This is a genomic window from Vibrio sp. CDRSL-10 TSBA (assembly GCA_039696685.1).
Lineage (GTDB): Bacteria > Pseudomonadota > Gammaproteobacteria > Enterobacterales > Vibrionaceae > Vibrio.
Window position 1 is genome coordinate 2825905 of the sequence record CP155566.1, and the last position, 115343, is coordinate 2941247.

Annotated in this window: 66 protein-coding genes and 36 pseudogenes (1 of these 102 running past the window's edge); 34 read left to right on the forward strand and 68 right to left on the reverse strand. The window is 50.6% G+C overall.

Features of this window, described 5'->3' with window-relative positions; all coding sequences use genetic code 11:
- Together ftsH and rlmE are read right to left on the reverse strand one after the other, a co-directional pair.
- Nucleotides 1-474: pseudogene (ftsH, locus tag ABDK09_20805) on the reverse strand (ATP-dependent zinc metalloprotease FtsH); it reaches 1471 nt to the left of the window's first position.
- A 108-nt stretch (nt 475-582) separates the two neighbouring features.
- Entirely contained in the window at nt 583-1212 is a 630-nt protein-coding gene (gene rlmE / locus ABDK09_20810) for a 23S rRNA (uridine(2552)-2'-O)-methyltransferase RlmE (GenBank protein ID XAW89223.1), read from the reverse strand.
- A gap of 119 nt (nt 1213-1331) precedes the next feature.
- On the opposite strand from rlmE, the pseudogene yhbY reads away from it, so the two are divergent.
- Nucleotides 1332-1629, forward strand: a pseudogene (gene yhbY, locus ABDK09_20815) (ribosome assembly RNA-binding protein YhbY).
- Nucleotides 1630-1703: 74 nt separating this feature from the next.
- Here yhbY and greA read toward each other — a convergent pair.
- Nucleotides 1704-2177 carry a transcription elongation factor GreA gene (gene greA / locus ABDK09_20820; GenBank protein XAW89224.1) on the reverse strand — a complete coding sequence of 158 codons (474 nt, stop codon included), beginning with the start codon at nt 2175-2177 and terminating at the stop codon, nt 1704-1706.
- A 667-nt stretch (nt 2178-2844) separates the two neighbouring features.
- On the opposite strand from greA, the pseudogene ABDK09_20825 reads away from it, so the two are divergent.
- The 3 genes and pseudogenes from ABDK09_20825 (at nt 2845) to ABDK09_20835 (ending at nt 6019) form a co-directional block, all read left to right on the forward strand.
- Nucleotides 2845-3856 (forward strand): annotated as a pseudogene (locus tag ABDK09_20825) (porin).
- A gap of 168 nt (nt 3857-4024) precedes the next feature.
- Nucleotides 4025-5399 (forward strand): annotated as a pseudogene (gene dacB, locus ABDK09_20830) (serine-type D-Ala-D-Ala carboxypeptidase).
- Nucleotides 5400-5584: 185 nt separating this feature from the next.
- Nucleotides 5585-6019, forward strand: coding sequence for a YbaN family protein (locus ABDK09_20835; GenBank protein ID XAW89225.1), 435 nt, complete (start codon nt 5585-5587; stop codon nt 6017-6019).
- Nucleotides 6020-6246: 227 nt separating this feature from the next.
- On the opposite strand, the pseudogene tyrS reads toward ABDK09_20835, so the two are convergent.
- Nucleotides 6247-7435: pseudogene (tyrS, locus tag ABDK09_20840) on the reverse strand (tyrosine--tRNA ligase).
- A 130-nt stretch (nt 7436-7565) separates the two neighbouring features.
- On the opposite strand from tyrS, the pseudogene ABDK09_20845 reads away from it, so the two are divergent.
- Nucleotides 7566-8865 (forward strand): annotated as a pseudogene (locus tag ABDK09_20845) (peptidoglycan DD-metalloendopeptidase family protein).
- 406 nt (nt 8866-9271) lie between these two features.
- Here the strand turns inward: ABDK09_20845 and erpA are convergent.
- Nucleotides 9272-9613, reverse strand: a complete 342-nt coding sequence (erpA, locus tag ABDK09_20850) for an iron-sulfur cluster insertion protein ErpA (GenBank protein ID XAW89226.1) — start codon at nt 9611-9613, stop codon at nt 9272-9274.
- A gap of 300 nt (nt 9614-9913) precedes the next feature.
- Between erpA and hemL the strand changes: the two are divergent.
- The 3 genes and pseudogenes from hemL to rsmC all read left to right on the forward strand — a co-directional run bounded on the left by hemL (nt 9914) and on the right by rsmC (nt 13716).
- Nucleotides 9914-11207 (forward strand): annotated as a pseudogene (gene hemL, locus ABDK09_20855) (glutamate-1-semialdehyde 2,1-aminomutase).
- A 309-nt stretch (nt 11208-11516) separates the two neighbouring features.
- Nucleotides 11517-12602, forward strand: coding sequence for an AI-2E family transporter (locus tag ABDK09_20860; protein XAW89227.1), 1086 nt, complete (start codon nt 11517-11519; stop codon nt 12600-12602).
- A gap of 82 nt (nt 12603-12684) precedes the next feature.
- A complete protein-coding gene (gene rsmC / locus ABDK09_20865; GenBank protein ID XAW89228.1) occupies nt 12685-13716 on the forward strand; it encodes a 16S rRNA (guanine(1207)-N(2))-methyltransferase RsmC in 1032 nt (343 codons plus the stop codon).
- Between the two features lie 76 nt (nt 13717-13792).
- Here the strand turns inward: rsmC and ABDK09_20870 are convergent, their stop codons facing one another.
- The 11 genes and pseudogenes from ABDK09_20870 to ABDK09_20920 all read right to left on the reverse strand — a co-directional run bounded on the left by ABDK09_20870 (nt 13793) and on the right by ABDK09_20920 (nt 29988).
- Nucleotides 13793-14842 carry an ABC transporter ATP-binding protein gene (locus ABDK09_20870; GenBank protein XAW89229.1) on the reverse strand — a complete coding sequence of 350 codons (1050 nt, stop codon included), beginning with the start codon at nt 14840-14842 and terminating at the stop codon, nt 13793-13795.
- Nucleotides 14842-16468: pseudogene (locus tag ABDK09_20875) on the reverse strand (iron ABC transporter permease). The gene ABDK09_20870 and the pseudogene ABDK09_20875 overlap by 1 nt, the downstream one beginning before the upstream one ends.
- A gap of 100 nt (nt 16469-16568) precedes the next feature.
- A pseudogene (locus ABDK09_20880) lies at nt 16569-17583 on the reverse strand (Fe(3+) ABC transporter substrate-binding protein).
- A gap of 140 nt (nt 17584-17723) precedes the next feature.
- Nucleotides 17724-18954, reverse strand: a pseudogene (locus ABDK09_20885) (ammonium transporter).
- Between the two features lie 26 nt (nt 18955-18980).
- The gene (gene glnK, locus ABDK09_20890; protein ID XAW89230.1) at nt 18981-19319 is read right to left on the reverse strand and encodes a P-II family nitrogen regulator; all 339 of its coding nucleotides are present in this window, start codon (nt 19317-19319) and stop codon (nt 18981-18983) included.
- A gap of 206 nt (nt 19320-19525) precedes the next feature.
- Nucleotides 19526-19897, reverse strand: coding sequence for a YacL family protein (locus tag ABDK09_20895; protein ID XAW89231.1), 372 nt, complete (start codon nt 19895-19897; stop codon nt 19526-19528).
- Between the two features lie 291 nt (nt 19898-20188).
- Nucleotides 20189-22788, reverse strand: a pseudogene (gene acnB / locus ABDK09_20900) (bifunctional aconitate hydratase 2/2-methylisocitrate dehydratase).
- A gap of 307 nt (nt 22789-23095) precedes the next feature.
- Nucleotides 23096-25316 (reverse strand): annotated as a pseudogene (locus tag ABDK09_20905) (patatin-like phospholipase family protein).
- Between the two features lie 141 nt (nt 25317-25457).
- On the reverse strand, nt 25458-27911 hold the full coding sequence (mrcB, locus tag ABDK09_20910) for a penicillin-binding protein 1B (GenBank protein XAW89232.1): 2454 nt from the start codon (nt 27909-27911) through the stop codon (nt 25458-25460).
- A 543-nt stretch (nt 27912-28454) separates the two neighbouring features.
- Nucleotides 28455-29081, reverse strand: a complete 627-nt coding sequence (locus ABDK09_20915) for a LysE family translocator (protein XAW89233.1) — start codon at nt 29079-29081, stop codon at nt 28455-28457.
- Between the two features lie 46 nt (nt 29082-29127).
- Nucleotides 29128-29988 carry a LysR family transcriptional regulator gene (locus ABDK09_20920; GenBank protein XAW89234.1) on the reverse strand — a complete coding sequence of 287 codons (861 nt, stop codon included), beginning with the start codon at nt 29986-29988 and terminating at the stop codon, nt 29128-29130.
- Between the two features lie 34 nt (nt 29989-30022).
- On the opposite strand from ABDK09_20920, the gene ABDK09_20925 reads away from it, so the two are divergent.
- Entirely contained in the window at nt 30023-30796 is a 774-nt protein-coding gene (locus tag ABDK09_20925; GenBank protein XAW89235.1) for a LysE family translocator, read from the forward strand.
- A 314-nt stretch (nt 30797-31110) separates the two neighbouring features.
- Here ABDK09_20925 and ABDK09_20930 read toward each other — a convergent pair whose 3' ends face one another.
- The 13 genes and pseudogenes from ABDK09_20930 to hrpB form a co-directional block, all read right to left on the reverse strand.
- Nucleotides 31111-31491: an SEC-C metal-binding domain-containing protein gene (locus tag ABDK09_20930; protein ID XAW89236.1), complete on the reverse strand. Its 381-nt coding sequence runs from the start codon at nt 31489-31491 to the stop codon at nt 31111-31113.
- A gap of 106 nt (nt 31492-31597) precedes the next feature.
- Nucleotides 31598-32674: a hypothetical protein gene (locus tag ABDK09_20935; GenBank protein XAW89237.1), complete on the reverse strand. Its 1077-nt coding sequence runs from the start codon at nt 32672-32674 to the stop codon at nt 31598-31600.
- A gap of 134 nt (nt 32675-32808) precedes the next feature.
- Nucleotides 32809-33126: a hypothetical protein gene (locus ABDK09_20940; protein ID XAW89238.1), complete on the reverse strand. Its 318-nt coding sequence runs from the start codon at nt 33124-33126 to the stop codon at nt 32809-32811.
- Nucleotides 33127-33628: 502 nt separating this feature from the next.
- On the reverse strand, nt 33629-33961 hold the full coding sequence (locus ABDK09_20945) for a hypothetical protein (protein XAW89239.1): 333 nt from the start codon (nt 33959-33961) through the stop codon (nt 33629-33631).
- The gene (locus ABDK09_20950) at nt 33958-34323 is read right to left on the reverse strand and encodes a hypothetical protein (protein ID XAW89240.1); all 366 of its coding nucleotides are present in this window, start codon (nt 34321-34323) and stop codon (nt 33958-33960) included. Before ABDK09_20950 ends, ABDK09_20945 begins: the two co-directional genes overlap by 4 nt.
- Nucleotides 34268-35560 (reverse strand): hypothetical protein, encoded by a 1293-nt coding sequence (locus ABDK09_20955; protein ID XAW89241.1) that lies wholly within the window; start codon nt 35558-35560, stop codon nt 34268-34270. The genes ABDK09_20950 and ABDK09_20955 overlap by 56 nt, the downstream gene beginning before the upstream one ends.
- A 67-nt stretch (nt 35561-35627) precedes the next feature.
- A complete protein-coding gene (locus ABDK09_20960; protein ID XAW89242.1) occupies nt 35628-36008 on the reverse strand; it encodes a hypothetical protein in 381 nt (126 codons plus the stop codon).
- The gene (locus ABDK09_20965; GenBank protein XAW89243.1) at nt 36001-36537 is read right to left on the reverse strand and encodes a hypothetical protein; all 537 of its coding nucleotides are present in this window, start codon (nt 36535-36537) and stop codon (nt 36001-36003) included. Before ABDK09_20965 ends, ABDK09_20960 begins: the two co-directional genes overlap by 8 nt.
- A gap of 100 nt (nt 36538-36637) precedes the next feature.
- Nucleotides 36638-37282: a hypothetical protein gene (locus ABDK09_20970; protein XAW89244.1), complete on the reverse strand. Its 645-nt coding sequence runs from the start codon at nt 37280-37282 to the stop codon at nt 36638-36640.
- Nucleotides 37283-37364: 82 nt separating this feature from the next.
- Entirely contained in the window at nt 37365-37982 is a 618-nt protein-coding gene (locus tag ABDK09_20975; GenBank protein ID XAW89245.1) for a hypothetical protein, read from the reverse strand.
- Nucleotides 37975-38829: a site-specific integrase gene (locus tag ABDK09_20980; protein XAW89246.1), complete on the reverse strand. Its 855-nt coding sequence runs from the start codon at nt 38827-38829 to the stop codon at nt 37975-37977. Before ABDK09_20980 ends, ABDK09_20975 begins: the two co-directional genes overlap by 8 nt.
- 43 nt (nt 38830-38872) lie before the next feature.
- Nucleotides 38873-39235 (reverse strand): hypothetical protein, encoded by a 363-nt coding sequence (locus ABDK09_20985; protein XAW89247.1) that lies wholly within the window; start codon nt 39233-39235, stop codon nt 38873-38875.
- 215 nt (nt 39236-39450) lie between these two features.
- Nucleotides 39451-41869: pseudogene (hrpB, locus tag ABDK09_20990) on the reverse strand (ATP-dependent helicase HrpB).
- A gap of 72 nt (nt 41870-41941) precedes the next feature.
- Here hrpB and sfsA point away from each other — a divergent pair.
- From sfsA to panC, 7 genes and pseudogenes are all read left to right on the forward strand, one after another.
- A complete protein-coding gene (sfsA, locus tag ABDK09_20995; GenBank protein XAW89248.1) occupies nt 41942-42697 on the forward strand; it encodes a DNA/RNA nuclease SfsA in 756 nt (251 codons plus the stop codon).
- A 125-nt stretch (nt 42698-42822) separates the two neighbouring features.
- Nucleotides 42823-43269 carry an RNA polymerase-binding protein DksA gene (dksA, locus tag ABDK09_21000; protein XAW89249.1) on the forward strand — a complete coding sequence of 149 codons (447 nt, stop codon included), beginning with the start codon at nt 42823-42825 and terminating at the stop codon, nt 43267-43269.
- Between the two features lie 135 nt (nt 43270-43404).
- Nucleotides 43405-44296 (forward strand): annotated as a pseudogene (gene gluQRS / locus ABDK09_21005) (tRNA glutamyl-Q(34) synthetase GluQRS).
- 89 nt (nt 44297-44385) lie between these two features.
- Nucleotides 44386-45751, forward strand: a pseudogene (gene pcnB / locus ABDK09_21010) (polynucleotide adenylyltransferase PcnB).
- Nucleotides 45748-46257, forward strand: coding sequence for a 2-amino-4-hydroxy-6-hydroxymethyldihydropteridine diphosphokinase (gene folK, locus ABDK09_21015; GenBank protein XAW89250.1), 510 nt, complete (start codon nt 45748-45750; stop codon nt 46255-46257). The pseudogene pcnB and the gene folK overlap by 4 nt, the downstream one beginning before the upstream one ends.
- A pseudogene (gene panB / locus ABDK09_21020) lies at nt 46254-47049 on the forward strand (3-methyl-2-oxobutanoate hydroxymethyltransferase). Before folK ends, panB begins: the two are co-directional and overlap by 4 nt.
- 11 nt (nt 47050-47060) lie before the next feature.
- Nucleotides 47061-47939 (forward strand): pantoate--beta-alanine ligase, encoded by an 879-nt coding sequence (gene panC / locus ABDK09_21025; protein ID XAW89251.1) that lies wholly within the window; start codon nt 47061-47063, stop codon nt 47937-47939.
- 69 nt (nt 47940-48008) lie between these two features.
- Here the strand turns inward: panC and ABDK09_21030 are convergent.
- Both ABDK09_21030 and ABDK09_21035 read right to left on the reverse strand, forming a co-directional pair.
- Nucleotides 48009-48780 (reverse strand): annotated as a pseudogene (locus ABDK09_21030) (ABC transporter permease).
- Nucleotide 48781: 1 nt separating this feature from the next.
- On the reverse strand, nt 48782-49705 hold the full coding sequence (locus ABDK09_21035; protein ID XAW89252.1) for an ABC transporter ATP-binding protein: 924 nt from the start codon (nt 49703-49705) through the stop codon (nt 48782-48784).
- A 329-nt stretch (nt 49706-50034) separates the two neighbouring features.
- Here ABDK09_21035 and can point away from each other — a divergent pair, with 329 nt between their 5' ends.
- On the forward strand, nt 50035-50703 hold the full coding sequence (can, locus tag ABDK09_21040) for a carbonate dehydratase (protein ID XAW89253.1): 669 nt from the start codon (nt 50035-50037) through the stop codon (nt 50701-50703).
- 77 nt (nt 50704-50780) lie between these two features.
- On the opposite strand, the gene hpt is transcribed toward can, so the two are convergent.
- Nucleotides 50781-51254, reverse strand: coding sequence for a hypoxanthine phosphoribosyltransferase (gene hpt, locus ABDK09_21045; GenBank protein ID XAW89254.1), 474 nt, complete (start codon nt 51252-51254; stop codon nt 50781-50783).
- A gap of 494 nt (nt 51255-51748) precedes the next feature.
- Here hpt and ABDK09_21050 point away from each other — a divergent pair.
- A pseudogene (locus ABDK09_21050) lies at nt 51749-52364 on the forward strand (LuxR/HapR/OpaR family quorum-sensing transcriptional regulator).
- Nucleotides 52365-52533: 169 nt separating this feature from the next.
- On the opposite strand, the gene lpdA reads toward ABDK09_21050, so the two are convergent.
- From lpdA to xerD, 7 genes and pseudogenes are all read right to left on the reverse strand, one after another.
- Entirely contained in the window at nt 52534-53961 is a 1428-nt protein-coding gene (gene lpdA / locus ABDK09_21055; GenBank protein XAW89255.1) for a dihydrolipoyl dehydrogenase, read from the reverse strand.
- 257 nt (nt 53962-54218) lie between these two features.
- Nucleotides 54219-56115 (reverse strand): annotated as a pseudogene (aceF, locus tag ABDK09_21060) (pyruvate dehydrogenase complex dihydrolipoyllysine-residue acetyltransferase).
- A 17-nt stretch (nt 56116-56132) separates the two neighbouring features.
- Nucleotides 56133-58793: a pyruvate dehydrogenase (acetyl-transferring), homodimeric type gene (gene aceE / locus ABDK09_21065; protein ID XAW89256.1), complete on the reverse strand. Its 2661-nt coding sequence runs from the start codon at nt 58791-58793 to the stop codon at nt 56133-56135.
- Between the two features lie 56 nt (nt 58794-58849).
- Entirely contained in the window at nt 58850-59620 is a 771-nt protein-coding gene (pdhR, locus tag ABDK09_21070; protein XAW89257.1) for a pyruvate dehydrogenase complex transcriptional repressor PdhR, read from the reverse strand.
- 370 nt (nt 59621-59990) lie between these two features.
- Nucleotides 59991-61730, reverse strand: coding sequence for a single-stranded-DNA-specific exonuclease RecJ (recJ, locus tag ABDK09_21075; GenBank protein XAW89258.1), 1740 nt, complete (start codon nt 61728-61730; stop codon nt 59991-59993).
- Nucleotides 61731-61778: 48 nt separating this feature from the next.
- Nucleotides 61779-62547: pseudogene (dsbC, locus tag ABDK09_21080) on the reverse strand (bifunctional protein-disulfide isomerase/oxidoreductase DsbC).
- Between the two features lie 15 nt (nt 62548-62562).
- Nucleotides 62563-63472 (reverse strand): annotated as a pseudogene (gene xerD, locus ABDK09_21085) (site-specific tyrosine recombinase XerD).
- Between the two features lie 137 nt (nt 63473-63609).
- Between xerD and fldB the strand changes: the two are divergent.
- Nucleotides 63610-64131 carry a flavodoxin FldB gene (gene fldB, locus ABDK09_21090; GenBank protein XAW89259.1) on the forward strand — a complete coding sequence of 174 codons (522 nt, stop codon included), beginning with the start codon at nt 63610-63612 and terminating at the stop codon, nt 64129-64131.
- A 29-nt stretch (nt 64132-64160) separates the two neighbouring features.
- On the opposite strand, the pseudogene ampD reads toward fldB, so the two are convergent.
- Nucleotides 64161-64710, reverse strand: a pseudogene (ampD, locus tag ABDK09_21095) (1,6-anhydro-N-acetylmuramyl-L-alanine amidase AmpD).
- A gap of 142 nt (nt 64711-64852) precedes the next feature.
- On the opposite strand from ampD, the gene nadC reads away from it, so the two are divergent.
- The 9 genes and pseudogenes from nadC (at nt 64853) to yacG (ending at nt 71912) form a co-directional block, all read left to right on the forward strand.
- Nucleotides 64853-65740: a carboxylating nicotinate-nucleotide diphosphorylase gene (gene nadC / locus ABDK09_21100; GenBank protein ID XAW89260.1), complete on the forward strand. Its 888-nt coding sequence runs from the start codon at nt 64853-64855 to the stop codon at nt 65738-65740.
- 191 nt (nt 65741-65931) lie between these two features.
- Nucleotides 65932-66060: a prepilin-type N-terminal cleavage/methylation domain-containing protein gene (locus tag ABDK09_21105; GenBank protein ID XAW89261.1), complete on the forward strand. Its 129-nt coding sequence runs from the start codon at nt 65932-65934 to the stop codon at nt 66058-66060.
- Nucleotides 66061-66091: 31 nt separating this feature from the next.
- Nucleotides 66092-66346, forward strand: a complete 255-nt coding sequence (locus tag ABDK09_21110) for a hypothetical protein (protein ID XAW90794.1) — start codon at nt 66092-66094, stop codon at nt 66344-66346.
- Complete coding sequence (locus ABDK09_21115; GenBank protein XAW89262.1) at nt 66343-68145, forward strand: ATPase, T2SS/T4P/T4SS family; 1803 nt, start codon at nt 66343-66345, stop codon at nt 68143-68145. Before ABDK09_21110 ends, ABDK09_21115 begins: the two co-directional genes overlap by 4 nt.
- Nucleotides 68146-68155: 10 nt before the next feature.
- Nucleotides 68156-69374 (forward strand): annotated as a pseudogene (locus ABDK09_21120) (type II secretion system F family protein).
- Between the two features lie 50 nt (nt 69375-69424).
- Entirely contained in the window at nt 69425-70294 is an 870-nt protein-coding gene (locus ABDK09_21125; protein XAW89263.1) for an A24 family peptidase, read from the forward strand.
- 2 nt (nt 70295-70296) lie between these two features.
- A complete protein-coding gene (gene coaE / locus ABDK09_21130) occupies nt 70297-70905 on the forward strand; it encodes a dephospho-CoA kinase (GenBank protein XAW89264.1) in 609 nt (202 codons plus the stop codon).
- A gap of 31 nt (nt 70906-70936) precedes the next feature.
- Nucleotides 70937-71678: pseudogene (gene zapD / locus ABDK09_21135) on the forward strand (cell division protein ZapD).
- 36 nt (nt 71679-71714) lie between these two features.
- A complete protein-coding gene (gene yacG / locus ABDK09_21140; protein ID XAW89265.1) occupies nt 71715-71912 on the forward strand; it encodes a DNA gyrase inhibitor YacG in 198 nt (65 codons plus the stop codon).
- 129 nt (nt 71913-72041) lie between these two features.
- Here yacG and parC read toward each other — a convergent pair.
- The 6 genes and pseudogenes from parC to nudF all read right to left on the reverse strand — a co-directional run bounded on the left by parC (nt 72042) and on the right by nudF (nt 78915).
- A pseudogene (parC, locus tag ABDK09_21145) lies at nt 72042-74316 on the reverse strand (DNA topoisomerase IV subunit A).
- Nucleotides 74317-74318: 2 nt separating this feature from the next.
- Nucleotides 74319-76207 (reverse strand): annotated as a pseudogene (gene parE / locus ABDK09_21150) (DNA topoisomerase IV subunit B).
- Nucleotides 76208-76419: 212 nt separating this feature from the next.
- Nucleotides 76420-77007: an esterase YqiA gene (gene yqiA / locus ABDK09_21155; GenBank protein ID XAW89266.1), complete on the reverse strand. Its 588-nt coding sequence runs from the start codon at nt 77005-77007 to the stop codon at nt 76420-76422.
- A gap of 1 nt (nt 77008) precedes the next feature.
- A pseudogene (gene cpdA, locus ABDK09_21160) lies at nt 77009-77825 on the reverse strand (3',5'-cyclic-AMP phosphodiesterase).
- Between the two features lie 23 nt (nt 77826-77848).
- A complete protein-coding gene (locus ABDK09_21165) occupies nt 77849-78298 on the reverse strand; it encodes a DUF1249 family protein (GenBank protein ID XAW89267.1) in 450 nt (149 codons plus the stop codon).
- Nucleotides 78286-78915, reverse strand: a complete 630-nt coding sequence (gene nudF, locus ABDK09_21170) for an ADP-ribose diphosphatase (GenBank protein ID XAW89268.1) — start codon at nt 78913-78915, stop codon at nt 78286-78288. The genes ABDK09_21165 and nudF overlap by 13 nt, the downstream gene beginning before the upstream one ends.
- A 233-nt stretch (nt 78916-79148) precedes the next feature.
- Here nudF and tolC point away from each other — a divergent pair.
- Nucleotides 79149-80466, forward strand: a pseudogene (tolC, locus tag ABDK09_21175) (outer membrane channel protein TolC).
- A 148-nt stretch (nt 80467-80614) separates the two neighbouring features.
- Here the strand turns inward: tolC and hldE are convergent.
- The 4 genes and pseudogenes from hldE to ABDK09_21195 form a co-directional block, all read right to left on the reverse strand.
- Nucleotides 80615-82046 (reverse strand): annotated as a pseudogene (gene hldE, locus ABDK09_21180) (bifunctional D-glycero-beta-D-manno-heptose-7-phosphate kinase/D-glycero-beta-D-manno-heptose 1-phosphate adenylyltransferase HldE).
- Between the two features lie 50 nt (nt 82047-82096).
- Nucleotides 82097-84942, reverse strand: a pseudogene (gene glnE / locus ABDK09_21185) (bifunctional [glutamate--ammonia ligase]-adenylyl-L-tyrosine phosphorylase/[glutamate--ammonia-ligase] adenylyltransferase).
- Nucleotides 84943-85107: 165 nt separating this feature from the next.
- Nucleotides 85108-86364 carry a methyl-accepting chemotaxis protein gene (locus tag ABDK09_21190; GenBank protein ID XAW89269.1) on the reverse strand — a complete coding sequence of 419 codons (1257 nt, stop codon included), beginning with the start codon at nt 86362-86364 and terminating at the stop codon, nt 85108-85110.
- A gap of 301 nt (nt 86365-86665) precedes the next feature.
- Nucleotides 86666-88183, reverse strand: a complete 1518-nt coding sequence (locus tag ABDK09_21195; GenBank protein ID XAW89270.1) for an inorganic triphosphatase — start codon at nt 88181-88183, stop codon at nt 86666-86668.
- A 205-nt stretch (nt 88184-88388) separates the two neighbouring features.
- Between ABDK09_21195 and ABDK09_21200 the strand changes: the two are divergent.
- The 3 genes and pseudogenes from ABDK09_21200 to ABDK09_21210 all read left to right on the forward strand — a co-directional run bounded on the left by ABDK09_21200 (nt 88389) and on the right by ABDK09_21210 (nt 91247).
- Nucleotides 88389-89070: pseudogene (locus ABDK09_21200) on the forward strand (TIGR00153 family protein).
- 143 nt (nt 89071-89213) lie between these two features.
- Nucleotides 89214-90474: pseudogene (locus ABDK09_21205) on the forward strand (inorganic phosphate transporter).
- A 164-nt stretch (nt 90475-90638) separates the two neighbouring features.
- Nucleotides 90639-91247 (forward strand): TIGR04211 family SH3 domain-containing protein, encoded by a 609-nt coding sequence (locus ABDK09_21210; protein XAW89271.1) that lies wholly within the window; start codon nt 90639-90641, stop codon nt 91245-91247.
- Nucleotides 91248-91320: 73 nt separating this feature from the next.
- On the opposite strand, the gene ABDK09_21215 is transcribed toward ABDK09_21210, so the two are convergent.
- Both ABDK09_21215 and ABDK09_21220 read right to left on the reverse strand, forming a co-directional pair.
- Nucleotides 91321-92178, reverse strand: a complete 858-nt coding sequence (locus ABDK09_21215) for a general secretion pathway protein GspB (protein ID XAW89272.1) — start codon at nt 92176-92178, stop codon at nt 91321-91323.
- Nucleotides 92178-93773, reverse strand: a complete 1596-nt coding sequence (locus tag ABDK09_21220; GenBank protein XAW89273.1) for an AAA family ATPase — start codon at nt 93771-93773, stop codon at nt 92178-92180. The genes ABDK09_21215 and ABDK09_21220 overlap by 1 nt, the downstream gene beginning before the upstream one ends.
- Before the next feature lie 89 nt (nt 93774-93862).
- Between ABDK09_21220 and ABDK09_21225 the strand changes: the two genes are divergently transcribed.
- Nucleotides 93863-95077 (forward strand): multifunctional CCA addition/repair protein, encoded by a 1215-nt coding sequence (locus tag ABDK09_21225; protein ID XAW89274.1) that lies wholly within the window; start codon nt 93863-93865, stop codon nt 95075-95077.
- A 111-nt stretch (nt 95078-95188) separates the two neighbouring features.
- Here the strand turns inward: ABDK09_21225 and eno are convergent, their stop codons facing one another.
- The 5 genes and pseudogenes from eno to rlmD form a co-directional block, all read right to left on the reverse strand.
- Nucleotides 95189-96490 (reverse strand): phosphopyruvate hydratase, encoded by a 1302-nt coding sequence (eno, locus tag ABDK09_21230; protein XAW89275.1) that lies wholly within the window; start codon nt 96488-96490, stop codon nt 95189-95191.
- A gap of 77 nt (nt 96491-96567) precedes the next feature.
- A complete protein-coding gene (locus tag ABDK09_21235) occupies nt 96568-98205 on the reverse strand; it encodes a CTP synthase (GenBank protein ID XAW89276.1) in 1638 nt (545 codons plus the stop codon).
- A 185-nt stretch (nt 98206-98390) separates the two neighbouring features.
- Nucleotides 98391-99200 carry a nucleoside triphosphate pyrophosphohydrolase gene (gene mazG, locus ABDK09_21240; protein XAW89277.1) on the reverse strand — a complete coding sequence of 270 codons (810 nt, stop codon included), beginning with the start codon at nt 99198-99200 and terminating at the stop codon, nt 98391-98393.
- Nucleotides 99201-99334: 134 nt separating this feature from the next.
- Nucleotides 99335-101561: pseudogene (gene relA, locus ABDK09_21245) on the reverse strand (GTP diphosphokinase).
- 62 nt (nt 101562-101623) lie between these two features.
- Nucleotides 101624-102946, reverse strand: coding sequence for a 23S rRNA (uracil(1939)-C(5))-methyltransferase RlmD (rlmD, locus tag ABDK09_21250; GenBank protein XAW89278.1), 1323 nt, complete (start codon nt 102944-102946; stop codon nt 101624-101626).
- 174 nt (nt 102947-103120) lie between these two features.
- Here rlmD and barA point away from each other — a divergent pair.
- A pseudogene (gene barA, locus ABDK09_21255) lies at nt 103121-105921 on the forward strand (two-component sensor histidine kinase BarA).
- Between the two features lie 59 nt (nt 105922-105980).
- On the opposite strand, the gene acpS reads toward barA, so the two are convergent.
- The 11 genes and pseudogenes from acpS to rpoE all read right to left on the reverse strand — a co-directional run bounded on the left by acpS (nt 105981) and on the right by rpoE (nt 115341).
- A complete protein-coding gene (gene acpS, locus ABDK09_21260) occupies nt 105981-106361 on the reverse strand; it encodes a holo-ACP synthase (GenBank protein ID XAW90795.1) in 381 nt (126 codons plus the stop codon).
- A gap of 11 nt (nt 106362-106372) precedes the next feature.
- Nucleotides 106373-107105, reverse strand: a pseudogene (gene pdxJ, locus ABDK09_21265) (pyridoxine 5'-phosphate synthase).
- Nucleotides 107102-107827: a DNA repair protein RecO gene (recO, locus tag ABDK09_21270; protein ID XAW89279.1), complete on the reverse strand. Its 726-nt coding sequence runs from the start codon at nt 107825-107827 to the stop codon at nt 107102-107104. The pseudogene pdxJ and the gene recO overlap by 4 nt, the downstream one beginning before the upstream one ends.
- 100 nt (nt 107828-107927) lie before the next feature.
- Nucleotides 107928-108893: a GTPase Era gene (era, locus tag ABDK09_21275; GenBank protein ID XAW89280.1), complete on the reverse strand. Its 966-nt coding sequence runs from the start codon at nt 108891-108893 to the stop codon at nt 107928-107930.
- Nucleotides 108886-109563: a ribonuclease III gene (gene rnc / locus ABDK09_21280; GenBank protein XAW89281.1), complete on the reverse strand. Its 678-nt coding sequence runs from the start codon at nt 109561-109563 to the stop codon at nt 108886-108888. The genes era and rnc overlap by 8 nt, the downstream gene beginning before the upstream one ends.
- Before the next feature lie 35 nt (nt 109564-109598).
- Nucleotides 109599-110496, reverse strand: a pseudogene (gene lepB / locus ABDK09_21285) (signal peptidase I).
- 93 nt (nt 110497-110589) lie between these two features.
- Nucleotides 110590-112383 carry a translation elongation factor 4 gene (gene lepA, locus ABDK09_21290; protein XAW89282.1) on the reverse strand — a complete coding sequence of 598 codons (1794 nt, stop codon included), beginning with the start codon at nt 112381-112383 and terminating at the stop codon, nt 110590-110592.
- A 283-nt stretch (nt 112384-112666) separates the two neighbouring features.
- Nucleotides 112667-113146 carry a SoxR reducing system RseC family protein gene (locus tag ABDK09_21295; protein XAW89283.1) on the reverse strand — a complete coding sequence of 160 codons (480 nt, stop codon included), beginning with the start codon at nt 113144-113146 and terminating at the stop codon, nt 112667-112669.
- Complete coding sequence (gene rseB / locus ABDK09_21300) at nt 113143-114111, reverse strand: sigma-E factor regulatory protein RseB (GenBank protein XAW89284.1); 969 nt, start codon at nt 114109-114111, stop codon at nt 113143-113145. The genes ABDK09_21295 and rseB overlap by 4 nt, the downstream gene beginning before the upstream one ends.
- A 66-nt stretch (nt 114112-114177) precedes the next feature.
- A complete protein-coding gene (locus ABDK09_21305) occupies nt 114178-114738 on the reverse strand; it encodes a sigma-E factor negative regulatory protein (protein XAW89285.1) in 561 nt (186 codons plus the stop codon).
- A gap of 30 nt (nt 114739-114768) precedes the next feature.
- Nucleotides 114769-115341: an RNA polymerase sigma factor RpoE gene (gene rpoE, locus ABDK09_21310; GenBank protein XAW89286.1), complete on the reverse strand. Its 573-nt coding sequence runs from the start codon at nt 115339-115341 to the stop codon at nt 114769-114771.
- Nucleotides 115342-115343: the final 2 nt, after the last annotated feature.

Here is a 115343-nt window from a genome sequence, read left to right on the forward strand (position 1 = left end):
ACAGCCAGCGACATCACCGAAAGTGGTTTTGATCTGCTCTTCGCTCATCATGCGGGCTTTGCTTTTACCAAAGGACATTGCGCCTTTGCCGCCGCCGCCCTGCATCTGACGCATGAAGAAAATCCACACACCGATCAGCAGAATCATTGGGAACCAGGAGATAAAGATGGTGCCAAGCAGGCTTTGCTCTTCCGGAGGCGTACCCTGAACTTTTACGTTCTGGTTAATCAGGTCATCAAGCAGCTTCTGGTCATACACTGGCATGTAAGTGACATAACGCGTACTACCACCACGACGGGTAAAGGTAATTTCGCTGTCCTTAAACTGAGCTTCCTGAATCTGGCCTTGGCCAACTTCCTGTACAAATGTGGTGTAATCGACTGATCTGCCGTTACTGTCGCCCGGGCCAAAGCTCTGGAAAACAGACATTAATACGACAGCAATCACAAGCCACAGAATTAAATTTTTTGCCATATCACTCAAGGTGTAAGCCTCGCGATAACTAGTTGTAATTAAAGGTAGGGTACTACAGTTTTCTGGCTGTAGCCATAGTGTTAACTTTCGCCAGCTTGGGTTAAATCGTTAACCTTTGTAACCGGTAGCGACGATATACACTTCGCGGGAACGTGCCCTTGAAGAATCAGGTTTTCTGATTTTGACCGCTTTGAACAGGCTGCGTACATCTTTGACATACTGGTCAAAACCTTCGCCCTGAAATACTTTGACCACAAAACTACCATTAGGTGCAAGAACTTGTCGACACATATCTAATGCTAATTCGACCAGATACATAGCTCGTGGCTGGTCAACGGACTGGTTTCCGGCCATGTTAGGCGCCATATCAGACATTACTACGTCAACCATGTCCGGTTGGATCCGCTCCAGTAGTGCATCCAGTACCGACTCTTCCCGGAAGTCGCCCTGCAAAAAGGCCACACCGGCAATCGAGTCCATCGGCAGAATGTCACAGGCGATCACCTGCCCTTCCTCACCAACGATACCAGCTGCATACTGTGACCAGCCTCCCGGAGCCGCCCCCAGGTCAACCACGGTCATCCCAGACTGTAACAGTTTGTCTTTATTCTGAATCTCTTCAATTTTGAAGATAGCACGAGAACGGTAACCTTTCTTCTTAGCTTCGTTAACGTATTTATCGTCAAAATGTTCTTTCAACCAGCGGCCGGAGCTCGCCGAATGCTTCTGTTTACTCATTCGATTCCTAACTAAGCAGCCTCTATCTGAGAAAGTATGGTAGAAAATATAGTCTTCCATGATAGATGGCGTTAAAATGTCGTTTTTCAACCCTAATATTAAAGAAAATTGGGCGCGTAATGAACCTAAGCAACAAACAAAAACAGCATCTCAAAGCCTTAGCACACAACCTTAAGCCGGTTGTGCTGATGGGTGGTAACGGACTGACTGAAGCTGTTTTGGCGGAAATCGAAATTGCGCTTGATCACCACGAAACTGATCAAAGTGAAAGTGGTATCGGAAGATCGCGAGACAAAACATCTGATTGTGGATGCCATTGTTCGTGAAACCGGAGCAGAAAAAGTACAGGTTATTGGTAAAGTACTGGTTCTTTTCCGTCCTTCTGAGCAACGTAAAATCGAACTACCACGTAAGTAATTTCGTTACTTAAGATTACAAAAAGGTCGCATGATGCGACCTTTTTGCTTTTTAAACTCAGTAATTTGAACCGGTTACACGTAATCTACGCGATCGATTTCAAATACTTTCTCGCCACCCGGGGTCACGATGGTGACTTCATCACCTTCCATCTTACCGATCAGACCACGCGCAATCGGAGAGCTCACCGAGATACGGCCGGCTTTAATATCCGCTTCGTCTTCACCGACGATCTGGTAGGTTTTCTCTGCATCAGTATCGACATCAATCAGAGTCACGGTCGAACCAAAAATGATTTTACCGCTGTTATCCATTTTAGTGACATCAATCACCTGAGCAACAGACAACTTAAACTCAATATCACGAATCTGCGCTTCACAGATGCCCTGCTCTTCGCGAGCGGCGTGGTATTCAGCATTCTCTTTCAGATCGCCCAGTTCACGAGCTTCTGCAATTGCTTCAGAAATTTTCGGACGCAGTTTCAGCAATCTATCCAGTTCATCACGCAGCAACTGAGCGCCACGTACAGTCATTGGAACTTTTTCCATTTTATACCTCTATGCCATAGATATGCCCAAAGTCATCGTTGTCACTGCCAGACAGCCTTTAGCTCCAATCCGTGCATAGCTGTGCCCTGATTAAAGATAATATGATTCAATCAAAAGGCCTGTCCTGTAACTTCAAATAAGAAGGGCATTCTTTGGACAATACAAAACTACCCAACCCGTATCACTGGATTAGGTAGTACTCGATGAATTCGTTACGTTTAGTGTAAACAAACATGCGGGCGAAATCATCCAAATTCAAGTGCCGGTTAGAGAAATTGCGATTAGGCACCAAACCTATTACATGACGTGATCCCCTGCACACTTCTCCGGTTTAGAAAATCGCCTAAAACAGCTAAAAACTTATAAAGACGTCCATCTTACCATGATTTGTAATTAAGTATAAAAATAGGCAAAAATTATTTAAAATCATTAGCTTGATTTTTTACCAATTTAAATAAAACACTGTTCATAAGTGGGATTTATATCATTTTACTAACTCATTAAGGAACTTTGAGGGTACAACTAGCATCACGATTTCTAACGTATTGAATTACCCGGACAACGCTCAGATTCGGAATCAGTAATGCTAGGAATTAAGCGCACACGGGCAGCATCGTGATGCGACAACTAATAATGATTTATGGACAGTAAATTAGGACTTAATAAAATGAAAAAGACTCTGATTGCACTTGCAGTGTCAACTGTAGCTATCGCTTCAGGCGCTCAAGCAGCTGAACTTTACAACCAGGATGGTACTTCTCTGGAAATCGGTGGCCGCGTTGAAGGTCGTCTTTCTATGCAAGACGGCAAAAGCGACGATGTGTCACGCGTACGTGTACACATCGCGGGTAAAACTGCTATTAACGACAGTCTGTACGGCCTGGGTTTCTACGAAGCAGAGCTGAAAACTAACGACAACGGTGGCGACTTCGATACAGAAAGCGACGGTACTGATATCGCAACTCGTCTGGCTTACGCGGGTCTGGGTGGTAACTTCGGTTTGGTTTCTTACGGTAAAACCGAAGGTTCACTGGGTGTAATCACTGACTTTACCGATATCTTCTCAGGTATCGCAGGTAACACAGCAGCAGACAAACTAAAAGTTGCTGACCGCACTGACAACATGCTGGCATACAAAGGTCAGTTTGACGATCTAGCGCTGCGTGGTTCTTACCGTTTTGCTGACCGTTTCAGAAGACACTGACGGTTCGTACGGTGACAACGATGCTGACGGTTACTCACTGTCTGCTATCTATGCATTCGGTGATTCAGGTTTCACTGCTGGTGCTGGTTACGCAGAGCAAGACCGCGCTGACGAATACATGCTGGCAGCCTCTTACACCATCGCTGATTTCTACTTCGCAGGTGTATACACTGACGGTAACAAACAAGACGAAACTCGCCAGAAGTACGACTACACTGGCTACGAGCTAGCAGCAGCTTACACTCTGGGTCAGACTGTGTTCACTGCAGCGTACAACAACGCAGAAACTGAAGACGAAACTTCTGTTGATAACCTGGCGTTTGAAACTGCGTACTTCTTCAAGCCAAACTTCCGCGCTTGGGTTTCTTACAACTTCAACCTGATCGACGAAGGCGACACGACTGCTCCTGGCACAACTGCGTCAAAAGCTGATTCTGAAGACGAAGTTGGCCTGGGTCTGCGTTACGACTTCTAATTTTGACACTAACCGGTCAATCTACCAACGCCTGCTGACTAGCAGGCGTTTTTTTATCTCGCTATACTCATGGCATCACTTGCTCAGCCATCAAGTACCATGCATTTTTCTCATTGCACCAGACGGTTAGTCAGCCTACTGTGTGCCTCTCTGCTGATTCCGGCCGTAATGGCCACTCCGGCAGCCACAGACCTGCTGCCTTCGGGTGCCCGGACCGGATTACTGATCCAACCTTTATCAGCGGCGCAGCCGCGTTTGCTCCGGCAGACCGGCGACTATTTCCCGCCCGCCAGCACTCTGAAAGTGGTCACCGCGCTGGCGGCGACACTTGAGCTGGGACCCGATTTCCGTTTTGAGACTGAGCTGCGCAGCAGTCGCTCGGGTACAACGCTGATCTTCACCGGCGATCCGACTCTGAGCAGTGAAGACCTAACTCAACTGCTAACCAAGTTACGTGATAAACAGGGTAAAGATATCCATGGCGATCTGTGGCTGGATAACCGCGCTTTTAACGGTTACGAGCGCGCAGTGGGCTGGCCCTGGGACATTACCGGGGTCTGCTACAGCGCGCCGGCCAGTGCCATGAACCTGGATGGAAACTGCATTCAGGCTTCTATCTACACTCAGACAGATGGTGCAACCCGGGTGTTTGTGCCCAAACACTATCCGGTACAGGTCACGACCGAAGCACGTGCCGTCAGCAAGGTGCAGCAAAAAAGTGAGCATTGCGATCTGGAACTGAATGCCGGGATGGATAACGCCTACCATCTGTCCGGCTGTCTGGCGCAGCGTAAGCAGCCTATGCCGCTCAAGTTTGCCGTGCAGAACACGGAGCTCTACCTCAAACGCCGTGTTTACGCGCTGCTCAATCAGCTCGGCATTACTCTGCATGGTGAAATTCGTATCGGTACTTTGCCACAAGATGACCCGAGCCAGCAGGTGGCCATCCATCGCTCGGCACCACTGTCTGAACTGCTGGACAAGATGCTGAAAAAATCGGATAACCTGATTGCCGATACCGTGACCAAAACGCTCGGACGACGTTTTTTCCTTCAGCCCGGCAGTTTCAGTAACGGTACTGAGGCGATCAAGCAGATTATCTTCAGCCGCACCGGTATTTCTCTACAGGATGCCCAGCTCGTTGACGGCTCGGGATTGTCACGTAACAACCGCATCCGGCTCGACACCATGCGTCAGATCCTGCACTACCTGTGGCAGAATGACGCCAAACTGGGCGTGCTGGCCATGCTGCCGGTTGCCGGAGAAAGCGGCACACTCAAATACCGCCGGAGTATGCGCAGCGACGACATTCGCGGCCACATTCGTGCCAAAAGCGGTTCACTGTACGGAACCTATAATATGATGGGCTTCGCGCTGGATGACAACGGTCAGCCTGATACGCTGTTTATTCAGTACGTAACTGATTACTTTCCGGAAGAAACGTGACAGTGACAGCGCTGAAGAGGCGCCGATCACCCGTTTTGAAAATGAGTTTTACCGCGAGCTAATCAAGCGCGAGCAAAAGACCTCCAATGCTCAGTAACATTCAGCAACCCGAACATATGCAGTGACTACAAAACATGCAGTAATCCGACCATGAGCAGACAAAAATCGCTGCCGATATGCACTTCGGACTCGACAACACGCTGACCGGCTCCGATACTGATTAGAGTGAAAACCCCAATCAGGACCAAACAACCCGCATCATGCAGGTTCGCAGGAGGGATTATGCATCAGCCGCGCCCCATGAGTCGCATTAAACGCAAAGGCTATCATTGCGTCGGCATGACCTGTGTCATTCTCGGTCTGATTGGAGCAACAGTGCCGCTGTTGCCGACAGTACCTTTCCTGCTCTTGGCGCTGTACTGTTTTGGTGTGTCGTCACCCAAATTCCAGCGCTGGCTATTACAGCACCAACGACTGGGGCCGCTGGCAACACGTCTCTACTATGGCCGCGGCTTTACCCGCACCGAGAAAGCGCAGTCTCTGCTGTTAATCTGGCTTTCAATGGGTTCGGTATGGTACTTCATGGCTCAGGGCACTCACTGGCAATATGCCATCATCGGTCTGCTGGTGTTTGAAACCTGGTTTATTCTGCGTCTAAAAACCTACCAGCCGGGGCCAGACTCAGCCTCCGCCGCAGAACCAGACAATCAGGTCTGAGAAAGTCCAGCCAATTATCCCCTTTAAATCGCATAAAAGTGCTGCGCGCATAACCGGCACACATAAAAAAAGCGCCTGAGCGGCGCTTCTTGCTTTTGTATTGCTGGTTTGCTTTGGTGCTACAGGTTTGCTTTTGTGCTGCTGATGCCTTTATGCTTCACACCTTGCGAAGCAGAAAAGAAGCAGCAAAGGTTACCAGTCTCTCAGCTAACCGATGATATAAGCGGTTACTTGACGGTAACACGGGCAAACTTACGTTTACCAACCTGGTACACTGCCGTGCCGGCAGCCGGAATCAGTTTAGCGTCTTCGATTTTTTCGCCGTCCTGTTTCGCAGCACCCTGCTTGATCATACGCAGAGCATCAGAAGTCGAACCAACCAGGCCCGCCTCTTTCAACAGGTTAGCAATCGCGATACCTGCTTCAAATTCAAACTCTGGCATTTCATCCGGCATCGCACCTTTCTGGAAGCGGTTGATGAACTCTTGCTCTGCCGCGTCTGCGTCCGCTTCGGTATGGAAACGGGCAATGATCTCTTTCGCCAGCAGGATTTTCACATCACGCGGGTTTTTGCCATTCGCTACGTCAGCTTTAAACTGCGCCAGCTCTTCCAACGGACGGAATGACAGCAGCTCGTAGTAGCTCCACATCAGATCATCAGAGATCGACATGATCTTACCAAACATCTCGCTTGGCGCGTCAGCCACACCAATATAGTTGTTGGCTGACTTAGACATCTTCTTCTCACCGTCCAGACCAACCAGCAGCGGCATCATCAACACCACCTGAGGCTTCTGACCGTTAGCTTTTTGCAGCTCACGTCCCATCAGCAGGTTGAATTTCTGGTCGGTTCCGCCCAGTTTCTACGTCAGTTTCCATCGCCACTGAATCATAGCCCTGCAGGAGTGGATACATGAATTCATGAATTGCGATAGGCTGACCATTGTTGTAACGCTTTTTAAAATCATCACGCTCAAGCATACGCGCCACAGTCTGGTTAGCCGCCAGGCGAATCATGCCTTCTGCACCCAGTTCAGACAGCCATTCAGAGTTAAACTGAATCGTGGTCTTTTGCGGATCGAGGATTTTAAATACCTGCTGCTTGTAAGTCTCTGCGTTACGCAGTACATCTTCACGGGTCAGCGGCGGGCGAGTGGTATTCTTACCAGTCGGGTCACCGACCATACCGGTAAAGTCACCGATCAGGAACGTCACCTGATGGCCCAGATCCTGGAATGCACGCAGTTTGTTGAGGATCACCGTGTGACCAAGGTGAATGTCCGGCGCAGTTGGATCCGCGCCCAGTTTGATACGCAGAGGACGGCCTTCTTTCAATTTGGCAATCAGCTCTTCTTCCGGAATCAGCTCTTCAACACCACGCTTAATCTCAGCTAAAGCGGCTTCAATACTCGCCATTCTTGTTCACTCCCACAGATTTGGCAAAAATTTAATAGTTCGACATATTACTTGAATAGCGATGCATTTTGAAACCAGTTAGACTAACGAACTAGCGTTTTTGTTAATTAATCATTGAACGAACCCGAGTATGCTTGCTATTTTTGCTCGACTTCCATGGATGCACCGGGCGCTCATCGCCCTGTTCAGTGCCTTGATCGTCACTGCACTGTTTTTTTTGCCGAATCCGGAAGATCTGAGAGACGATTCTGAACGGCTGCAAGTTGGCCGCCATTACCCTTTGGCGATCGACAGCGAAGCCTTGTCGCCTGGCGCGACTATTCTGCCGACCGCTTTACTGCGTTGGGAAACCCATGTGGTCAATCCGGGCGAAAGCGCCGCCGTGCTGTTTCAGCGCCTGGGGCTCTCTTCACGCCAGCTGTATGCCCTGACTTCCAGCAACGATGAGATCAACAGCCAATTGTCTCGCCTGCGCCCGGGCGACCGTTTGCAGTTTGGCTTTGATGAAAATAATGAACTGGTTCAGCTCAAGCGGCGCATCAGTGCTGAAGAAACTTTCGTGGTCACCAAAACGGAATCCGGTACTGATTACACCTCGAGTTTTGATAAAAAAGAGATTGTTTATCAGTACAACTATTCTCAGGCTGAAATCAGCTCCAACTTCTGGAATGCGGCAGTCGGAGCGGGTCTGACCGCAAACCAGATCATGGAACTGGCCGGAATATTTGGCTGGGACATCGACTTTGCCCTCGATATCCGTGCCGGCGATACCTTTAAGCTGCTGTTTCAGGAAAAAGTGGTCGAAGGCGAAGTGATTGGACGGGGCAATATTATTGCCGCTATGTTCACCAACCAGGGCACCACTTTCACCGCCATTCTCGATGACAATACCGGCAACTACTACGATGAGACCGGACGGGCGATGAAGAAAGCCTTCCTGCGCTCACCGCTTGATTTTCGCCGCGTCTCTTCCAACTTCAACCCGCGTCGCCTGCATCCGGTGACCGGTCAGGTTTCGTCCGCACCGCGGCACCGACTATGCCGCTCCGGTCGGCACACCGATTTGGGCCGCCGGTGACGGCATTGTTGAGAAGTCGAGCTACAACCAGTTCAACGGGAACTATGTCTTTATCCGTCACAGCAACACCTATATCACCAAGTATCTGCACCTGACGCGACGTACCGTCAAAACCGGTCAGCGGGTCAAACAGGGCCAGGTTATCGGTACTCTGGGTGGCACCGGCCGGGTTACCGGTCCTCACTTACACTATGAGTTCCTGGTCAATGGCGTGCATAAGAACCCGCGTACCGTGGATTTGCCACAGTCAAAATCGCTGAATGGTAAAGCCAAAGAGACCTTTATCGCTAACGCCAAAATTCGCCTCAAGAACTTAAACCGCTACAGTGAATTACTGTACGCCAAAAACTAACCGCGCAGTACGCTCATTCGGGGCAAAGCAGCGTTGAAGTGCAAATAAAAAATCAGCCGTGGCATTGCCAGGCTGATTTTTTATTATCGGTTAGCGCAAACCAGGCGCACCATCCGCCATTGCGTTGTCGCCAAATTCGGACCAAGCGCTATTCGTTCAGAAAAGCTCGATGCGTGCAGGAAAGAACGATACGTTCAGAAAGCACGGCGCGGTCAGGACAGCAGGAAACGGGATAAGCAGAGCAGAGAGCCACCAGCGGACTGCCGGGTACGAAGCCGATGCATGCCGGGAAGAATCACCGACAGAATGGAGATAATTTACCAGGCCAGTATTAACCAGCCCGGAATCACTTTTGACCTGCGACCTGGCGAGATAAACCGACGCAACAGATCATGTACGGTCAGGATCAGACGCTGAAAGAAGCACCACAACCACAAGTGGTGGTCGCATTCGGGTTGTTGACAAAGAAACGCGAGCCTTCCAGACCTTCGGTGTAATCAACGATACCGCCAATCAGGTATTGCAGGCTCATCGGGTCTACCACCAGGGTCACACCACTGTTCACAATCTCGGTGTCACCGTCATTGACGTTTTCATCAAAGGTAAAACCGTACTGGAAACCACTGCAACCGCCGCCAGTGATGTAGACACGCAGTTTCAGTGCCGGGTTTTCTTCTTCCGCAATCAGAGCTTTTACTCGTGTTGCTGCCGCATCCGAAAAGGATAATGGTACATTTACTTCGCTCACGATGACCTCTCTCACTCGTGTCAGTGCCCGTTCGCTCAGGAAAAAATAGCCTGGCGACAGGTCAGTGTAATTTAGCTATAACGATGATTATCCAATACCTGACTTATCCGTTCAAGTATTAGCCGCCATTTCGCACCACTCAGGCACAGAAACGGCGCGGTTCAGCCCCACGATGGCGCTTATCGGTCCGGGGCTGCCAAGCCGGCGCCAGAGAAATTAAGCGAAAAGATTTCGTCTCGCGTCTCATCGGCGTACAATGCAGACCAAATTGGTCCGAGCAATCATCAAGAGGAACTATCCATGACCAAATCAGAAGATCTTTATCAGAAGGCACAAAGCAAAATTCCTGGTGGCGTAAACTCGCCGGTACGCGCATTTAATGGTGTGGGTGGTTCTCCACTGTTTATCGACCGTGCAGATGGCGCGTTTATCTTTGATGCTGACGGTAAAGCGTACATTGATTATGTCGGTTCATGGGGCCCGATGATTCTTGGTCACAACCACGCCGTGATTCGTGATGCGGTGGTGAATGCCGCTCACCGCGGCCTAAGCTTCGGCGCGCCGACTGAGATGGAAATTGCCATGGCTGAACTGGTTTCTGAACTGGTCCCGTCGATGGAACAACTGCGTATGGTGAACTCAGGTACAGAAGCGACCATGAGTGCCATTCGTCTTGCTCGTGGTTACACCGGTCGCGATAAAATCATTAAGTTTGAAGGTTGTTACCACGGTCACGCAGACAGCCTGCTGGTCAAAGCCGGTTCAGGCGCTCTGACACTGGGTCAGCCTAGCTCACCGGGTGTTCCGGCAGACTTTGCTAAATATACCCTGACTGCCCGTTTCAACGATCTGAACTCAGTACGTGAACTGTTTGCCGCCAACCCGGGCGAAATCGCATGTATTATTGTTGAGCCGGTTGCCGGTAACATGAACTGTATCCCGCCGGTCGAAGGCTTCCATGAAGGTCTGCGCGAAATCTGTGATAGCGAAGGCGCGCTGCTGATTTTCGACGAAGTGATGACCGGTTTCCGCGTCGCTCTGGGCGGTGCTCAGGCACACTACAATATCAAACCTGACCTGACGACGCTGGGTAAAGTGATCGGCGGCGGGATGCCGGTGGGCGCATTTGGTGGTCGTAAAGAGGTGATGCAGTACGTGGCACCAACCGGTCCGGTTTACCAGGCAGGTACTTTATCCGGTAACCCAATTGCCATGGCAGCCGGCTATGCTTGTCTGTCCCTGCTAAAAGAAGAAGGTAACGAGAAACGCCTGGCGGCCAAAACCAAGCAACTGGCAGACGGCTTTAAAGAGCTGGCTCAGCAACACGGCATCCCGCTGCTGGTACACCAGGTCGGCGGTATGTTCGGTTTCTTCTTTACCGATCAAGAGCAGGTAACCTGCTACGAAGACGTCGCCAAGTGCGATGTGGAGCGTTTCCGTAAATTCTTCCACCTGATGCTGCAGCACGGTGTTTATCTGGCACCTTCAGCGTTCGAGGCCAGCTTTACCTCTCTGGCGCACGGTTTCGAAAGAAATCGAAGCGACGCTGGAAGCGGCTGACCGCAGCTTTGCTGAACTGGCTAAACAAGGCTGATGCACTGCACGTGATGGTGCTATCGCCATCAGAGCCGGAATTGAAAGGCTGCTTGGGCAGCCTTTTTTATTATCTTGCTGAGATGAAATCTTGCGAACCGGCCGTCACACACAAGCCTTAATGCCAGTTCATCACTACCAGCACGATAAGTACTATCGCCACCACGCCCAGCCAGGGAAACGAACGGCGCACACGCTTAGATTTACACCCGGTTTCATTATCGCAACACCCCATACTGCACTCCTCATTGCTAAGAGTATGAAATACAGCCATTATAACCCTAATTAATAAGCAAACTGGACCACGACTGTGCCTGATAAACTGAAGATCACCTCCAGCCACTGGGTATTAATTGTTGCCCTGCTGGCCACCGCATTTGCCTGCTATCTGCTGATCAGGCCTTATGTAAACTCGATTCTGATGGCCTTTATCATCTCTCTGCTCATGTTTCCGATCCATGAGAAAATGGAATCTAAGTTACCATCTTATCCCAATCTGGCTTCCCTGCTGTCGTGCGTCATTCTCACTTTCATCATAGTGATTCCACTACTGTTTGTGTTTGGCGCCATCGTGCAGCAAGGCTCAAAATTTTCCCAGAATGTTTACCAATGGGTCACTCACGGCGGCATTCAGACCGTATTCAACCACCCATTGGTGGTGAAAGTATTAGCCATCACCAATCAGTATCTGCCGTTTGATGAGATAAGCCCGCAGCAAATCGCCCAGAAAGTCGGTCAGTTTGCCACCACGTTCGGCAGCAACCTGGTTGGTATCAGTGCCAAAATCCTCGGTGACGCGACCTCATTTATCATGGACTTTCTGCTGATGCTGTTCGTGCTGTTCTTTTTACTGCGCGATCACGACAAGATCATAGCCTCACTGCGCCACATTATTCCCCTGTCACGCAGCCAGGAAGATCGCCTTTTGCAACAGATAGAACAAGTCTCTAAATCCGCGGTGATGGGCTCGTTTCTGACCGCGATAGCGCAAGGCTTCGCCGGTGGTATCGGCATGTGGCTGGCCGGTTTCCCTGGTCTGTTCTGGGGCACCATGATGGGCTTTGCCTCGTTCATTCCGGTGGTCGGTACGGCTCTGGTGTGGATCCCGGCGACCATCTACCTGTTTGTCACCGGCGATACCGGCTGGGCTGTCTTTCTCGCGATCTGGAGCGTGGCGCTGGTCGGCTCGATTGATAACCTGTTGCGGCCGCTGCTGATGCAAGGCAGTGCCGGGATGAACACCCTGCTGATTTTCTTCTCCCTGCTGGGCGGCATCCAGCTATTTGGTCTGATTGGCCTGATTTATGGACCGCTGATCTTTGCCATCACCATCGTCTTTTTCAATATGTACGAAGAGGAATTTCAGAGCTTTCTCAACAAACAGGACAACAGCTGACGCCGTCAGGCGCGGATAAAGCACTTCAAGCCCGGGGCGGATTATGCGAAAATCTGCCCCCCTAATTTGTATCGAGTCTGTTATGTCAAATTACACCGCTCCCAGTCAGATAGCCGAACGCCAACTGGCCTATTTTGCCGGTAAAAAGGTGCTGGTGGCCGGAGAAGCCGAAGATCTGTTCCCGATCCAACTGGCCAAACATTGTGAGTCAGTGGCGGTATTCACCACCCATTATGGTTATCACCGACAATTGCAACAGCATCAGGGCGTAACCAGCTACTTTGGTGCCGAGCTGACTGACGACCTGGTGGCGGATATGATCCTGCTCTACTGGCCAAAAGCCAAACAGGAAGCAGAATATCTGCTGGCGATGCTGATGGCGAAATTTGGCACCGGGACCGAAATTGTTGTCGTGGGTGAAAACCGCTCCGGGGTCAAAAGCATTGAGAAAATGTTCGCCGCTTATGGCCCGATCAATAAGTATGATTCGGCGAGGCGTTGCTCGTTTTACTGGGGCCAATGCACGGAACAACCGGCGCCATTTACGCTTGAGCAGTGGTTTAAATCCTATCAGGTCGAATATCAGCAGCACAGTCTGACCATTCGCAGCCTGCCTGGGGTATTCAGTCACGGTGAGTTTGATATCGGCAGTCGTCTGCTGCTCGACAGCCTGCCGCCACTGCGTGGCAAAGTGCTCGATTTTGGTTGCGGCGCCGGCGTCCTGGGCAGCGTGATGGCAACCCTCAATCCGGGAATTGAACTGGAGATGTGTGACATCAGCGCTTTGGCGATTCGTTCCAGCCAGGAAACCCTGACCGCCAATCATCTGTCTGGTCGGGTATTCGCTTCTGACGTTTATTCAGACAGCGCGCGCGACTACGATTTTATCGTCACCAATCCGCCCTTCCACTCCGGGCTGGATACCAGTTACAGTGCGACCGAGACGCTGCTGGCGAAAGCGCCCGCCCATCTGAAAAACCGTGGTGAACTGTTGGTGGTGGCCAATAGCTTCCTCAAATATCCGCCCATCATCGAACAGGCATTCGGTCAGTGCGAAACCGTGAACAAAACCAATAAGTTCACGATTTACCAAGCAAAAAAATCTCGCGCCTGAGGCATACATGGCCATCGGCCACACAGTACAAAGACAAACGGCAAACCAAGGTTTGCCGTTTTTTATTCCCAACGCTTCAAAACTTACCTAAGTCACTCAGAAACGCCAGTACACCCTGGGTATCGATACTGACCGCGACCTTCTCGCCGATCTGAATCGCCTGGGATGAAGTTGCCAATAGCTTGGCGCCCTGCGTTTCAATCACATAGCGGCAGTGATCGCCCATAAACTGCTGCTCAAGCACCGTCACCTGGCTGTCCGCATCGCTGTGGATACGGATTTGCTGCGGGCGCAGCAGTAATTCACATCGGCCGCCATGGCTAATCATCTGCTGCGCCGTCGCTTCCAGCACGCCGAATTCGGTCTGATACTGGCTGTCACTGACACGTGTTGCTGGCAGGTAACTGCCGCCGCCGAGAAAGTCGGCCACGAATTTGCTTGATGGATGAAAATACAGTTGCGATGCGGTGCCATACTGCTCTATCACACCGTGTTGCATCACCGCCATTTTATCGGCAAAGGCAAAAGCCTCTTCCCGTGAGTGAGTCACAAAAATCGCAGTCACTCCCTGCTTTTTAAAGATCTTACGGATCTCGGCAATCAGATCGTGTCGCACCTGAGTATCGATATTTGAAAACGGCTCATCGAGTAGCAGCAGATCCGGCTTATAGGCGAGCGAGCGGGCAATAGCCACCCGCTGCTGCTGACCACCAGATAACTGATGCGGATAACGATCGCTCAGGCCGCTGAGATGAACCAGATCGAGCATTTCAGTAACCTTACTCTGGCGCTGCGCCGGCGATGCATCACGTAATCCGAACGCCACGTTTTCCGCCACAGTCAGATGGGGAAACAGGGCGTAATCCTGAAAGATCATACCGATATTGCGCTGCTCCGGCGGCAACCATAGCTGACCGTCATCAATGGTCAGGCCATTGAGGCTCATCACACCGGAAGCGAGTGGTAATAAACCGGCGATGGCCTTGAGCAAGGTTGTTTTACCACATCCGCTGGCCCCGAGCAGACAGACGATTTCACCGTGTTCCACCTCAAGCGAGAGGGATTCTAATACGGTCTGTGTCTCATACTGACAGGTCAGATTCTGAATTGATAGTGCGCAGCTCATCAGTGACTTTGCTCCAGGGAACGGTTAACAACAACAAGGGGAATAAGACCGACCACAACCAGCAAAACCGCCGGTAATGCGGCTAGTTCAAGGTGTTCATCAGACGCATAGTTATACACATAGGTCGCCAGCGTCTCAAAGTTGAACGGACGCAGCAGTAACGCGGCGTTGAGTTCTTTCATCGATTCGATAAACACCAGCAAACCGGCAATCAGCGCACCACGCCGCACCAGCGGAACATGGATGCGCCACAGCATACAGTTGGGCTGACACCCCATGGTACGCGCGGCCATATCCAGTGACGGGGAAATCTTATTCAGGCTACTTTCGATACTACCAATAGCGACGGCGGAAAAGCGCACCACCAGAGCAAAAATAATCGCAAACATGGTGCCGGAGAAAATCAGTCCCGGCCTGCCCCACTGCAGCGCTTTCGCTACATCATTGACGACGTGATCCAGAGTCAGCACCGGTACCATAATTCCTATCGCCAGCACCGTGCCGGGGACGGCATAACCCAGCGATGAGAGACGCATCAGCGCCACACTGAACCGATTCTGTTTGAGACGCATATAAAAGCAGACCGTCAGCGCCACCAGTACTCCGAGCACTGCGGCACTGAGCGACACTTTGAGGCTGTTGAGGGCATATTCCCGGAAACTGCTCACTCCAACTGGCGGCAAAATAGGTGTAAGCGTAGCTGAGTAGTTGCAGCAGCGGAAAAATAAACGCCACACACACCAGCCCCCAGCACCACAGCAGCGCCGCCCATTTTTTCCAGCCGCTGAGCTGATAGCGAAAATCTTCATGGCTGTTGAACTGATTCTGGAACAGCTTTTGTTTACGCCGGCTGTAGCGCTCAGCGCTGAGTAACAGCACCACGATCATCAGCATAATGGCTGAAATTTTGGCTGCTGCGGTCAGGCTGGAATAGTTGAGCCAGGTATCGTACACCGCTGTGGTCAGGGTATTAACAGCAAAGTAACTGACGGTACCAAAATCGCCGACAGTTTCCATCGCCACCAGCGATAAGGCGACCGCAACCGAGGGGCGTACCAAGGGCAGCGAAATACGGCAAAAACTCTCCCATGCCGAGCATTTCAGCAAGCGAGCGGACTGCAGCAAGGAGACATTCTGCTCCATAAATGCGGTGCGACACAGCAGGTAAACATAGGGATATAACACCAGCGCCAGCACCAGACTCGCACCGGTCAGACTGCGAATATCCGGGAACCAGTATTCGCCGGGCAGCCAGCCGGTCTGCTCTCGCAGCCAGACCTGAATCGGCCCGGCGTAGTCAAACCAGCCGGTAAAGATATAACCGACGATATAACCAGGAATCGCGAGTGGCAGGACCAAGGCCCACTGCAGCACTTTTTCTCCCGGCAGGCGGCACATCGCCATCAGCCAGGCACTGGGTACACCAAATACCAGAGTCAGTGCCATCACGCTCACAGCCAGCACAACCGTATTGTACACATAGGTCGGCATTACTGTGGTGAGCAGATGACGGAACACATCGTCGGTATCACCAATGGCGGTATAAAAAATCGCTAAGATCGGCAAAACCAGCAGCGTGGCCAGAACCACACTGCTGGTTTTCCATATGAGGTGTTTTTCTTTCATTGCCTAACAGCTACAAGGCAGGCTGAGGCATAAATGCGATGGCAAATACATCTCATATCCCTTTCATAAATCAAGGGTATAGTTATACCCTTGGATTTGATTAAAGGTCAAATTTGACTTCGTCAATCAGCTTGATGGCCGCTTCATGATTGTCGGCAATTTTTTCCAATGGTAGCGAATCTGACTTAAATTCACCCCAGGATGCCACCAGTTTCAGAGCGCTCAACCCCAGGTTTAACCGGATATTCGAAGTTTACGTCTGCATACATGTGCTGTGCTTTGTCGCCGGTCAGAAACTCCATCAGCTTCACAGCGTTATCACGGTTTGGCGCGTATTTCGCCATCGCCATACCGCTGACGTTGACATGGGTGCCCTGCACCTTCTGACCCGGGAAGTTAATGTAAACCGATTCCGCCCAGCTCTTCTGCTCTTTATCGGTCAGCATTTTACCCAGGTAGTAGCTGTTACCCAGCGACAGGTCACATAAACCTTCTTTGATAGCACGGACCTGATCACGGTCATTACCTTGCGGCTTACGTGCCAGGTTAGCTTTTACGCCCTGCAGCCAGGTTTTGGTTTCCGCTTCACCGTGGTTGGCAATCATGGCCGCAACCAGAGCAATGTTGTACGGGTGTTTACCGCTGCGGGTACAGATTTTGCCTTTGTACTCCGGCTTAGCCAGATCAAGGTAATCGAAATCATCACTCAGTTTACCCACACGATCACGTGAAGAGTAAACACTGCGTGTCCGGATGGTCAGCGCAAACCATTCATCCTTACTATCGCGGTACTGAGCCGGAATATTGCTGTCAATCACGGCACTGTCTACCGGCTGGGTCAGGCCTTTATCTGCCAGTTCAAACAGGCGACTGAACTCAGAGGTAAGCACCAAGTCAGCCGGGCTGTATTCACCTTCCTGCGCCAGTTTCTCAGCAATCCCTTCTTTGGCAAATTTGACGTTCACCTTGATGCCGGTCTCATCAGTAAACTCTTTAAACATAGGGTCAATCAGAAAAGGCTGACGGTAAGAGTAAACATTCACTTCCTCTGCAGCCATGGCCGCTGGTGCCAGCATGCTGCTTGCAAGCGCTGAAAGCGTTAGCAGTTTTTTCATGTGTTAAATCCTTTAAGAGTGCTAATGATAAGAGTTATCAATTGCACTCATTATATTGACGACTATTAATAAAACAATCATGAAAAATAAAAAACCTGCCACGTGTGGCAGGTTTTATGAAAGGCTTTTGTAACGAGTTATTACTTAACAGTCACGAATTCTGGGTAAGATTCTACGCCGCAATCATGCATGTCCATACCTTCCATCTCTTCTTCTTCAGAGACACGGATACCGACGGTCGCTTTCAGGATACCCCAGACAATCAGGCTGGCTGCGAATACCCAGGCAAAGATAACTGCGGCACCCATCAGCTGTGCACCGAATGTAGCATCACCGTTGCTCAGTGGCACAACCATCAGGCCGAAGAAACCACACACACCGTGTACCGAAATCGCACCCACTGGATCATCGATTTTCAGTTTATCCAGAGCAATGATGCTGAACACAACCAGCGCACCAGCAACCACACCGATAGCCACTGCGTACAGCGGAGATGGTGACAGCGGGTCAGCCGTGATAGCTACCAGACCAGCCAGCGCACCGTTCAGAATCATGGTCAGGTCAGCTTTACCCCAAGTGGTTTTGCACACCAGCAGAGCGGCAATTGCACCTGCTGCTGCAGCTGCGTTGGTATTCAGGAAGATTTGACCTACCGCTGTCGCGTTTTCAAAGTCAGACACCATCAGCTGAGAACCACCGTTGAAACCAAACCAACCGAACCACAGGATGAAGGTACCCAGAGTTGCCAGCGGCATGTTTGAACCCGGAATCGGGTAAATTTCACCGTTTTTACCGTATTTACCTTTACGGGCACCCAGCAGAAGAAACACCTGCCAGAGCAGCTGATGCACCAGCCATATGTACGATACCAGAGCCTGCGAAGTCGCTGAAACCTGCTGCAGACAGGAAGCCACCGCCCCAAGTCCAGTAACCTTCCATCGGGTAGATGAAAGCAGTCAGAATGACAGAGAAAATCAGGAACGACCACAGTTTCATACGCTCAGCCACAGCACCCGACACAACAGACATCGCTGTTGCAACGAACACTACCTGGAAGAAGAAGTCTGACGCCAGAGAGTGGTCTGCACCTTCACTCTGAGTACCGATCAGAGCGCCAAATGATGGCAGCCAACCGGCTTCAGCATTGTCAACGTACATAATGTTGTAGCCGACAATCAGGTACATGGTGCACGCGATTGCGTACAGAACAAAGTTTTTAGTCAGAATTTCAGTGGTGTTTTTCGAGCGTACCAAGCCTGCTTCCAGCATGGCAAAGCCCGCTGCCATCCACATAACCAGTGCGCCTGAGATTAAGAAAAAGAATGTATCCAGTGCGTAACGTAACTCCGTTACAGTAAGCGACAGTTCCATAGTAGTCGTCTCCAGTCCTTTGAATCTTAAAGTGCTTCCGCGTCCGCTTCGCCGGTACGAATACGAACTGCGTGGCTTAAGTCATAAACAAAAATTTTGCCGTCACCGATTTTCCCGGTATGTGCGGCTTTGATAATCGCTTCCAGAACACGATCAACGTTATCCGCTTGTGTAGCAATTTCGATTTTTACCTTCGGCAGGAAATCCACCTGGTATTCCGCACCGCGGTAAAGCTCGGTATGGCCTTTCTGGCGACCAAAGCCTTTGACTTCTGATACGGTCATCCCTTCGATGCCCACATCTGCCAGGGCTTCACGTACATCGTCAAGTTTAAATGGTTTGATGATTGCGTTAATGAGTTTCATCGCGTCCTCTCTGAAGCTGTTGTCCATTTACTTTTTTATAATCCAAGGTACGTGCCAACTTTTTAAACCATTGAATTACAATGAAATAGTGAGATTTCGCTTCAAAAACAACAAAGGGTTGCACTATTTAGGTGCAACCCTTTCCCAAAAATAAGGCGAAATGTTCGCCATTCACCAACAAAGTGCACTCTGTTAAGGCGGTAAACTTAATATCCGCCTAAAAATGCCTGCCATTGTGTCAGCAGAGATTCAAAATCTTCCAGACCACACTGAGCGACACTCTCGCTTTCATACAGCTCGAATTCACTTTCTAACTCAATATCATGGCCATAGGACAAAGCATTGTCCTGTACCGTCACCTCAGCACCAAGTATGCTCAGTGAGATCTCTTTGCCCGCCCATTGCCACTCCTGTGCTGGAAATTGGTGCGCCTGCTTCACCAAATGCAACACTTGCTCGATTTTTGTGCGATCCTGGCTAATCTCTTCCTGCAGCCAACGGGCCACAATTTGATGTTCCATACTGCAGGTGACGTAATACTCACCTAACATGGTGTTTTTAGTAAATTCGAATTCCATCGTGATTCATGCCTGGCAATTAATGGCGGCAGTATAACGTCTGAGCCCGGCAGTGACGAGTGACAATATCGCACCAAAATCGCCCGGTAAGCACGCGGTGGTATATCAATGTCCGCTCAGCCAGTATCGCGAGAGCTTGTGTTTTGAGTGACTTACTTTTTAAGCCGCTTCTTTTCTCAACAACTTACTTTCTAAACGACTTACTTTCGAAACACTTACTTTCGAAACAAAGAACAAAAAGCCGCTGCAGAGCAGCGGCTTTCGTCATTCAATCAGGTTACGCTTGAAGCATTATGCCGGTTCCTGGAAAATCACCGTATCCGCCTTCTGGGTGTAATCACTCATCAGGTGGAAGTTCAGGTAACGGTAAGTATCGGCAGCTGTTGCATCAATTTGCTCAGCATACTGCAGGTACTCTTCCTTAGTTGGAATGCGGCCCAGAATTGCACCTACCGCTGACAGTTCAGCCGAGGCCAGGAATACATTCGCGCCGTTACCAAGACGGTTTCGGGAAGTTACGGGTAGAAGTCGACATTACGGTCGATTTATCTGCCACGCGTGCCTGGTTACCCATACACAGTGAACATCCCGGAGTTTCGATTCGTACCCCAGCACGGCCGAAGATACCGTAGTAACCTTCTTCGATCAGTTGGTCTTTATCCATCTTGGTTGGCGGAGCCACCCACAGACGGGTTTCCAGCTGACCGTTGTATTTATCCAGCAGTTTACCTGCCGCACGGAAGTGACCGATGTTGGTCATACAAGAACCGATGAACACTTCATCGATGGCCGTACCCTGAACATCAGACAGCAGGCGTGCATCATCCGGATCGTTTGGCGCACAAAGGATCGGCTGATCAATTTCCGCCAGATCGATTTCGATCACGTGTGCGTAGTCAGCATCTTTATCTGCTTCCATCAGTTGTGGATTATCCAGCCACTCCTGCATCGCACTGACACGGCGCTCGATAGTACGACGATCGCCGTAACCTTCCGAGATCATCCACTTCAGCATGGTGATGTTAGATTGCAGATACTCAGAGATAGACTCTGGCGACAGTTTCACAGTACAACCCGCAGCAGAACGTTCTGCCGATGCATCCGACAGTTCGAATGCCTGTTCAACCGTCAGGTGCTCAAGACCTTCGATCTCCAGAACACGACCAGAGAATTCGTTGATCTTACCTGCTTTTTCTACTGTCAGCAGACCCTGTTTGATACCGTAGTAAGGGATAGCATGGACCAGATCACGCAGTGTGATGCCTGGTTTCATCTTACCTTTAAAACGTACCAGCACTGACTCTGGCATATCCAGTGGCATCACGCCGGTTGCCGCCGCGAACGCGACCAGACCAGAACCTGCCGGGAAAGAGATACCCAGAGGGAAACGGGTGTGCGAGTCACCACCGGTACCCACAGTATCAGGCAGCAGCATGCGGTTCAGCCATGAGTGGATGATACCGTCGCCAGGGCGCAGTGATACACCGCCACGGTTCATGATGAAATCTGGCAGAGTGTGGTGCGTCTGAACGTCAACCGGTTTCGGATATGCAGAGGTGTGGCAGAAAGACTGCATTACCAAATCTGCGGAGAAGCCCAGACACGCCAGGTCTTTCAGTTCGTCACGAGTCATAGGACCGGTGGTATCCTGAGAGCCGACGGTCGTCATCTTAGGCTCACAGTAAGTGCCAGGGCGGATACCTTCCACGCCACACGCCTTACCGACCATTTTCTGGGCCAGCGTAAAGCCTTTACCTGAATCGGCAACCGGTACTGGTTTAGAGAATACATCGCTTGATTCAAGACCCAGCGACTGACGGGCTTTGTCAGTCAGGCCACGGCCGATGATCAGCGGAATACGACCGCCGGCACGAACTTCGTCCAGCAGCACGTCAGTTTTCAGTTTGAAGGTAGACAGTACTTCATCGCTGCCGTGTGCACACACTTTACCTTCATATGGGTAAACGTCGATAACGTCGCCCATGTTCAGTTTTGCTACGTCCAGTTCAATCGGCAGTGCACCGGCATCTTCCATCGTGTTGTAGAAGATTGGCGCGATCTTACCGCCCAGAACAAAACCACCTGCGCGTTTGTTTGGTACGTTCGGGATATCATCCCCCATGAACCACAGCACAGAGTTAGTCGCTGACTTACGGGAAGAAACCGGTACCGACAACGTCGCCCACATAAACCAATTGATGGCCTTTCTCTTTCAGCGCTTCAATCTGTTTAATCGGACCGACTTTGCCCGGCTCATCAGGCTGGATGCCATCGCGTTCGTTTTTCAGCATCGCCAGAGCGTGGACCGGGATATCAGGACGAGACCATGCATCCGGTGCCGGAGACAGGTCATCAGTGTTGGTTTCACCGGTTACTTTGAATACAGTCAGGGTGATTTTTTCTGCCAGCTTAGGTTTTTTCAGGAACCATTCGGCTTCCGCCCAGGATTCCATCACCTGTTTAGCATGAGCATTACCTGCTTTGGCTTTTTCTTCGACATCGTAGAATGCGTCGAACATCAGCAGAGTTTGAGACAGCGCTTTTGCAGAGATAGGTGCCAACTCGGCGTCATCAAGCAGAGACACCAGAGGTTCGATGTTGTAACCACCTTGCATGGTGCCCAGCAGGGTAGCGGCTTTTTCACGACTAACCAGTGGAGATGATACTTCGCCTTTAGTGATTGCTGTCAGGAAACCCGCTTTGACATAAGCTGCTTCATCAACGCCTGGAGGAATTCGGTTTTCAAGCAGATCAAGAATGAATTCTTCTTCTCCCTGTGGCGGATTTTTCAGCAGTTCAACAAGTCCGGCGACTTGCTCAGCGTCTAGGGGTTTAGGTACAACTCCTTCAGCAGCACGCTCTTCGACGTGTTTACGGTAGGCTTCAAGCACGACTTTTTCCTCTCATTGCGGTTCACCCAATTATTATTGAAAGGTGAGTGAACATCCTTGGAAACTTGGCTCTCCGTTGCCCATGTTTTCATTCAAATTTGACTGAGAAACAGCGCCCTAGAGGCCAAACTGTGGGCGATAGGATAGCAAAATTAACGATAAATTAAAATCTCATCATTTTGACCAACATAGCAACTTACGACTAAAGTCCTAGCCAAAACGCTGACGTTCAATGCAGCAATCCCTGCGCCCGGTTAGCAATAATACAGCAGAGCGGGTAGAAGTCACACACCCGCACCACCGATTGTTACTTAAATGTAGTACCCAGAATCAGGTACAGTGAATCAAAATTCTGCTCTGTCCGACCGTAACCGAACATTATCGGGCCGATAGGAGAATCAACCCCAGCAAATACTGAACTTGCCGCATATAAAGGGGCATTTTCGATGTCGATGTCCGGATCCGACCAGACACCGCCGTATTCAATTGAAGCGCCAAGATAAACCGGCGAGGTAAACAGGCCAAAATCGTTGTCGAACCAACGGTAGCGATAAACCAGATTGGCATAGGCTTTATTCTGACCAATCAGGCTATTACGCCCGATCCCGGACAAATTGAGAAAACCACCGATGCTTTTCGGTTCAATCGGCGTTGAAGAGTTTTTACTGCGCACTTCGCCGTAATCTATGTTGCCGACCAAAGTATGACGATCAAAACTGTGCGCGGCGATCATCTTAGCACTCAGCTCATACACGGTATCCGAGGCGTCGGTAACCACGCCGATATCGTTAGCACTCAGATCATCATGGGAAATCAGATATTCCAGATTAATGTAAAAACCGTCGCGCGGTAGGCTGAAATCATCCAGTGAATCAACCCGATAGTTAAAAAACACCCCCTGACGGGTAAAGTGCATATCGGCATAATCCGGCAGGGTCGAATAGTTGGCTGAACCTTCGGTATAGCGCCCACCCATTTTAAATCCGCGCCACAAGGTATCCTGATAACCGATACCAAGCTCACCCATCACGGCTTCATAATCGACCGGCAGAAAGTTGCGACTTGCCGACAGTGTGGTGTCGTCAAAGCCGGTCACCGGCATACTGCGCCGTTCATCGGTGAGACGGATTTTAGCCGTCGCGAACGCTTTCTGATCAGACCATAGCGGAGAGTAAAGTTCAGCCTCAACCAGTTTATCTGTGCCGATATCAAAGTTCAGCGCCAGCTCAGCGCCGTTGGTACTGATATCTGTGAAGTTGAGTGAAGCCCCAACGGAGTACTGGCTCTCAGTATTAAAATCATCTTCGAGAAAGAAACGGAAATTAAGGTAATTCGGTCCCCAGGGCTTTTCATTAACATCAATAACCAGATTGTTAGCCCCGTTTCTGCTCTTCGTACTGATAGCGGATCAGTTTAAAGCGATCCAGTGCGTAAAGGTTTTGTACCCCGGCTTCAATCTGCTCACTCGACAGTACCTCCCCAGGATGCAGATCAAGCCGGTTTTTCAGCATCTGATCCGAGTAATGGGAGAAGTTATTAATAATGATGTTATCGACTTTGATTTCATCACCATAAGTCAGGTCGCGGCGGCGCTCTTCTTTATGGTCGATATAGTGCTGGTAATCGGCACTCGACAGCGCGAGTTTTTCCAGCAGCGCGCGGCTTTCCATTGCAGCCTGATAGCCTTTGGCAAACGCCTGCGGCATTTTATTGAAGTCGGTGGTTTCCATCAGACCAACCTGAGGGCGCAGCAGCACATCGTCACCACTGAGCGTCTCGGCCTGACGTTCGGTACTGCGGCGTACCAGATAGTTGGACAGTTGATCGGCTACCGTCAGGAAGGTGGTAAAGGCTTCTTCATTTTTGTAATCGGTGCTGATATCGACCGCAATCACCACATCCGCGCCCATGGCACGCGCCACATCGACCGGCATATTGTTGGTCACGCCACCATCCACCAGCAGACGGCCGTCAATCTGGTACGGCGGTAATGCGCCCGGCACCGACATACTGGCCATCATGGCATCGACCAGATAACCTTTATCGAGCACCACCTGATCCAGTTTAATGATATCGGTTGCGACAGCCCGAAACGGCACCGGCAGATCGTCAAATGACTCAAACGGCGGCAGGTTACCCGAAGTTTCACGCAGAATGCGCAGCATATTCTGGCCCTGCACCACGCCACGCGGCGCCCGCACCCCATCGGCGCCGACCCCGAGATCTGTGGTCAGCTGATAACGGTCTTCATACTCTTTATCGCGCACCCGGCGCTGGCTGCGGCTGACCCGATCACGGTAGCCCTGACTCCAGTCGACATTGTAAATCACGCTTTCGACTTCATCGGCACTCATACCGGTCGAATAAAGGCCGGCAACATAAGCACCCATGCTGGTGCCGAGCACGATATCCACCGGAACCTTCAGCTCTTCCAGCGCTTTCAGCACTCCCATATGGGCGGCACCTTTGGCGCCGCCACCAGCCAGCACCAGCGCAATTTTGGGCCGTGGATGACCCAGTTCGACCATAGGGCCGGAGTCTTGCGCTTGTGCCAGACTCGTGCCGGGCCAGAGCAGATGAGTAATAACAACAATACTGAGCAGGCAACGAATCACGCAGTGTCCTTTAGTCCTAAGTGCAGATAATCGAAACACTATAGCGGCGTGGCATCACCACTGAAAGAGTTTTTTCAGCCATTGGGTCGGGCGGTTTTCACACTGTTTCTTCCACTCCCCTGCCACATCCCAGACCGGCAGCTTATTGTCGTTATCGCAATCGAGCTGCAAACCGCCGTCACCGTTGGCGGCAAAACCAACAGTCGCAATCTGTTGCGGCCAAGGCAGCACCAACTGCTGCGGAATACGGTAGCGCAAGTAATCGGCATACACCCGCAGCGCACCACTCGCGCCGGTCAGCTGAGTGGGTTTGTTGTCATCACGCCCCAGCCAGATAGTAGTCACTTCACGCCCGTCTACACCGACAAACCAACTGTCACGACTGTCACTGCTGGTGCCGGTTTTTCCGGCCAGTGCCGCCCAGCCAAACTGGCTGTTGAGATAACGTCCGGTCCCTTCCAGTACGCCGCGCTTCATCGCATAGGTTGTCAGCCACGCTGCCTGCTGATCCACCGCTTGTGATACCGACGGAATAGACTGGTACAACACATTACCCTGCAGATCGAGCACGGAACGCAGTGCCGACAGTCTGGCTTTTTTACCTGAGTTGGTCACGGTCTGATACATCTGCGCGACCTGGAACGGCGTAAGCGAAAACGATCCGAGCAACATCGACGGCACCGGACGGATTTCATCGCGGTTGACACCCAGCTTAGCCAGGGTCTGTGACACGTTGTCGATCCCCAGCTGCATGCCCAGCCTGACCGTCGGCACATTGAGTGACTTGGCCAGCGCGAGATAGAGCGGCACTTCACCGCGATACTGACGATCGAAATTGCGCGGTGACCAGGTGGTACCTTCACTGCCCTGCAAAGTAATCGGTTTATCGATCAAAGTGGTCGCAAGAGAATATTTTTCCGGCTGTTCGAGGGCTGTCATGTACACCGCCGGCTTAACCAGCGAGCCAATCGGGCGGCTGGCGTTCAGCGCACGGTTAAAACCGTCATAGCCGGTGCGTTTACCACCAACCATAGCGCGGATTTCACCGCTGTGACGATCAACAGCAATTGCCGCGGCTTCCAGCTCTTTCCCTGCGCGCTTAGCCAGAATCGGCACCTGATTTTCCACCGCCGCTTCGAGCTTATCCTGCGACACCGGATCCAATGAGGTAAACACCCGTAAACCGGTATCCGACTTAAACACGTCACCCAGCTTGTCTTTCAGCTCAATCGACAACTGCTGGAAATAAGCCGGCTGACGGCTGGCAATACGGGCATGCTTTTGCACATCCAGCGGCCGGCTCACTGCCTGCTCGTACTGCTTGGCGTTGAGCAAATCCTGATCCATTAAGAGCTTAAGCACCAGATCGCGACGCTCTTTGGCCCGCTCCGGGAAACGCATCGGATTATAGTAGGACGGGCCTTTCACCATGCCCACCAGCAGCGCCAGTTGATCAAGCCGCAGCTCCTGCAGCGGCTGACCGAAGTACAGGCGCGATGCCAGACCAAAGCCATGCACCGCTTCGTTGCCGTTCTGGCCGAGATACACTTCATTAAGATAAGCTTCGAGGATTCGGTCTTTGCTGTAACGATAATCAATGATCAGCGCCATATAGGCTTCGCGCAGCTTGCGCCACAGGGTACGATCGCTGGAAAGGAAGATGTTTTTGGCCAACTGCTGGGTCAGGGTACTACCGCCCTGCACTGTGCGGCCGGCTTTCAGGTTGGCCACCATCGCGCGGGCAATCGCCATCGGCGACACACCATCATGCTGATAAAAGTTGCGATCTTCGGTCGTCAGCAGGGCATCGATCATCACTTCCGGAAACTGTTCACGGCGCAGGAATAAACGTTGCTCTGCGGTGTTCTTTTCCAGCATACCCAGCATTTTCGGCTCGATACGCAGATAACCGAGATCACCCCGTTTTTCCAGTGACTGAATCCGGGTCAGCTGGTTACCGTCAAAAAACAGCATCACATGCCGGTCCGGCTCTGGACCATCGGCAAATTCAAACGGACGACGAATCATTTCTATCCGGGTTGACGACGCAGAATACTCGCCCGGATAACGTGGCTGACTCACTTTGCGATAATTGAGTACTTCCAGCTCATTACGCATTTCAGCGATGCTGATTTCGCTGCCCGGTTCCAGTGTCAGAATGCGGGCATACACCACGGTCGGCAGCTCAAACAACTGACCTTCAAAACGCTGTTTGATCATGCTGTCGAGATAGATCCCGGTAAACAGCAAAACGGCGGCCAGAGCCAGTCCCGCTTTCCAGCTCAGACTCCACAAGCGTCGCTTCCACGATGGTTTGCCCGGTTTCTTACCGCCATTAGACGTTTTGCCTGCGCTTGGTTTACGCGCCGCACGCTTTTTCGGCGCACCACTTTTAGATGCACTACTTTTAGATGCATTACTTTTAGCTGTATTGCTTTTAGACGAATCATTTTTCGCCGCCTGACTTTTGCGGCTATCGCCTTGTGAGGTATTGCTTTGTCTGGTCATGAATTCAGTTGTCGCTTGGTTTTGGTCGTCGCGGTGTGGTTCGCCGGGTCATCAGGCCACACATTTTGATTACTGTGCGACTGTATAGAAGATTGACACCTCAGGAAACTCCTAATACCTGAGCCATGAGACCATAATGAACTTAAAAACATTGACAACCCTTTGTATCCCTAATCATTGACAAATATTGACTGTGTGACGGCTGATATTGACTAAGCTGTACTGATTTATACTCAATCTTACACAATATACTGATGAGTCGCGACCAACTCGTACAGACAGCCTGCTGGCAGACAGCCTGCTGGCATAAAGTATCATACTCGTAGTAACTCATTTCTGGACAATTCTGTTTCAGTGACTTTGCTAAATTAGCTTTTAACGGATTATCTAGGGTATAGCAGAAACCTCCAACCTAATGGACAAATTCACTCAACCACTACACTCAAGCACCTAAAGGTATGGTTCCAGTTATTCTCTGTTAGTGACACTGCTACAAGGTAGTATTTCATATACTGCCCATAGAGTTAGCAACTAGAAACAGGGTTAAGATTTAATCGCAAGATACGATCCAGCGGCAATCATTATCCCTCCAGCACTCTTGTTCAATCTCTTATGTGCAACCGGAGTTTTTAGCATCGTTGCCATTCTACCTGCCGCAAAAGCAATCAACATAAGTCCAGAAAATAAGGCGACAAAAGAAAGAAATGACACGAGAACTACATCTTCAATCTGCAATGCGCTTAAGTCTATGAAAGTAGGCAAGAATGATATGTAAAAAATAATAACTTTCGGATTTGAAGCTGATATCAAGAAACCTTGCACCAAGTTAGACAGTGCAGAATATTTTTTGTTAGTAGATTGATTTTTAATCTCACTTTTCACTCGCGGAGCTGATGTGAAAATTTTATAACCGAGAAAAATTAAATACGCCGCTCCTAAATACCTGATGACTAGAAATGCTTCAGCCCAATTATCAGCAATAGTAGCCAGACCAACGCAGGCTAAAACAAGATAAATTAGATCACTTAAAATCATTCCTAGTGCTAGATTTATACACTGACGCGGACCGAAAACTAAAGCTCTTGCCAGAATAGCAAAAACTCCAGGACCAGGTGTTATTCCAAAAATAAACATAGCAATGAAAAATATGAACGCTTCATGTAATGACATTTTATACTCCTAATGTACCGCTTTAGGCGATGAATCGTACTGAAACTTAAATATGCTTCAGTACACTAATAATTTGTTCGTAAGCGATATCAGCAGCTTTGTTCTTTAGCGATTTCGGACTGCGAATTATTGCTACTTCAAGTTCCGGCAAATCGGGCATGCCGTGTCGTTTATCCAATACTTTAAGATTCAGCGGTAAGCTACAGCGTGTTAAAACCGCAATAGCCATACCACTTTCTGCTACAGCTATCTGACCTGCAACATTTGGGCTTTGGTAGACAATACGATATTTACGTTCTTGAGCCGAAATAGCTGTTAATACCTCAGCACGAATTCGGCTACCTAATTCATGAACGGCGATAGGAAGTGGTTCTTGCATCCATATATCATGCTGTTGCCCAGCAACCCAAACCAATTCTTCTTTGAAGAGAAGCTCCCCTCGGTTTGGAGCATCTCGGGTTATTACTGCAATATCTAATTCATTACGCTCTACCTTTGGTATGAGGGCTGTTGAATGCTCACAAACCAGAGTTATATCAATTCCGCTATACCGGCTGGTAAATGTACGTAGAACAGAGGGTAGGTAAGCCATTGCATAGTCATCCGGTATACCAATGTTCACTTGCCCTACAAGGGTCCCATCATGAAACATTTCCCATGCCTGTGCATTCGCATCCAGTATTTTTCGCGCATGCCTTAACAAATCAGCACCCGCTGGAGTTAAGGACATGTGATGTGGTCCCCGATTTAGCAATGATCGACCAACACAATCTTCAAGTTTTTTTATCTGCATACTCACAGCAGACTGAGAACGACAGATTTGCTTCGCCGCCGATGTTAGAGAGCCTGAATCTACAACTGCCACAAAAGCTTTCAGCCAAGAGACTTGGATATCCTTGTTATGCACCTAAATTACCTTAGCATTCGATATTGTAATAATAATGTACATTATTATTCGTTTTAATAAAACCACTTTGATGTATATAGTCAACTGTGACGCTAAACAGCCTTACCTGATTGTCATGAGGCTACAGGAATATTGCATTGGGCTACTTAATAACGGTATGAATTATATGGAAATTCAACAACTAGTCTCATTCTTGACGACCTCTCTCATTATCGCGTGCGTGCCTGGCGCGAACAACTTACTTTCATTCCAGAATGGTGCAAGTTGGGGTATCCGAGTAGCTATGTTTGCTATATTGGGGCGGTGTTTAGCATATGCAGTGATGATATGGGGAGTCATCGCAGGATTGGGGCATTTGTTAGAGGCGTCGGATAGTGCGATGCTGATAATCAAGTGGTTTGGTGTGATCTATTTAAGTTGGATTGGCATCAAAATGGTGCGGTCATGTAAATCCATCGGCTACAACTTAGAAGAAGGTGAATACAAGGCTGAAAGTACTTTATTAAATATCCTTGTTCAGGCAAGAAAAGAATTTGTCGTAGCAATAAGTAACCCTAAAGCAATTCTTTTATTCAGTGCGCTTCTACCTCAATTTGTCTTGATAGATAGCGTTGTAAGTGGTTCAACGCAATTGGCCATCCTTGGTGTGGTTTATGGTTTAGTTGAATGGGGTACGGCTTCGGTATATGCCATCTTTGGCAAAATGGCAGTTCGAGGTTCAAATAATGGAAATAGACTTAAAATAATACAGTTAGCTTCTGGAATACTCATGATACTAACGGCTTGGCTGTTCGCATTTACAAAATAGCAAATCTCGGACAACTTATTTGGCGATCGTTAGCACATTAGATTTAGATACTAACAGATTCATACATTACTAAAATTTGGGCTTATTTAAGCCAATAATCTTAACAGTCTGGAACTCGCCGACTCAGAAAGGGGCATTTTCGTGTTACATGCCCCCGCCAGCATACATCTGGACAGAAATTACTTAGACTCAGTATTCTGAATTTTTCACTTAGGATAATCTGAAGCTAATCAAAAAGTCTAAGAACGTTGGCTTTCCTAAAATAGTTGTCATTCACGGTTTAAATTGTTCTAAACGTGCTGCTCTATATCACACTAAATATTTCCACAACATTTCTTAAACTTTCTTTGGCTACCGCAAGGACAAAGTTTATTTCTATCGGTTCCCTTCATTTCCGATACTTTCATAGACTTACGAGGGTTATTAATATCTTCTGGGAATTCATTCACTTTCCCGTGGAACATCTTTCTTTTACTTAGTAGCCCATTTGCAATGTACTCTTTTTGTACAATTTTTGCCTCAATTTCCTGTTCTTCATCCCATTCAGAGAAATCACAAAAAACATAATCTTGCCCCTGTTGAAAAAAGGTGTCGGTTAAGGGACGATCATCATTTCTAGTCTCACAAGCAACGCCAATGACCGCCTTTAAACTGGGATGGTTCAACTTGGAAAACTGACAGTAATCTGTCAACATTTGAAGTCTCATCTCTCGATACTGAGTCTTGGATAGACTACCAACTGTATTTGGTACAACTAGAAAAAGGTAGGCAAGCTCAGGGTCTCTAGGGTCAAGTAATATTCTAGTTTCCTCGCTGACCAGGTAAAGCTTTATAATAGAAGTTTAAGAACCCATCTGCTAAAAATCTTCTTTCAAACCTTGTAGTTTCCGCCATTTGACGAAGACATGGTTCAATATCAGATGGGGACTCCCAATTATTTCTTTCAGATGTGCCATTTAATATATGGAAGGAAAAACTATCGATTAATCCATCCCAAAAGTAACTCACCTTATCATGACGTTTTTTCTCTAAAAAGTATGGGTTGGAATAAAGTTTTTCAATACCACCCTTATCAATTTTTAGCCCAGAATTTTTTTTAAGCTTTTCTATATCTAGCCAGTAAACATTTCTATCATTATCAAAGTTTTCATAGAATAATTGTATTAAATCTGATTCGGACTTTATAAAAACATTATCTGTATATGAGATTACGCGTTCTCTTAATTTCAGGTAATTTATAAAATCATGAGCAGTATCAAACTCTTCTAAGACCAATTTTACTGTTGCTTCATTAAAAACATGAACAAAACCGTCTTCATTTATTTCACCAATCGTAAAAGGCTTGGCATGTTCAATATTCCAGTTTTGCTCCCCCTTCAAGCTGTTATCGATGAAAAATGAAGCTTCACTATTATGCGTTTCTATATGCTGCTCTATCCCATGACAAACAACGATATTGTGAAATTTCACTTCATCGGATGATGGAATTTTTACTGGTAACTTTTTCTGACATACCTTGTCTACATATACACGATCAGGGCTTTTTGTATACCAACGAGTGGCACCTTTGATTTGCTTAATTGAGTCACCTATTGCTCTTCTTGCCCAACGGCTCCAACCGATGTCTAACTTCTTATCCTCATTGAATTTTATTTTCTTATCACTAAATAAAAGTATATCGTTACCGAATATTACCGTTAGATCGCATATTTCTTTTCCATCACCATTATTGGTTTTTCCTTGATCTCGAAAAAGATTTGGCCATGCCCAAAATTTCAGAAATGATCTTTCCCCTAAATTATTTATGAATTCCTCTTCTTTTGTAAAACCTGTTGCCATTTCGCCGCCTTCATCATATTGCTTTAAGTTTTCTTTCATACAGAGAGCATGTAACCTTACATATAGATACTCAACAATAGAATAGTCCTATAACACTAGGGTATTTCTGATTTGTGAAGACCTGGTTACTCGATATCCCGCTAAAACCACTTATGAATTGCTACAAGCCGAGATCAGATAGTTTCTGAATCAATAATACGCTCACCTTCTTCCAGCCTAAATCTCGCAAAATCAAGATAAATAGTAAAATCGACATCTTCAATCTCTGAAGATGAATTTTGAATAAAGTCTAAACATTGTTCTAAACATCTTTTCACTTCACGGTATCCGAGGACATTTTGAATAGCATCATTGCCATACATAGATCCAATTTTTTCACTAACGTTTTCAAGTTGCTCTAACTTTGCTTTTACAGCAGCGCTAGATAGTGCTTTTTCATATCGACCTTCTACAATCTTACTGAATAAGTGATCAATAAATGGTTTTTTCATGGTTCTTCCTCACAATTTGTGGATAAATAATAGATAGTTATATCAAAATAAAAGTTTCTTTTAATAGAGCTTATATATTTTTATCTAGGCATACAAACACCTCCTTTTGCAAAGGATAAAATATTTAGATATTGAAAGGCCATCAGAATGATGATGTGTGGTTTATATTTTAGATTAGTTAGAGAAGACTAGAACTAGCCCATACCTCTATTATACCGTAAACCGCCCTTTAATGCAAACAATTATCAATTGCATGTCGGTGGTTATTGTAGTGTATCAGTCGTAACACACAAAGGGGCAAAGGCGTGATAGAGCAATCTGTCAGATCTTGCAATCTGTCAGATCTGGTTACATCACTGTTTCAACTCTGATAGATTCAGTCCAGACTAATCCAACTAAGCATACCAACCAGCCCTCAACTGAAAATCACCTGAACTTCGTCACATTTGAGGTCTTATCTAGCATTAGTTCTAACTCCCTAACACGGTGCACTAGTATAACCTCACGCGCAAGAGACTCCTCTAGACGTTGTTTCGTCATAGCTAGTTTCTGAGTTCATTTTCTCAATTTTTTGGTTATGCCGCCTTTTAACCTCGGCCTTTGATAAAGAGTTATTATCCTGATTGGCCTTAATTGCATCAATCATAGCTATAATTGCTTGATGGCTTGGGCGACTCCGTTTTAGGTACCCACTATCGAACCCAGCCTCTTGTGAAACTACAGATGCAGTTATTTTGTTATGTGTAATACCAATAAACTTTTCATTGATTGGCTTACCTTCCTTTAGGCGCTCGATTGCATCATAACAAGCACTCAAACCATTTACTTGACTCATGCTGCTCTCTCTATTCTGTTTAGCTTGTAATTTTGTAAATCATCAAGCTCTGATTTGGTGGACAGATATTCTACTGAATTAACATCATATTTACTTAACTCAGCTTTAGTTCTCTCTATTAATAAGTCAATATTGCCTTCTTTTATTACAGCGCATTGGCTAGTTAGACAGTCAGAAAACTCACCTAGAATCGAGCACTCACACACTTCATTATTTGTACAGCCACCAAGCAGCGTTTTTCTGTAGGAAAGCTCACCTCGCTCTACACCTTGGTATGTACTCTCTCTCAGTTCCTCAATATGAATTTCACCAGACTTTAACTTGTTCTTTTGCTTCTCTAAATACCCTCCAGTTTCTTCCATACAGAGTTGTATTATCAAGTAAATCAGCCATCAAGTTTTGAGCTGTATCTAATGACATGCCAACCTGTATATCAAAGGCTATATGTTTGGATGGTAAAACGTAACATTGTTGTTCAGTGTCATAATGACCAAAAATTGTTTTTACATTTTCAAAATTTCGACTGTAGTATTTACTCATTTCTTGAGATAGATGTTTGAACTGCTTTTGCACCGTAGCTAATGAAACAAAGCCACTGTTTACAGCATAGAAAGCTAATGACCTTCTAAACTGGTGAGTAGTTACAGGCCAAGGAGATCCCACACTAAAACGTGGGTCTTGATCAAAATCCCTGCTTTCATCACTTGCACGAAGCACTTCTAAATCTTCTTCAGTAATTTGAAAAGACTCATTGTTAAACACTCTATTCAAGTTTTCTTTCTTTGGGGTGCTGAATGATACTTCTACTGGCGTTCTAAGTTTAATGTTCATTGTGCTACTGAATAGTGGGCATTGCTCACTGGCAACATTGCTTATTTTTGCAATCACTCCTGTTATAGCTTGTAGGATTGAAACCGCCTTAATTACAGGTGGGGGAGCTAGCCAAGTTGACTCCTCTTTATATCCAGTAAACTTTGTTGTTGTTGACAGTATATTCACTGAGGATTCAGGGTAAACTAGGTCGCCATCTTTATCCTTTAATGCATCGCCAAAAGATTTTTTATGTATACAATTAAAAGGTAATCTTTTTACCTCTGAAGTTCTCATTCCTGTGTAAAGATGTATGCATATACTCATTTGATACTGTATTTGAGTTAAGAGATTGCATAATGAAATCCTATTTATAGATTTAACATCAGCAAACTCGAAAACTTCTCTCATTCCATACATATCTAAAGCATCATTAAAAGTTGGCCTAATCTCTTCTTTACTCACTCCTAACTTTCGTTGATTTTTTTTATGCATCCCAAAAAACTTGTCATCAAACAGGCTTACAAAATTAACAACTTTGGAAATGTTCTTTCCATAAAAATCCAAGATGTCATTTGTCGTATTTATATAATTTATATAAATTCTTGCTGGTATCACTGGGTGTTGCTCATGCTGTTGCTTTTCATGTATTGCATGAACAACTGTAACTTTAAACCCAACCTTTTTATAACCGCATTTATTTAAATGATTTAATAAAGCATGTGTTTTTTGATTCAGCCTTCCATTCTGCTGTCTTGCTATGTGCAGAATGTATGTTTCATTATTCATTAACTCGGAGAGAGTTAACTTCCCTACTAAGGGTTTGTTCTCCATATTTAATGCGAAATTAGCCAGATTAAAAGCAACCGAACAATAATTCATGACAGAAGACACAGCTAAAGAAACCAGCTCTCCCATTTTTGACAAAATATAGTAGAGAAAAAATCACTGCTTTAACTTCTTTCATGTGCAGGTCATCATAATGATTATCACCTGAGCGGTTCACTCTATTAAAATTAATTCGACCAGTGTTTATTGGCGAAAGATTATAAGGTGATAAATCCCAAACATTATCACCAAAACGAGAAACTACAGCATTCGATTTATCTCTAGATATTACAAATGAATCATCTACTTCAAGAGCAGATCTACCTTCAAAAACATCAGGCTCACAAGCTTTATTTGTATCTACCTTGGAATCTATATTCAAAAATACCTTACTTCTAGCTTTAAGCATTCGTTAATGGCTCCATTTCCGGATCTGTGAATATGATACCTAATTCTTCGTATCGTTGGAGTCTAGACTCCCAGTACGGTGTTAATTCTTCATGTTTAAATACTTTTTTTAGTTGTCGTTCTACATTTGATTTGCCAGTACTAGACTTCATTTTAATATGATGAAGTATTTTCCTAACCCTGCTAGATAACATTTTGAATAACTCTAACGCCTTAGATTCACTTTTAGACCCATGCATTACACCAGTCACAATGTAAAGTAGGCTTACTAGTTTATGTACATCTTCATCATCATTGGCATGGCAAACATAATGTGTGCAAAATAAACAGCCGTATTGCGATTTACAGTCAGGTTGGATGGGAGGTGAATCTATTACACTCTCAGGTGAGCTGTATGCCTCACAGTGGCCTGCTGCAACCTTCAGGTCAGCGTTGTCAGCAGATCGTGTTTTAACGTGATTAACAGCCTCTTGTGCGGCCTCCCAAAAGGAATCCATCTCAGATTTTTGCTTCTCCGGCGACACTTCCATGTAGTGCCGTTGATTGGTTTGAGTCGAATGATTCAGGACAGCAGCAACCGTTTCAGTCCCTACATCTGGTTGTTCATGAAGAAATAAGCTTTTTGATTTTCTAAGTTTCTCTGCTTGTTAACATTTTATAATCACTCGGCATAAATATACCGATGATTTTTTTTCTTTGAAAGCTACGTATATTTGTTTCGTCCAAAGTAGATGTTGACCACTCTTTAACTTTCAGTCCAAAAAATAAGTATTTCTCATCTTGCCCATTGAGTACCCACTGCCTTAATTTAATATAACTTTTGAAGAGCTTTACACCAGCAGTAGATAGGTCATACTGGACCACCCTTCCAGCAGCTCTAAGCTTTATAGCTCTGTAACTTTTATTAACGGATGATTTGCTAAACTCCATAGCATTATCAAACTCAAGCTGTGAAATTTCAGAGACATACGATCCAGTCAACATCATAAACATCATTTGATATGATTGCATCGCTGTAGCAGCAAAAGCTCTTCTACACTTAGAGCGTGGGTCAGCATTAATTACATCAAACCTTTTGCATATTCTTACCCAGTCTGCTTTAACGATGCTTTCCTTAACTCCTATTCTTATTTTGAGCATTTCATCTAACGTTGATAATCGACCTTCCTCATGATTGTATGCATCTGTTGGTCGATTACAGTAAGGTGTAACTCGATGGTTAGCATAGGGGAAAAGAAAAGTTTCGTAATCAGGCATTTTTATCAAAAAAGGCAAAGACTTTTCATTAACCAGATAGTCTGTTAATTGTAGAGCTAGTGATTTATAAGTTTCGAATGCATATCTTATTTCAGAAATTTCACGCGGTTTCTGTTGTGTTTACCCGACCATGAAACGACAAATTCTCTTCGACGACGTAATCCCTAAATTGCTTTCCGTGTCGTATTTCGATCATTAAGGAAAAATTATTTTGTAGTAAGTCTGCTGTTCGAGGAGTGATTAAACCACTGTTGATTTGATGCTTTAGTTCAAATGTAATTTTTGAATACACATCCATTGTATCCTTTTCTGACTTGAGAAAAAGATCAACGTCACTAGACTTACCGAAATCATTTAAAAATTTTAGCACTCGACGCATCGCGCCAAATAGTGCCTTTTTGCTATTATTTGTTTTTCTTCTGATCTGAATGTATTCACCAAAATTAATAACAAACTCGACCAAGTGTTCTTTATGAGAGTTAATATCCACAGAATATAAATATTCTCTATCCATTCTATTGTTGGGGTCAATCCTTGTTTCAACTTTAGTTTCAAAAAACGTGAGAGAACCTAAGTCAAGTTTGAATTCAATGTCACCATTCTCATCGTTCAAACATACAACCACATTTCTAATATCACTAAACTTACCAGAGTTAAACTCATCAAGAGTCACCTCTTCAAAATTCCTAATTTTATATTTAATTATTTTGTTATTCATATAAGTTAAGTGCTCGTTCTTCATATATTTTCTGCGCTGTAATTTTATCACTCACAGAATCAAATAGTTTCAAGTAATGCTCAGTGGTCGCTCTATCAGCGTGATGCATTCTTTTTTGAACCATTGAAATAATGTCGCCATCGGTTAAAACATTCGAAGATGCTAAAGGTTGAAGCCACCGATAATACTCAAAGGCAAATGTTGCTCTCAACCAGTGAAAAGTAAAGTCTCTAGGAAAATCTTCAGAAGTTATTTTTAATAGCTTCTTCTTCATATAGTAAGTATTTCTACCTTGAGGTTTGCTTTTCGTAGTTTTGTATCTCGGGTCGTTTTTTGCCATATAATGAGGCTCACCTTCAGGCGATAGAAAAACATACATTTCGTCTTCAGGGATAATTTCGCCATGTTTTTCCAGAAATTTATCTCTTCTGCTTTTGCTTTTTTTACTTTTGCTATAAACAACAATCTGCTCTAAAAGGAACTTAGGGAAGTGTAAAGTTTGTTTTTTACTAAACTTGGTATCAATCCCAGTGCCTGGACCGGCGTATAATCTATAAGTGCCATCTTTATCTGGACTACTGTTTACTAACAGATCTAGGTGTTTCATACGCATTGTTAAAATTGTTTGTTTACGTGCCCCTGTATGTAAAGCGATCAGATGCATTAAGCGCTCGTCTACTGAAAAAAAATCAGAATTTATAGCATCAAACAACTGTGATAACTCATTATCGTTTAACGGCCTAATCTCCTCACCATACTCTCGCACAAATCCCACTTGAACAGGTGATGGACCAGAGTATATGGAAACAGATTGCTCCCTTTTATCAACTTCAATTGAGTGGCTCATACCGTATCTTCCCTGTGTGTATAATTTCACAGAGCTAACAGAATCAACACGTTTCCATGTCTATAGTTGAATTTGGTAGTGAAGATAGGTACTTATAAAAACCGTATACTATCTTTGTCTTCTCATTGAGCCTCTTTCTTGTAACTTGACCTTTATCAAGCAATGAGAGCAATTCAAGGAAGTACCTGTAAGTTGGCCTTTTGGGTTTGCGTCCTGCGAATGACATAAGATTAATGTCTTTCTCTTCACAGAAGATTTTATAATCTAATAACAAACTTGCTTTATGTAAGATAGCTTCTGACTTTGTAAACCCCTTTTCAAAATCTCGCGCTGATTTAAACAAAAAGGCATTAGCATCCACCCAAGGCGAACCATCATTTTCAAGCAGGAAGGGAAACAGGTACAAGTCCTGCTCCTCCCCGAATGCAACGCTACGCGTAATGTAGTATGACTCACCGTTACAACATTTCTTCTCGATAGAGTTCGAACTTAACGCCTCTGATGTGACCTCACTATGCGAATCCTTCAAATGCGTTATTGTGATAATCCTGTCTTTTTTAGTTAACACCTGAGCCTCTAATGATCGATGCTGTCAATGCGTCAGTCTTACCACATGACCTGTCAATCTGGAAGATCCCAATTGTGTTTGGGATAACGCCCTTTCATCTCTTTCTGCACTTCTTTATATGCCCCACGCCAGAAGCCTGCCAAATCACGGGTTACCTGCAGCGGGCGCTGAGCCGGAGACAGAAGTTCCATCACGATGGCCTTGCGGCCTTTGGCGACCAGAGGCGTGCTCTGCTCGCCAAACACTTCCTGCATGCGCACCGACAAGACCGGGTCCATCCCGACCTGATAACGGATCTTTTTGCTCGATCCGGTAGGCAAGCGGTGCTCGACCGGCAGCCATTCATCCAACTGCTGGTGCAAGGGCCAGCCTAAACGAGCTTTTAAGGCGTCCAATACCGGCACTTTATTTAGCTCTTTAACCGAGCGAATCCCGCTCAGGTAAGGCTCTAACCACTGATTAAGTTCACCCAGTAACGCCTGCTCGCTCATATCCGGCCACGCTTCTTCCGGTAACCATTCACAGCCACAACGTACCCGGGTCAGCCATTCGGTCGTCGTTTCGCCCCACTGTAATACTGCCAGCCCTTTACGTTCGACATAATTAAGCAAAGCTTGTGTCATTTTTTCCGGCGCAGGGGCAGGCAGAGCCTCGCGCTCAATCACCAGTTGCCCGATACGAAGCTGTTTCTCTGCCACCAGACGTCCGGCTTTGTCATCCCAGTCAACCCGCTCCTGAGTGCTGAACAGCTGGCCGAATGTGTGCTGCAGCGCAGTAATATCCAGCTCCAGGGCACTGAAAATCTGGCTTGACTGCTGCTGGCTGCGCATCACATCCAGAGCGATCACATAGCCACTGCCCGCCAGGGGCTGATCGTCTGCAATCACGGCGCCGTGGCCGTTGGCAAGCAGAAACTGACCGTGCTGCCCACGTTGCTGAGCTATTCGATCCGGAAACGCCAGGCACGCCACTTGCGCCAGCTGGGACGGCTTAACCGCACGCAGCGTAAAACCTGTATCGAGTTTATGCGCCAGGGCAGTCGCACGCTGGTGCAACACCTTGCCTTGCGGATGGCACCCCTGCTGCCAGCGCTGCAGACTATGACTGACATCGAACACCTGACGCTCCGGCTCTTCGAGCAGTGCCGCCAGCGCCAGTGCGCTGTGCAGACAGGCTTCCCCATGCTGCCAGGCAGCCAGTAACATGGCCGCGATGCGAGGCTCCACACCCAAGGCGTGCGCCTCTTTACCCGACGCGGTCAGTTGCTGACGACTGTCCATCAGATCGAGTGTAGCCAGCAGGCTGCGTGCCTGACTCAGCGCCACGGCGGGCGGAACATCCAGCCACTGCAATTCGCTGACCTCATGCGCGCCCCACTGGGCCAGTTTCCAGCGCCAGAGGTGCCAGATCACTTTGCATAATTTCCGCAACCGGCACCTGCGGCTGCTGTTTCAGTTGCGCTTCACTGTAGAGACGCACGCAGATCCCCTCTTCGAGACGACCGGCACGACCGGCGCGCTGCTCGGCTGAAGACTGGGCGATACGCAACTGCTCCAGACGGGTAATGCCGGTTTTGAGATCAAAACGCGCGCGCCGCTCCAGGCCGCTGTCGAGCACCAGACGGATCCCTTCAATGGTGAGCGAGGTTTCGGCAATATTGGTGGCCAGCACAACTTTACGTCTTCCGGCAGCGGCCGGAGCTATCGCCTGCTGCTGCTGACTAAAACTCAGCTGACCATACAGCGGACAGACATCGATATCGTCTGCCAGATCGCGCAGGTTGTTTGTCAGTTGTACAATCGCTCCGGCCCCCGGTAAAAACGCCAGCAGTGAGCCCGTTTCCTGTGCCATCAAGCTGCGAATCTGCTTCTCCATCGCCGCCACTAAGGGCTGATTCACTGTCCCCGGCTGATAACGTATCTGCACCGGATAACTGCGTCCTTGCGACTCCACATAACTGGCTTGCGGCAACAGATTTTGCAAAGCGTGCTGATCCAGCGTGGCCGACATGACGATGATTTTCAGATCGTCACGCAGCGCCGCCTGCACTTCCAGGCTGAATGCCAGCGCAGTATCGGCATGCAGACTGCGCTCATGAAACTCGTCAAAAATCAGCGCATCGATACCATCCAGTTCGGGATCATTTTGAATCATCCGGGTCATAATGCCTTCTGTGACAATTTCCAGCCGGGTATTACGCCCGACTTTGCTGTCACCACGCACCCGATAGCCCACAGTCTCACCGACATTTTCACCCAGTTGCTGCGCCAGATAGCGGGCAATATTACGCGCCGCCAGACGGCGTGGCTCCAGCATAACTATCTTGCCGGCCACAATATCTGCTTTAAGCAGTGCGAGCGGAAAATGGGTCGACTTACCGGCTCCGGGAGCCGCTTTGAGGATCACCTGCGGTGAGCGCTGAACTCCGGCGAGTAACTCGGGAATCACAGCTTCGATGGGCAATTGTGACAAGAGGATATCCTTGTGTTTTAATGGCGCCGATATTGTACATAAAAACAGTAATGGAAGCGAAACGAGTCAGCTATGCAGTTTTCCCCGCCTCTTCAGCCTGCGACTTTGATCCAGCGCTACAAACGATTTCTGGCCGATGTCACCACCGGCGATGATCACACCATGACCATACATTGCGCCAATACCGGTGCCATGACCGGTTGCGCCATTCCCGGCAGTACGGTGTGGTATTCGACATCGGATAATCCGAAACGCAAATACCCGCACAGCTGGGAGCTGGTCGACACGCCGGCCGGACACCGCATCTGCGTCAACACCGCACGCGCCAACCAACTGGCTGTGGAAGCCATTCAAAATGGTACGATCAAAGAGCTGCAGGGTTATGACCAGTTACGCACCGAAGTCAAATATGGCAATGAAAATAGCCGCATCGATATCTTGCTCAACTCAGAATCCGGTCCACACTGTTATATAGAGGTGAAAAGCGTCACGCTGCTGCAGCAAGGCGATTTCTCCCCGGACGGAGAGTCCCCTGCCGCGGGTCAGGGCTACTTTCCGGATGCTGTCACCACTCGAGGCCAGAAACATCTGCGAGAGCTAACAGAAATGGCCAAAAATGGGAGCAGAGCGGTACTTTTATTCACAGTTTTACATTCAGGTATTGAAAAAGTCGCTCCCGCTCACCATATAGACGCGAACTATTCACGATTGTTAAAAATGGCGCAAGAAGCGGGTGTCGAAGTACTGTGCTACAAAGCGGAACTTTGCCAGCACCACATTCAACTGGTTTCTTCGATAGATTTTGCCCAGGATTCAACAAAATATTGATGCGGGCTAGATATTGAAGATAAGTTTATAATTGAGTGTTTGCCTCGCTCACTTCTTTTTGCTATAGATACCCGCCTTAAATTGACTGCTCTCGCAGTTGACTAGGTGTTAGTAGGAGATGCTGTATGCAAGAGTCCAAAAAGAAAACGCTAGGCATCCTAGCCATTGCAGGTGTTGAGCCGTATCAGGAAAAACCAGGTGAAGAATACATGTCACCTGAGCAGATCGCTCATTTTACAAAAATTTTAGAAGCCTGGCGTAACCAGCTGCGGGCAGAAGTTGATCGTACTGTGCACCATATGCAGGATGAAGCAGCTAATTTCCCGGATCCGGTTGACCGCGCTTCTCAGGAAGAAGAGTTCAGCCTTGAACTGCGCAACCGTGACCGCGAGCGTCGTTTGATTAAGAAAATCGAGAAGACCTTAGACAAGATCAAAGAAGAAGATTTTGGCTTTTGTGAATCTTGTGGCGTTGAAATCGGCGTACGTCGCCTGGAAGCTCGCCCTACCGCTGACCTGTGTATTGACTGTAAGACACTTGCAGAAATCAAAGAAAAGCAGATGCTGGGTTAATCCCCATCGAATGATAAAAAGGGAGCAGATTGCTCCCTTTTTATTTGTACGCGCCACACCCGGTGCGCATAATGGTGCTACGCTTGCACTTTGGGTTACACTAACCCGGTTTTATTACCCAAGATATTCAACACTATGAGTTATATCGGTCGCTTTGCCCCTTCCCCCTCCGGTCCTCTGCACTTCGGCTCACTGATTGCCGCGCTGGGGAGCTATTTCCAGGCTAAATCCCGCAACGGACAATGGTTGGTACGGATAGAGGATTTGGACCCGCCACGTGAGATGCCGGGAGCCGCTGACTGGATCCTGCAGGCACTTGATGCCTATGGTCTGCACTGGGACGGCGAAGTGGTCTATCAAAGCCAGCGCCATGACTTATATCAGGCGCAAATCGACGCCTGGCTGACCAGTGGCCAGGCCTATGCCTGTCAGTGTACCCGTAAGCAAATCAAAGCGGCGGGCGGTTTTTATCCCGGAAACCTGTCGTAACAAAGGGCTGTCAGTCAACGCGGAGTGTGCCATCCGGCTGCGTATGGATAGTCCGGTGTTCGCATTTCACGATATCAAACACGGCGAGATTGCGATTCAAGCCGAATTGGCGCAGGAAGATTTCATCATCAAACGTCGTGACGGCCTGTTCGCTTACAATCTGGCTGTTGTGCTGGATGATATCGACCAGGGCGTAACCGAAGTGGTACGCGGTGCGGATCTGATTGAACCGACCGGACGGCAAATCAGCTTGTATCACACTTTAAAACAAAACCCGGTCAGTTACTTACATTTGCCTTTGGCACTGGATGACAACGGGAATAAACTCTCCAAGCAGAATCACGCACCAGCCATAGATCCGGCCGATCCCAAACCGGCACTTTTGGCCGCAATGCGTTTTTTAGGCTTTGATATTCCAGAAGATTTCATGGATAGCAGTGTCGAGGCGATCATCCTTTGGGGATGTCAGCACTGGCAGGTTGCACAACTGCCCGCAGCGACCCAGATCACAGCGCGATTCTCAAATGGCGCTGCGTAAGCTATTATTAGCCGCAAATTCGGCCCGTTTAAGCCAGCGCAGGTGCAGAAAACGCTTGAATAGGCAACACCAATCAATGTCAGATGCACATGAATAACAACGATTTAGAACCAAGCAAACATCGCGTATACCCAGAGCTCGCTCTGAATATTATTGCGCGCCAGGATCACAATGTCTCGCGTGAGCAGATCAGCGAGAATGCGCTAAAAGTGTTGTACCGTCTTCATGGTGCAGGCTTTGAAGCGTATCTGGTCGGTGGCGGCGTGCGTGACTTACTGCTGGGCGGTAAGCCCAAAGATTTCGATGTCGCCACAAATGCGACGCCGGAGCAGATTCGTCAGCTGTTTCGTAACTGCCGGCTGATTGGCCGTCGCTTCCGTCTCGCCCACATTATGTTCGGACGTGACATCATTGAAGTGGCGACCTTCCGTGGCCATCACCAGGAAAACAACAAGCAGCTCGCTTCGCAGTCTGAAGCCGGCATGTTGCTGCGTGACAACGTCTACGGCACCATCGATGAAGATGCCGAGCGCCGTGATTTCACCATCAACGCCATGTACTACAACATCGCCGATTACAGCATTCACGACTATGCAGGCGGCCGTGAGGACATGGAAGACAAGCTGGTGCGTCTGATTGGCGATCCGGAGACCCGCTATCGCGAGGACCCGGTGCGTATGCTGCGTGCCATCCGCTTTGCCGTCAAACTCGATTTCGACATCGAAGAAGAGACCGCGGCGCCGATTGAACATCTGGCACCGCTGCTGCGCGATATTCCGGCAGCGCGTCTCTATGAAGAGTCGCTGAAGATGCTGCAATCCGGATACGGCCTGGAAACGTATCACCTGATGCGTGAGTATGACCTGTTCCAGCAGCTGTTTCCGACCATAGCGCACTACTTCACCGAAGAGTACGACTCCCAGACCGAGCAGATGCTGGATCTGGCGTTTGATTCCACCGATCAGCGCATTGAAGAAGGCAAACGGATCAATCCGGCCTTCATGTTTGCCGCCATGCTGTGGTATCCGATGATGGAGCAGGCTAAAGAGCTGATGCACAGCCACAATTTCAACGATTACGATGCGGTGATGGAAGCCAGCAACCGTATTCTCGATGAAGTGGTAAAACGCATCGCTATTCCGCGTCGCCACACGGCAACCATCCGCGAAATCTGGCAACTGCAACTGCGTCTGCCACGCCGCACCGGTAAACGCGCGTTCCGTCTGATGGAGCTTAATAAATTCCGCGCCGGCTTCGATTTCCTTGAAATGCGTGGTGAAGTGGAAGGCGGTGAAACCAAACAACTGGCTGACTGGTGGGAAACCTTCCAGACAGCAGGGCGCAATATGCGCCAGGCGATGGTGACGGATCTCGATGGCGAAACAGCCACAGGCAAACCGAGTTTCGCGTCGTCGTCGCTCTCCACGTAAGAAAAAGAGTAAAACCTCGTCATGATCACAGCGTATATCGCCGTAGGCAGTAACCTAAGTGACCCGGTGGCCCAGGCCAAACAAGCCATTGAAGCACTGAAATCTGTCCCGAAGTCGCGTTTTATCGCGACTTCGTCGCTGTATAGCAGCACCCCGATGGGGCCACAGGACCAACCGGATTACATTAATGCGGTCGTCGCCATCGAAACCGACTTAACCCCGCTGGAGCTGTTAGATTGCACTCAGGCAATTGAACAGGAACACGGGCGAGTCCGTAAAGCCGAACGTTGGGGGCCACGTACCCTCGACCTGGATATCGTGCTGTACGGCAATGAGGTGATTGAGTCCGAGCGACTTATCGTGCCTCATTACGGTATGAAAGTGCGTGAATTTGTACTTTACCCGCTCGCAGAAATCGCACCCAATTTACAACTCCCTGATGGGACTGAGCTGAACGAGCTGTTAACGACAGTGCCGCGTAACGGGCTTAGTATTTGGCATGCGCCAACTCCTGGTAAGGATAACAAATGAAAAAAATTACCATTAATGACCTGATGCAATGGAAACAGGAAGGGCGTAAATTCCCGACCTCCACCGCTTACGATGCCAGTTTCGCCCAGCTGTTTGAGAGCCAGGAGATGCCGGTTCTTTTAGTCGGTGACTCACTGGGCATGGTGTTGCAAGGCCAGACCGACACCTTGCCGGTCACGGTAGAAGATATCGTGTATCACACCCGCTGTGTGCGTGCCGGCAGCCCGAACTGTCTGCTGATGGCCGACATGCCCTTTATGAGCTATGCCACACCAGAAACAGGCGTGTGAAAACGCGGCAAAAATCGTTCGTGCCGGGGCCAACATGGTCAAAATCGAAGGTGGCGACTGGCTGGTCGACACGGTGAAAATGTTGACCGAGCGCGCGATTCCAGTCTGTGCCCATCTGGGCCTGACTCCGCAATCGGTGAACATTTTTGGCGGCTACAAGGTTCAGGGCCGTGAACAGGATAAAGCCGATCGCATGGTCAAAGATGCGCTGGCGCTGCAAGAAGCAGGTGCCCAGATCATTCTGCTGGAATGTGTTCCGGCGTCGCTGGCACAACGTATTACCCAGTTACTTGATGTGCCGGTGATCGGCATTGGTGCAGGTAACGTAACCGATGGCCAGATTCTGGTCATGCACGATATGTTTGGTATCTCGGCTAACTACATGCCGAAATTCTCGAAAAACTTTCTCGCAGAAACAGGGGATATGCGAAAGGCTGTGGCGAAATACATGGATGATGTGACGCGCGGTGCTTTCCCTGACGATGCACATACTATCGCCTAAAGGAGTTAATCATGCAGACTTTTGCTGACATTTCCGCTCTGCGCGAGCAGATCAAACAGTATAAGCGTGATGATCGCCGGATCGCATTTGTTCCGACGATGGGCAATTTGCACGAAGGCCACCTAACGCTGGTGCGCAAAGCGCGTGAACTGGCCGATGTGGTTGTGGTAAGTATTTTTGTCAACCCGATGCAGTTTGAACGGGCCGACGATCTCAACAACTATCCTCGTACTCTGGATGACGACCTGAGCAAGCTCAATGCTGCCGGAGTCGAGCTGGTGTTTACCCCGACGCCTGACATCATGTATCCGTATGGCCTGGATAAACAGACGTTTGTTGAAGTACCGGGTTTATCTCACATGCTGGAAGGCGCATCGCGTCCGGGTCACTTCCGTGGTGTCGCCACCATCGTCACTAAGCTGTTCAATATCGTGCAGCCGAATGTGGCCTGCTTTGGCGAAAAAGATTTTCAGCAGCTGGCGGTAATTCGCCAGATGGTGGAGGATCTGTGCCTCAATCTTGAAATCGTTGGTGTGCCAACCGTACGTGAGATGGATGGCCTGGCGATGAGTTCACGCAATAACCTGCTGACTCTGGATGAGCGCCAGCGCGCACCGGTTCTGGCGCGCACCATGCGCTGGATCAGCAGCGCGATTCGCGGTGGCCGGGTTGATTACAGCTCTATTGTGGAAGATGCGGTCGATCAGTTGCGCGCAGCGGATCTGGAGCCGGATGAAATTTTCATCCGCGACGCTCGTACCCTGCTGCCAATATCAGCCGACAGCAAACAAGCAGTGATCCTGATGTCTGCTTTCCTTGGCAAAGTTCGTCTGATCGATAATCAGGTGGTCGACCTGAGTGAAGCCAAAGCCTCCTCTGAAGAAGAATAACGCTTTCCCGCAAAGCACAAAAAAGGTCAACCTCGGTTGACCTTTTTTATTTCTAAAACAACACGCACTTTAACTGCGTAACCCGCGTCCTTTGCTGACCAGGTAATGAGCCACCGCGTACAGCAGTACCACAAACACTCCCAACACGCTGAACGAGGTGGTGATATCCACATCGGACACGCCCAAAAAGCCGTAACGGAACGCGTTGACCATATAGACAATCGGGTTGATTTTCGACACCACCTGCCACACGTCAGGCAACAGGCTGATAGAATAAAATACCCCGCCCAGATAGGTCAGCGGTGTCAGCACAAAGGTCGGAATGATTGAGATATCATCAAACGAGCGCGCAAACACCGCATTGATCAGGCCGCCCAAAGCAAACACCACAGAGGTCAGGAACACGGTCGCTGTGATGATACCCCAGTGATCGACACTGAGATCAACGAAAAACAGCGATACAAACGTCACCATAGCACCGACCAGCAGGCCACGCGCCACCCCGCCCATCACATAGCCACCAATAATGACGTAGTTAGGCACCGGCGCAACCAGCAACTCTTCAATGTTCTTCTGGAAACTTAGCGCTGAAAAACGACGAGGCAACATTGGAATACGAGTTGGTGATCACCGACATCATAATCAGGCCGGGCACGATGTACTCCATGTAAGTGAAGCCGTTCATCTCACCGATACGAGAGCCGATAAGGTTACCAAAAATGATGAAATACAGGCTCATGGTAATCGCCGGCGGAACCAGGGTTTGCACCCAGATACGGGTAAAACGCTTGATCTCTTTGCGCAGCAGGCTGCGAAACGCAGTCCAGTAAATCTGATACATCTTATACTTTCCCCTCACTCTGCTGGCGTACGATGCTGACAAACAGCTCTTCAAGACGGTTGGCCTTGTTACGCATCGACATCACTTTGATCCCCATCTGTGACAACTGGGCAAACACGTGATTCATGCCCTGGGTTTTCGCCAGTTCAATCTCCAGTGAGCCTTCGACCACACGCTGCGACACCACATCCTGCAGAGTTTGCAGTTTGCTTTCATCGTCGATATCGAGAATAAAGGTTTCAACCTGCAACTTACCCAGTAAGGCTTTCATGGTGGTGTTTTCAATCAGTTCACCGCGATTGATGATACCGATGTGACGACACAGCATTTCCGCTTCCTCGAGGTAGTGAGTGGTCAGAATAATGGTAATGCCCTGCTGGTTGATTTTCTTGAGAAACTCCCACATTGAGCGGCGCAGTTCAATATCCACCCCGGCAGTCGGCTCATCGAGGATCAGCAGTTGCGGCTCATGCATCAGCGCGCGGGCTATCATCAAACGGCGTTTCATCCCGCCCGACAGGTTACGAGCCCGCTCTTTGCGTTTTTCCCACAGATCAAGCTGGGTCAGGTACTTTTCCGCCCGCTCTTTGGCGAGAGTACGTGACACACCGTAATAGCCGGCTTGTTGCATCACGATCTGTTCAACCGTCTCAAACGGGTTAAAGTTAAATTCTTGCGGTACCAGACCAAGATGCTGCTTGGCCAGCTCCAGGTGGGTATCAATATTGTGGCCAAACACCTTCACACGACCGGAGGTCTTGTTAACCAGAGAGGAAATGATACCGATAGTGGTCGATTTACCCGCCCCGTTTGGGCCGAGCAGGGCGTAAAAGTCACCTTTACTGACTTTCAGACTGACGCCCTTGAGTGCTTCAAAACCGCCGGCATAGGTTTTGCGCAGCTCTTCTATCTCTAATGCGTACATAGCAGATTAAAAACTCTTTGTGTTCGAACATCCTAGATGTGCTGTTGAGCAGGATGATTTTCAACCCTGCCCGGGAAATAGATCACGGGTATTACACTGCAAACTGGCAGTCCATCCCACGTAATCTTCTGTTTTACCAATCATTCGTTGCAAAAATTGCGCTTCCTTTCACTGCTCAGATGAGTACTCTGGAGGGAAATTTGTCAGAGCTTGCCTGTGCGACTTTGTGTATAGTTGGCCAGCCTGCAATCTGATATCAGAACGCGTTGTTGTGCCTATAATAAAACAGGTGTGCTGAGAAAACAGGGCAATTCATAAAGGGAAGTAAAATGCCAGAGATTAAACAACTATTCGACAACAACTCTAAGTGGTCAGAGTCGATCAAAGCCGAAAGACCTGAATACTTCAGACAGTTAGCCGAAGGACAAAACCCCGACTTTCTATGGATTGGTTGCTCTGACAGCCGCGTGCCTGCTGAACGACTCACCGGCCTGTATTCCGGTGAACTGTTTGTCCACCGCAATGTGGCCAACCAGGTCATTCATACCGACCTCAACTGCCTGTCAGTGGTTCAGTATGCGGTTGACGTACTTAAAGTCAAACACATCATCATCTGTGGCCATTACGGCTGTGGTGGCGTCACTGCTTCGATTGACAACCCGCAGCTCGGCCTTATCAACAACTGGCTGCTGCATATTCGCGATCTGTATTTCAAGCACCGCAATTACCTCGACCAGATGCCTGCCGAGGACCGCTCAGACAAGCTGGCTGAGATTAACGTCGCGGAGCAGGTGTATAACCTGGGTAACTCGACCATCTTACAGAATGCCTGGCAACGTGGCCAGGATGTCGAGTTGCACGGCGTGGTATACGGTATCGGTGACGGCCGCCTGGAATACTTAGGCGTGCGCTGTAACAGTCGCGAAGGCATTGATGACAGCTACAATCAGTCGATGGCGAAAATTTTGAATCCGCAGCACAAGCTGCTGTGTCGCTAAACACGCTCTTTTTACCACAGTGACAACAATGCCCACTCTTTGGTGGGCATTGCTTCATTGGCTAAAGTTCGCTTGACTCAGCCTTCCTGCGGAATGACCTTACCAATAAATGGCAGGTGACGATATTTCTGCGCGTAATCGATACCGACACCAACCACGAACTCGTCCGGGATCTCAAAACCAATCCACTTCACATCAACATTCACTTCACGGCGTGACGGCTTGTCGAGCAGCGTACAGATCTGAATTGATTTCGGCTCGCGCAGGGACAGAATCTCTTTCACTTTATTTAACGTATTACCGGTGTCGATAATGTCTTCGACCAGCAGGACATCCTTGCCTTTGATGTCGTCATCCAGATCTTTCAGGATACGCACATCGCGTGAACTTTCCATGGTATTGCCATAGCTCGACGCTGTCATAAAGTCGACCTGATGGGTCAAGTTGATCGCACGGGCCAGATCCGCCATAAATACGAAAGAACCACGTAGCAGCCCGACCAGAAACCAGGTCTTCGCTGCCCTGATAGTGCTCTGTGATCTGCTGACCAAGCGTGCGAACGCGTTCCTGAACTTCTTGTTCAGAAATCATTACTTCAACTGTGTGTTTCATACCAATCTCGTTTTGTTGATGCGACCCCAATCTGGAAAGGCAAATTGCCACGTCGCTGAATCATTCGCCGCGTATAGTAACACCGCAGACAGTAGGTGTTAACCTCTGCTCAGCGCCTCCCAGTATCGACGCCCTCCCCCATGAACGATGACCGCCGGCGGTCGTCGCCACTCATTACCCGCTCACTGAGCGTGCACAAAACGTACAACCTGACTCACAAATATACAATTGGTTGCATTTTAGTGAGAATTTAATCCATTTAAACGCCTTGAATTTAAAAAGATTTAATAGATTTGAACATTTTTTAGTCACAAAACGTTGACCTAAATCATATGCACCATTACACTCATAGAGCTAACCAAGCAATTAACAATATAATCATTAGCGTTTACTAAAAAACGCAGCTAACAACCATTGGCAAGGAAATAAAATTATGGACGCATCTATCGAGAAACGCCCCAGAACCAGGCTTTCCCCGCAAAAACGTAAACTGCAATTAATGGAAATTGCACTGGAGGTTTTTGCTAACCGTGGGATTGGTCGAGGCGGTCACGCCGATATCGCAGAAATCGCTCAGGTTTCTGTAGCTACTGTGTTTAACTACTTCCCGACGCGCGAAGATTTGGTCGATGACGTGCTCACTTATGTGGTACGCCAGTTTCTCCAACTTCCTCACTGACAACATCGATCTCGATGCTCACGCTAAAGAAAATCTTGGCAACATCACCGAGCAGATGGTCAAGCTGGCAATCGATGACTGCCACTGGCTGAAAGTGTGGTTTGAGTGGAGTGCATCAACCCGTGATGAAGTGTGGCCGCTGTTTGTCTCCAGCAACCGCACCAACCAGCTGCTGCTGAAAAACATGTTTGCCAAGGCGATTGAGCGTGGTGAAGTGTGCGATCAGCATGACTCGGAAGATCTGGCTACCCTGTTCCATGGTGTATGCTACTCACTGTTCGTACAGGCGAACCGTGTGCGTGATGAAGGTCAGGTGCTTAAGCTGGTACAAAGCTATCTCGACATGCTGTGCATCTACAAAGAGCAGTAATCTTGTGCGGATAAAAAATAGCGCCTGCAGGCGCTATTTTTTTGTCTGTTTTTCCGGCTGACCAGATACCCCATCGACGCTCAGTACAACAGACATAAAAAAGCCGCTGAAAGAATCAGCGGCTTTGTCTATCTGCGTGACGAGATATCGTCAGCCGAAGCAAAAAGAATTATTTTTTCTTTTTCGCTTTTGCGTTTGGCAGGTCAGTGATCGTACCTTCAAACACTTCTGATGCCAGACCCACAGACTCGTGCAGAGTCGGGTGAGCGTGGATAGTCAGAGCGATGTCTTCAGCATCACAACCCATCTCGATCGCCAGACCGATTTCACCCAGCAGTTCACCACCGTTAGTACCTACGATAGCACCACCGATAACGCGGTGAGTCTCTTTATCGAAGATCAGCTTGGTCATACCGTCTGAGCAGTCAGATGCGATAGCACGGCCAGATGCAGCCCATGGGAAAGTCGCTACTTCGTAGTTCAGACCTTCTGCTTTCGCTTCTTTCTCAGTCTTACCAACCCAAGCCACTTCTGGCTCAGTGTAAGCAATTGAAGGGATAACTTTAGGATCGAAGTAGTGTTTCTTACCAGCAATCACTTCTGCTGCTACGTGACCTTCGTGCACACCTTTGTGCGCCAGCATTGGCTGACCTACGATATCACCGATAGCGAAGATGTGTGGTACGTTGGTGCGCATTTGCTTATCAACGTTGATGAAACCACGCTCATCCACTTCCAGACCTGCTTTCTCAGCTTCCAGTAGTTTGCCGTTTGGCACACGACCGATTGCCACAAGTACTGCATCGTAACGCTCAGCTTCAGCCGGCGCTTTCTTGCCTTCCATTGAAACGTAGATACCGTCTTCTTTCGCTTCAACTGCAGTAACTTTGGTTTCCAGCATCAGGTTAAATTTCTTCGCGATACGCTTAGTGAAGACTTTAACGATGTCTTTATCTGCTGCCGGGATAACCTGGTCGAACATTTCAACCACGTCGATTTGAGAACCCAGTGCGTGGTAAACCGTACCCATTTCCAGGCCGATGATACCGCCACCCATGATCAGCAGTTTTTGTGGTACTTCTTTCAGTTCCAGTGCGTCAGTTGAGTCCCAGATACGTGGGTCTTCATGTGGAATGAAAGGCAGTTCGATAGGACGAGAACCTGCAGCTACGATAGCGTTGTCGAAGTTAACAACAGTAGTACCGTCTTCGCCGGTTACTTCGATAGAGTTAGGACCAGTAAATTTACCCAGGCCGTTCACTACGTTAACTTTACGCATCTTGGCCATACCGCCAAGACCGCCAGTCAGCTGGTTGATTACTTTTTCTTTCCACAGACGGATCTTGTCGATGTCCGTTTGTGGTTCGCCAAACACGATACCGTGCTCAGCCAGCGCTTTCGCTTCTTCGATAACTTTCGCTACGTGCAGCAGTGCTTTAGACGGGATACAACCCACGTTTAGACATACACCACCCAGAGTGTTGTAACGTTCGATAAGTACAGTATCCAGACCTAAGTCTGCACAACGGAATGCAGCGGAGTAACCAGCAGGACCGGCACCTAGCACTACAACCTGGGCTTTAATTTCTTTGCTCATTTCGACCTCTTGTAGTCAATATCCCTAACAGGCTATGGGTGTTTTATCTATTTGTTTTGTTTGTTAAACGAATGACTTAAACGACTATTTTTCAGACCGCAACAGTTTACAGAGATGTTAAAGGTGTGAAAAGTAAATCCATGTAGCCTGTGAGCTAGACGACAATTCAACGGGGAAAAATTTTTCCATCATTAAATTGCAAGACAATGCTTAAACCAAGGCGGCTATAACAGCCGCCTTATTTTATTTGAACGCGATTACAGAACCAGACGACGAATGTCGCTCAGGCAACCGTTCAAGTAAGTGATGAAGCGTGCACCTTCTGCACCATCGATCACGCGGTGATCGTAAGACAGAGACAGTGGCAGTTGCAGACGTGGAGCGAACTCTTTGCCGTTCCATACTGGCTTCATTTCTGACTTAGATACACCCAGAATACCAACTTCTGGTGCGTTTACGATTGGAGTAAACGCAGTACCGCCGATACCACCCAGACTTGAGATAGTGAAACAGCCGCCTTGCATATCCGCTGCAGTCAGTTTACCTGAACGTGCTTTCTTAGACACTTGAGCCAGCTCTTCAGACAGCTCGTAGATGCCTTTCTTGTTCACGTCTTTGAATACAGGAACAACCAGACCGTTTGGTGTATCTACCGCGATACCGATGTTCACGTATTTCTTCAGGATCAGGCTCTCACCGTCTTCAGACAGAGAAGAGTTGAACGCCGGGAACGCTTCCAGAGCTTTAGCAGCCGCTTTCATGATGAACACCAGTGGAGTGATCTTCATGCCAGTGTCTTTCTTCGCTTCGATTGCGTTCTGCTCTTTACGGAAAGCTTCCAGTTCAGTGATATCTGCGTTATCCCACTGAGTAACGTGCGGGATCATTACCCAGTTACGGTGTAGGTTAGCACCAGAAATCTTCTTAATACGAGACAGAGGTTGCAGTTCTGTTTCGCCGAACTTGCTGAAGTCCACTTTTGGCCAAGGAAGCAGGCCAAGAGCTGCACCGTCACCTTTGCCAGATGCTGCTGCACCTGCGCCAGATTCCAGACGTTTCAGCGCTTCTTTCACGTAGTTCTGTACGTCTTCTTTCAGGATACGGCTCTTACGACCAGTACCTTTAACCTTCGCCAGGTTTACGCCAAACTCACGAGCCAGGCGACGAACAACAGGAGACGCGTGTGAATACTCGTTGTTTTCCTGGAAATCGCCGGTTGCTGCCGGAACTGCCGCTTTTGGCGCTTCAGCTTTTGGTGCCGCTGCTGCCGGAGCCGCTGCCTGTGCTGGCGCTGCTGCCGGAGCCGGTGCTGCACCTGCTACTTCAAACACCATGATCAGTGAGCCGGTTGACACTTTGTCACCCGCTGCGATCTTGATTTCTTTAACGGTACCTGCGAATGGTGCTGGTACTTCCATTGAAGCTTTGTCGCCTTCCACTGTGATCAGAGATTGCTCTTCTGTCACTGTGTCGCCAACTGCAACCATGATTTCAGTCACTTCAACTTCGTCACCGCCGATATCCGGCACGTTAACTTCTTTTGCTGCTGAAGCTGCTGGTGCTGCTGCAACTGGTGCCGCCGCTGCAGCCGGAGCCGCTGCCGGAGCGCCAGAAACCAGCGACTTCGAATACCATGATCAGTGAGCCAGTCGATACTTTATCGCCAGCGGCCACTTTCAGCTCTTTCAGAGTACCGGCAAATGGTGCTGGTACTTCCATTGAAGCTTTGTCGCCTTCAACAGTGATCAGAGACTGTTCTTCAGTGATGCTGTCGCCAACTGCAACCATGATTTCAGTGACTTCAACTTCGTCACCGCCGATATCAGGAACGTGAACTTCTTTCAGTTCTGCCGCTGCTGCTGGAGCAGGAGCAGCTGCCGGAGCTGCCTCTGCCGCAGGAGCAGGTGCAGCTGCTGCTGCACCTTCGGCTTCGAAAATCATGATTAGAGAGCCGGTAGAAACTTTGTCGCCAGCCACTACTTTGATCTCTTTTACGATACCCGCTTGAGATGCAGGTACTTCCATAGAAGCCTTATCGCCTTCTACAGTGATCAAAGACTGTTCTTCTTCTACCTTGTCACCAACGCTTACCAGAATCTCGGTAACTTCAACCTCATCCGCACCGATGTCTGGTACATTAATTTCGATTGCCATTGCTTTTCCTACCTTAATTAAGCGTATAGTGGGTTTGTTTTTTCAGTGTCGATGTCGAACTTCTTGATAGCTTCCGCTACTACAGATTTCTCAACATCGCCACGTTTAGCCAGTTCGCTCAGTGCTGCAACAACTACGTAACCTGCGTTCACTTCGAAGTGACGACGTAGGTTTTCACGGCTGTCTGAACGGCCAAAGCCGTCAGTACCCAGAACTTTGTAAGATTCAGCAGGTACGAAAGCACGAACCTGGTCTGCATAGTTCTTCATGTAGTCTGTTGCTGCGATAGCAGGCTCAGTACCCATTACGCTTGCAATGTATGGTACTTTCGCTTCTGCTTCAGGGTGCAGCATGTTGTAACGCTCTGCGTCCTGACCATCACGAGTCAGTTCGTTGAAAGAGGTTACTGAGTAAACATCAGAAGCGATGCCGTACTCTTCGCTCAGGATAACTGCCGCTTTACGTACTTCGTTCATGATAGTACCAGAGCTTAGCAGCTGAACTTTACCTTTCGAACCAGCCAGAGTTTCCAGCTTGTAGATACCCTTACGGATACCTTCTTCCGCGCCTTCAGGCATTGCCGGATGCGCGTAGTTTTCGTTCATCAGGGTCAGGTAGTAGAACACGTTCTGCTGTTCACCGTACATGCGACGGATACCGTCTTGCATGATTACCGCAACTTCGTATGCGAAAGTCGGGTCGTAAGAGATACAGTTTGGAATCGTGTTTGCCTGAATGTGTGAATGACCATCTTCGTGCTGCAGACCTTCACCGTTCAGAGTAGTACGACCTGCCGTTGCACCCAGTAGGAAGCCACGTGCTTGTTGGTCGCCCGCCATCCACGCCATGTCGCCAACACGTTGGAAACCGAACATAGAGTAGTAGATGTAGAACGGGATCATTGGCAGGTTGTTGGTGCTGTAAGACGTCGCAGCCGCAACCCAAGATGACATTGCACCCAGTTCGTTGATACCTTCCTGCAGTACCTGACCCGCAGTGTCTTCTTTGTAGTAAGACACAACGCCACGGTCTTCAGGAGTGTAAGTCTGACCGTGTGGGTTGTAGATACCAATTTGACGGAACAGACCTTCCATACCGAAAGTACGCGCTTCGTCAGCAATGATAGGAACGATGTTCTTACCAATGTTCTTGTTCTTCAGCAGGATGTTCAGTGCACGAACGTAGGCCATAGTTGAAGAGATTTCACGCTTCTGCTCTTCCAGCAGAGGTTTGAACTCTTCCAGCTCAGGAGCGATGAACTCTTGAGTGAAGTTAGGCAGACGCTGTGGCGTGTAACCGTGCAGCGCTTTACGACGAGCGTGCAGGTATTCGAATTCTTTCGAACCTTCTTCCAGTTGCAGGTAAGGCAGGTTGTTCACTTCTTCGTCAGAAATCAGATCTTGCAGACCCAGACGGTTACGCATCGCAACAACGTGCGTCATATCCATCTTCTTAACCTGGTGCGCAATGTTCTTACCTTCAGCAGCATCACCCATGCCGTAACCTTTAACGGTCTTAGCCAGGATTACGGTTGGTTTGCCTTTGGTATCTTGCGCGTTCTTGAACGCTGCGTACAGTTTAGAAGACTCGTGACCACCGCGTTTCAGCGCGAAGATCTCGTCGTCAGTCATGTCTGCAACCAGAGCTGCTGTTTCTGGGTATTTACCGAAGAAGTGCTCACGTACGTAAGCGCCGTCTTTAGACTTGAATGTCTGGTAGTCGCCATCGATGGTTTCGTTCATCAGCTGCAGCAGTTTACCTGTGGTATCTTTCGCCAGCAGTGAATCCCAGTTGTTGCCCCAGATAACTTTAACAACGTTCCAGCCAGCACCTTTGAACAGACCTTCCAGTTCCTGGATGATCTTACCGTTACCCATTACCGGGCCGTCCAGACGCTGCAGGTTACAGTTGATCAGGAAGCACAGGTTGTCCAGTTTCTCACGCGCAGCGAAAGAAATTGCACCACGTGATTCCGGCTCATCCATCTCACCGTCGCCCAGGAATGCGTATACGCGCTGAGCTGAAGTATCTTTCATACCACGGCCTTCCAGGTATTTCAGGAAGCGAGCTTGGTAGATAGAAGCGATTGGACCCAGACCCATAGATACAGTCGGGAACTGCCAGAATTCAGGCATTAGTTTAGGGTGTGGGTATGAAGGAATACCTTTGCCATCCACTTCCTGACGGAAGTTGTCCAGCTGCTCTGCAGTCAGACGACCTTCAACGAATGCACGTGCGTAGATACCCGGTGAGATGTGACCTTGGTAGTAAACTAGGTCGCCACCGTCAGTTTCATTCGGCGCGCGGAAGAAGTGGTTAAAACATGTTTCGTAGAAAGCAGCAGATGACTGGAATGATGCCATGTGGCCACCCAGTTCAAGGTCTTTCTTCGATGCACGAAGCACGATCATGATCGCGTTCCAGCGGATGATAGAGCGGATACGACGCTCCAGTGTTGTGTCACCCGGGTAAGCAGGCTCTTGTGCTGCAGGGATGGTGTTGATGTAGTTGGTAGTGATACCAGTTGGCATATCAACGCCATCTAAACGTGCTTTTTCCAGAACTTCTTCAAGTAGGAACTGGGCACGTTCTACGCCTTCTTCACGTACAACTGACTCAAGCGCGGCTAACCACTCCTGAGTTTCCAGTGCATCTACGTCATGCTTCATGTCAGACATGGCGATCTATCCTTCTGTTGGTTGGATTTTATTTTGAATCGCAATGAACCGCAGCTTTACTGCGAATCATTACCCTGCTGGATACGGCGCAGGGAACGCTCACGACGAGACTCTTCCCGGGTCAGATCCAACAATGTTTCTTCAATATAAGCTAAATGGGAATGAGACATTTCGCGCGCCTTTTCCGGCTGACCGCACACGATCGCATCCACGATATTAGCTCGGTGTTTACTTACTTTTTCCACCGCCTCGGGGCGGCGGCGTAATAATTTAAAATTCTGCAGAATATTTTGCTCAAGCAGGGGAGCCAGGCTGCGAACGATATGGAGCAACACCACGTTATGGGCAGCTTCTGTAATTGCTATCAGAAACTCCATCACCGTGGCCGATTCCTGTTCAACGTCCTTGGCATCCTGAAGTTCACCGATTCGTGCCACACAGGCCTGAATTCGGGCAAAATCTTCTTCCGTACCACGCAATGCCGCAAAATAGGCAGAAATGCCTTCCAGCGCGTGACGCGCTTCCAGCAGGTCCAGTTGGGTTTCCGAATGGACAGACAATAAATTTAGCAGAGGATCAGAAAAGCTTTTCCAGATGTTTTCGCTGACAAAAGTACCACCACCCTGACGACGGGTAAGCAGACGTTTTGCTTCCAGGCGCTGAATGGCTTCTCTGACTGAGGGGCGGGAAACATCAAACTGTTTAGCCAGTTCACGCTCCGGAGGCAGTTGTTGCCCGGGGGCCAATGTTCCTTCCACGATCAGCCGTTCTAACTCTTGCTCTATCACATCAGATAGCTTCGGCTGACGAATCCTTTGATAAGCCATAATTTATTGTTCTTCTACTCTTTATATTCTTGCTGGCAATTGGTAATACCAATTTCAAGTTGGGGCAGAAATTAACATAATTAAAACGTGACTGTCCAGTCAAAAATTGACCTAAGTCATAGAAGCCATCGCCCGCCAACACTTTGCTAACAAGGGCGCGCTATAACCGTAATAACATTGGTCATACCAATTACAAAAAACATACAGCGCAGAAATTAACCGTAAGTTACAACCATTCACAAAGTCGATATTTTCAGCAAAAATCCGCGTTAGCTCACAAAAAATGGATAAAAAAAGAGCGGCACACAATTTGGCCGCTCTTTTGTTTATTTTTTAACCAGTTATCACCCGGTAAATCGCCCTTTTCGCTCTATCTGGCTTCGAGGTGATCCACCATCAGTTGTAACGACTGGTTACCACGAAATTCATTGATATCCAGCTTGTAGGCCAGGCGCACTGTCTTGACTGAGGCATCCGGCCAGCGGCGCAGATCGACGTTAAACGCAATACCATCGATCATGATGTTGGTCGGATGGCCTTTATAGAGCGGCTCAAGCATCAGCTTAAGGTGCTTCTCGCCCACCAGCTTCTGGTGCAAGACTTTAAACTCACCTTCAAACACCGGCTCCGGAAATGCCTGCCCCCATGGCCCGCCCGCTCGCAACATCTCAGCCGTGTGCATCGAGAACTCTTCCGGCGTCAGCTCGCCGTCAGTCAGGATCACCCCTTTCAGCAACGCTTCATCGAGATCCTGACGCACTACCTGGTCAAACAGGCGGCTGAAACGCTCAAAATTCTTCTCTTCAATCGTCAGGCCCGCCGCCATCGCGTGGCCACCAAACTTGAGAATGACGCCCGGGTTCTGGGTATCAATTTTATCCAGCGCGTCGCGCATATGCAGGCCGGGAATCGAACGGCACGAACCTTTGATCAACCCATCGCCGCCATCGGCAAAAGCGATCACCGGACGATGGAACTGCTCTTTAATCCGCGATGCCAGAATGCCTATCACACCCTGGTGCCAGTCACGCTGGAACATGACCAGACCATGCGGAAGTTCACTGTCTTTACTGAACTGGAGCCGCTCACAGAACGCCATCGCCTCCTGCTTCATGCCCTCTTCGATCTCTTTACGGGTCTGGTTGAGCCCATCCAGCTCACTCGCCATGCGCCGTGCCGCATGAATGTTGTTACTCAGCAGCAGTTCAACCCCGAACGACATATCATCCAGACGACCCGCGGCGTTAATGCGCGGCCCAAGGGCAAAACCGAAGTCTGAAGCAACCAGTTTACGGGCATCGCGCTTGGCGACTTCAATCAGAGCCTGAATACCAGGCCGGGCCTTTCCGGCACGGATGCGCTGCAATCCCTGATGGACCAGAATGCGGTTATTGTCATCAAGCGGCACCACGTCAGCCACAGTGCCAAGTGCCACCAGGTCAATCAGCTCCATCAGTTTAGGCTCTGCCATACCCTGCTGGGCAAACCAGCCGCTTTTACGCATCTGCACACACAGCGCCATCATCAGATAAAACGCCACGCCCACCCCGGCTAATGCCTTGGACGGAAATGCGCAGCTTTGCAGATTCGGGTTCACCATGGCATCGGCCTCTGGCAAGGTCTGGCCCGGTAAATGGTGGTCAGTGACCAGCACCTGCAAGCCATGCTGCTTGGCAAAACGCACCCCTTCAATCGAGGAGACACCATTATCCACCGTCATGATCATTTCGGCGTTCATGGCCAGCGCCTGCTCTACCACTTCCGGGCTGAGTCCGTAGCCATCCTCAAACCGGTTCGGCACCAGATAATCGACATTACGACTGCCCAGCATACGCAGTGCCAGCACAGATAGTGCCGAGCTGGTTGCGCCATCCGCATCGAAATCACCGACAATAATGATGCGCTTCTGCTCACGGATGGCGTTAAACAGCAGCTCAACGGCTTTATCAATGCCATGCAAGTGCTGATAAGAGTGCAACGCCTTTGCCGCTTTTTCCAGCTGAGCGACATCGCTGATGCCACGGTTAAGATAAATACGGCGCAGCAGCGCAGGAATCGTGTCAGGCAGCAGCGACAGGTCCGGTTCTGGTCTTGGTTGAATTTCGATCATATGCAGTCAGGCCTGATAAATCAGGCCTGTATCCTTGGTTGTTCTTGATTAGATTTGTTGCAGACGTTGCAGCAGCTGGTCAGCCGGCAGATAGCCACCCACCATTTCACCGTTCGGCAGGAAAATAGCCGGTGTACCGCTGATACCGAGCTCGCGTCCCAGATTGTAATGTTGCTTGATGGTCTGCTTACACTGAGCGAGATCCTTTCCGGACACATCCAGCATCTCACGTTTGAGTTTCGCGTTGTGGATCGCCTGCTTCGGATCATCGCTGCACCAGATCGCGGCCATCTGCTCAGCCACCTGACCATCTGCCCCCTGACGCGGGAAACGCCAGATAACGAATGGTGATGCCAGCATCATTGTACTCTTTTAACTGGCTGTGCAGACGCACACAGTAGCCACAGGTGATGTCGGTAAACACAGTCACCACATACTTTTCATTATCAGCCTTAAACACAATCATGCTGTCTTCAAACTGGGCGATCTTTTTCGCATTGATTGGAGCCTGGCGCTGGGCCAGCACATCGCTGTAACCGCCGTTATCATCCAGCGCATATAAGGTGCCGGCAATAAAGTGTTTCGCATCCGGTGAGGCAAACAGCACACCGTTACCGGTCTGTACTTCAACCAGGCCAGCGACATCGGAGGGCACTACGTCCATCACTTGCAGCCCCAGCTTGGCAAAACGCTGTTCAAACAAGCTTTTATCAATTGAGCTCTGGCTGTCCGTGCCCGCCGCCAACGCCTGACCTGTCAGACTAAATACTGCCAGCAAGGACATCAGCAGCAGTGAAAACCGGTGTAGTAAATTCATAAAAAATCCTTTCTATCAAGCCCTTGGATGGTGCTCGCTATGTAGTTGTTTCAATCGTTCGGTCGCTACATGAGTATAAATTTGCGTGGTCGATAAGTCACTATGACCGAGTAACATCTGTACCACACGCAAGTCGGCGCCGTAGTTGAGCAAATGGGTCGCGAACGCGTGACGCAATACGTGCGGCGATAACAGTTTCTACGTCGATGCCGGCAATGATGGCGTAATGTTTAATCCGGTGCCAGAACGTCTGCCGCGTCATCTGCTGCGCACGCTTACTGGGAAACACCACATCTGAAGTCTGCTCGCCCAACAGATAAGACCGTCCCTGCGAGATAAAAGTTTCGATCCACTCAATGGCATTCTCGCCCATCGGCACCAGACGCTCTTTGCCGCCTTTACCAATCACCCGTACGACGCCCTGACGTAAGCTGATGTTTTCCATCGTCAGCGACACCAGTTCAGTCACACGCAGCCCGGTGGCATACAGCAGCTCGAGCATCGCTTTGTCACGCAGCTCAATCGGATCCTCCGGATTAGGCGCACTGAGCAGCGCATCCACCTGCTCTTCGCTCAGATCTTTGGGCAGCCGCTTGGGCAATTTAGGACTGACCAGCAAAGCACTGGGATCATCGCTGCGGATTTTTTCACGGTGCAGATACTGGAACAGGCGCCGGATCGCCGACAGCATGCGCGCGCGCGAGGTCTGTTTATAATCTTTATCCGCCAGCCAGCCCTGATACTCCTGCAGCCCGGATATACTGATGAAATCGAGACGATAATTGTGCGCTTCCATCCACTGCAGCAGTTTGGTTAAATCATTGCGGTATGACGCGAGTGTATTCTCAGATAAACCGCGCTCCATCCACATCGCATCAAGGAATTGTTCCACCAGTCCCTGATCGGGAGAAAAAGGCTCTGACATTGTCCTTCTCATCTTTTTTCTTTGTCTAAACCTAAGCTTAATACCATAAATGTCCGGCGATAGCAGGATATTCGCTGCACTCTTGGTTATTTTATGGTTAGAATTCCCCATTCCAGAGTAAAAATGAACGTGTAATTATGAAGATCGGTCTGTTCTACGGCTCCACCACCTGTTACACCGAAATGGCGGCGGAAAAAATGCGTGCTATTTTGGGTGAAGATCTGCTCGACATTCACAATGTGAAAGAGACCCCGCTCAGCTTCATGAGCGACTATGATTTGTTAATACTGGGCATCTCCACATGGGATTTCGGCGAAATCCAGGAAGACTGGAGTGAAATATGGGATCACATCGCTGGCGTTTCACTAACCGGCAAGTACGTCGCCTTGTTCGGCTTAGGCGATCAAGAAGGCTATGGCGAATGGTATCTCGATGCGATGGGCATGCTGCACGACGAGATCAAGAAGACCGGGGCGAACCTGATCGGCTACTGGCCGAATGATGACAGCTATCAGTTTGACGCTTCGAAAGCACTCACGGCAGACGGCAGTCAGTTTGTCGGCCTGGCACTGGATGAAGACTCACAATATGAACTGAGTGACGAACGCATCGCCACCTGGGTCGAGCAAATCCTGGTTGAGTATCAGCAGGCACTGTGATGACTGAGCGCCTGCCGCTTTGACATCGGTTATTGGCCGTTCAGCAGACGGCGAAATTTGGGCCAGTCAAACACCAGCCCCGGATCGGTTTTGCGTGCCGGGGCGATATACTGATGGCCGGTAATGCGCGGCAGCGTGATGGCAGGATAAGCCTGCATCAGCGCCTGGCTTAAGCGGGTCAGTGCCTGATACTGCGCCTCGCTATAAGCGACAAAGTCGCTCCCTTCCAGTTCAATCCCGATCGAGTAATCATTGCAACGCGTCCGCCCGGCAAAACTCGATTGACCGGCATGCCAGGCGCGCGCGCTGAATGGTACAAACTGCACCACCTCACCGTCACGTCGGATCAGACAGTGTGCGGATACCCCCATGTTATGGATCACGGCAAAGAAACGGATGCGCCTGCGGATCGAGGCTGCCGGTAAAAAACTGCTCAATATAAGGACCGCCAAACTGGCCGGGCGGCAGGCTGATGTTATGCACCACCAGCAGCGAAATATCCTGTGCATCACTGCGCTGATCAAAAAACGGCGACGGGACATGACGGGCATCGGCGTACCAGCCCTGGTCATCAATCATGATTCTACCTTTTGTCTGAAAAAGCCGGGTTACTGCCGACTATCTTAACCCTGTCGCGACAAAATGCGAGATTAAGGGCTGAATTTCAGCCGCACACATCGTATCATCCCCATCCCGGTTCAACTCACCCGAATGATTTGCGATGAAAGATACTCATAACAGCCAACAACGCCTTGATTACCTCAAACAGCAACTGCCACTGGAAATTACCCGTTCGGTTAGCGACACCCTGAAAGAAGATCTGGGAGGCACACTGGATCCGAATGCCGACATCACTGCCAGCCTGATTCCGGCCGACGTGCAGGGCAGCGCCACCATTATTACCCGCGAGCATGGTGTATTTTGCGGCCAGGCCTGGGCTGATGAAGTCTTTCGCCAATTAGGTGGTGAGGTCAAGATTGACTGGCACGTCCAGGATGGGGATAAAGTTGAACCGAACCAGAAACTCTGCTCACTGACCGGACCGGCGCGCATTCTGCTGACCGGTGAGCGCAGTGCGATGAACTTTATCCAGACCTTGTCCGGCTGTGCCACCACTACTGCCGAGTATGCTCAGGCTCTGCAGGGCACCGACTGCCGTCTGCTCGATACCCGTAAAACAGTGCCAGGTCTGCGCAGCGCACTGAAATATGCCGTGGCTTGCGGCGGCGGTTTCAACCACCGTATCGGCGTGTTTGACGCTTACCTGATTAAAGAGAACCACATTATCGCCTGTGGCGGTATCACTCAGGCCATCACCACCGCCAAACAGCTTAACCCGGGCAAACCGGTCGAAGTGGAAACAGAAAACCTTGATGAACTGCGTCTGGCCATTGAAGCTGGTGCTGACATCATCATGCTTGACAACTTCACCGTGCCGATGATGCGTGAAGCCGTGGCGATTAACGCAGGCCGTGCGGCGCTGGAAAATTCAGGCAATGTGACCATGCAAACCCTGCGCGAATACGCCGAAACCGGTGTCGATTACATTTCGGTCGGCGCCCTGACCAAGCACGTGCGGGCAATGGATTTGTCGATGCGTTTTGACTGATGAGGTTCCAGGGCTGCGCTTCTAGGATCCTAGGTCCTGAAAAGCCGCCTGCGTCACAAATAGGCTGCATACTGAATGTCTTACCAGTATGCAGCTTTTCTGACTTACTCGAAGCAGAATACTGCTTGTCTGTCACTCGATTCCCCCTCTTCTTACACTCAGCGCTCATCCATTCATACCCAGAGAGTGTTATGCAGCGTAAATTCACCGTTAAACCATCCGGCTTTACCCTGATCGAACTGATGATCGTGGTGGCCATTATCGGCGTTTCTTTCTGCCATCGGTGTTCCGGCCTATCAGAATTATGTCGCCAAGAGTGAACTGGCCACCGGTCTGGCTACCCTTAAATCTCTGCTCACCCCGGCCGAGCTCTACTGGCAGGAAAATGGATCGCTGGCCGACTTCACTCAATACCAGGACAACTCCCCGCTCGGAGAAGTGAGTGCACCACAAACCAATACCCTGCAGTTTACCTTTGATCAAGGTTCACTCAACGGCTCTTCTATCTTGTATACACGTCAGGATAGTGGCTGGCAGTGCAGCGTCAATCTGGCCTCGGACCTGACTCTCGATATTCCAAAAAGCTGTGCGGACAACCCGCAATGAGTACACAATTGCTCAGCCAGCTGCGTCAGGCCGGAGTCCTTGATGGCGAGCAGGAAACCGCCCTGCAGCGCCGGACGCAGAATCGCCATATCAGTGCGCCACAAGCTATTCTTGAGCAAGGCGTGCTGACCCCGGCCGAGCTCGGCCAGCAACTGAGTCGTCTGTTCAGCCTGCCACTGATTGAACTCGACGACTTTGATTACCCGGATTTGTGTCAGCAACTTGGTCTGAGCGAGCTGATCATTCGTTATCAGGCGCTGCCCCTGCAACGTGACAGCCGGGAGTTAACCCTGGCCGTATCGGATCCGGGCTGGCCACAAGCGGAAGAAGAGTTCTGTTTTGCCACCGGGCTGATGGTCAAACCGGTGCTGACTGATCAGCCCAGCCTGCAAGCGGCGATACGACGCCTGTATGGCGAGACACTCCCCAGCTATCATGCCGATCACCGTGAAGAAATCAGCCAGGAACAGCTCGCCGATTCAGTGCAGATTGCCGAAGATGAAGCCAATTATCAGCTGGATGTCAGTCAGGACGAAGCGCCGGTCAGCCGGTTCATTCATCAGGTCTTACTCGACGCGGTACGCAAACGGGCCTCAGATATCCATTTTGAACCTTATGAGTCGAGTTATCGCATCCGCATTCGCTGTGACGGCATCCTGATTCAGACCCAACAACCGGCCCCGCACCTCAGCCGCCGCCTGGCAGCGCGTCTGAAAATTCTTGCCAGGCTGGATATCGCCCAGCGCCGCCTGCCCCAAGACGGTCGGATCAAACTGCGCCTCAGTAATGACAGCGCGATTGACCTGCGAGTGTCCACGTTACCAACCTTATGGGGCGAGAAGATCGTACTGCGCCTGCTCGATAATCAGGCTCTGCCGCTCGAACTGGACCAGCTTGGTTACAGCGAGCAGCAAAAACTGTGCTATCTGAGTGCGCTGCACAAACCACAAGGCATGATCCTGATCACCGGACCTACCGGCAGCGGGAAGACCATCTCATTATACTGCGGGCTGCAGCAACTCAATCGTGAACAGCTCAATATCGCGACCGCAGAAGACCCGGTCGAGATTAACCTCAATGGGATTAACCAGGTCCAAGTCCAGCCGGCGATCGGATTTGGCTTTGCCCAGGCACTGCGTACATTTCTGCGTCAGGATCCGGATGTACTGATGGTGGGAGAGATCCGCGACCGCGAGACCGCAGACGTCGCACTCAAAGCAGCCCAGACCGGGCATCTGGTTCTGTCCACTCTGCATACCAATTCAGCCGCAGAAACTTTGATTCGTTTACTCAATATGGGTATTGAGCCTTTTAATCTGGCGTCGTCGCTGAATCTTATCGTGGCTCAGCGTCTGGTACGCCGCTTATGCCCGCAGTGTAAAATCGCCACCCGACTGACCCGGGAGCAGGCCGCTTCTCTTCACATGGAAAACCTCCATATAAAAAGTCTCCATATTGAGAGCCCTCATGCAGCAAGCTCTCAGGATCAGTCGACACAAGAGCAGCAGGCAACCGAGCAGCGTGAATTGATCACAGAAGCGGTGATCTTTGCTGCTAACCCGGACGGCTGTCCCCACTGTAATCGTGGCTATGCCGGGCGCACCGGTATCTATGAAATGCTGAGTGTTGACCCTGTCATTGCCGATGCACTGCTACAGCGTGCACCTCTGATGCAACTGGAGTCGCTGGCCTGTCAGCAGGGCATGCAGACTCTGCAGCAAGCCGGCTGTGAAAAACTGCTCGCCGGCCAGACCAGCTTGGCGGAACTGCAGCGGGTACTGGGTCTGGCGACCTGGTGAGCTTGAGCCGATGTCGAGCAGCAGATTACAACACTATCGTTGGCATGGCAGAGACAGTCAGGGCCAGATACAGCGCGGCAGCATGCTGGCCCGCAGCGAACACGAAGTCCGTGACAGCTTACAACGTCAGTCGATCCGGATTCGTTCGATTACCCCGCGTCCCGTGTCACTGCTCAGCCGCTATCGTCAACGCCTGAAACTCACGTGATATCACGTTATTGACCCGCCAGTTGGCCACTATGCTCGCCAGTGGCGTGGCGCTCTTGCCGGCGCTGCAACTGATTGCGGCCAATCATAACAAAGCGCCAGTATCAGCCTTGCTGCGCTCTATGCTACGTAGTCTGGAAAGCGGTATGCCGCTCTCAGCTGCGATGCAGGCCAGCGGACACGACTTTGACCGCTTATATTTGGATCTGCTGCGCAGCGGTGAATTGTCCGGAAACCTGGCGCCAATTCTGGAACGCCTGGCTCAGTATCGTGAAGCCAGTGAACAGCTGCGCGCCAAGGTTATCAAGGCGCTGCTCTACCCGACCATGGTGATCAACGTCGCCTTCGCTGTCACTTATCTGATGCTGACCTTAGTGATTCCGGAGTTTGAACGCTTGTTCGCCAATTTTGGCAGCGAGTTACCCTGGTTTACCCGCCAGGTAATCGCGGCCTCTCACTCACTGCAGACACTTGGTCCCTGGATGGTCGCCGCCGTGGCACTGAGCGCTGCTGGCGTCGGTAAAGCGCGCCAGGCTTACCCCGCACTGCGGCTCTGGCTCAGCCGCCATAGCACTCGTCTGCCGGTGCTCGGGCCACTGCTGTATAAAGCCGCTCTGGCCCGTTTCAGCCGCACTCTGTCGACCAGTCTCAGTTCGGGGCTGCCGCTGCTGACCAGCCTGAACTCTGCAGCTAAAACCTGTGGTCATACCCATCTCTCCCATGCTCTTGACCAGGTCGCACGTGATACGGCCTCCGGGATGGCCTTGCACCTGGCGATGCGTCACTGCCACACTTTTCCTGCGCTTATGCTGCAACTGGTGATGATAGGTGAAGAGTCCGGCACTCTGGATGAGATGCTGGCCCGAATTGCGTTGAGTTATGAAAATGAGGTCGACAACAGCGTTGATAATCTGGGGAAAATACTCGAACCGTTGCTGATTTTGCTGCTAGGAGGGGTGATTGGCAGTCTGGTGGTCGCAATGTATCTGCCAATCTTTAACTTGATGAGTGTATTAGGGTAGTATGGTTCTACATTATTGACTCACCGTCACAAAGGCTTACCGCATCCCCAATGGATATTTTTAACTATTACCCCTGGCTGTTTCCGGCCCTGGCCACACTGTTGGGGCTGATCATCGGCAGCTTTCTCAATGTCGTGATCTATCGACTGCCGCAAATCATGGAGCGCGAATGGCGCCAGGAGTGCGCCGAGTCTTTTCCGGAATATGGCATTGATCCCCCGCAGGGAACCCTGACGCTCAGTATCCCGCGTTCGACCTGTCCGCATTGCCGAACTCCGATTCGAATCCGTGATAATGTCCCGCTGCTGAGCTGGCTGTTGCTGCGTGGCAAATGTGCTCACTGCCGCCAGTCAATCAGTGCCCGTTATCCGCTAATTGAACTGCTCACCGCGCTGAGCAGTGGTTTTATTGCCCTACAGCTTGGTTTCAGCGTCTATAGCGTCGCTCTGCTTGGTTTTACTTATGTCCTGATTGCCGCCACCTTTATTGATTTCGATACCATGCTGCTGCCGGATCAGCTAACCCTGCCGCTGATGTGGGCCGGGATTAGCCTGGCGCTGTTGGGCGTCAGCCCTGTCAGCTTACAAACCGCGGTGATCGGCGCCATTGCCGGCTATCTGTGTCTGTGGTCGGTGTACTGGCTGTTTAAACTGCTGACCGGTAAAGAAGGCATGGGTTACGGTGACTTTAAACTGCTGGCCGCTCTCGGCGCCTGGCTAGGCTGGCAACAGCTGCCAATCATCATCCTGCTCTCATCAGTCATCGGCCTGATTTTCGGTCTGATTCAGCTGCGCCTGCAAAAACGCGGTATCGATAAGGCATTTCCGTTTGGCCCTTACCTGGCCATCTCCGGCTGGTTATGCATGATCTATGGCCAGCCGATCATCGCTTGGTATTTACACTCAGTATTAGGATGGTAACTATGCCGTTAGTCATCGGTTTAACTGGTGGTATCGCCAGTGGAAAAAGCACCGTCGCCAATCTGTTTGCCGAGCAGTTTGGGATTGATATCGTTGATGCCGATATTGTGGCGCGTCAGGTAGTGGAAAAAGGCACCCCCGGCCTAACTGCGATTCACGACCATTTTGGCGCGGCAGTGTTAAATCCGGACGGGACCCTCAACCGTGCCGCCCTGCGCGAGCGTATTTTCAGTAACGAAAATGAGAAGTTGTGGCTAAATAACCTGCTCCACCCGCTGATCCGTGAAAAAATGACACAGGATTTACGACAAGTGCACTCTCCTTATGCCTTACTTGTGGTTCCACTGTTAGTGGAAAACCAGCTACAGTCTATGGCAGACCGGATATTGGTGGTGGATGTCGACCAAGCGACACAAATCCAGCGCACCATGGCACGCGACGAGGTGTCCGAGCAGCAGGTGCGCGCTATCCTGGCGTCACAGGCCAGCCGTGAACAACGTTTAGCCTGTGCCGATGATGTGATTAAAAATGACGCAAAAAACCAGAAACTTTTGCCTCAAATCACAGAATTGCACCAAAAGTATCTAGCCATAAGCCGTACAAATCTGTGAGAATAAGTCCAAATAATCCAAGGCTAGTTTGATGACCACACATAAGTTTGAACATCCACTCAACGAAAAAACGCGCATTTATCTGCGTGTCGAGGCCCTGCTGAGTCAGATGGAGCAGGCGTCGCAATTCGGTGACGATATTCAACATCAGCTATTCTTCCGCTCTTTGTTTGATCTGCTGGAAATTTTTGAGCAGATTCAGCTCAAAAGTGAACTGGCCAAAGACGTTGAAAAACAGCGTCAGGTTTACCGCAACTGGCTTAATGTCGAAGGGGTCGATCAGGAGATGCTGCAGAGTCTGCTCAGCGAAGTCGACCATGCACATCGCAGCCTGATGGGCGCCGAAACGGTTCGGTCAGTCACTTAAGGAAGACCGTTTCCTGAGTGCGATTCGTCAGCGTTTTAACCTGCCTGGCGGCTCCTGCTGTTTTGATCTTCCGGCGCTGCATTACTGGCTGCATCTGCCACTCGAGCAGAAAATCCAGGATGCCAGACAATGGATCAAACCCTTACAACCCCTGGCCGATGCACTGAAACTGTGGTTAAAGCTGACCCGCGAAACCGGCAGTTTCCGCAATCGTGAAGCCAAAGCCGGTTTCTACCAAAGCGATGCGGAAGAAGCCAATATTCTGCGTCTGTCTATTCCACTTGAATACGGCGTGTACCCGATGATTTCGGGACATAAAAATCGCTTTGCGATCAAGTTTATCGAATTCAGCTCCGGACAGGCCAGCACCCAGAATATCGAATTTGATCTCGCGGTGTGCAGTTAATCTGCCCTGCGACCCAAGCAGTAAACAGGATACAAGATGTCAAAGAAACCCACAGTGGTAAAGTGCCCGCAATGTGGCGAAAGTGTTGAGTGGGGAGAGCAAAGCCCGCACCGTCCGTTCTGCAGCAAGAAATGCCAGATGATTGATTTTGGTGAATGGGCCGATGAAGAAAAATCCATTCCCGGTGCTCCGGACATGTCCGACAGTGACGGCTGGTCCGAAGACCAGTACTAAACCAAAGCAATGGTTAATCAGGTATAAAAAACAAGCCCCGCCAATGCGGGGCTTGTTTTTTATCAGCAACTCGTTGTCAAACTCACCCGACCTGCAGCCACACGGACTGAACGAGCGGCCGGGATAAAATTACTCTTCTTCCGAGCTGTCTGCTGTGCCGGAGTCCAGATCGATCCGGGTCACGCGCTGCAGACCACGTGGCAACAGACCGCCACGACGACCACGTTCACCGCGGTAATTTTCCAGATCAGCAGGCTTAAGTCCCAACTTACGCTTACCGGCATACAGGGTAATGGTGACATCTTTCGGCAAGGCCATCAGATGTGAGACCACCTCTTCCCGGGCCTTAGCTTTCGCGGCCGGAATATTGATGATCTTATTGCCCTTACCTTTGCTCAGTTGCGGCAGATCTTTAATCGGGAACAGCAACATCCGGCCCTGGTTGGTGATCGCCAGGATCTCATCATTATCGAGATCGTTGACCACCTGCGGCGCCATGATCTCCGAGTTTCTCCGGCAGATTAACCAGTGCTTTACCACTGCGGTTCTTCGACAACAGATCGGTACCTTTACACACGAAACCGTAACCGGCATCGGAACCGACCAGCCACAGCTGCTCTTCTTCACCCATGATCACCTGACGGATCGTGGTGCCCGGTGCCACATTCAGGCGACCGGTGATCGGTTCGCCCTGGCCGCGTGCTGATGGCAAGGTATGCGACTCAAGCGAGTAGCTGCGCCCGTCACTGCCAAGAAATACAGCCGGCTGGTTACTCTTACCACTGGCTTGTGCCAGATAGTTGTCGCCCGCTTTATAGTTGAGGCTTTCACCATCAACATCATGTCCTTTGGCGTGGCGAATCCAGCCTTTTTCAGACAACACGACCGTGATGGCTTCACTTGGCATCAGGTCACGTTCAGTCAGCGCTTTAGCTTCTTCACGTTCCACCAGCGGCGAGCGACGGTCATCACCGTATTTCTCGGCATCGGCTTTGAGTTCTTTCTTGAGCAAAGTGTTAAGGCGACGCTCGGAGCCGAGCAGCTCTTCAAGCTTGTTACGCTCTTTTTCCAGCTCATCCTGTTCGCCGCGGATTTTCATCTCTTCCAGCTTAGCCAGATGACGCAGTTTGGTATCGAGAATCGCATCAGCCTGAATCTCGGTAATGCCAAAACGCGCCATCAGCACAGCTTTCGGATCATCCTCATTACGGATGATTTCAATCACTTCATCCAGATTGAGGTAAGCGACCAGCAAACCTTCCAGGATGTGCAGACGGGCCAGCACTTTATCAAGACGGTGTTGCAGACGGGCACGCACCGTTTCACGACGAAACTGAATCCATTCATTCAGAATCGTCACCAGACCTTTAACCTGCGGACGGCTGTCGAGGCCAATCATGTTCAGGTTAACCCGGTAGCTTCGCTCCAGATCGGTCGAAGCAAACAGGTGATTCATCAGCGTATCGCAATCCACCCGGTTAGAACGCGGCACGATCACGATCCGGGTCGGGTTTTCATGATCCGACTCGTCACGCAGATCTTCCACCATCGGCAGTTTCTTGGCGCGCATCTGGTTGGCGATCTGCTCAAGCAGCTTGGCGCCGGAAACCTGGTGCGGCAGCGCGGTAATCACAATATCCGAGCTCTCTTTGTGCCACACCGCACGCATTTTGATACTGCCGCGACCGGTACGGTACACTTTTTCCAGATCGGCCTGCGGTGAGATGATCTCCGCTTCGGTCGGATAATCCGGTCCTTTCACATACTGCATCAGATCCGGCAGCGATGCTTTCGGGTTATCAATCAGGTGAATGGTGGCATCCGCCACCTCACGTACGTTGTGCGGCGGGATATCAGTTGCCATACCAACCGCGATACCAGTCACGCCATTGAGCAGAATATGCGGCAGGCGCGCCGGCAGCATTTTCGGTTCTTTCATGGTGCCGTCAAAGTTCGGCTGCCACTCGACCGTGCCCTGTCCCAGTTCGCTAAGCAGAACTTCGGCAAACTTTGATAATTTAGCTTCGGTGTAACGCATCGCCGCGAACGACTTCGGATCATCCGGCGCACCCCAGTTGCCCTGACCGTCAACCAGCGGGTAACGGTAAGAGAACGGCTGCGCCATCAGTACCATGGCTTCATAACAGGCCGAGTCACCGTGCGGGTGATATTTACCCAGCACGTCACCGACGGTACGCGCCGATTTCTTGTATTTCGCCGCAGCGGATAAGCCCAGCTCAGACATCGCATAAATAATACGACGCTGCACCGGCTTGAGGCCGTCACCGATGTACGGCAACGCCCGGTCCATGATTACGTACATGGAGTAGTTCAGATAAGCGTCTTCAGTGAACTTGCGCAGCGGCAGCTGCTCAACGCCATCATAAGTAATTTCGTTCGACATGGTTAAACCTCGACCTCAGCCTGATCGCCATAGTTTCTGCAGCCAGTTACGGCGGTCATCCGCGCGCTTCTTGCCCAGTAACATGTCCATCATCTCTTCTGTCGCTTTATCATCGTCTATGGTCAGTTGCACCAGACGGCGTGTGTTCGGATCCATGGTGGTTTCACGCAGCTGCAGCGGGTTCATCTCACCCAGACCTTTAAAGCGCTGCACGTTGATCTTGGCTTTCTTGTTTTTTAGCCGCTCCAGGATGGCATTTTTCTCATCATCATCCAGGGCATAAAACACCTCTTTACCACAGTCAATCCGGTACAGCGGCGGCATCGCCACATAGACGTGACCGGCACGAACCAGGGCCGGGAAATGACGAGTAAACAGCGCGCACAGCAGGGTCGCAATATGCAGACCATCCGAGTCCGCATCGGCCAGAATGCACACTTTACCGTAACGCAGCGCTTCCAGATTGTCGTTGTCCGGATCAATCCCCAGCGCGACGGAGATATCGTGCACTTCCTGTGATGCCAGCACCTGATCAGCAGACACTTCCCAGGTATTGAGAATTTTACCGCGCAGCGGCATGATGGCCTGGAACTCACGATCTCGCGCCTGTTTGGCACTGCCGCCGGCCGAGTCACCTTCCACCAGGAAGAGTTCGGTACGGCTGAGATCCTGCTGGGAACAGTCGGTCAGTTTGCCTGGTAAGGCCGGACCTGAGGCGACTTTCTTACGCACAACTTTCTTGCTGGCACGCATGCGGCGATGAGCATTAGCAATGCACACTTCCGCCAGCTGCTCCGCCAGTTGCGGCTTTTCGTTCAGCCACAGGCTGAACGCATCTTTCACCACTCCCGAAACAAACGAAGCGCTTTGACGCGATGAAAGTCGCTCTTTGGTCTGGCCGGCAAACTGCGGATCCTGCATTTTGATCGACAACACATAAGCACAGCGATCAAACACATCCTCACCGGTCAGCTTAACACCGCGAGGCAGCAGGTTGCGGAATTCACAGAACTCACGCATCGCATCCAGCAGACCCTGACGCAGGCCGTTGACATGCGTACCGCCCTGTGCGGTCGGGATCAGGTTAACGTAACTTTCTGTGGTCAGCTCGCCACCTTCCGGCAGCCAGATCACCGCCCAGGTTGCCGCTTCGGTTTCCGCTTTGAATTCGCCGGTAAACGGCTGCTCCGGCATCAGCGGATAGCCTTTCACCGCATCCGCCAGATAATCCTTCAGCCCGTCTTCATAAAACCAGCGGTGTTCGTTGTTGTTCACCTTGTCGCTGAAAGTAATTTCCAGCCCTGGACACAGCACCGCTTTAGCGCGCAGATTATTAATCAGGCGGGTGACGGAGAAATTAGCCGAGTCAAAATACTTGGCATCCGGCCAGAAGTGGACACTGGTACCACGGTTGCGGCGGCCACAGGTGCCGGTGACCGTCAGATCAGAGACTTTATCACCATGTTCAAACGCAATTTCATACACCTGGCCGTCACGGCGCACGGTGACTTCCACCCGTTTGGACAGGGCGTTCACTACCGAGATCCCTACCCCGTGCAGGCCACCGGAGAACTGATAGTTTTTGTTGGAAAACTTACCACCGGCGTGAAGTTTGCTCATGATGAGCTCAACCCCGGACACTTTCTCTTCCGGGTGAATATCCACCGGCATACCACGACCGTCATCAATCACTTCCAGCGATTGATCGGCATGCAGGATCACTTGTACCTTAGAGGCATATCCGGCCAACGCTTCATCAACACTGTTGTCAATGACTTCCTGCCCAAGGTGGTTCGGGCGCGTGGTCTCCGTATACATCCCAGGTCTGCGACGTACTGGTTCTAAGCCATTAAGAAACCTCAATGGCTCCAGCATTATATTGTTCAGTCATAATACGGAATGCTTTTATCGATAAATGATTCGTAACTTTACAACTCATTTGTGAACGCTGGATTTTTGATGAAATGACCGGCTATTTGCCGCATTTTCCAGCGTTATAAATAAGAAAAGTCCAAAGGAAACATAGTCTGGAAGAGGCTTACTGATGTCAAGCGACATCAGTAAGTATCAAGTAAAATTATGACTCTTCCCTCAATGAAAAGATCAGAGATTTAAGAATTGGAGGATTTGCGCCGGGTAACGCTCAAAATCGACAAAACTGTGGTCGCCGCCCGGCTCCACGGTCTGTTTGGCAGCGTGAAATTTTGCCACGGCCTGGCGATAATCCAGCACTTCATCTTCAGTTTGCTGCAGCAGCCAGAAATCCTGCGGCTGACGCAGAGTCGCGACGTCCAAAGCCTTCAGTTCATCAATGTGGGCTTCGGTCAGCACGTAACGCTGCTTGGTGTACATATTCTCCTGCTCACCAAGAAAATCCACCAGCAGCTCATACGGGCGTACCGCCGGATTAACCAGCACGGCTCGAAACCCGAACTGCTGATTGAGCCAGGTAGAAAAATAGCCGCCCAGAGAGCTGCCGACCAGGCCAATCTGATAGTCGTGACGATACTGCTCCACCACTTGCAGCAGATGCTGCGCCGCCTGGTGCGGAAAGCATGGCAACTCAGGCACCACGACTTTGATGTCAGGGCGCTGCGTCGCACAATAATTCGCCATAACCTGCGCTTTATGCGACAACGGTGAGCTGTTAAAACCGTGGATGTACATCAGCAATGACGGACGTTGACTCATATCAGTAACCACCTGAAGTGAAGTCCGGCAAAAATACCCCCTGCGCCAGGCGTTTAACCTGAGTTGTCACTTCACCATTGGCATGCAGCTCTAGTTCACGCCAGCCCGGCGGGCGCTGATCAACGGCAAAATCATCCGAGTTCGGTTTGAACTGCACACAAGTGGATGGTGTCGCCATCACCCGTACGCCCAGATGCCTGCGATCCATATCCTGATGGACATGCCCGCACAGCACTGCTTTCACATTGCGGTGACGCTCAACCACCTGCCAGAAACAGATGACTGTCTTTCAGAGTATGTTGATCCAGCCAGGCACTACCCACCAGTAATGGATGATGATGAAGTAAAACCAGAGTAAAACGGTCCGGATGGGCGCTCAGTTTGCTGTCCAGCAACGCAAGCTGCTGATCGCTGAGACGGCCATGCGGCACACCCACTACCTGTGAATCCAGCAAAATCATCTGCCAATGATGGCCCAGCAACACATGCTCGACCGCATGCACCTGTGATACGGGCGGAACCGTATTCATGTTCGGTTTGTAATCATGATTCCCCGGTAGCCAGAAACAGGTTTTACCCAGTGGCGCGATGCCCTGAGTAAAACGCAGGTAGGATTCAGTGCTGTGATCCTGGGAAATATCCCCGGTAGCCAGAATGGCATCAAACTCGACCTTTTGCGCGATAATTTCCGCCACCACAGCACGAAAGCTGTCGGCAGTATTAACGCTCAGCAAGCTGCCATCATCGGGCGCAAAAAGGTGCGTATCTGTAATCTGAACCAGCTTTATGCTGTCGGAATTATCTAAACTGGGCGACACGTTCAAAGTCTATAAACCTAATGCTATTGATTAATGTTGATGGGAGCACGGCTGATACCTCGCTTGAGACAAAAGGTCAGCCAATCGCCCAGAAAACGGTTAATTTGTGCTTTCTCATCTTTTTGCAACATTTTCTCGTTCGGGTAGTCATATTTGGCCTGCACCCGGACAAGTTTATCTGTGGTCAGCACTTCTGCGACGCGAGCATCGTGGTACAGCCTGACAGACATGGTTGGTAATGGAAATATTGAGATATCATCACTTTGACAGATCTCCACCAAAGTTGTGTACTTTGTGACCTCCAGCACTTGCAACTGGTAAGCCTGGTGAGCGGCCTGGTAACAGCGCACGTCACCGACGTCCGGCTGCGCGGGCAGCAAGGCGTTCAACTTGGCGTAGTTCGTTTCATAAGTCCGCATCAGTTCTGGTAAATCAACATGATACGTCTTTTTTAATGCTGTCAATTGTGCCATTTCGTTTGCAACTGCTCGTAGTTTAACTCCAACCATTGCAGTGCGATGATCGAGGCACCGTTTTCAATCCGGCCCTCACGCACCAGCTGGTACGCCTGCGTGCGGCTCATCACATGCACTTTGATATCTTCACCTTCATAGTCTAAACCATGTACGCCACCGGCCAGTGAAGCATCGACTTCACCTACGTAGACATCCAGTTTTTCAGAACATCCCCCGGCTGACGGATAGTACGACGTAATGGTTTCAATTCTTTTGACCGAGATCCCAGCTTCTTCCTCTGCTTCGCGCCGCACCACCTGTTCGGCGCTCTCGTCGCGATCAATGATGCCGGCGACGATTTCCAGTTGCCATGGCTGGGAATGTTCTAATGCACCCACCCGGATCTGCTCAATAATTACCACCTGGTCGCGAACCGGATCATACGGTAACATAGCAGCCGCATGGCCACGCTCAAACATTTCCCTTTCAATGACCGGACTCCATCCGCCTTGAAATAATCGATGCTTGAACCGATACTTCACCATTCGGAAAAATCCTTGGAACAGTGTCTCACGTGAGACAACGTCAACGTCATCGGGCGTAAATGCTCCCTGTGGCTGGTCAGACTGTTGCATTAGTAACCTCTCTTAATCAATCTTATAGTTTACTCATGAATTTTTCTTACTTCCAAGGACATTGCTCAACTTTTTATACAAAAATTGTACTCATAGTTAAGTCGGCAAGCGATTTTTATTGCACAATTGGACAGCTAAGTGTAAAAAGTGCAAAGTTTCGAGTGAAATACCAGCAATTTGGGTTACACTCTCGTGAGCGTAACTCCTTTCATATTCAGGCAGGAATAGGACCAATGAAAAAACTGCTTCCTTTTTTGATTAGTGCAACGTTAGGCAGCCTGAGTACCTCTGTACTCGCTGACGACCTTGCGCAAATTTACGACCAAGCAAAACAGAACGATCCTCAACTGCTGAGTGCAGCGGCACAACGTGATTCAGCCTTTGAAGCGATTAACTCCAGTCGTAGCTCACTGCTACCTCAGATTAATCTGACCGCGGGTTACAACCTGAACCGCAGCGATGTTGATGCACGTGACAGCGACAGCCTGACCGCCGGCGTAGGTTTTTCACAACAACTGTACAACCGTTCCAGCTGGATTTCTCTGGACACTACTGAGAAGCAAGCCCGTCAGGCCGACGCTCAGTATGCAGACGCGCAGCAAAGCCTGATTCTGCGGGTGGCACAAGCTTACTTCGACGTGCTCAGCGCCCAGGATACTCTGGAGTTTGTACGCGCCGAGAAAGCCGCGGTTGGCCGTCAGCTTGAACAAACCAAACAACGTTTTGAAGTGGGCTTGTCGGCAATTACCGACGTACATGATGCTCAGGCGCAATATGACACCGTGCTGGCCGATGAAGTGCTGGCAAACAATGACCTGATCAACAGCTACGAAGCACTGCGTGAAATTACCGGTCAGGAGCACACTAACCTGAGCATCCTGGATACCGCGCGTTTCTCAACCAGCCGTACGGCAGAATCAATGAATACTCTGCTTGAACAGGCGCAGGAGAAAAACCTGTCACTGCTGTCAGCACGTATTGCTCAGGACGTAGCCAAAGATAACATCGACCTTGCCAGTGCCGGCCACTTGCCGACGCTGACCCTGGACGGCGGTTATAACTATAGCCGTGAGTACAATGATAATTACAGCAGCTACGATGCGTACCACGAGAAACAACGATTTCAATATCGGCGTTAACCTCAACGTACCGCTGTACACCGGTGGTAACACCACGTCTCTGACTAAACAGGCGCAATACCAATACGTCTCAGCCAGTCAGGATCTGGAAGCCACTTACCGTGGCGTCGTGACCGATGTCCGTGCATCAAACAACAACATCAATGCCGCTATCGGTTCGATTCGCGCGTATGAGCAGTCTGTGATTTCTGCTCAGTCCGCTCTGGATGCGACCGAAGCCGGTTTTGATGTCGGTACCCGTACCATTGTAGACGTACTGGATGCGACCCGTACTCTGTACAACGTTAAACGCAACCTGTCAGATGCACGTTACAACTACATCCTGAGCGTACTGCAACTGCGCCAGGCTGTCGGTGTACTGAGCGAGCAAGACGTAATTGACGTCAATGCTGGTCTGAAAGCAATCAAATAAGCAGGCTTACCGGCCCACTAAGCCGGTACAAAGCGATCAAAAAAGGGCTCAGATGAGCCCTTTTTATTTTGGCCCGGCATGCCGGGCCAAGGTTGCATCGATCAATGTCAGTCTGACAAGATCAATGCCAATCTGACAGATTCGGCCGTCAGCCGCGTCCGCCTTTGATCGCTGCGATGATTTCTGAAGTGGAGCAGCCATCTTCAAAGTTGAGCACTTTCACTTCACCGCCCGCCGCAATCACTTCTTTACCACCGGCAATCTCTTCCGGCTGGTAATCGCCGCCTTTGACCAGAAGATCCGGCAACACCTGAGAAATCAGACGCTGCGGAGTATCTTCGCTAAACGGCACCACCCAGTCGACCGCACCTAAACCTGCCAGTACCGCCATACGACGTTCGGTCGGGTTTACCGGACGCGCCGGACCCTTGAGACGTTTGACCGAATCATCGGTGTTGACGGCCACAATCAGGCGATCGCCAAGTTCAGCGGCATGGTTAAGATAAGAGACATGGCCAGCATGCAGAATGTCAAAGCAGCCATTGGTCATCACCACTTTTTCACCCCGCGCCTGGGCTTTTTTCACTGCCGCGATCAGCGCGTTTTCTTCAATCACGCCGTAGTCAGTATCTTTGCTGCCATGCACGGCTTCAGCCAGTTCAATAGTAGAAACGGTTGACGTACCCAGTTTACCGACCACCACACCGGCTGCAGCGTTGGCCAGGGCACACGCTTCATCCAGCGCCTTACCGGCGGCTACTGATGCGGCCAGAAACAGAGATGACCGTATCGCCGGCACCCGTCACGTCATACACTTCTTTGGCCTGAGTCGGCAGATGGAACGGCGCCATGCCGCGACGCAGCAGCGTCATACCATGTTCACTGCGCGTAACCAGCAATGCATCCAGGTCAAACTGTTCAATCAGACCTAAGCCTTTTTCCACCAGATCTTCATTCGATTTGACTTTACCCACCACCTGCTCGAATTCAGCCATGTTCGGGGTCAAAAGAGTCGCGCCGCGGTAACGTTCAAAATCAGCGCCCTTAGGATCGATAAACACCGGCACACCGGCAGCACGGGCACGCTGGATAAACCGCTGCACATGCTCGAGCGCGCCTTTGGCGTAATCGGACAGGATAACGGCATTGACGCTGGCCAAAGTGTTGTCCATGCGTGACAGGATCAGCTCCGCATCGGTATTTTCAAATTTGTCTTCAAAGTCGAGACGAATCAACTGCTGCCCACGGCTCAGGACACGCAGCTTGGTGATGGTCGGATAGTCCGGCAATGCAACAAAATCACAGTTCACTTTCAGGGCGGTCAGTTTATCTGCCAGCACCTGAGCCGGTTCATCCATGCCTGTTAAACCAATAATATGCGCCTGACCGCCGAGTGATGCGATATTCATCGCCACGTTTGCTGCCCCACCCGGACGCTCTTCGTTATGTTCTACTTTTACTACCGGCACTGGCGCCTCTGGTGAGATACGACCTGCCGGACCATGCCAATAGCGGTCCAGCATCACATCACCAATGATTAATACCCCAGCGTCACTGTAGTCAGGTAGGATTGGTTTCATTATGGATCTCCAATATTTATCACTGGGCGAAGTTTATCACACTGTGCCAACTAAAGAAGCCACTGCGCCCAAACCCGTGTTACCCAATCGCGCTCTGCCACAAATTTACTTTCACTGACATCCGCATCCTGATTCAGCAAGTTACGATGATGGATCTGATCACGCATGCTGGTGTAAGCCTGAGTCAGCACCTGTGCCTGACTTTCATCCAGCACACCTTGATTGAGCAGGGATTCAAAAATACGCACATTATCCGACCAGCGCGTCAGCTTGGGCTTATCATGGCTGTAGCGCAGCACCAGATACTGGGCCAGGAACTCAATGTCGGTGATGCCGCCGGCATCCTGCTTGAGCATAAAGCGGCCCGGCTTCTTACCCCCGAGGTGATCGCGCATTTTCTGGCGCATCTCGACCACCTGCTGCTTCAACGTCGCTTCATCACGCGGCAGCGACAATATCGCATGCCGCGTGGCCGCGAAACGCCTGCTGCAGCGGTGTGTCACCGTAAATCATCCGCGCTCTGACCAAAGCCTGATGCTCCCAGGTCCAGGCATCCTGACGCTGATACTCTTCAAACGCATCAACCGGGCTGACCAGCAGGCCGGAAGCGCCGGACGGACGTAAACGGGTATCGACTTCATACAGAATGCCGGACGCTGTGCGGGTGGAGAAAATATGAATCACACGCTGAGCGAGACGCAGATAGAACTGACGACCATCGATCTCTTTGACGCCGTCGGTGTAAACATCAACCGGACAGTCATGCAAAAATACAATGTCGAGATCTGAGTTGTAGCCCAGCTCCCAGCCACCGACCTTACCATAGCCGACCACAGCAAAACCTTTACCGTCACGCTCACTGAGATGGGTTGGTTCGCCATATTTCGCGCTGACCTGGAGCCAAGCCTGATGAATCACCGCCTCAACAATCGCTTCGGCCAGATAGGTTAAGTGATCACTCACTTTCATCACCGGCAACACATCAGCAATGTCAGCGGCTGCAATCTTAAGAATACAGATCTGCTTGAACTGACGCAGCGCCTCCATCTGCTGCTCCATATCGTCTTCCGGAATCCGGGCGAGGAAATCACGCAGCTCCGTTTTATAGGCATCGAGCGCAATCGGGTTATACAAATGCTGCGGGTCAATCAGCTCATCAAGCAGAATCGGATAACGCGCCAGTTGTTCGGAAATCATCGGACTGGCGGTACACAGCCGCACCAGTTGGGTCAGAGCTGCCGGATGCTCATCGAGCAGTTCCAGATAGGTGGTACGGGTTGCAATACTGCGCAGCAAAGTCAGCACCCGCGCCAGACCGAATTCGGCATCCGGGTGAGCAAATATTGCCTGGTAAACTTTGGGCATCAGCCGGTTAAGCACTTCACGGCCGCGCGGCCCCAGGGTGCGCTTATCCAGATCCTGTTTAAACTGGATTAACGTAGCGGCGACACTGGCCGGCTCAGAGCGGGCCAGATCCTGCTCGACAATCAGGGGGATCACTTCCGGATGATTGGCCATATCCCACAATTCATGGAAATGAGCCGCCAAGTTATCTTCTTCGTCCTCTTCTTCACCGATCAAGTCGCTGAACACCGCATGGACACGGCTCATCTGCAGCTGCACTTCATCCAGCAGCAGTTGCCAGGAGGCAAAGCCCATCGCTACCGCGAGGCGCAGCTGATCATCGGCCTTATCCGGCAGCGTTTGAGTCTGTTTATCCGCCAGGGCCTGGAGCAGGTTCTCCAGCCGGCGCAGAAAACGGTAGGCTTCGGTCAGCTGCTGTACTTCCGGTTCACCAAGCAGCTGCAATTCACCAATGGCCTGCAGGGTTTCCAATAAACCGCGATGACGCAGGGCCGGCTCGCGGCCGCCACGAATGAGCTGAAACACCTGAGCAATAAACTCCACTTCGCGGATACCACCGGCACCCAGCTTGATGTTGTTACTCAGCCCGCGACGGCGCACCTCGCTTTTGATCATCGACTTCATGCGGCGCAGTGACTGAATTGCGCTGAAATCGATGTAACGACGAAACACAAACGGACGCAGCATCTGGCGCAGTTTCCTGATACTGGGAATACATTTCGCGCCCCATCACCCGGGCTTTGACCATGGCGTAGCGTTCCCAGTCTCGTCCCTGCTCCTGATAGTAATCTTCCAGAGCGGCGTAGCTCATCACCAGCGGGCCACTTTCACCAAACGGACGTAAACGCATGTCGACCCGGTAACAGAAACCGTCAAAGGTCTGCTGATCCAGCATCTTGATAATACGCTGGCCAAGACGGGTGAAAAACTGGGCATTGGCAATCGAACGGCGCGCGCCCTGGGTCTCCCCGTTTTCCGGATAGGTAAAGATAAGATCGATATCAGAAGAGAAATTGAGCTCTTTGCCGCCCAGTTTACCCATGCCGATAATCAGCATCGGCTGTGCTTCACCGGCTGCATTACACGGTGTGCCCCACTCACGACAACAAATATCGTACTGCCACTGATAAGTTTCAAAAATCAGCGCTTCAGCTAACTGCGACAAATGCTCCAGACTCTCATCCAGGCTCCATTGACTGAGAAAATCGCGCCAGGCAATCACCACCATTTCCCGGTTACGAAACTGACGCAGTACGCGCTGGCCGCTGGTCTCATCATGGCATTCACTGAGCAGAGCCTGCAAACGGGGCCGATAATGCTCAGCGCGCTGCGCTTCACTGAGCAGCGTTGGCAGTTGCAGGCATAACGCGCTATCACGCAGCAGAGTATCAGCCACAAACTGGCTAAAGCCGAGCACGGCTTTGAGCTGTTGAGTCAGCTCAGGGCTCCACTCGGACACTTCCGGCGTTTGCTGAAGCAGCTGTTGATACTGGTGCTCGGCATGAGCCTCAAGCTTGGGCGGCAATTGCATGATTCATCCTTGTGATCTGTGACGGCGACTCGCTGCGTGATAAAAGGCAGGACACGCCGTGCGTAAAGCGCAAAACAATGGCTCTAGTTATAACAGAGTTAGGCCAATAAAAAACGCCCACTAATCAATAGTGAGCGTTCTTTCATACTCCGGCAAGGTGCCGGTTTACACTTTAAACACCGTGATTTTGCGATCCAGTTCCTCGGCATTAGTTTGCATCAGCTCCGAGGTTTCCAGCAGCTCACTGACCACAGTCACCGAGGCTTCCACCAGCTCACGGACATTGGTCAGATTCTGGTTCATCTCTTCAGCCACGCTGCTCTGCTGCCCGGCAGCCGTCGCTATCTGGAAATTCATGTCGTTGATCTGCTGCACCTGCAGCACGATACCGTCCAGCTCACCGCCGGCGTTAGTAATCAGCTCAACCCCTTCTGCCGCTTCAACCACGCTTTTCTCCATCAGGTTCACCGCGGAGTTCGCGCTGTTCTGCAACTGAGAAATCATCTCCTGAATTTCAACAGTCGCAGTCTGGGTACGCTGCGCCAGATTACGCACTTCATCGGCTACCACAGCAAAACCCCGTCCGGCTTCTCCGGCACGGGCAGCTTCAATCGCCGCATTGAGCGCCAGCAGGTTGGTCTGTTCAGAAATACCCTGAATCGTGCCGACCACACTGCCAATCGACACCACACGCTCTTCAACCTGATTAACCGCATCGGCTGACGCTGCGATGTCTTGCGACAGCGCCCGCATTTTGCCGATTGTCTCGGTGACATATTGCTGACCTGAACCGGCCTGGTGTGACGCGTTTTCAGTCAGTGACGAGGCACTTTGCGCGTGTTCAGCGACCGTCTGAACCGTCGAGGACATTTCGCTCATCGCGGTAGCCAGCTGATCGATTTCATTAAACTCTTCTTCGGCCGATTCTTTGGTCTCAGCCATACTCAGCGTCATGATTTCGGTCAGAGAAGTGAGTTCCTGCGAGGCACTGACCTGAGTTTTAATCAGCTCCTGCAACTGACGCCGGGTTTTCTCCAGTTCACGAGCCACATCGCCATATTCATCTTTACAGTTCATCGCGATCGGCTCAGACAGATCGCGGCTCGCCATCTGTTTAATTGACTCACTCAGATACAGGGTCTGACGCAGCATAGTGCGCGCGGCAAACAGCAGTAACACCACAAAGACAATGATCATCAGGCCGGTCTGCCAGGCAACCTGCACCAGATAATCATCATAATGGCGCTGGGCCACCTCAACGTTCTGGGTTGCCGCCAACAGGGCATTATAAAACGTGCTGGCATCCCACAACTGCTTGGCAATGATCAAAATCGTACTGAAGACCATCAGCATCACCATCTTAGGGACCAGACGGACATCGGTGATCAAACGCTCCCAAGGCTTAAAAGCCATCTTCGCCATGCTCAGTTCTCCACTAGGTTTTATCGTCGTTCTCAAAAAGCCGGCCGTGCAAAAAACACCGCCAATTGATTTATTTTGCGCTTCGTATGAAAGAGATGGTATCAAAAATGATACACTTCGCATGTGCTTACAGTCGCGTATTCACACTTTTATCTGTGTATTGTGATCGCAACCGATTTTCGCTGTCTGTTCCCTGTTTATCGGCTGGTGTGTCGACTTCTTCAATGCTTTTGCCACTCAGATCTGATGACAAGACAACAAAAAAGGGATGCCGACAGCATCCCTTTACATTCACTTAATTTTAGTCACGCCAGTATGGCGGCGTTTCAACCCCGATAATCCGGGTCTGTTCCATGGCGTGCAGAATCGAGTTTTCCTGCCGGATCAGCCAGCGCTGCAGTTGCTCACGCTCATCCTGGGCCAGTTTTTCGACCAGTACCTCAAGCGGCTTGAGGGTCAGCAGGTCATCAATCCCATGCAACAAGTCAGCCCATGGCATCCGGAATGCCTGACGCTCTTCTTCATCGAACAACGCAGCAAAACTGATGCCGGTATACAGACTGCGCATCAGACGATATTGCTGATCGATATATTCCTGACTCGACAACTGACGCTCAGGCGGAAACGCTTCCAGCAGCTCAACCCAGGTACGTTCCAGTTGTTTGACTGAGAAGTGATGGATATTGAGCGCCATTTTGTCGCGCGCTTTTTCATCCAGGAACGGCTGCCAGCCCCGGGTCAGAATCCAGCGGCTTAAGTCGAGCAATACCCCGGTGTAGCGGGCAGAGTTGAGCAGCTTGAGGATCTCATCCCGTTGCGGCAGTGCCTGCTGCAACTGTTTGAGCTCGCTGATCAGGAACTTGCGCGCATCAAGTTTGCGCAGAGCATAGCCTTTATCTTCCAGCAGCTCTTCGAGGTAGTCGTATTGTTTGAGCCAGCTCAGCTCGCCTTCCAGCCATTTTAATTCCTGGCGCAGGATGGCGCTGGCACGGCGCGGCACAATCCCGCCAAACACCGCCAGTACCTGACGAATAAAGCTGATCGCGTGGCTGATTTCATGCAACGCCTCGACCGAGTCCCGCTCAGTGTAAATCTGTTCATGATAATGCCAGTGCGATAACGCATGCTCGAGAGACTGGATAAAACAGGTCTCAACCGTGTCTTGTGCCTGAGTGTTGACCAGAGTCAGCGGTTTAACTTCATCGCCCTGATAGCCCGCAGCCAGACGGTAACCACGCGCCGCTTTACTCAGGTTGCCAAGGCGCATACCGCCCTGATCACACAACTGGCGAGCCAGGGTAAACAGTGCATCGGTCTGACCGGATTTCAGCTCCAGTTCAACCTCACAAATCGGATCTTCACTGTCACCGGCAATCACCAGCCCCTGGTCAAACGCCACTTCAATCTGGCTGCCATCCGGCATGCCGATCAACCATTGTTCGCGGTTAAAATTAGTGGAGAACAGAGCCACCAGTTCCGACTGCAGAGTCGCAATATCACGATTCTCTGGCCAGATATCAGCAGGATGAAGGGATAAATCAGGGTCATTGCTGTTATGTTCAGCGTTGTATTCAGGACGCTGGTGCAAACCGGCCACCACACGTCCGGCGGTTTTTACCGTTTGCACATACACATCATCAAAACGGCGGATACGAAGTCCAATATCGTGTTGACGCAACCAGTTGTCGGGTGAGTCAAAATAGGTGTTTCCTAACTCACGACAACGATGCTGAAGTACTTTGGTTTCAGAAATTTTTTCCAGTAAAACCTCTGAAAATTCTGGAGAAACAAAAAACTTCAGTTCTATCTCGGTTTCCATAGTTATACCTTTCGCAGCAGATAGCGACAGGATATTGCCTAATAGGCGACTGAGCAAGTGACAAATATCCGCCATCACATGATCTAAAACAGTTTAAATGCATAACTTAATGGGTTACCATGCGCGCCTTTATAGCCAACGTTCAACATTTCGCCATACAATGGTGTATGTTCTTTATAGGTTATAGCTATTAGGTTGAATGACCATGCCACTAAATACAATCATGGGGTTATTTGCAAAGTCCCCTATTAAGCCTTTGCAACGCCACGTCGTGTGTGTGAATGAATGCTGCTCTCATCTGGTCAACTTCTTCGAAGTTTGTGCGAAAGGTGACTGGGAGAAAGCCGGTGAAATCCGCGCACAGATTTCTCATCTTGAGAAAGAAGCTGATGTGTTAAAACGCGAAATTCGCCTTAAACTTCCTCGCGGTTTGTTTTTGCCTGTCGATCGTACCGACATGCTGGAGCTTTTGACTCAACAAGACAAACTGGCCAACCTTGCGAAGGACATCGCAGGCCGTGTCTACGGTCGTCAACTCAGAATTCCAGAGCCTCTTCAAGAAAACTTTATTGCTTACGTGCGCCGCTGTCTTGATGCTGCAAACCAGGCACAAAAGGTCATCAATGAGCTCGATGAGTTGTTGGAAACCGGCTTTAAAGGCCGTGAAGTCACGCTAGTGGCTGAAATGATCCACCAACTGGATGTGATTGAAGATGATACCGATGCCATGCAGATCCGTCTGCGTCAGCAACTGCTGGCGCTCGAATCTGATATGAACCCTATCGATGTCATGTTCTTGTACAAAATCTTTGAATGGGTAGGCGGCATCGCCGACCAGGCTCAGCGTGTAGGCGCTCGTCTGGAAACTGATGCTATCTCGTTCTTAAATCATAAAGTAAACACATAACTAAGAGCAGTATTCGAACACCATGGATTAGGCGTAGAGTATTTCCTCGCTGAAGGGGTCAACTCGTGCCTGAAAAGCGCGATTCGAATCCGCTCCGCTTGTTATAAACAACTAGGTATTACGATGGATATCCTTGCGAACTACGGCACTATCCTGATTATTGTTGCGGCGATCTTCGGTTTTTTAATGGCGATTGGTATTGGTGCAAATGACGTTGCGAATGCAATGGGCACCTCCGTTGGCTCCAAAGCACTAACGGTAAAACAAGCCATCATTATCGCGATGATCTTTGAATTTGCCGGTGCGTACCTGGCAGGTGGTGAGGTTACCGAAACGATCCGTAAAGGCGTTATCGAAACCTCTCTGTTTGCCGGTCAGCCAGAAGTTCTGGTCTACGGCATGATGTCAGCACTGCTGGCAGCCGGTACCTGGCTGCTGCTTGCCTCTTACATGGGCTGGCCAGTGTCCACCACCCACTCAATTATCGGTGCCATCATCGGTTTTGCCTGTGTGTCTGTGGGTACCGAAGCGGTTGACTGGCACTCAGTACAAGGCATTGTCGGTAGCTGGATCATTACACCGATTATCGCCGGTGTGTTTGCTTATATTATTTTTGTCAGTGCCCAACGCCTGATTTTCGATACCGAAGATCCGCTGATTAATGCAAAACGTTTTGTGCCGGTATACATGTTTATCACGACTATGGTGATTGCACTGGTTACCATCAAAAAAGGCCTGAAACACGTCGGCCTGCACCTGACCGGCACTGAAGCCTGGCTATCTGCGGCTGCGGTTTCGGCTATCGTCATGGTCGGCGGCTATTTTTACATCAAGAAACGCTTTGCCAACCGTGATGACGACCATAGCTTCGCCGGCGTAGAGAGTATCTTCAGCGTCCTGATGGTTATCACCGCCTGTGCGATGGCATTTGCGCACGGTTCAAACGACGTCGCCAACGCGATTGGCCCGCTATCTGCGGTAGTCACCACAGTCACCAGCTTGGGTGAAGTGGGTGCGAAAAGCGCAATTGCATGGTGGATTCTGCCGCTGGGTGGTTTTGGTATCGTGGTCGGTCTGGCCACTCTGGGCCACAAAGTGATGGCAACTGTGGGTACAGGTATCACAGAAACTGACCCCTAGCCGCGGCTTTGCCGCTCAGCTGGCAACCGCTTCAACTGTGGTTCTGGCTTCAGGTACCGGTTTACCAATCTCAACCACTCAGACTCTGGTGGGTGCGGTTCTCGGGGTAGGTTTTGCCCGCGGTATCGCTGCTCTGAACCTGGGTGTGGTTCGCAACATTGTGGCATCTTGGATCGTAACCCTACCGGCAGGCGCCCTGCTGGCAGTGGTATTCTTCTACGCGATTCAGGGCGTGTTCGGCTAAACGCCGGTCAGCCGTTTGTAAGCGCTTTGTCATTATTGACTCAAACGCACAGAAAGGGAGGCTTTGCCTCCCTTCTTTGTTGCACCGCTTAATGAAAATTCTTACTATCGACAGTTAAACACAACGGCTACCCACGCCAAACTCGTCATAACAAGGGATTTACCGTGAAAAAACTGATCTGCATGGTGCTATTTTCCATGTTGGCCGCACCAACGTTTGCACAAGACCGCTATATCGCGGACAAACTATTTACCTACATGCATTCAGGTCCTAGCAACCAGTATCGAATTATCGGTAGTGTAGATGCCGGTGAGAAAGTGAAATTAGTTAGCCAGAATAAAGAGACTGAATTCAGCCAGATCGTCGACGAGCGTGGACGTACCGGCTGGGTAGAAAGCCGCTTTATCACGCGCGATGTCAGTATGGCGGTACGCCTGCCTCAGCTGGAAAAAGAGCTGACCGATGTGAAAAGCAAACTGGCTAACGCGCGTCAGACTGCCGACAGTGAAAAAGCCGGCCTGGTCGACTCACTGGAAATTCGCAATAAACAAATTGCGGAGCTGGAGAAGAACTACAGCGACATCAGCAAACAGCTGACCACCTCGCAGAGCGAAGTCCGTGAGCTGCGCGCCAAACTGGATACCCAGAAAGAAGACCTGCTGCTGAAGTACTTTATGTACGGTGGTGGTGTCGCCGGTATCGGCCTGCTGCTGGGTCTTATCCTGCCGCACATTATCCCGCGCCGTAAACGCAACCCGGCCGGCTGGGCTTAAGTGCTAAAATCATGATTTAAAAAAAACGGTCACTATGCAGTGACCGTTTTTTTGACTCACCGTTGGTGCGCCATCAACCACGCCAGTCGTACAGCGCCGGGATCTCTATTGGTTGCTGACCAAACAGGATAATCGTGCTTTGCGGCTTAATCGCCACAAGCTGCACATTATCGAAAATCTTATCCCCTTCCTGATATTCCACCCCGTTGACTTTAATCCAGCGTTTAACCGCGTTACTGGCATAAACATGAGTCTGGAAGTTCATCGCCGGCAGATAGCCGCTGAACTCATTGCTGTGCTGAATCAGGGCAATCGCATCTTCGTCATGGTGCTCGTTTTGCTGCGCGGCGGCTGTGTCATCCTGCTGCAGAACCGATTCAACCCGCGCTGCCATCTGCGGCGATAACTGGCTGAGGTCGAGTGAACGCAGCGCCTGCTGGTTCTGACGGTCCATCTCAGCCTCACTTTGCGCCGCAGTCAGACGACGACTATTGCTGGTCAGCGGAACCTGATTCGCCGCAGACGCTAAGGCAACCGGCTCAGACTCTTCAGACTGATTGGCGCCACCGGACTCACTTACCATCAGTTCGTCAGCGGCAGCGGCTGATTCGTCAAACTCGGGCACTTCAACTTCGCTGCGGGCCAGCGGGCCGAAATCCGGATAATCAAGCTGTTCGAAACTGGCCGGCACCTGAACCACACCCGGGGTGTTATCCCCGAGCGCCGCGATCCGCGCCTGCTGATGCTGATAACTCTGCACCGCGACCACCGCCATCGTGGCAATGCCCGGCACCAGCAACCACAAAGCATGATACCAGCGAAAACCACGCTGCCGACGGGCTGTATCCGGCAACATCATTTGCGCTGCTTGGGCGCTGTATTGCTGATGGCTGGCCTCTGAGCGCTGCAGCGCTTTCATCACTTGTGACATTACTGCGCCTCCATAAGCCGCGGCCCGTCCTGCTGCGTCATCAGATCAAGCTGACGCAGAGTCTGTCGTCCGGCAATCCCGTCCACCTGCATATTTTGCCAGCGCTGAAAGACTTCCACTTTGCGTTTTACCTCTTTATCAAACAGCACCACGTTGCGACGCTGCGGCTCGCCGAGCAGACGAGATAATTTCTGATCCAGTAAGGTGATATCATCGCCGCGCATCCCGCTGCGCAGCGTCTGGTAGAAAGACGGCTGCCACACCACCCGATATTCGCCCTGCCACAGCGGCTCAATCCATTTGCGATCCAGGCGCACGCGCTGCTGATTGATAAGCAGGTCAGCCTGCTGGCCCTGCAGATGATACAGCACGGCATAAGTGCGCAAACCGCGCAGACTTAAGGTCAGCACCACCGGCAGATCGAGCTGCTCCAGAGTCTGCCAGTCGCCCATATTCTGCTCACACTCCAGTAGTGAAGACGCCGAGCGTTGACAGAAACTTTCGATCACCGACGCTTCATAACCCCATACCGCGTATAACGCTCTCACCGCCTGCTCACGGTCTGTAGACTGGCGTAACGCATCTTCCACTGTCTGTGGGAAAACCGCCTGCTGAGAAGCCTCAGCTGGTGCTGGTAGCGGCCACTGCTGCTCTATCTGCTGATTAATCAGTGGCGGCAGCCAGTAAGCAATGGCAGCCGCTGCCCCGATACCGACCAGGGCTGACATCACACCAGCGAGATGGAAACGACGCGCCTGAGGTGCACTCTGCGGCTGGTAAACGGTCGACTGGAAACTCATCACCTGGGTACAGGCCTGTTTGACCCGCTCCAGACTGATGCTGCGCTCGCCCGCCTGGTAGGCATTCTTTAATGCCGCATCGCAGGCAAGGTTAATCAGACGCGGAATACCATGGGTTTGCTGGGCTATCCATTTCGCCCCGCGCGCCGAAAACAGATTACCGTCACCGCCTGCCTGCTGGAGGCGAAAGCGAATGTAGTGTGCCGTTTCACTCTCATCGAGAGGCAGCAGATGATAGCGGCCGGTGATACGCTGAGCGAGCTGACGCAACTGCGGCAATTGCAATTTGAACTGCAACTCAGGCTGGCCAATCAGCAACACTTTCAGCAGCTTGCGGCTTTCAGTTTCCAGGTTAGTCAGCAGACGCAACTGTTCAAGCACATCCGGGGCGAGATGCTGCGCCTCATCAATCACCAACAGAACCTGGATGCCGTTGGCGTATTCATTGAGCAGAAACTGATACAACACCTGGCTGAGCTGTTTCAGCGTCGCCTGAGCCGGATACTGAATAGCAAATTCATCACAAATTGCTTCCAGCAGTTCACGCTCTGAGAAGGTCGGGTTGAGAATAAACCCGGCCCGGGTATGGGCGGGTAAACCGGCCAGAATCGCCTTCGCGACCGTGGTTTTGCCCGTCCCCACTTCACCGGTCAGCATGGCAAAGCCACCGCCATCCCCCAGCCCGGCCTGCAGATGGGCCATAGCCTCTTTATGGCGCTGGCTGAGGTACAGATACCGAGAATTAGGCACGATGGAAAAAGGATGTTCGATCAGGCCAAAAAATTCTGGATACATGATGTCGTCTCTTTGAATGTGGTTAGGCGCAAAGTATCATTATGACTATGATTATCCAACGCAATAAACGTAAATATTGAGGTCTGGTGGTGCAAATTTATCTCGTTGGCGGCGCTGTCCGCGATCAGCTGCTTCAGCTTCCAGTATATGACAAAGACTGGGTGGTGGTGGGCAGCAGCCCGCAACAAATGCAACAAGCCGGGTTTCAGGCGGTCGGAAAAGACTTCCCGGTCTTTCTGCATCCGCGGACCAAACAAGAACATGCGCTGGCACGTACCGAACGTAAAACCGGCAGCGGCTATACCGGTTTTGCCTGCCACTATGCGCCGGATGTCACGCTGGAAGAGGATCTGCAGCGCCGCGATCTGACCATTAATGCCATGGCTCAGGATACCGACGGCACCATCATTGATCCCTATGGCGGCCAGCGTGATATTGAGCAGCGCCTGCTGCGTCATGTTTCAGCGGCGTTTGTCGAAGATCCGCTGCGCGTGCTGCGCGTAGCTCGCTTTGCGGCCAAACTGGCTCACCTTGGTTTTCAGGTGGCGCCCGAGACACTGGCTTTGATGCAGACCATCAGCGCCAGCGGTGAGCTCAGTCACCTGACTCCGGAGCGCGTGTGGCAGGAGTGGCATAAATCCCTGTCGACCCAAAGCCCGCAGGTCTTTCTTCAGGTACTGCGTGACTGCGGAGCTCTGGCAGTGGTACTGCCGGAACTCGATGCCCTGTTTGGCGTTCCGCAACCGGAAAAATGGCATCCGGAAATTGATACAGGTGTTCACACCCTGATGGTCGCCGAGCAGGCATCACGCCTGTCAGAAGCGTTGACGGTGCGCTTTTCCGCCCAGGTACATGACCTCGGTAAAGCAGTGACACCAGAAAAAGAGTGGCCGAGCCATAAGCTGCATTGCCACACCGGTCTGAAACTGATCGAACAGTTATGCGCCCGGGTACGGGTGCCGAATGAATACCGCGATCTGGCGCTGGCGGTCTGTGCCCAGCATTCCAATGTCCATCGTGCCGCCGAGCTCAAAGCCGCGACTAAACTGAAGATTTTCAATCGTCTCGATGTCTGGCGTAAACCGGAGCGCCTGGATGAGGTGTTGCTGTGCTGTGAAGCGGATCATCGCGGCCGTCTCGGACTGGAAGACAAACCGTATCCGCAGCGCGATATTTTACTGCGCGCCTATGTAGCCGCCAAAGCGGTGGATGTGCAACAGGTGATTCAAAGTGGCTTTAAAGGACCGGCGATTCGCGAAGAATTAGATAAACGCCGGGTGGATGCGATCCAGAATGCCGGCTGACCCGCCTTAAGGTCAGATCGGGGGTCGAGCGCTCAACCGAATACCCATCCCATACAACGCAAAAAGCCCCGCACTGCGGGGCTTTTTTAAGCGTTTAAGCTGAGCTTAAGATTAAGCTTGGCCTTTCACTTCTTTCAGACCGTTGAAAGGAGCACGTTCACCCAGTGCTTCTTCGATACGGATCAGTTGGTTGTACTTAGCAACGCGGTCAGAACGGCTCATAGAACCAGTTTTGATTTGGCCTGCTGCAGTACCTACCGCCAGGTCAGCGATAGTTGCATCTTCAGTTTCACCGCTGCGGTGAGAGATAACTGCAGTGTAGCCTGCATCTTTAGCCATCTTGATAGCAGCCAGAGTTTCAGTCAGAGAACCGATCTGGTTGAACTTGATCAGGATAGAGTTAGCTACGCCTTTCTCGATACCTTCTTTCAGGATCTTAGTGTTAGTTACGAACAGGTCGTCACCAACCAGCTGGATTTTTCCGCCCAGCAGTTCAGTTTGGAACTTGAAGCCGTCCCAGTCAGACTCGTCCAGACCGTCTTCGATAGAAACGATTGGGTATTCTGCAACCAGGCTTTCCAGGTACTTAGAGAACTCTTCTGAAGTGAAAGTTTTACCTTCGCCTTTCAGGTCGTAGATACCTTGTTCTTTGTTGTAGAACTCAGAAGCTGCACAGTCCATAGCCAGAGTCACGTCTTTACCCAGAACGTATCCCGCTTGCTCAACTGCTTCTTTGATTGCTGCTAGTGCTGCTGCGTTAGACTCCAGGTTAGGAGCGAAACCGCCTTCATCACCAACTGCAGTGTTCAGACCTTTAGCTTTCAGTACTTTAGCCAGGTTGTGGAACACTTCAGCACCGATACGCAGTGCTTCTTTCAGAGTTTTCGCGCCAACTGGTTGAATCATGAATTCTTGGATATCAACGTTGTTGTCTGCGTGCTCACCACCGTTGATGATGTTCATCATAGGCAGAGGCATAGAGAATTGACCAGGAGTGCCGTTCAGTTCAGCGATGTGCTCGTACAGAGGCATGCCTTTCGCTGCAGCTGCTGCTTTCGCGTTCGCCAGAGAAACAGCCAGGATAGCGTTCGCACCGAAGTTAGATTTGTTTTCAGTGCCGTCCAGGTCGATCATCACTTGGTCGATAGCTGCTTGATCTTTAGCATCTTTACCAACTAGTGCGTCAGCGATTGCGCCGTTTACTGCGCCAACTGCTTTAAGAACGCCTTTACCCAGGAAACGAGATTTGTCGCCATCACGTAGCTCAAGAGCTTCACGAGAACCAGTAGATGCACCAGATGGAGCAGCTGCCATACCTACGAAACCGCCTTCCAGGTGTACTTCAGCTTCAACAGTTGGGTTACCACGTGAGTCGATGATTTCACGACCTAGAACTTTAACGATCTTAGACATTAATGTTTCCTCTCATTGAATTTAAATGTCAAAACTAAAAGGGTAGCCGCACAACTTACGCCGCTACCCGTATCCTTTTACTTCAATTCACCGCGCTGGAACTGACCTGCAGCTTTTACAAAGCCTTCAAACAATGGGTGACCATCGCGAGGCGTTGAGGTGAATTCTGGGTGGAACTGAGCCGCTACGAACCATGGGTGCGCCGGGTTCTCAATTACTTCTACCAGTTTCTTGTCCGCAGACAAGCCAGACACTTTCAGACCTGCTTTTTCAATTTGTGGACGAAGGTTGTTGTTCACTTCGTAACGGTGACGGTGACGTTCGTGAATCGTCGCGCTACCGTACATTTCGTACGCTTTAGAACCTTCCGCCAGGTGACACAGTTGTGAACCCAGACGCATCGTACCACCCAAATCTGACGCTTCAGTACGCTCTTCGACGTTACCTTCGCTGTCTACCCATTCAGTGATCAGGCCAACCACTGGGTATTTGGTGTCTTGGTTAAATTCGGTCGAGTGTGCACCTTCCATACCCGCAACGTTACGCGCGTATTCGATCAGTGCAACCTGCATACCCAGACAGATGCCCAGGTAAGGAATTTCGTTTTCACGTGCGTACTGCGCCGCACGGATCTTGCCTTCAATACCACGGTCACCGAAGCCACCTGGTACCAGGATAGCGTCAAGACCTTCCAGGATCTCAACACCTTTCGTTTCGATGTCTTGTGAATCAACGTATTTGATGCTGACGCTCAGACGGTTCTTCAGACCGGCATGCTTAAGTGCTTCGTTCACAGACTTGTATGCATCTGGCAGTTCGGTGTATTTACCTACCATACCGATGGTGACTTCGTCAGTCGGATTGGCTTCTTCGTAAATCACCTGTTCCCATTCTGACAGGTCAGCTTCAGGCGCATTGATACCGAAACGGTTACAAACCAGATCATCCAGACCCTGAGCACGGATCAGCTGAGGAATCTTGTAGATCGAATCTACGTCCTTCATTGAGATAACGGCTTTTTCTGAAACGTTACAGAACAGAGCAATCTTCTTACGCTCGTTCGCCGGGATCATGCGATCGCTGCGGCATACCAGAATGTCTGGCTGAATACCAATCGACAGAAGTTCTTTAACAGAGTGTTGGGTCGGCTTGGTTTTCACTTCGCCAGCCGCTGCCAGGTAAGGAACCAGAGTCAGGTGCATGAACATCGCGTGCTCACGACCTACTTCGATCGCCAGCTGACGGATCGCTTCCATGAATGGCAGAGATTCGATATCACCAACGGTACCGCCTACTTCGACGATCGCAACGTCGTGGCCTTCAGAACCGGCAATCACACGATCTTTGATCGCGTTAGTAATATGAGGGATAACCTGAATAGTGGCACCCAGGTAGTCACCACGGCGCTCTTTACGAAGAACGTCGGCGTAAACACGACCTGCGGTGAAGTTATTGCGCTTGGTCATTTTGGTACGAATAAAACGTTCGTAGTGACCAAGGTCTAGGTCAGTTTCTGCGCCATCTTCCGTGACGAACACTTCACCGTGTTGAGTTGGGCTCATTGTGCCTGGGTCAACGTTGATGTAAGGGTCAAGCTTCATCATGGTCACTTTAAGACCACGAGCTTCTAAAATCGCCGCAAGGGATGCTGCCGCAATACCTTTACCTAGAGAGGATACAACCCCGCCAGTAACAAAAATATAATTTGTCGTCATGTTTAACCTGAAATTGGTTGAATGAGGGAAATGGATTTCTTCTGGACGGGACGAAACTATACCAGAACCCATTTATCGCCACAACGTGAAATCTATCACACTCAGTTTTTTATTTTTTGCTTCAAATCAAACTGACTGAACAGGATTTCGTTTCGTGGCAATTTCCTCGCTGTAAATTGACTGAATCATCGCCCGTCAGTCGTTTTTTCCTGCTTTTTTACTTCATCCCACATCGCGTCCAGCTCTTGCAATGAACACTGTTGCAGCTGTTTGCCCTGCCCGGCCACCTGAGCTTCTACGCCCTTAAAACGGCGCACAAACTTGTGGTTGGCTTTACGCAGCGCCACTTCCGGATCCTTACCCAGATGACGCGCCAAATTGACGGTAGCAAACAGCAGATCGCCCAGCTCTTCTTCCACTTTCTGCTCATCAATATCGACATGCAGTGCTTCCGCCATTACTTCATCAATCTCTTCATGCACCTTGGCAACCACCGGGCCGAGCGTCGGCCAGTCAAAACCATATTTGGCGCATTTTTTCTGAATTTTATTGGCCTGAGACAGGGCCGGCAGCGATTGTGGTATTGAGTCTAGAATACTTTGCTCGCTTTTGCCCGCCCGGGCTTTTTCCTGCGCTTTCTGCGCTTCCCAGTTGGCATTCAGCTCTTGCTCTGTGGAGAAACTGGCATCGCCGAACACATGCGGATGGCGGCGGGTCAGCTTCTCGTTAACGCCGTCGACCACATCATTGAATTCAAACAAGCCCTGCTCTTTGGCGAGCTGGCTGTAAAAAATCACCTGAAACAGCAGATCGCCCAGCTCTTCTTTGAGGTTCGGCCAGTCCTGCTGGTGAATCGCATCCACCACTTCAAACGTTTCCTCAATGGTGTGCGGCACAACACTGTCAAAAGTCTGTTCCTTATCCCACGGGCAGCCACTGTGCGGATCGCGCAGGCTGGCCATGATGCGTTCAAGCTGTTCGATTGGATGGCTCATATGAGGCATTTCCTTGATAAAATATTTTCTTGATCAACTATGTCCTTGACCAACGATTTCTTTAACAAATAATAAAGGCGAGCAGCATCACCACTCGCCTTCAATGTCTGAGACTGATTTAGCTCATCAGCCTGTCAGCCGAGGCGTTTCACCAGCATCACATCTTTGATCTGTTCAATCCGCTTCGACACACGCTCCAGCACTTCAACACTGTTCAGTTCGAGCTCAAAGTCCATCACCACCATCTGACGCTTGTAATCACTGCGGCTTTTCATGGTGGTCACTTTCACTTTCTCGTTGGTCAGCAAGGTCGTGATGTCTTTCAGCAGACCGCTGCGCTCCATCGCTTCGACGCGCAGAGTCAGGTAATAGGTGCCGACAAAGCCGCGCCCCCATACCGTATCTATGATGCGCTCCGGGGCGTGATGGCTGAGCTCTTCGAGCTGCTCGCAGTCACTGCGGTGCACGGAAATACCGCGTCCCTGGGTAATATATCCCTTGATGATATCGCCCGGGATCGGCTGACAACAACGCGCCAGATGAGTCATCAGGTTATCGACCCCTTCCACCACCACCGCATCTTTGTGCGGACGATGGTGAGCGTGCGCGACTTTGCTTTCACCAACCTGCAGTTTTTCCAGCGCCAGCTTGTCTTCTTCCTCGGCAGTGGGTTTGTTTACCAGCGCATTAATGTGGTTAACAATCTGGTTAATCCGCAGGTCACCGCTGCCGACACCGACATACAGCTCATCGGCAGTGTTGACGTTAAAACGTTTCAGCGCATACGCTTCGGCATCTTTTAACGTCGCACCGATTTTGGCCAGTTCGGTTTCGAGGATCTCGCGCCCGGCTTCCAGGTTCTTTTCGCGGCTCTGCTTGCGGAACCAGGCGTTGATCTTCGCCCGCGCGCGGCCGGAATGAACAAAGCCCAGCGACGGGTTCAGCCAGTCACGGGACGGATTCGGCTCTTTGGCGGTGATGATTTCCACCTGATCGCCCATATGCAGTTTATGAGTAAACGGCACGATACGGCCGGCCACTTTAGCACCGATACAGCGATGGCCCACTTCCGAATGAATGTGGTAAGCAAAATCAAGCGGCGTCGCGCCCATCGGCAGATCGACCACATCACCACGCGGAGTAAAGGCGTACACACGATCATCAAACACCTGACTGCGCAGTTCATCCAGCATTTCACCGGAATCGGACATCTCTTCCTGCCAGTCAAGCAGTTTACGCAGCCAGGTGATTTTCTCATCATAGCCGCTGCGACCACCGCCGCTGCCTTCTTTGTATTTCCAGTGTGCCGCCACACCAAGCTCTGACTCTTCGTGCATCTGCTTGGTACGGATCTGGATTTCGATGGTTTTGCCTTCCGGGCCCAGAATCACCGTATGGATCGACTGGTAACCATTGGGTTTCGGGTTCGCGACATAGTCATCAAACTCGCTCGGCAGGTGTTTGTATTTCGTGTGCACCACGCCCAGTGCGGCGTAGCAGTCCTGCAGTTTGTCGGCGATGATGCGCACCGCGCGCACATCAAACAGTTCATCAAACGCCAGGTTTTTCTTCTGCATCTTGCGCCAGATGCTGTAGATATGTTTAGGACGACCGCTCACTTCGGCGTTGATGCTGGAGGCTTTCATCTCCTGACGCAGGTCATCAACGAAATCACGGATATACTGCTCACGTACAATACGGCGCTCAGAAAGCTGTTTCGCAATCTGCTTGTAGGTATCCGGTTGCTGGTAGCGGAAAGCGTAGTCTTCAATTTCCCACTTCAACTGACCGATACCTAACCGGTTGGCCAGCGGTGCGTAGATATTGGCACACTCTTTTGCGGCAGTGCGGCGCACTTCATCCGGCTGGTCTTTCACTTCCCGCAGGTTGCAGATACGTTCAGCCAGCTTGATGACCACGCAGCGGAAGTCATCCACCATGGCCAGCAACATGCGGCGTACGTTGTCGACCTGAGCCGAAGCCTCACTGCCTTGCATGGTGATATTGAGCTGGCCAATCGCCGCCATTTCTTCCACGCCGTGAATCAGCTTGACGATCTCTTTGCCGGCATGCTCTTCCAGTTTCTTCGCGATCCAGTAAGCCGCTGGTCGCGATAGGGAATAACAGAGCCGCTATCAGCGTAGGTCTGTCCATTGACAGCGTGCTCAGTATTTCAATCATTTCGCGACCACGCCACAGCAGCAGATGCCCGCGCGGATTACCCACCAGCAAGTGTTCGCACTGGCGATACACTTCGGTCAGTCTGGCCGCCGTTTTGGGCTCTTGTTGTAAACTAGAAATCCATTTTTCTAGCTCAAACTGTTCGTCTGGGTTTAAGTGTGCGCTACGTACCGCAACCATGAGATTATCCTAATAGTTATATTTTGTGGTCGGGTGTTCTGCCGCTATCGCGAGAACACCACTTACCGATTTTTTACAAACAGAGCCATGGATTCGAGGTGACTGGTATGCGGAAACATATCCAGCATACCCAGTTTTACCAACTGGTATCCCTGACTCAGCAAGCTTTGACTGTCACGAGCAAGCGTAGCAGGATTACACGAGACGTAAACCACACGCTGGGCGCCAAGTCGGGCCAACTGATCGACAATGCCGGCTGCCCCCGCTCGTGCCGGGTCGAGCAGTACTTTAGCAAATTTTTCCCCTGCCCACGCCTCATTCGTCATATCTTGTTCCAAATTAGCCTGATAAAAGTCCGCATTGCTAATCTGGTTGCGGGCGGCATTGCTTTGCGCATGACGTACCATATCATCCACACCTTCAACCCCGACCACCTCTTTGGCAAGCTTGGCCAGCGGCAGGCTGAAGTTGCCGAGGCCACAAAACAGATCCAGCACCCGGTCTTGCGGCTGCACATCCAGCCAGCTCAGGGCCTGCTTGACCATCGCCTGGTTAACCTGCTGATTGACCTGAATAAAATGACTTGGTAAGAACGGAATCGTCACCCCGGCTTCGAGATACTCAGCCTCAGGGCCGCATATCAGGTTCAGCTCATCACTGGCCGGCATCAGATACAGGGTCAGAGCGTGCTGCTCAGCAAAGTCGCTCAGCGCAGCCATGTCGGCCTTCGCCAGTGGCGCTAGATGACGCAGCACCAGCACGCGGGTGTTGTCACCTTTTACCAGTTCAACATGACCGAGCTGATCCAGGCGGGCAAAACCACTCAACAGGGTTTTCAGCTCAGGCAGCAAAGCATTCAGGGTCGGCTCAAGCACTGCGCAGTCAGTCACAGTGACAATATTTTTGCTCTGTTTGCGGCGGAAACCAAACTGCAGCCGGGAGGATTTTTTATCCCACAGCAGGCTAAGGCGCGCACGGCGGCGGTAGCCCTGGTCATCACAACAAACCGGGGCGGAGAGTGCAAGGGTCTGACCGGCAAACTTTGCCATCAGTTGACTCAGCGCTTGCTGTTTATGTTCAATTTGCGCGCTGTGCGCCAGATGCTGTAAATCGCAGCCGCCGCATTCGCCATAGTGCGGGCAGAAAGGCTCGACCCGCTCACCACTCGGTTTCAGCACTTTAATCAGCTTGGCCCGGGCAAATTTACTTTTGCTCTCCGTGAGCTGCATCAGCACCTCTTCACCCGGCAAAGCACCGTCGATAAACACCGGCTTGTTATCCTGAAAAGCGATCCCTGCGCCCTGGTGATCCAGCTTGGTCACACTGACCGCCTGATGTTTCTGATTAAGTGTGGTCTTTTTCTTCGGTTGGAAAAAACGTGCCATGCTCTGTGCCCAAGTGTGATTTATAAGAAGGTTTTTACCCCGGAATCACTATTCTGCCCGGGGAAGATTGTCGAAGCTGCCGTACTTGAATTAAGCTAACCGCTATTCCGAAAAATCCGCCAATCATTTTTGCCGGGTATTTTCCCATATCCACACCACGATGTTTAGACAATAATGACCAGATATGGCTTACGTGCGCGCGTAATTACTCTTACTTTAGCCCCGACTCTGATAATCGGGCTGCTGCTTAGCGCATTATTCTCCTTTAACCGTTATCACGATTTGGAGACCCAGGTACAAAATGCCGGTGCCAGCATCATCGAGCCGCTGGCGATCGCCAGTGAAGAGGCGCTGAAAAACCAGAGCCGCGAATCAGTGCGCCGCATCATCAGCTATGCGCATCGCAAAAACTCTAAGTTTGTGCGCAGTATTGCCGTGTTTGATGCCCGGCATGAACTGTTTGTCACCTCCAACTTTCATCCCAATTTCGAAGCGCTGATGTATCCGAAAAATGAACCGATCCCGGTTCTGAGCAGTTCGGAAACTGGACGACAACACCCTGATCCTGCGCACGCCGATTCTGGCCGAAAGCCGCCTGGTGGAAGATTCGCTCAACGCCCAGTCCACACCAGTGCTTGGCTACATCGCGATTGAGCTCGATCTCTCCTCACTGCGTCTGCAGCAATATCAGGAAATTTTTTCCGCCTGTCTGGTGTTGATCATGGGCTTGATCCTGTCCGGAGTATTCGCGTTCCGCCTGATGCATGACGTCACCCGACCAATCACGCATATGAAAAACATGGTCGATCGTATCCGCCGCGGTCACCTCGATGTGCGGATAGAAGGCACCATGCACGGCGAACTTGATTCGCTCAAAAAAGGGATCAACGCGATGGCCGTGTCGCTGTCGGAATACCATGTCGAGATGCAACACAGTATCGACCAGGCAACGTCAGACCTGCGCGAAACCCTGGAGCAATTGGAGATCCAGAACGTCGAACTGGACATCGCTAAAAAACGTGCCCAGGAAGCGGCGCGGGTCAAGTCAGAGTTCCTGGCCAATATGTCCCATGAACTGCGTACCCCGCTCAACGGCGTGATCGGCTTTACCCGTCAGATGCTAAAAACCCAGCTCACCAATAGCCAGGCTGACTACTTGCAGACGATTGAGAAATCGGCCAACAACCTGCTGAAAATCATCAACGACATTCTCGACTTCTCCAAACTGGAAGCGGGTAAACTGGCACTGGAAAACATTCCGTTCGAGTTCCAGGAAACGCTGGAAGAAGTGGTCAACCTGCAGGCCACCAGCGCCCATGAAAAAGGGCTGGAAATCACCCTCAAAGTGGATCCGAAGATCCCGGCCGGTCTAGTCGGCGACCCGCTGCGGATCCAGCAGGTACTGACCAACCTGGTCGGTAACTCCATCAAATTTACCGAACGCGGTAATATCGATATCAGCGTCGAAATGCGCTCTCAGCGTGACGATCTGGTCGAGCTGCAGTTTATGGTGCGCGATACCGGTATCGGTATTTCCGAACGCCAGCAGGCCCAGCTGTTCCAGGCGTTCAGTCAGGCTGACGCCAGCATTTCACGTCGTTATGGCGGTACCGGTCTGGGGCTGGTCATCACCCAAAAACTGGTCAGCCAGATGGGCGGCGAGATCAGTCTCACCAGCCGCCTGCATCAAGGGTCCACTTTCTGGTTCACCCTGCGCCTGCACATCACCGATATGCCGATGAGCGACTGGCTTGATCCGCAAGTGCTGAGCACCAAACAGCTGCTGCTGGTTGAGCCCAATATGCAGGCTGCCTCGATTGTGCAGCAACAACTGGTTCAGGCCGGAGTTGCGGTGACCTACCGCTCAGCCATGCCGGAAGAATCGGATCATTTCGATTATGTCCTGCTTAACCTGTCGCCAAGCAAAGAGACCAATCTGGAACTGGTTCATCAGTGGGTACAACGCGCCACGGCGATGACGTCACACGTGATCATAGGTACACCGAGTACCGAGCTGGCGCTGGCCGATCAGCTGATGAAACAGTATCCGGTGCAATGTATCACCAAGCCGCTGTCGCGTAAGAAGCTGCTGCAGACCCTGATTGCCCATCAGCCTGCCGTGATTGAAGCCCCGCTGCCACTGCCGGTGGTGCATGAAGACAAGCTGCCGCTGACCGTGATGGCGGTCGATGATAACCCGGCCAACCTGAAACTGATCACCGCTCTGCTGCAGGAGCGGGTCGACAGTGTGGTCGCCTGTGACAATGGCCAGAGTGCGATTGATCAGGCACGCCAGCGTCATTTCGATATTATCCTGATGGACATTCAGATGCCGCACATGGACGGAGTAACAGCCTGTAAAGAGATCAAACAGATTGAACTCAACCAGGCCACACCGGTTATTGCCGTCACTGCGCATGCCATGCCTGGTGAGCGTGATCGCCTGCTCAAAGCCGGTATGGACGACTACCTGACCAAACCGATTGAGGAGCATATTCTGCAGCAGGTTTCTGGTGCACTGGAGCCCGGATTCCCTGTTGCAAAACGTACATAAGCTCGATTTGCCGGATCCGACGGCGTTTGAACAGGCGACTCAGCCGGCCGCAGGCGAAGCGCAGCACAATAACATCATTGTCGACTGGCAGGCCGCACTCAAACAGGCCGCGAACAAAGAAGATCTGGCGCGTGAGATGTTAGGCATGCTGGTTGACTCAATTCCGGAAGTCAACCAGGTGATCGATATGGCGTTGCAGGATGACGAGTACCCGATTGCCGACCTGCTGCATCATGTGCACAAACTGCACGGCAGCTGCTCTTACAGTGGCGTACCGCGCCTCAAGAAAGTGTGTGCGACACTGGAGCAGACTCTGCGCTCCGGGGCCGGCATCAGTGACGTCGAACCCGAGCTGTTCGAGTTGCAGGACGAGATGGAAAAAGTGACTGTCACCGCCCAGCCTTATCTGCAGCAGGGCTGACAAACCAAAAGAGGTGCCAAAGGCACCTCTTTTTTAGTCTCCGCTCAGCAGCGTTCAGATCAGGATTCAAGAATAACGGTCGCAACCGCGTAGTGACGCTCATCAGAAATCGACAGATGGAGCGCGGTGACGCCTGCACCCGCTGCCAGCTCGGCGGCTTTACCCTGCAGGCTCAGCACCGGTTTACCCAGCGCATCATTACTGATGATGAAATCCTGGAAACTGACCCCGCCGGCAATCCCGGTTCCGAGCGCTTTCGATGCAGCTTCTTTGGCAGCAAAACGCTTAGCAAGAAAACGGCCCTGCTGTTTGCGCGCCGCGAATAATTCCAGCTCCTGCGGCGTCAGAATGCGCGCCGCAAATGCCGCCCCGCTGCGGGCCAGCACCTGCTCGATGCGCGCAATTTCCGCTATATCCGTTCCTAAACCGACAATCATAATCCGTCCGGAAATTAACGACGCGCAGCTTCCATCACGGCTTTCATATCCGCGACAGCTTTTGCCAGGCCATCAAACACCGCACGCCCGATGATCGAGTGGCCGATGTTGAGTTCATAAATTGCCGGAATGGCAGCGATCGCGGCGACGTTGTGGTAAGTCAGGCCGTGACCGGCATTCACCGTGATACCCTGATCGGCTGCATAGCTTGCGGCAGCTGCGATTTTCTTCAGTTCGCTCTGCTGCTCAGCTTCGTTTTGTGCATCGGCATAATGGCCGGTGTGCAGCTCGATAAACGGCGCACCACACGCCTTGGCAGCATCAATCTGTTCGCGATCAGCATCGATAAACAGCGATACTTTGATCCCGGCCTGGCTCAGCTTGTGAGTCGCTGCTTTGACTTTTTCCAGCTGACCCACCACGTTCAGGCCACCTTCAGTGGTCAGCTCTTCCCGCTTCTCCGGCACCAGACAGACAAACTCCGGCTGGGTTTGCAGCGCAATCTCAACCATTTCATCCGTGACTGCCATCTCCAGGTTCATACGGGTCTGAATCGTTTCACGCAGAATGCGCACATCACGGTCAAGGATATGGCGACGATCTTCTCGCAGGTGAATGGTGATGCCATCCGCGCCGGCGCGTTTCTGCGATCTCAGCGGCATGGACAGGATCCGGGTACTTGGTGCCGCGCGCGTTACGTAAAGTGGCGACGTGGTCGATATTCACACCTAAAAGAATTGAGCTCATTTTCCTATACTCCGTGCTCTGGGTTGAAGGACTTGCCGAAACAACTCCCGGCTTTTTAAAGGTTTGCCGCCAAGATACGGCTTTAAGGCAATGCGTGTAAAGCGTTTTGCCGCCTGCAGCTGCTCTTTGGTGGTAAAGCGCCGCTCACTGATGGCAATCAGCTCATTACCGGCAAAAGTCAGATTATCGCGCCGCACTGAAGCAATAAAGCCTTTTTGCTCGCGATAACGATACGTCATATCAGGGTCGACCGGCTCACCGCTGCCGGCACAATGGAGAAAATCGACGCCGTAGCCCATATTGGACAGCAGCGCGAGTTCAAAGCGGCGCAGCGCCGGCTCCGGGTTATCACTCTGCGCCAGTTCGGTCAGGACCAGCAGATAGTCATGGAATAAACCAGGAAACGGTACTTCCGGTGCCAGCACGCGGCCAATCAGCTCGTTGACATACATCGCAGAGTAGAGATGAATGCCGTGCAAAGGCAGGCCCAGACTGATGGCTTCTGCCTGGCGCAGCGTTTTCATCGAGCTGTTGCCGGACCATTTCAGCAGTAAGGGAGTAAACGGCTGCAGCGCGCCTTTAAGATTCGAACGTTTACTGCGCGCGCCTTTGGCGATCAGGGTCAGGCGGCCATATTCTTCGCTGAACACATCCAGAATCAGGCTCGACTCACTGTAAGGACGTCGGTGAAGGACAAAACAGCGTTGTAAACCCTCTGACATTGGTGGTCAACCCTCTGAAATCGCGAACAGATGCGCGGGAGCTTATGAATAAGACAGGATAAGAGCACACTAGCTCCCAAAGGAGCCAGTGCAGAAACCATTACAGGTCGTCGATGTAACCGAGTGAACGCAGTGCACGTTCATCGTCGGCCCAACCGGATTTCACTTTCACCCAGGTTTCCAGATACACCTTACGTCCGAACAGCTCCTCCATATCGAGGCGGGCTTCACGGCCGATGGTTTTGATCTTTTCACCCTTGTTACCAATCACCATTTTCTTCTGGCCGATACGTTCGACCAGGATCAGGGCGTTGATATGGAAACCGTCGTTGTCCGGGTTGTAATCGAAACGTTCGATTTCCACCGTGACCGAATAAGGCAGTTCGTCACCGGTAAAACGCATCAGTTTCTCACGAATGATCTCTGACGCCATGAAACGCTGTGAACGGTCCGTCACATACTCTTCCGGAAAGTGGTGCACCGCTTTTGGCAGATGCGCGCGCACATGTTTACGCAGCACATCAATGTTTTTGCTGTGCTTGGCCGAAATCGGCACCACATCAACAAAATCCATCAGCTTTGACAGCTCCTGCATGTGCAGCATCACGTCATTACGGTCTTTAACGTTGTCGACTTTGTTGACACACAGCACCACCGGGAAATTCGCATTTCTCAGCTTGGTCAGTACCATTTCGTCATCATCAGTCCAGTGCGTCCCTTCCACCACGAACAGTACCAGGTTCACGTCACTCAGTGAGCTGCTGGCAGCACGGTTCATCAGGCGGTTGATGGCGCGTTTCTCTTCGATGTGCAGCCCCGGCGTATCGACGAAAATCGCCTGGTAATCGCCTTCCGTCTCGACACCCATGATACGGTGACGCGTAGTCTGCGGCTTACGCGAGGTGATTGAAATCTTCTGACCCAGCAGGTTATTCAGCAGGGTCGATTTACCCACGTTCGGGCGGCCAACGATGGCGATAAAACCACAGTGTTGGTTGTCTGGTGAACTGGTTGGCTCACCGCTCGATGCGAAGAACGCATCAATATCAAATTCTTGCTCAGCCATTGCTTAATTGCTCTAGTGCCGTTTCCGCAGCCGCTTGTTCTGCCTTGCGGCGGCTGGTTCCTTTACCGATCACAGGCTGTCCGATGCCTGCTACGTCACACGCCACAGTAAACTCCTGATTGTGTGCTTCACCTTTAATATTAGTCACTGTGTAGACAGGCAGCGGTTTTCTTCTGCCCTGCAGGAACTCTTGCAGGCGCGTTTTCGGGTCTTTCTGGGAAACACCCGGTTTGATCGCATCCAAGCGGGACTGATACCAGCTCAGCACAATACCGCGCACAACTTCGATATCACTATCGAGGTAAATCGCGCCTATGATGGCTTCCACGGCATCGGCCAGAATTGAATCACGACGGAAACCGCCACTCTTCAACTCGCCTGGACCTAATTTTAAGTAATCTCCTAAGTCGAATTCACGACCCAGTTCTGCCAGCGTATTACCACGCACCAGAGTGGCACGCATACGGCTCATGTCGCCTTCGTTTACTTTCGGGAAACGATGGTAAAGATCGTCAGCAATGACAAAACTTAAAATTGAATCGCCCAGAAACTCAAGACGTTCATTATGTTTACCGTTGGCGCTGCGGTGAGTCAGCGCCAGGGCGATAAACTCGGGATCATTAAACTGATACCCGAGCTTAGTTTCTAATCTGCTAATTGGAGAATTCATGCTCTCTCGATGTGTTGTGGCCGGCATGCGCCGACCTAGTTAATGCCACCGATGCGATTGAAACGCACACCGGTTGGGATCCACGCTGGTAATACACTGTCAGCTGAGCGTTCAAACTCAAAACTGATCCAGATTGCCACCGCTTTACCGACTAAGTTCTGCTCTGGCACAAAGCCCCAGTAACGGCTGTCAGCACTGTTGTCGCGGTTATCACCCATGACAAAATAGTGCCCCTGCGGAACCACCCACTCATTCACGCCGTGACGCGGTTCATACTCGTTGACGTTGTCAATGCGCAGCGGATTAATCAGAATGCTGTGCTGCACCTCACCTAACTGCTCGTCGAGCTTGATCAGCGGTACATTATTCTGAATAAATTCACTTTCCACCACGTTAGACAGTTTGACCGGCTTACATTGCGACTGCCCCTGCGGCTGGATACACACCTCTTTGGTACTGCTGTAACGCACCGTATCTCCCGGCATACCAACCACACGCTTGATGTAATCGATGCTCGGATTTTTCGGATATTTAAATACCACCACATCGCCACGTTGCGGCTTACCGGTTTCCAGCAGCTGAGTGCGCCATACCGGATCTTTCAGGCCGTAAGCGTACTTCTCCACCAGGATAAAATCGCCGACCAGCAGGGTTGGCATCATAGAAACCGGACGGGATCTGAAACGGTTCAAAAATAAATGAGCGCAACACCAGGACAAAAGCGATAACCGGGAAGATAGAAACCGAGTTTTCTACCCACCATGGCTGGGGATTGATTTTGGCAGTCAGACTGGCATCAATACCATTGGTTTCACTTTGCAGCTGCGCCATTTTCGCGTGCCGTTTCTTCGCCCATACCCACTTCTCCAGTGCCCAGATGACACCGGTCACAAGCGTGACGATGACCAGAATGAGTGAAAATGTATTCGCCATTGACTTCCCTTATCTAAAAAATACGAAAGTGAAAGAGCCGGGACCCTTTCACTTGAGAGTTAATGCAATCTACCAGACATTACCTGACGAGGTTTAGTCTTTGCCAACGTGCAGAATGGCCAGGAACGCTTCTTGCGGCAGCTCAACGTTACCGATTTGCTTCATGCGTTTCTTACCTTCTTTCTGTTTCTTCAACAGCTTCTTCTTACGACTCACGTCACCACCGTAACACTTCGCCAGTACGTTCTTACGCAGCTGTTTCACGGTTGAACGGGCGATGATGTGGTTACCGATAGCGGCCTGAATCGCGATATCAAACATCTGGCGCGGAATGAACTCTTTCATCTTCTCAACCAGCAGACGACCACGGGTCTGGGACTGCTCTTTGTGAGTGATGATCGCCAGCGCATCCACTTTGTCGCCGTTAAGCAGCACGTCAACCCGCACCATGCTTGACGCTTCAAAGCGCTGGAAGCCGTAATCCAGAGACGCATAACCACGCGAAGTCGATTTCAGACGGTCGAAGAAATCCAGTACCACTTCTGCCATAGGCACATCGTAAGTCAGGGCGACCTGATTACCGTGATACACCATGTCGACCTGTGTACCGCGTTTTTCCACACACAGGGTAATCACGTTACCCAGGTACTCGGTCGGTACCAGGATGTTACAACGGGCAATCGGCTCACGAATTTCTTCGATGTCATTGATAGCAGGCAGTTTAGCCGGGCTGTCAACGTACATGATTTCGTTGTCGGTTTTCAGCACTTCATACACTACCGTCGGTGCGGTGGTGATCAGATCCAGATCGTACTCGCGCTCAAGACGCTCTTGGATGATCTCCATGTGCAGCATACCAAGGAAGCCACAACGGAAACCAAAGCCCAGTGCCGCAGACGTTTCTGGCTCGTAGAACAGTGACGCGTCATTCAGGCTTAGTTTGCCCAGCGCATCACGAAATGCTTCGTAATCATCAGAAGATACCGGGAACAGACCCGCGTAAACCTGAGGTTTTACTTTCTTAAAGCCTGGCAGGGCTTTTTCACAGCCGTTTTTGGCCAGTGTCAGCGTATCACCCACCGGCGCGCCGAGGATGTCTTTGATACCACACACCACCCAGCCCACTTCACCGGTTTCCAGTTCAGTGGTGTCGACTTGTTTCGGAGTAAAGATACCCAGACGGTCAACACCCCATACCTGGCCGGTACTCATCACTTTGATTTTGTCGTTTTTCTTCAGCTTGCCGTTTTTAATCCGGACCAGAGAAACCACACCCAGATAGTTATCGAACCAGGAGTCAATAATCAAAGCTTGCAGTGGTGCATCCGGGTCGCCGACCGGCGCCGGAATATCAGAGACGATTTTCTCCAGCACATCGTCAACGCCGAGGCCGGTTTTCGCCGAACAGCGCACGGCATCGATAGCATCGATACCGACGATGTCTTCAATCTCTTCTGCTACACGCTCAGGCTCTGCCGCCGGCAGGTCGATTTTGTTCAGGATTGGCACAACTTCCAGATCCATCTCAATCGCGGTGTAACAGTTAGCCAGAGTCTGGGCTTCTACACCCTGACCGGCATCGACCACCAGCAGCGCACCTTCACAGGCGGCCAGTGAACGCGATACTTCATACGAGAAGTCAACGTGTCCCGGGGTGTCGATAAAGTTCAGTTGATAGGTTTCGCCATCTTTTGCTTTGTAGTCGAGAGTCACACTCTGCGCTTTGATGGTGATGCCACGCTCACGTTCAAGGTCCATGGAATCCAGAACTTGTTCGGCCATTTCACGGTCGGTTAATCCACCACATACTTGGATCAAACGGTCAGACAGGGTCGATTTGCCATGGTCAATGTGGGCGATAATCGAAAAGTTACGAATGTGCTTCATAGGTTTGGGATGACTAAACTCTTTGCAAATTAGGACATAAGAAATACCGCAGCTGGCGGCATTTCATTCAAGTTGGCCGATTCTACCCAATTTCGTTGGGGTTCGCATCATAAATTGGGATGAGATGAACGCGAGCCTGGCAGGCTAAGTCAGGTCTGGGTACAGGCTCACCCCAAGTTAAGCCCACCAAAGTGATACCCGCCAAGACAAGGCTGTTAACAGACCCAAGTTGTCAACAGACTGAGATTGCTAGCGGACCAAAGTTATTAATGGACTAGCATCATTAACCGACTAAGCAATCGGCTCGCCCAGAAACCCGGACCAATACCACTTCCTGCGCACTGCGCCGTTCCAGATTAACCGACCAGCGCTTAGCGAGGGCAATCCCAAAACCGATAAACAGTGCCGAGCTGGCAATCGTCACCCCTTCTCCCGCGCCGAGCGCAGGCGCCAGCCAGGCATCACCAAGCCAGGCACCAAGGATCATCATGACCAGCGGCAGTAGATAAACCAGTGCCGCCGACTGGAGCAGACTTTTTTCCGGAAAACCGATTTCCACCACCTGACCCGGTGTGACTTTTTGCTCGGTATCGAGTTGCCACAACAGCGACTTTTTGCCTACCGCTTTGGAAACAATGCCCGTGCCGCAGCTTTTGGCTGACGCGCAGCTGCTGCAACTGGTTTTTTGTTCACAACTGAGTGCAATGTGATAGCCATTTCGCTGGCTGTGCACATCCGTCACGGTGGCAAGTGCGGTCATCATGGTTTGGCTTCCTCATGGGCCTTAAAGGTCACAGACTGCGCAATACGCTTGGCAGTATCCGGCGGGATATCACCCACGACCGAAATTTCGTTGTTACCTTTTACAAAACTGTGCAGTGTGCGCCGGCCCTGACGAACCAATTGTCCCTTAAGAGAGAAGTTGTCACTGTCCGAGACGTACACCGAGAAGCTGAACAGACCATCTGAGAACATCTGGCTTTCCACGACCCGCTCGGTAATTGCCATGCGGTAACGGTTAAGCTCGAGAGGTTTAAACCCTTCCGGTGTCCAGCCGACTGACCAGAAAGTATCCTCAATGTTACCTTTCGGCAGCGAAAGCACCTCAGGTAACTGCACCTTATTCAGACCGGACATCATGTCCACCAGTTGGTCGCTGATAGAATAAGAAATAGTGCGGTACTGTTCCAGTACTTCTCCGTCACGATCGACCAAATCGGCGCGCAGCGGCAGGTGGCTGTTTTCATCAACCCATAACACGTACGAATAACGCAGCCCGTCTTTCGGTACTACGCGCAGTACCTGACATGCCGTACCGGCTTCGCGCGCGCGGCCGACTTTGACAAAATCGTAATACTGGCTGATCTCAGCCACATCACTGTTGAGCATCGGAATGGTCGGCGCGACCATGTTACCGGATTCAATGGTAAACGGTTCTACACCCGGCTCGACATAACTGACCTCATTACCACGCCGAATCACTTCACGCACCGGCCCGCTGAGGTAAACCAAATGGGCCAGTTGCTGATCGTCTTTTTCCCGCGCATGGCGATACAGCAAAGGTTCAATGCTGTTTTTCTTAATCAGGATATAGGACAGCTCGTAATTGAGGTGCTGACTGGCTTCGTTCATCTGATGCAACAAAGCCTTTGCTGAAGAATCCTCAGCAAAGACTGGCGATGCACTCAAGCTGAACAGCGCCAGAGCACTGATCAGAAGTTTTTTCATTCAACTACCGGTTCAACTGAATCTGATTGAGAGCTCAGGCTCTCACTATTCAATCTTAATTGAAGTTCATAGTCTTGCAGCAAAGCATTCACACGACGGCGCTGTTTCCTGCACATTCGCTTCCGAACTGTGTCTTTCCATCGAGTCACGGGTCAGACTGACTGGTTCAGCACTGCCGGAAAACGGGATGGTCTGTAGTACAGGCAATTGCTGATCCTGCGCGCCTGCGCTGTCACTGCCGCCATATTGTTGAACACCAATGATTACCGCTAAAGAGACACAAGCCGCCACCGCGACCTGACCAAACTGGGACAACCAGCCCGGAAGCTGACGACGCGCCTGTTTCGGCTGCGGCTGTTCTTCGATCCGGACTTGGTCAAGCTGGGTAATATTGGAATGAGCAGCGTGATGCAGGGTGTGCGCAGGTTCGTTTTCCAACGCCAGGGCAACCCTTTCAGCGATATTCCACTCTGGTCGTTCAGGTGCCTCGCCACGCATTACATCACCAATCAGGTGGTAATTCTTCCACGTATCGAGACTGTCCTTGTCGCTGGCTAATTCCTGAATTAGCAGCTTATCGACCAGCTCTCCATCCATGAGCGCTGAAAGTTTTTCTTTGTCAGCCATTCTTTTCACCATTAAGTTTGCTGGTTTGCGCTATAAAAGAGAACGGATTCTCTTTTCTACCGCTTCACGAGCACGGAAGATACGAGAACGCACCGTACCTACGGGGCAATCCATGACTTCTGCGATATCTTCGTAACTCAAGCCATCAAGCTCGCGTAACGTCATCGCGGTTTTTAAATCTTCAGGTAACGCTTCTATCGCATGAAACACCGCCTGCTTTAACTCTTTGGACAGCGTAATGTTTTCTGGGTTCGATATTTCTTTAAGCGCGTTACCGCTTTCGTAAAATTCAGCTTCTTCAGCATCAACATCGCTTGCCGGCGGGCGGCGGTTTTGCGCCACGATGTGATTTTTCGCGGTATTGACAGCAATACGGTACAGCCAGGTATAGAAGGCACTTTCGCCACGAAATGTGGGGATCGCCCGATACGCTTTAATAAACGCTTCCTGCGCTACGTCGGCTACATCACCTGAATTGCTCACATACCTGGAGATAAGATTGCATACTTTGTTCTGATATCTCAGCACCAGAAGGTTAAATGCCTGCTTATCGCCATTCTGAACTCGCTCAATCAACACTTGATCGGTCAGCTGCTCGTTCATTC

Coding starts and splice junctions, on each gene's coding strand:
- rlmE (XAW89223.1), bottom strand. CDS start 1,212: ATGAGTAAACAGAAGCATTCGGCGAGCTCCGGCCGCTGGTTGAAAGAA.
- greA (XAW89224.1), bottom strand. CDS start 2,177: ATGGAAAAAGTTCCAATGACTGTACGTGGCGCTCAGTTGCTGCGTGAT.
- ABDK09_20835 (XAW89225.1), top strand. CDS start 5,585: ATGCATCAGCCGCGCCCCATGAGTCGCATTAAACGCAAAGGCTATCAT.
- rsmC (XAW89228.1), top strand. CDS start 12,685: ATGTCAAATTACACCGCTCCCAGTCAGATAGCCGAACGCCAACTGGCC.
- ABDK09_20870 (XAW89229.1), bottom strand. CDS start 14,842: ATGAGCTGCGCACTATCAATTCAGAATCTGACCTGTCAGTATGAGACA.
- glnK (XAW89230.1), bottom strand. CDS start 19,319: ATGAAACTCATTAACGCAATCATCAAACCATTTAAACTTGACGATGTA.
- ABDK09_20895 (XAW89231.1), bottom strand. CDS start 19,897: ATGGAATTCGAATTTACTAAAAACACCATGTTAGGTGAGTATTACGTC.
- mrcB (XAW89232.1), bottom strand. CDS start 27,911: ATGACCAGACAAAGCAATACCTCACAAGGCGATAGCCGCAAAAGTCAG.
- ABDK09_20915 (XAW89233.1), bottom strand. CDS start 29,081: ATGTCATTACATGAAGCGTTCATATTTTTCATTGCTATGTTTATTTTT.
- ABDK09_20925 (XAW89235.1), top strand. CDS start 30,023: ATGTACATTATTATTCGTTTTAATAAAACCACTTTGATGTATATAGTC.
- ABDK09_20930 (XAW89236.1), bottom strand. CDS start 31,491: ATGTTGACAGATTACTGTCAGTTTTCCAAGTTGAACCATCCCAGTTTA.
- ABDK09_20935 (XAW89237.1), bottom strand. CDS start 32,674: ATGAAAGAAAACTTAAAGCAATATGATGAAGGCGGCGAAATGGCAACA.
- ABDK09_20940 (XAW89238.1), bottom strand. CDS start 33,126: ATGAAAAAACCATTTATTGATCACTTATTCAGTAAGATTGTAGAAGGT.
- ABDK09_20945 (XAW89239.1), bottom strand. CDS start 33,961: ATGAGTCAAGTAAATGGTTTGAGTGCTTGTTATGATGCAATCGAGCGC.
- ABDK09_20950 (XAW89240.1), bottom strand. CDS start 34,323: ATGGAAGAAACTGGAGGGTATTTAGAGAAGCAAAAGAACAAGTTAAAG.
- ABDK09_20955 (XAW89241.1), bottom strand. CDS start 35,560: ATGAATAATGAAACATACATTCTGCACATAGCAAGACAGCAGAATGGA.
- ABDK09_20960 (XAW89242.1), bottom strand. CDS start 36,008: ATGCTTAAAGCTAGAAGTAAGGTATTTTTGAATATAGATTCCAAGGTA.
- ABDK09_20965 (XAW89243.1), bottom strand. CDS start 36,537: ATGGAAGTGTCGCCGGAGAAGCAAAAATCTGAGATGGATTCCTTTTGG.
- ABDK09_20975 (XAW89245.1), bottom strand. CDS start 37,982: ATGAATAACAAAATAATTAAATATAAAATTAGGAATTTTGAAGAGGTG.
- ABDK09_20980 (XAW89246.1), bottom strand. CDS start 38,829: ATGAGCCACTCAATTGAAGTTGATAAAAGGGAGCAATCTGTTTCCATA.
- sfsA (XAW89248.1), top strand. CDS start 41,942: ATGCAGTTTTCCCCGCCTCTTCAGCCTGCGACTTTGATCCAGCGCTAC.
- dksA (XAW89249.1), top strand. CDS start 42,823: ATGCAAGAGTCCAAAAAGAAAACGCTAGGCATCCTAGCCATTGCAGGT.
- folK (XAW89250.1), top strand. CDS start 45,748: ATGATCACAGCGTATATCGCCGTAGGCAGTAACCTAAGTGACCCGGTG.
- panC (XAW89251.1), top strand. CDS start 47,061: ATGCAGACTTTTGCTGACATTTCCGCTCTGCGCGAGCAGATCAAACAG.
- ABDK09_21035 (XAW89252.1), bottom strand. CDS start 49,705: ATGTACGCATTAGAGATAGAAGAGCTGCGCAAAACCTATGCCGGCGGT.
- can (XAW89253.1), top strand. CDS start 50,035: ATGCCAGAGATTAAACAACTATTCGACAACAACTCTAAGTGGTCAGAG.
- lpdA (XAW89255.1), bottom strand. CDS start 53,961: ATGAGCAAAGAAATTAAAGCCCAGGTTGTAGTGCTAGGTGCCGGTCCT.
- aceE (XAW89256.1), bottom strand. CDS start 58,793: ATGTCTGACATGAAGCATGACGTAGATGCACTGGAAACTCAGGAGTGG.
- pdhR (XAW89257.1), bottom strand. CDS start 59,620: ATGGCTTATCAAAGGATTCGTCAGCCGAAGCTATCTGATGTGATAGAG.
- recJ (XAW89258.1), bottom strand. CDS start 61,730: ATGATCGAAATTCAACCAAGACCAGAACCGGACCTGTCGCTGCTGCCT.
- fldB (XAW89259.1), top strand. CDS start 63,610: ATGAAGATCGGTCTGTTCTACGGCTCCACCACCTGTTACACCGAAATG.
- nadC (XAW89260.1), top strand. CDS start 64,853: ATGAAAGATACTCATAACAGCCAACAACGCCTTGATTACCTCAAACAG.
- ABDK09_21105 (XAW89261.1), top strand. CDS start 65,932: ATGCAGCGTAAATTCACCGTTAAACCATCCGGCTTTACCCTGATCGAA.
- ABDK09_21115 (XAW89262.1), top strand. CDS start 66,343: ATGAGTACACAATTGCTCAGCCAGCTGCGTCAGGCCGGAGTCCTTGAT.
- ABDK09_21125 (XAW89263.1), top strand. CDS start 69,425: ATGGATATTTTTAACTATTACCCCTGGCTGTTTCCGGCCCTGGCCACA.
- coaE (XAW89264.1), top strand. CDS start 70,297: ATGCCGTTAGTCATCGGTTTAACTGGTGGTATCGCCAGTGGAAAAAGC.
- yacG (XAW89265.1), top strand. CDS start 71,715: ATGTCAAAGAAACCCACAGTGGTAAAGTGCCCGCAATGTGGCGAAAGT.
- yqiA (XAW89266.1), bottom strand. CDS start 77,007: ATGAGTCAACGTCCGTCATTGCTGATGTACATCCACGGTTTTAACAGC.
- ABDK09_21165 (XAW89267.1), bottom strand. CDS start 78,298: ATGGCACAATTGACAGCATTAAAAAAGACGTATCATGTTGATTTACCA.
- nudF (XAW89268.1), bottom strand. CDS start 78,915: ATGCAACAGTCTGACCAGCCACAGGGAGCATTTACGCCCGATGACGTT.
- ABDK09_21190 (XAW89269.1), bottom strand. CDS start 86,364: ATGGCGAAGATGGCTTTTAAGCCTTGGGAGCGTTTGATCACCGATGTC.
- ABDK09_21195 (XAW89270.1), bottom strand. CDS start 88,183: ATGGAAACCGAGATAGAACTGAAGTTTTTTGTTTCTCCAGAATTTTCA.
- ABDK09_21215 (XAW89272.1), bottom strand. CDS start 92,178: ATGTCACAAGTGATGAAAGCGCTGCAGCGCTCAGAGGCCAGCCATCAG.
- ABDK09_21220 (XAW89273.1), bottom strand. CDS start 93,773: ATGTATCCAGAATTTTTTGGCCTGATCGAACATCCTTTTTCCATCGTG.
- eno (XAW89275.1), bottom strand. CDS start 96,490: ATGTCTAAGATCGTTAAAGTTCTAGGTCGTGAAATCATCGACTCACGT.
- ABDK09_21235 (XAW89276.1), bottom strand. CDS start 98,205: ATGACGACAAATTATATTTTTGTTACTGGCGGGGTTGTATCCTCTCTA.
- mazG (XAW89277.1), bottom strand. CDS start 99,200: ATGAGCCATCCAATCGAACAGCTTGAACGCATCATGGCCAGCCTGCGC.
- rlmD (XAW89278.1), bottom strand. CDS start 102,946: ATGGCACGTTTTTTCCAACCGAAGAAAAAGACCACACTTAATCAGAAA.
- recO (XAW89279.1), bottom strand. CDS start 107,827: ATGTCAGAGGGTTTACAACGCTGTTTTGTCCTTCACCGACGTCCTTAC.
- era (XAW89280.1), bottom strand. CDS start 108,893: ATGGCTGAGCAAGAATTTGATATTGATGCGTTCTTCGCATCGAGCGGT.
- rnc (XAW89281.1), bottom strand. CDS start 109,563: ATGAATTCTCCAATTAGCAGATTAGAAACTAAGCTCGGGTATCAGTTT.
- lepA (XAW89282.1), bottom strand. CDS start 112,383: ATGAAGCACATTCGTAACTTTTCGATTATCGCCCACATTGACCATGGC.
- ABDK09_21295 (XAW89283.1), bottom strand. CDS start 113,146: ATGATGACCGCACTTGCCACCGTGACGGATGTGCACAGCCAGCGAAAT.
- rseB (XAW89284.1), bottom strand. CDS start 114,111: ATGAAAAAACTTCTGATCAGTGCTCTGGCGCTGTTCAGCTTGAGTGCA.
- ABDK09_21305 (XAW89285.1), bottom strand. CDS start 114,738: ATGGCTGACAAAGAAAAACTTTCAGCGCTCATGGATGGAGAGCTGGTC.
- rpoE (XAW89286.1), bottom strand. CDS start 115,341: ATGAACGAGCAGCTGACCGATCAAGTGTTGATTGAGCGAGTTCAGAAT.